The sequence below is a fragment of the Myroides sp. C1519 genome (genome assembly GCF_038039755.1).
Lineage (GTDB): Bacteria > Bacteroidota > Bacteroidia > Flavobacteriales > Flavobacteriaceae > Flavobacterium > Flavobacterium phaeum_A.
Genome location: NZ_JBBPHM010000004.1, coordinates 57,672 through 151,611, shown reverse-complemented (window position 1 = coordinate 151,611; position 93,940 = coordinate 57,672). Strand labels below are relative to the sequence as shown.

The 93,940-nt window shown below is 33.0% G+C and carries 85 protein-coding genes, 1 other RNA gene and 1 pseudogene (1 of these 87 running past the window's edge); 46 read left to right on the top strand and 41 right to left on the bottom strand.

Annotated features, from left to right (window positions below):
* The 4 genes and pseudogenes from AABL81_RS04305 to AABL81_RS04290 form a co-directional block, all read left to right on the top strand.
* A pseudogene (locus AABL81_RS04305) lies at positions 1-947 on the top strand (hypothetical protein); the annotation flags it as partial.
* Positions 948-998: 51 nt separating this feature from the next.
* Positions 999-1,751 carry a hypothetical protein gene (locus AABL81_RS04300; RefSeq protein ID WP_341340427.1) on the top strand — a complete coding sequence of 251 codons (753 nt, stop codon included), beginning with the start codon at positions 999-1,001 and terminating at the stop codon, positions 1,749-1,751.
* A gap of 4 nt (positions 1,752-1,755) precedes the next feature.
* Positions 1,756-2,502 (top strand): hypothetical protein, encoded by a 747-nt coding sequence (locus AABL81_RS04295; RefSeq protein WP_341340426.1) that lies wholly within the window; start codon positions 1,756-1,758, stop codon positions 2,500-2,502.
* A 5-nt stretch (positions 2,503-2,507) separates the two neighbouring features.
* On the top strand, positions 2,508-3,341 hold the full coding sequence (locus AABL81_RS04290) for a hypothetical protein (protein ID WP_158210958.1): 834 nt from the start codon (positions 2,508-2,510) through the stop codon (positions 3,339-3,341).
* 333 nt (positions 3,342-3,674) lie between these two features.
* On the opposite strand, the gene ssrA is transcribed toward AABL81_RS04290, so the two are convergent.
* Positions 3,675-4,073, bottom strand: a transfer-messenger RNA (tmRNA) gene (ssrA, locus tag AABL81_RS04285).
* Between the two features lie 187 nt (positions 4,074-4,260).
* On the opposite strand from ssrA, the gene AABL81_RS04280 reads away from it, so the two are divergent.
* A complete protein-coding gene (locus tag AABL81_RS04280) occupies positions 4,261-5,469 on the top strand; it encodes an NAD(P)-dependent oxidoreductase (protein WP_341340425.1) in 1,209 nt (402 codons plus the stop codon).
* 17 nt (positions 5,470-5,486) lie between these two features.
* On the opposite strand, the gene AABL81_RS04275 is transcribed toward AABL81_RS04280, so the two are convergent.
* Positions 5,487-7,754 (bottom strand): FUSC family protein, encoded by a 2,268-nt coding sequence (locus tag AABL81_RS04275; protein ID WP_341340424.1) that lies wholly within the window; start codon positions 7,752-7,754, stop codon positions 5,487-5,489.
* 162 nt (positions 7,755-7,916) lie between these two features.
* Between AABL81_RS04275 and def the strand changes: the two genes are divergently transcribed.
* Together def and AABL81_RS04265 are read left to right on the top strand one after the other, a co-directional pair.
* Positions 7,917-8,504, top strand: a complete 588-nt coding sequence (gene def, locus AABL81_RS04270) for a peptide deformylase (protein WP_158210955.1) — start codon at positions 7,917-7,919, stop codon at positions 8,502-8,504.
* A 62-nt stretch (positions 8,505-8,566) separates the two neighbouring features.
* Positions 8,567-8,986, top strand: coding sequence for a DUF5606 family protein (locus AABL81_RS04265; protein WP_090408460.1), 420 nt, complete (start codon positions 8,567-8,569; stop codon positions 8,984-8,986).
* 470 nt (positions 8,987-9,456) lie between these two features.
* Here the strand turns inward: AABL81_RS04265 and AABL81_RS04260 are convergent, their stop codons facing one another.
* The 4 genes from AABL81_RS04260 to AABL81_RS04245 form a co-directional block, all read right to left on the bottom strand.
* Positions 9,457-10,353 carry a hypothetical protein gene (locus tag AABL81_RS04260; protein ID WP_341340423.1) on the bottom strand — a complete coding sequence of 299 codons (897 nt, stop codon included), beginning with the start codon at positions 10,351-10,353 and terminating at the stop codon, positions 9,457-9,459.
* A gap of 92 nt (positions 10,354-10,445) precedes the next feature.
* A complete protein-coding gene (locus tag AABL81_RS04255; RefSeq protein ID WP_158210953.1) occupies positions 10,446-10,775 on the bottom strand; it encodes a winged helix-turn-helix transcriptional regulator in 330 nt (109 codons plus the stop codon).
* A gap of 22 nt (positions 10,776-10,797) precedes the next feature.
* A complete protein-coding gene (locus AABL81_RS04250; RefSeq protein WP_341340422.1) occupies positions 10,798-12,858 on the bottom strand; it encodes a TonB-dependent receptor in 2,061 nt (686 codons plus the stop codon).
* Between the two features lie 74 nt (positions 12,859-12,932).
* Positions 12,933-13,244: a hypothetical protein gene (locus AABL81_RS04245; RefSeq protein WP_233269273.1), complete on the bottom strand. Its 312-nt coding sequence runs from the start codon at positions 13,242-13,244 to the stop codon at positions 12,933-12,935.
* Positions 13,245-13,605: 361 nt separating this feature from the next.
* On the opposite strand from AABL81_RS04245, the gene mazG reads away from it, so the two are divergent.
* A complete protein-coding gene (gene mazG, locus AABL81_RS04240) occupies positions 13,606-14,379 on the top strand; it encodes a nucleoside triphosphate pyrophosphohydrolase (RefSeq protein ID WP_341340421.1) in 774 nt (257 codons plus the stop codon).
* A 199-nt stretch (positions 14,380-14,578) separates the two neighbouring features.
* Positions 14,579-16,582 (top strand): S8 family serine peptidase, encoded by a 2,004-nt coding sequence (locus AABL81_RS04235; protein WP_341340420.1) that lies wholly within the window; start codon positions 14,579-14,581, stop codon positions 16,580-16,582.
* Between the two features lie 50 nt (positions 16,583-16,632).
* On the opposite strand, the gene AABL81_RS04230 is transcribed toward AABL81_RS04235, so the two are convergent.
* Positions 16,633-18,096 carry an amino acid permease gene (locus tag AABL81_RS04230; RefSeq protein WP_158210948.1) on the bottom strand — a complete coding sequence of 488 codons (1,464 nt, stop codon included), beginning with the start codon at positions 18,094-18,096 and terminating at the stop codon, positions 16,633-16,635.
* Positions 18,097-18,733: 637 nt separating this feature from the next.
* On the opposite strand from AABL81_RS04230, the gene AABL81_RS04225 reads away from it, so the two are divergent.
* The 6 genes from AABL81_RS04225 (at position 18,734) to acs (ending at position 27,506) form a co-directional block, all read left to right on the top strand.
* Positions 18,734-20,347, top strand: coding sequence for a CTP synthase (locus tag AABL81_RS04225; protein WP_090409831.1), 1,614 nt, complete (start codon positions 18,734-18,736; stop codon positions 20,345-20,347).
* A gap of 60 nt (positions 20,348-20,407) precedes the next feature.
* The gene (yidC, locus tag AABL81_RS04220; RefSeq protein WP_158210947.1) at positions 20,408-22,315 is read left to right on the top strand and encodes a membrane protein insertase YidC; all 1,908 of its coding nucleotides are present in this window, start codon (positions 20,408-20,410) and stop codon (positions 22,313-22,315) included.
* A gap of 57 nt (positions 22,316-22,372) precedes the next feature.
* Entirely contained in the window at positions 22,373-23,188 is an 816-nt protein-coding gene (gene proC / locus AABL81_RS04215; RefSeq protein ID WP_341340419.1) for a pyrroline-5-carboxylate reductase, read from the top strand.
* 104 nt (positions 23,189-23,292) lie between these two features.
* Complete coding sequence (gene mnmA / locus AABL81_RS04210) at positions 23,293-24,507, top strand: tRNA 2-thiouridine(34) synthase MnmA (RefSeq protein ID WP_158210946.1); 1,215 nt, start codon at positions 23,293-23,295, stop codon at positions 24,505-24,507.
* A gap of 18 nt (positions 24,508-24,525) precedes the next feature.
* A complete protein-coding gene (locus AABL81_RS04205; protein WP_341340418.1) occupies positions 24,526-25,464 on the top strand; it encodes an NAD(P)H-dependent flavin oxidoreductase in 939 nt (312 codons plus the stop codon).
* Positions 25,465-25,595: 131 nt separating this feature from the next.
* On the top strand, positions 25,596-27,506 hold the full coding sequence (acs, locus tag AABL81_RS04200; protein WP_158210944.1) for an acetate--CoA ligase: 1,911 nt from the start codon (positions 25,596-25,598) through the stop codon (positions 27,504-27,506).
* Positions 27,507-27,591: 85 nt separating this feature from the next.
* Here acs and AABL81_RS04195 read toward each other — a convergent pair whose 3' ends face one another.
* Positions 27,592-28,461, bottom strand: coding sequence for an EamA/RhaT family transporter (locus tag AABL81_RS04195; protein WP_341340417.1), 870 nt, complete (start codon positions 28,459-28,461; stop codon positions 27,592-27,594).
* Between the two features lie 204 nt (positions 28,462-28,665).
* On the opposite strand from AABL81_RS04195, the gene AABL81_RS04190 reads away from it, so the two are divergent.
* Together AABL81_RS04190 and AABL81_RS04185 are read left to right on the top strand one after the other, a co-directional pair.
* Positions 28,666-28,950, top strand: a complete 285-nt coding sequence (locus AABL81_RS04190; RefSeq protein ID WP_341340416.1) for an AraC family ligand binding domain-containing protein — start codon at positions 28,666-28,668, stop codon at positions 28,948-28,950.
* Between the two features lie 128 nt (positions 28,951-29,078).
* The gene (locus tag AABL81_RS04185; protein WP_341340415.1) at positions 29,079-29,537 is read left to right on the top strand and encodes a helix-turn-helix domain-containing protein; all 459 of its coding nucleotides are present in this window, start codon (positions 29,079-29,081) and stop codon (positions 29,535-29,537) included.
* Between the two features lie 66 nt (positions 29,538-29,603).
* On the opposite strand, the gene AABL81_RS04180 is transcribed toward AABL81_RS04185, so the two are convergent.
* The 5 genes from AABL81_RS04180 to AABL81_RS04160 form a co-directional block, all read right to left on the bottom strand.
* Positions 29,604-30,638: an o-succinylbenzoate synthase gene (locus tag AABL81_RS04180; protein ID WP_341340414.1), complete on the bottom strand. Its 1,035-nt coding sequence runs from the start codon at positions 30,636-30,638 to the stop codon at positions 29,604-29,606.
* A 7-nt stretch (positions 30,639-30,645) separates the two neighbouring features.
* Entirely contained in the window at positions 30,646-31,332 is a 687-nt protein-coding gene (locus tag AABL81_RS04175) for a metal-dependent hydrolase (protein WP_341340413.1), read from the bottom strand.
* Positions 31,333-31,344: 12 nt separating this feature from the next.
* On the bottom strand, positions 31,345-32,256 hold the full coding sequence (gene menA, locus AABL81_RS04170; RefSeq protein WP_341340412.1) for a 1,4-dihydroxy-2-naphthoate octaprenyltransferase: 912 nt from the start codon (positions 32,254-32,256) through the stop codon (positions 31,345-31,347).
* Positions 32,257-32,404: 148 nt separating this feature from the next.
* A complete protein-coding gene (locus AABL81_RS04165; protein ID WP_158210938.1) occupies positions 32,405-32,716 on the bottom strand; it encodes a hypothetical protein in 312 nt (103 codons plus the stop codon).
* Positions 32,717-33,998: 1,282 nt separating this feature from the next.
* Complete coding sequence (locus AABL81_RS04160; protein ID WP_341340411.1) at positions 33,999-34,838, bottom strand: 1,4-dihydroxy-2-naphthoyl-CoA synthase; 840 nt, start codon at positions 34,836-34,838, stop codon at positions 33,999-34,001.
* Between the two features lie 71 nt (positions 34,839-34,909).
* Between AABL81_RS04160 and AABL81_RS04155 the strand changes: the two genes are divergently transcribed.
* From AABL81_RS04155 to AABL81_RS04140, 4 genes are all read left to right on the top strand, one after another.
* On the top strand, positions 34,910-36,025 hold the full coding sequence (locus tag AABL81_RS04155) for a C1 family peptidase (protein ID WP_341340410.1): 1,116 nt from the start codon (positions 34,910-34,912) through the stop codon (positions 36,023-36,025).
* A 64-nt stretch (positions 36,026-36,089) separates the two neighbouring features.
* A complete protein-coding gene (locus AABL81_RS04150) occupies positions 36,090-37,280 on the top strand; it encodes a serine hydrolase domain-containing protein (protein ID WP_341340409.1) in 1,191 nt (396 codons plus the stop codon).
* A gap of 9 nt (positions 37,281-37,289) precedes the next feature.
* Positions 37,290-38,333, top strand: a complete 1,044-nt coding sequence (locus AABL81_RS04145) for an NAD(P)H-dependent flavin oxidoreductase (protein ID WP_158210935.1) — start codon at positions 37,290-37,292, stop codon at positions 38,331-38,333.
* A complete protein-coding gene (locus tag AABL81_RS04140) occupies positions 38,326-39,174 on the top strand; it encodes a GNAT family N-acetyltransferase (RefSeq protein ID WP_158210934.1) in 849 nt (282 codons plus the stop codon). The genes AABL81_RS04145 and AABL81_RS04140 overlap by 8 nt, the downstream gene beginning before the upstream one ends.
* Here the strand turns inward: AABL81_RS04140 and ygiD are convergent.
* From ygiD to AABL81_RS04080, 12 genes are all read right to left on the bottom strand, one after another.
* Positions 39,171-39,941 (bottom strand): 4,5-DOPA-extradiol-dioxygenase, encoded by a 771-nt coding sequence (gene ygiD / locus AABL81_RS04135; RefSeq protein WP_341340428.1) that lies wholly within the window; start codon positions 39,939-39,941, stop codon positions 39,171-39,173. The genes AABL81_RS04140 and ygiD overlap by 4 nt on opposite strands.
* 65 nt (positions 39,942-40,006) lie before the next feature.
* Positions 40,007-40,690 carry a potassium channel family protein gene (locus AABL81_RS04130; RefSeq protein ID WP_158210932.1) on the bottom strand — a complete coding sequence of 228 codons (684 nt, stop codon included), beginning with the start codon at positions 40,688-40,690 and terminating at the stop codon, positions 40,007-40,009.
* 12 nt (positions 40,691-40,702) lie between these two features.
* Positions 40,703-42,484, bottom strand: coding sequence for a TrkH family potassium uptake protein (locus tag AABL81_RS04125; protein ID WP_341340408.1), 1,782 nt, complete (start codon positions 42,482-42,484; stop codon positions 40,703-40,705).
* A 1-nt stretch (position 42,485) separates the two neighbouring features.
* Positions 42,486-42,860: a DUF3037 domain-containing protein gene (locus AABL81_RS04120; protein ID WP_158210930.1), complete on the bottom strand. Its 375-nt coding sequence runs from the start codon at positions 42,858-42,860 to the stop codon at positions 42,486-42,488.
* A complete protein-coding gene (locus AABL81_RS04115) occupies positions 42,847-43,641 on the bottom strand; it encodes a HipA family kinase (RefSeq protein ID WP_341340407.1) in 795 nt (264 codons plus the stop codon). The genes AABL81_RS04120 and AABL81_RS04115 overlap by 14 nt, the downstream gene beginning before the upstream one ends.
* A gap of 131 nt (positions 43,642-43,772) precedes the next feature.
* On the bottom strand, positions 43,773-44,321 hold the full coding sequence (locus AABL81_RS04110) for a DNA-3-methyladenine glycosylase I (RefSeq protein ID WP_341340406.1): 549 nt from the start codon (positions 44,319-44,321) through the stop codon (positions 43,773-43,775).
* A gap of 3 nt (positions 44,322-44,324) precedes the next feature.
* Positions 44,325-44,726 carry a hypothetical protein gene (locus AABL81_RS04105; RefSeq protein WP_158210927.1) on the bottom strand — a complete coding sequence of 134 codons (402 nt, stop codon included), beginning with the start codon at positions 44,724-44,726 and terminating at the stop codon, positions 44,325-44,327.
* A gap of 102 nt (positions 44,727-44,828) precedes the next feature.
* Entirely contained in the window at positions 44,829-45,419 is a 591-nt protein-coding gene (locus tag AABL81_RS04100; RefSeq protein ID WP_158210926.1) for a hypothetical protein, read from the bottom strand.
* Between the two features lie 152 nt (positions 45,420-45,571).
* Positions 45,572-46,177, bottom strand: coding sequence for a hypothetical protein (locus AABL81_RS04095; protein WP_158210925.1), 606 nt, complete (start codon positions 46,175-46,177; stop codon positions 45,572-45,574).
* A 112-nt stretch (positions 46,178-46,289) separates the two neighbouring features.
* On the bottom strand, positions 46,290-47,693 hold the full coding sequence (gene lpdA, locus AABL81_RS04090) for a dihydrolipoyl dehydrogenase (protein ID WP_158210924.1): 1,404 nt from the start codon (positions 47,691-47,693) through the stop codon (positions 46,290-46,292).
* A 115-nt stretch (positions 47,694-47,808) separates the two neighbouring features.
* Positions 47,809-48,687, bottom strand: coding sequence for a diacylglycerol/lipid kinase family protein (locus AABL81_RS04085; protein WP_158210923.1), 879 nt, complete (start codon positions 48,685-48,687; stop codon positions 47,809-47,811).
* 150 nt (positions 48,688-48,837) lie between these two features.
* Positions 48,838-49,146 (bottom strand): rhodanese-like domain-containing protein, encoded by a 309-nt coding sequence (locus AABL81_RS04080; RefSeq protein ID WP_341340405.1) that lies wholly within the window; start codon positions 49,144-49,146, stop codon positions 48,838-48,840.
* Positions 49,147-49,268: 122 nt separating this feature from the next.
* Between AABL81_RS04080 and AABL81_RS04075 the strand changes: the two genes are divergently transcribed.
* Complete coding sequence (locus AABL81_RS04075; protein WP_341340404.1) at positions 49,269-49,931, top strand: thiamine diphosphokinase; 663 nt, start codon at positions 49,269-49,271, stop codon at positions 49,929-49,931.
* Positions 49,932-50,047: 116 nt separating this feature from the next.
* Here AABL81_RS04075 and AABL81_RS04070 read toward each other — a convergent pair whose 3' ends face one another.
* The 4 genes from AABL81_RS04070 to AABL81_RS04055 form a co-directional block, all read right to left on the bottom strand.
* Positions 50,048-50,629, bottom strand: a complete 582-nt coding sequence (locus AABL81_RS04070) for a hypothetical protein (RefSeq protein ID WP_158210921.1) — start codon at positions 50,627-50,629, stop codon at positions 50,048-50,050.
* 83 nt (positions 50,630-50,712) lie between these two features.
* Positions 50,713-51,255 carry a hypothetical protein gene (locus tag AABL81_RS04065; RefSeq protein WP_158210920.1) on the bottom strand — a complete coding sequence of 181 codons (543 nt, stop codon included), beginning with the start codon at positions 51,253-51,255 and terminating at the stop codon, positions 50,713-50,715.
* Position 51,256: 1 nt separating this feature from the next.
* A complete protein-coding gene (pncA, locus tag AABL81_RS04060; protein WP_341340403.1) occupies positions 51,257-51,868 on the bottom strand; it encodes a bifunctional nicotinamidase/pyrazinamidase in 612 nt (203 codons plus the stop codon).
* A 144-nt stretch (positions 51,869-52,012) separates the two neighbouring features.
* Entirely contained in the window at positions 52,013-53,014 is a 1,002-nt protein-coding gene (locus AABL81_RS04055) for an NAD-dependent epimerase/dehydratase family protein (protein ID WP_341340402.1), read from the bottom strand.
* A 155-nt stretch (positions 53,015-53,169) separates the two neighbouring features.
* Between AABL81_RS04055 and AABL81_RS04050 the strand changes: the two genes are divergently transcribed.
* Complete coding sequence (locus tag AABL81_RS04050) at positions 53,170-53,712, top strand: DUF1697 domain-containing protein (protein WP_158210917.1); 543 nt, start codon at positions 53,170-53,172, stop codon at positions 53,710-53,712.
* A gap of 57 nt (positions 53,713-53,769) precedes the next feature.
* Here the strand turns inward: AABL81_RS04050 and rocD are convergent, their stop codons facing one another.
* Positions 53,770-55,011 (bottom strand): ornithine--oxo-acid transaminase, encoded by a 1,242-nt coding sequence (gene rocD, locus AABL81_RS04045; RefSeq protein ID WP_341340401.1) that lies wholly within the window; start codon positions 55,009-55,011, stop codon positions 53,770-53,772.
* 526 nt (positions 55,012-55,537) lie between these two features.
* On the opposite strand from rocD, the gene AABL81_RS04040 reads away from it, so the two are divergent.
* Complete coding sequence (locus AABL81_RS04040; RefSeq protein WP_158210915.1) at positions 55,538-56,119, top strand: porin family protein; 582 nt, start codon at positions 55,538-55,540, stop codon at positions 56,117-56,119.
* A 100-nt stretch (positions 56,120-56,219) separates the two neighbouring features.
* The gene (gene smpB / locus AABL81_RS04035) at positions 56,220-56,672 is read left to right on the top strand and encodes an SsrA-binding protein SmpB (protein ID WP_090409763.1); all 453 of its coding nucleotides are present in this window, start codon (positions 56,220-56,222) and stop codon (positions 56,670-56,672) included.
* Positions 56,673-56,733: 61 nt separating this feature from the next.
* Here smpB and AABL81_RS04030 read toward each other — a convergent pair whose 3' ends face one another.
* Positions 56,734-57,375 carry a protein-L-isoaspartate(D-aspartate) O-methyltransferase gene (locus tag AABL81_RS04030; protein ID WP_341340400.1) on the bottom strand — a complete coding sequence of 214 codons (642 nt, stop codon included), beginning with the start codon at positions 57,373-57,375 and terminating at the stop codon, positions 56,734-56,736.
* 150 nt (positions 57,376-57,525) lie between these two features.
* On the opposite strand from AABL81_RS04030, the gene AABL81_RS04025 reads away from it, so the two are divergent.
* From AABL81_RS04025 to AABL81_RS03985, 9 genes are all read left to right on the top strand, one after another.
* Positions 57,526-58,491 carry a Gfo/Idh/MocA family protein gene (locus tag AABL81_RS04025; protein WP_090409759.1) on the top strand — a complete coding sequence of 322 codons (966 nt, stop codon included), beginning with the start codon at positions 57,526-57,528 and terminating at the stop codon, positions 58,489-58,491.
* 28 nt (positions 58,492-58,519) lie between these two features.
* Positions 58,520-59,407, top strand: a complete 888-nt coding sequence (locus AABL81_RS04020) for a 3-hydroxyacyl-CoA dehydrogenase family protein (RefSeq protein WP_090409757.1) — start codon at positions 58,520-58,522, stop codon at positions 59,405-59,407.
* 243 nt (positions 59,408-59,650) lie between these two features.
* Entirely contained in the window at positions 59,651-60,868 is a 1,218-nt protein-coding gene (locus AABL81_RS04015; protein WP_341340399.1) for a DUF1015 domain-containing protein, read from the top strand.
* Between the two features lie 12 nt (positions 60,869-60,880).
* Positions 60,881-61,552 (top strand): YggS family pyridoxal phosphate-dependent enzyme, encoded by a 672-nt coding sequence (locus AABL81_RS04010; protein WP_341340398.1) that lies wholly within the window; start codon positions 60,881-60,883, stop codon positions 61,550-61,552.
* Between the two features lie 17 nt (positions 61,553-61,569).
* Complete coding sequence (locus AABL81_RS04005; protein WP_341340397.1) at positions 61,570-62,919, top strand: exonuclease domain-containing protein; 1,350 nt, start codon at positions 61,570-61,572, stop codon at positions 62,917-62,919.
* A gap of 12 nt (positions 62,920-62,931) precedes the next feature.
* Complete coding sequence (locus AABL81_RS04000; RefSeq protein WP_090409748.1) at positions 62,932-63,783, top strand: ion transporter; 852 nt, start codon at positions 62,932-62,934, stop codon at positions 63,781-63,783.
* The gene (gene miaA / locus AABL81_RS03995; protein WP_341340396.1) at positions 63,767-64,684 is read left to right on the top strand and encodes a tRNA (adenosine(37)-N6)-dimethylallyltransferase MiaA; all 918 of its coding nucleotides are present in this window, start codon (positions 63,767-63,769) and stop codon (positions 64,682-64,684) included. Before AABL81_RS04000 ends, miaA begins: the two co-directional genes overlap by 17 nt.
* Position 64,685: 1 nt before the next feature.
* Positions 64,686-65,420 (top strand): acyl-[acyl-carrier-protein] thioesterase, encoded by a 735-nt coding sequence (locus tag AABL81_RS03990; RefSeq protein WP_158210908.1) that lies wholly within the window; start codon positions 64,686-64,688, stop codon positions 65,418-65,420.
* A 266-nt stretch (positions 65,421-65,686) separates the two neighbouring features.
* Positions 65,687-66,085: a hypothetical protein gene (locus tag AABL81_RS03985; protein ID WP_341340395.1), complete on the top strand. Its 399-nt coding sequence runs from the start codon at positions 65,687-65,689 to the stop codon at positions 66,083-66,085.
* Between the two features lie 171 nt (positions 66,086-66,256).
* Here the strand turns inward: AABL81_RS03985 and glyA are convergent, their stop codons facing one another.
* Positions 66,257-67,531: a serine hydroxymethyltransferase gene (gene glyA / locus AABL81_RS03980; RefSeq protein WP_158210907.1), complete on the bottom strand. Its 1,275-nt coding sequence runs from the start codon at positions 67,529-67,531 to the stop codon at positions 66,257-66,259.
* Between the two features lie 110 nt (positions 67,532-67,641).
* Here glyA and fahA point away from each other — a divergent pair, with 110 nt between their 5' ends.
* Positions 67,642-68,925 (top strand): fumarylacetoacetase, encoded by a 1,284-nt coding sequence (gene fahA / locus AABL81_RS03975; protein WP_158210906.1) that lies wholly within the window; start codon positions 67,642-67,644, stop codon positions 68,923-68,925.
* A gap of 56 nt (positions 68,926-68,981) precedes the next feature.
* Here the strand turns inward: fahA and AABL81_RS03970 are convergent, their stop codons facing one another.
* Both AABL81_RS03970 and AABL81_RS03965 read right to left on the bottom strand, forming a co-directional pair.
* Positions 68,982-69,911, bottom strand: a complete 930-nt coding sequence (locus tag AABL81_RS03970) for a hypothetical protein (RefSeq protein ID WP_158210905.1) — start codon at positions 69,909-69,911, stop codon at positions 68,982-68,984.
* 109 nt (positions 69,912-70,020) lie between these two features.
* A complete protein-coding gene (locus tag AABL81_RS03965) occupies positions 70,021-70,206 on the bottom strand; it encodes a hypothetical protein (RefSeq protein WP_090408321.1) in 186 nt (61 codons plus the stop codon).
* 190 nt (positions 70,207-70,396) lie between these two features.
* On the opposite strand from AABL81_RS03965, the gene AABL81_RS03960 reads away from it, so the two are divergent.
* Complete coding sequence (locus tag AABL81_RS03960; RefSeq protein ID WP_158210904.1) at positions 70,397-70,834, top strand: hypothetical protein; 438 nt, start codon at positions 70,397-70,399, stop codon at positions 70,832-70,834.
* A gap of 151 nt (positions 70,835-70,985) precedes the next feature.
* Positions 70,986-71,528, top strand: a complete 543-nt coding sequence (locus tag AABL81_RS03955; protein ID WP_341340394.1) for a hypothetical protein — start codon at positions 70,986-70,988, stop codon at positions 71,526-71,528.
* A 60-nt stretch (positions 71,529-71,588) separates the two neighbouring features.
* Here the strand turns inward: AABL81_RS03955 and ytxJ are convergent, their stop codons facing one another.
* Positions 71,589-71,927 (bottom strand): bacillithiol system redox-active protein YtxJ, encoded by a 339-nt coding sequence (gene ytxJ / locus AABL81_RS03950; protein ID WP_341340393.1) that lies wholly within the window; start codon positions 71,925-71,927, stop codon positions 71,589-71,591.
* A gap of 156 nt (positions 71,928-72,083) precedes the next feature.
* Between ytxJ and clpB the strand changes: the two genes are divergently transcribed.
* A complete protein-coding gene (clpB, locus tag AABL81_RS03945; RefSeq protein WP_341340392.1) occupies positions 72,084-74,675 on the top strand; it encodes an ATP-dependent chaperone ClpB in 2,592 nt (863 codons plus the stop codon).
* Between the two features lie 285 nt (positions 74,676-74,960).
* Here the strand turns inward: clpB and AABL81_RS03940 are convergent, their stop codons facing one another.
* From AABL81_RS03940 to AABL81_RS03925, 4 genes are all read right to left on the bottom strand, one after another.
* Positions 74,961-77,570 (bottom strand): hypothetical protein, encoded by a 2,610-nt coding sequence (locus AABL81_RS03940; RefSeq protein WP_341340391.1) that lies wholly within the window; start codon positions 77,568-77,570, stop codon positions 74,961-74,963.
* A 71-nt stretch (positions 77,571-77,641) separates the two neighbouring features.
* Positions 77,642-80,089: a hypothetical protein gene (locus tag AABL81_RS03935; RefSeq protein WP_341340390.1), complete on the bottom strand. Its 2,448-nt coding sequence runs from the start codon at positions 80,087-80,089 to the stop codon at positions 77,642-77,644.
* Between the two features lie 19 nt (positions 80,090-80,108).
* The gene (locus AABL81_RS03930; RefSeq protein ID WP_341340389.1) at positions 80,109-81,554 is read right to left on the bottom strand and encodes a hypothetical protein; all 1,446 of its coding nucleotides are present in this window, start codon (positions 81,552-81,554) and stop codon (positions 80,109-80,111) included.
* A gap of 337 nt (positions 81,555-81,891) precedes the next feature.
* Entirely contained in the window at positions 81,892-82,083 is a 192-nt protein-coding gene (locus AABL81_RS03925; RefSeq protein WP_158210897.1) for a hypothetical protein, read from the bottom strand.
* A gap of 307 nt (positions 82,084-82,390) precedes the next feature.
* On the opposite strand from AABL81_RS03925, the gene AABL81_RS03920 reads away from it, so the two are divergent.
* Positions 82,391-82,609, top strand: coding sequence for a putative signal transducing protein (locus AABL81_RS03920; RefSeq protein ID WP_158210896.1), 219 nt, complete (start codon positions 82,391-82,393; stop codon positions 82,607-82,609).
* Between the two features lie 367 nt (positions 82,610-82,976).
* On the opposite strand, the gene AABL81_RS03915 is transcribed toward AABL81_RS03920, so the two are convergent.
* Positions 82,977-84,899 (bottom strand): LTA synthase family protein, encoded by a 1,923-nt coding sequence (locus tag AABL81_RS03915; RefSeq protein WP_341340388.1) that lies wholly within the window; start codon positions 84,897-84,899, stop codon positions 82,977-82,979.
* A gap of 132 nt (positions 84,900-85,031) precedes the next feature.
* On the opposite strand from AABL81_RS03915, the gene AABL81_RS03910 reads away from it, so the two are divergent.
* The 7 genes from AABL81_RS03910 to AABL81_RS03880 all read left to right on the top strand — a co-directional run bounded on the left by AABL81_RS03910 (position 85,032) and on the right by AABL81_RS03880 (position 93,839).
* On the top strand, positions 85,032-86,807 hold the full coding sequence (locus AABL81_RS03910; RefSeq protein WP_341340387.1) for an AMP-dependent synthetase/ligase: 1,776 nt from the start codon (positions 85,032-85,034) through the stop codon (positions 86,805-86,807).
* Between the two features lie 89 nt (positions 86,808-86,896).
* Positions 86,897-87,334, top strand: coding sequence for a MarR family winged helix-turn-helix transcriptional regulator (locus tag AABL81_RS03905; RefSeq protein ID WP_158210893.1), 438 nt, complete (start codon positions 86,897-86,899; stop codon positions 87,332-87,334).
* Positions 87,335-87,386: 52 nt separating this feature from the next.
* Entirely contained in the window at positions 87,387-89,792 is a 2,406-nt protein-coding gene (locus AABL81_RS03900; RefSeq protein ID WP_158210892.1) for a 3-hydroxyacyl-CoA dehydrogenase/enoyl-CoA hydratase family protein, read from the top strand.
* A 29-nt stretch (positions 89,793-89,821) separates the two neighbouring features.
* Entirely contained in the window at positions 89,822-91,003 is a 1,182-nt protein-coding gene (locus AABL81_RS03895; RefSeq protein ID WP_158210891.1) for an acetyl-CoA C-acyltransferase, read from the top strand.
* A gap of 29 nt (positions 91,004-91,032) precedes the next feature.
* Complete coding sequence (locus AABL81_RS03890; protein ID WP_158210890.1) at positions 91,033-92,826, top strand: acyl-CoA dehydrogenase family protein; 1,794 nt, start codon at positions 91,033-91,035, stop codon at positions 92,824-92,826.
* 253 nt (positions 92,827-93,079) lie between these two features.
* Positions 93,080-93,448: a hypothetical protein gene (locus AABL81_RS03885; protein WP_158210889.1), complete on the top strand. Its 369-nt coding sequence runs from the start codon at positions 93,080-93,082 to the stop codon at positions 93,446-93,448.
* Positions 93,449-93,557: 109 nt separating this feature from the next.
* Positions 93,558-93,839, top strand: a complete 282-nt coding sequence (locus AABL81_RS03880; protein ID WP_158210888.1) for a DUF3817 domain-containing protein — start codon at positions 93,558-93,560, stop codon at positions 93,837-93,839.
* Between the two features lie 10 nt (positions 93,840-93,849).
* Here AABL81_RS03880 and AABL81_RS03875 read toward each other — a convergent pair whose 3' ends face one another.
* Positions 93,850-93,940, bottom strand: partial view of an NUDIX hydrolase gene (locus tag AABL81_RS03875; RefSeq protein ID WP_341340386.1) — the final stretch only. It continues 344 nt past the right edge of the window; the window shows 91 of its 435 coding nt (coding positions 345-435); the start codon falls outside the window, past its right edge; it ends in the stop codon at positions 93,850-93,852.

Genomic DNA, 93,940 nt, shown 5'->3' with positions numbered 1-93,940 from the left:
TTAACAATGAAGATGTACAAAATATCTTAAACGAGTACTGGGAGTTACATGAACCAATTGGAAATGTAACCTACGTTAAAGAGGGAGATAGCTATGTGTTTAAATACATCGACGAGAATGGCGATAGCCAAGTGATAGATGTAGAGGCAATCGTAAAGAAATATGAAACTGTTACTACGATTACTCCAGAGGTAAAAGACGGTAAAAAGACAGGTAAGTACGTTTATAAAAACGAGAGCTTAGATGAAGTAACTATTGATGTAGTAGGAGATGTGATTACTAACTTCGATGAAATCATTAACAATGAAGATGTACAAAACGATTTGTATTTAACAGTTGCTAATAATGGAAAGAAACTATCATCAGATAATTCAATTACTGTTGCGTCTGAGAACAAGGCAGTATTACAAGATATAAAAATTGCGGTTGCGATTGAAGGAATTCAAACAACACACTTAACTAATGCAGCTGTAACAACAAGTAAAGTAAAAAACAGTGCAATTAATATTTATAAAATCAATTCAGGGAAAACATTTAATGAAGAGGAAATAGCAAGTAACTTTGAAGAAGGTGAAGTGCTAACAGCAGATGGTAAGGGAGGTGTAATATTTAAAAGACCAGAAATGAAAAACACATTGGTAGATTATTCTTTTGAAGAACAAGTTACAGGACAAAAATGGATAGGTACTGATAAAGAAGTGATTCAGAGAGTTTTTGAAGTAGAGTTTTCTCAAGCCGAGAATAAAGTAACATTAGATGGTGACTTTATAGATGTTGTATTAGATGCGAGATTTATAAATCAATCAACCAATTCTTCTACACGTGGTTTAATTAAGAAAGAGATTGTAAATGGCAAAACAATTCTAACACTTGGGACACCAGGAACTTTAACGGTGAAGCATCCCAAAGGGAAATACTATCTTATATTAGAGTACGTGAAAAAATAAACATAAGGGTGGTTATTTCAAAAGTAATCACTCTTATTAAAAAAGGGAAAGATGAAAAATAAGATATATTTATTAATAAGCATACTTACTTCATATGTAGGTATGGCACAGATTGGTATCGGTACAGAAAATCCAGAAAATGGAATCGAAATAGAAGGAAGTATAAGATTTCGAAATTTAGAAGAAGGAGACTTGAATGTATTTAACAGAGAAGTTCTGATGGATAAAGAGGGAAAGTTAGGATACTTAGAAATTGAAAACGATCGTTCTTACTTTGTTAAAATGATTTATGATGAAATGGAAGATAGTGTTGTGATAAATAAAACAGATGAAAGTAAAGATCTGTTGTTAGATATTGAATTAGAATTATTACCTAATACCATTTCTGTATTCGAAATTCATTACAATGTTCCTCTTTATTTTGAAGTGAAGCAAAAAGAGTCTTTTCACGAAATTCCTTTAGTTAGTGAAGTTGGAGTTAGGTTGATGAAAAAAGAGGAGGGTAAAGATAATAGCTATGTTAATTTAGTTGAGGGTAATAGAGCACTATCTTTACCAGTAGACTTTGAAAATGCTTCTCGTAAATTTGAATATAGAGATATTTTTATTGAAGGGATGAATGTTCAAGAAGTCGTAAACTCAGGAACAGAATTAAAAAAAATAAGTTATAAATTAATGAGTTATTCTAAAAGTAATCAAGGAGTTATACAATATGGGGCAAATGGTGATAAAGGATCAGGTGTAGGGATGATGTTGGTAAAAGTATATCACAAACCTTATTATGGGAATAAAAATAAAATGTAAAAAAATGAGAAGGATAATTTGTATTTTTTTGATGTTTTATGGCTTTGTTTGTGTAGCTCAGGTGGGAATTGGAATTGAAGATCCAACAGCAGCAGTTCATTTTGGACAAGATGTAAAACTAAAAGATGTAAGTAATGTAGTTGGGCCGATGGAAGAATATCCTCAACATTTAATTGCAGATGAAAAGGGAAATTTAGCGGTGTTTTCAGGATTGCCAACTAATTTACTGTTTAAAAATGTTGTTACAAAAAAAATGAAAGAAATAGTGGGAATTTCTTCAAATGATGTGCAAGGAGGGAACAATTACGATTATGCTGAGAAGGCTCTAAATTTGAATACGTCTATTGTAATACCACCTAATAAGACCTTTGTATTTGAAGTAACGTATAGTGTTCCTTCAATGCTTCCTGGATTCGGAAACCCTAAAGGAGAGTTTGGTGTATTTGCAAAAAGGAAACTTGGAAATCTTGAATTTGAAAAGTTAGAAGAGTCAGTTCGTGTGTTTTCTCCTACTTCAAGAACACCGGGTACAGCAACAGCAAATGGTAGGGCTGTTGGTTTTACTTATGTAGATACGGTGCGCAATGATACTGATCAACCTCTTGAAGTAATTTATGATATATATGGATTTACTGATCATATCAACTTAAGTAATTATAGAATTATATTTGGAGCTTATTCAGATAGAGGTGAAAATTATAATTGGGGAAAAGGATTGCTGATGATTACTATCAATGAATTATTAAAATAGAAGAGATGAACAAGTTTATATTAATATTTTTCAGTTTATTAAGTGTTTCTGTTTTGGCACAAGTGGGAATAGGAACAGAAGATCCCAAAGTGAGTTTAGATATTGATTACAAGGGGGTTAAAGTAGAAAAATCAGAAGATAGTTTTATACGTTTAGAAGGTTTGGAGAGAAGACAGGATTACTTGCGAAAAATAATTTTAAACACTGAGGGTGATGTAGCAACAATGGACTATGAGGATGATAACTTTAATCTTAAAACACTAAAGTATGCTAAAAGTCAAAAGACAATTCACACAGAGAAAAGCGCGAATGTAATGAAAGACCAGAGTAATGTTAATGCACATATTGATATAGAATTGGATATAGAAGTGATTTTATCTCCAAATACAGAGAATATTATTTTTCTGGAATATGACGTGCCTATCTATATTTATAATAATGTTGATAATAATTCAAATAGCGATTTAAATTATGATTTAATGGGGAAAAAGGTAAGTATTGGATATATGGGAGTAACAATGGTTAAAGTTGGCGATGATGGTATACTTGGTGAGTTAGATCAAGGATCGAGAAAAATAACAAATTATCAAAATAGATCGTCAATAGAAGGGGATAATTTGATGGGGGTATCTATTACAGGTAAAGCAGTTGATCAAATTAGAAATACGGAACCAGTAGAGAAAAAAGTGATGTATAAATTATATGCTTACGTTGAAAAAGGAAACTCAAGTCCAAATAAGGACATATACTTTGGTAATGCCAAAGGAGAGATAGAGTCTTTAGGGCAAGGGATTTTTAATGCTGTTGTTTATGAAAAAGTTATTTCACGAATTAATTAATAAAGTTACCATAGAAATAAGAGGGTTAGTATAAATTATTTTCTAACGAGAAAGTTTTAGTTAGTTGTTTATATTGATTACTTCATATAAGAACTTAAGGCTGTATAAAACTGTAGTAACACAGCTTTTAAAATACTATTGTGAATACTGTCTATTCTAAATAGAGTATTAAAATTTACTGTTTTTTATAGTTAAATTTTACTTGAAACAAAGTAAGTTAAGAGAAATTAATATATTAAAAGTATCTAAAAAAATAGAATCTGTACAAAAACTGTACAAATTCGAGCATAAAAAAAGCCTAACTATTTAATTATCAATAGTTAGGCTTTTTTCCTGTGGAGTCGCCGAGAATCGAACTCGGGTCCAAACAAGCAATCAGGAAGCTTTCTACACGCTTAGTTCCTTATTAAATTTTCGATTGTGAGCTTGGCAAGAAACAGCCACTCACAACTTAGTCTCTAAGATGTCAACCTATGTACGAGACGCTCGTAGGTTTAGGTTTACTTTACGGTTCCTCTGGACAAAGCGCCATAAACCAAGGCTCTTAAGAGGAATCTAGCTCTCCCACCTGGTGGGAACTAAAGGCAAATCTTACTATAATTCAGATTAAGCAGCTAAAGCGTAATTATTTTCGCCGTTTAAAAAGTTCGTTACATGATATTTACGAGCTACATAACAACGCTCGACGTGCTTACTAACTAATTCCACTCGCTGTCAATACCGATCGACCCCTTTGTTTACTTAGTTTAGTAACTTGTGGCAAAAGTACAACAATATTTGTTTTCTTCAAAAGATTCTTAATAATGTTTTAACTATTGTCATTTTCTTTCTACTTTTTTGTACAAGTCAGAAATAATTCTATATTTGAATTTCCAACCAAAACCAAACAAATAAACTATAACTAACCAAACTATTTATTATGAAAATAGGAATTATTAAAGAACGGAAAAACCCTCCGGATAAGAGAGTTGTGCTTTGTCCTAATCAAGTGAAAAAGGCTTTAGATCGCTATAAAGACCTCACTATTAAGATAGAACGCTCCGATATCAGAGTTTTTTCTGACCAACAGTACGAAGCTTCTGGCTTTGAGTTATCAGACGATATGTCTGATTGTGATTTACTGTTAGGGGTAAAAGAAATTCCAGTTGATGCACTCATTCCAAATAAAACTTATGTCTTTTTTTCGCATACAATAAAAAAACAAGAACATAACCGTGAGCTTTTAAAAGCTTGCATTGAGAAGAACATTACATTAATGGATCACGAGACATTTGTAGACGGGAAGAACACGAGAATTATAGGATTCGGTAGATATGCCGGAATCGTTGGTGCCTATAACACACTAAGAGGATTTGGATTAAAATATGAATTATTTAATCTTGCTAAAGCGGAAACGTTATTGCATAAAGAAGATTTGATATTTCGCCTTAAAAAACAATTCTTTCCTCCGATTAAAATTGTATTGACAGGACAAGGAAAAGTAGCAAAAGGTGTTATGGAAATCCTTGACGGAATGAAGATGAAGAAGGTTTCTGTGGAGCACTTCTTGACACAGAAATACGATAGACCTGTGTACACGCAAATTGGTGTAACAGACTATTACAAGAGAATTGACGGTACAGAAGGTAGTAAACAAGATTTTTACGACAATCCAGAGTTGTACACGAGTGATTTTGAGAAATTTTCTCAAGTTGCTGATATTCTTATGACTGGGCATTTCCACAAAACAGGGTCTCCTGTGATTTTGACAAAAGAAATGCTTAACTCTCCTAAAAATCAGATTAAACTTATTGGTGATATTTCTTGTGATGTAGATCAAGGACCGATTGAGTCTACTTTGAGAGCATCTACTATTGCAGAACCTTTTTATGGGTATCATCCAAGACAAGATGAAGAGGTGGAGTTTGACCATCCAGCGGCAATAACTGTAATGGCAATTGATAACTTGCCTACAGAGCTTCCTAAAGACGCAAGCGAAGGCTTTGGTGAAGTGTTTGTAGAAGAGATTATGCCTGCTTTTTTTAACGGTGATAAAGATCAAGTGTTAAAGAGAGCGACAATTGTAAAAGACAAAAAACTTACAGAACGTTTTGACTATCTACAAGATTATGTAGATGGTAAAGAGTAATAAAAAAAATCCTTCCATTACGGAAGGATTTTTTTTCTTAAGGACATTAACCTATTTGGGTCTTCCATTTTCTTTTGTTCAGCTATACTCGCTGTAATTTTAAATATCTTCTCTGATAAATTAGAAAGCCAAATCAACTGTTCAATTACCAAGATAGATTCTTCCATCATATTCTGAATCTGTTTATCATCTGAATATGACTTCTTCAATTCATATTCACGTAGATCTTTTAAGTAAGTAACACTCACATTAAAGTTATCTGGTCTTTCAATAATATTAATTTCTTTGCCTGCATTGGCATCACTTAGCAAGTCTATCGTCTGTTTTAAATTACTGTCGATGTAGTCCATTACGATATTAAACGCTTCAGAAGCTTTGGTAGTTGTACGTGATTGTACATATATACCAATTGACGCAGCAGTAGATAAGAAGGTGTGGTTTAATACAGCCAACTCATATAATTCAGTTCGGTACTTTTGTTTAGACTTCGGTTCTTGAATCATACGTTGGAACGATGCCATCAAGTTTCCGATCTCAATAAACGCATATTTTCTCGCTATCTTATAAGGTAATGTTACTTCTCCTTTTTCATTATAATAAAGTGTAATTTCTTTTACATATTGTCTATTAGCTTGAAGCGATTTAGATAGGTGTGTATTGATGTTTAAGAACTCCCAAGATGGCCACAATAAGTAGTTAGCGCCAAAGGCAAGCAATGCACCAATTAAGGTATCAATCACCCTAAAAATAAGTAAGTCCATGAAATTCGGAGTTAATATTCCGTAAATCAACACAACATACATTGTAATGAAGGTAACTCCAACTTTATAATCGGTATGTGAAAACCAATAGCCAATAATCATTGTAATTACAGTTATATAAGCAATTACGGTTACATTATCAATTACGTATAGCAATCCAAAAGCCAATAAACCACCAAGTACAGTACCTATCACACGTTCAAAAGAACGCTGTTTCGTCAGTCCAAAACCAGGGCGCATAATTACCACAATAGTCAGTAAAATCCAATAACCGTTTAGTAAATTAAAGATATTACTGATTATTAACCCAACTAAAATTGTAAGCGTTAAACGCGTTGCATGTCTAAAGATGGTAGAAGTAAAGTTCAAGTTTTCCTTTAGTGTCTCTAAGCGATAGTGAACAGGAGTAAGGAACTTTTCTAAATCTTTAAACTTATCTTCAACATCCATTGAGAATGCTTTTTCAGTAAGCGTTTTTTCAAGGGTGTGAATCTTTATAATTTGGTTTTCAGCATAGTGTAAAACGTTTGAAAACATCAGAACAGCCTCCATCATATCAGGAGACTTATCACTTTTAACAAACTCACTTAATTTAGCTTGTAAGTTCGTAAACTCAGTAGTTAAATCGTGTTTTGCAGTGTATTTACCACCCATATTCAACGTAGTACCAATATCTTCAATTGTGTCTGAGAAATGGTAAGCTAACTGCTGGTAATCAGTAATAATATCAAGGCGTTCTTCAAAAAGTTTGTGTAATTTTTTATGTTCAAAAGAAGTAGAAACAGCAATTTCCAAAATCTCCACTAAAGAAGAAAAAGCAACCAACAAACGTCTATTGTTAGAGGAGTTTCCTGTATTTGCTTTATTTCGCACTAAATACTCACGTAAGTTTTCGTGTACCTCGTTTAATTGAACTTGAATATTAAGTTGTTCTTCTGTAATCTTTTCAGCATTTGCTTCCTTATCCCAAAGTTTTGCTCGGTGTTTTAAGTAGTCTGCTGTTAGTTCCATACATTCAGATGTTTGTAACACAGCATATCTACGGGGTCTTGCATAATAGAAAATTACAGCTACAACTAAATAGAGTAATCCTCCTAAAAGCAACATCAAACAATGCATCCACAAGGCTGCTCCTGTATAGTCGTGTGCCAAACCTAAGCTGGCCGCTAATAATCCGGTAAACGATAACATATTTGCTCTGTGCCCATAGACAGAAATCATACTTAGGGAGAACAAAATAAACACGAAAATTGGGTAGAAAAACCAATATCCGTGCGTTAAAGATAGGGCAAGTGTAACTGCTGGTACAGTAAATGCACCAACAAGAAGCCCGATAGTTTTGTCTTTTATGTTACTCGGAATATCGACTGGGGCGGTAAGCATAGCTCCAATGGCTGCTGCAAATGCCCAGTTAAACTCCTTATAAGGCATTAAAAGAAGGAAAGGGACAACCGCTGATATTGTAATTTTTAGGGAATCGCCAAGGTGGGAATTATCTGTGAATTTTCTCGCTTTGCTTAGCATAGATTTAGTTTCCTATTGGTTAATTAGGTTAGAATTCTTTTCAGTAAGCAAGATAATACAATTTAGAGGCCAAAAATAATTTGTAATGTTATTTATTCGTTTATTTTTAAGTAATTTTGCATCTTTGAATTTTAGGACACAGATTAAAAATAATTAAGTAATATGATATTATCAATAGTTGGATATGGAGATCCTGTTTTAAGAAAAGTAGGAGAAGACATTTCTAAAGATTATCCAAACTTACCAGAATTAATCAACAATATGTATGAAACAATGTATTCAGCACATGGAGTTGGACTTGCAGCACCACAAGTAGGTTTACCAATTAGATTATTTGTAGTAGATGCAGCGCCATTTGCAGAAATGGAAGACAATACAGAAGAGGAAATAGCGTTCTTAAGTACATTCAAGAAGACTTTTATCAACGCTAAGATTCTTAAAGAAGAAGGAGAAGAGTGGACGTTTAACGAAGGTTGTTTGAGTATTCCTGATATTCACGAACCAGTGAAAAGAAAAGAAAAGATCACAATTGAATACTACGACGAGAATTTTGAGAAACACGTAGATGAGTTTGACGGATTAGCGGCAAGAGTTATTCAACACGAGTATGATCACATTGAGGGTGTTTTATTTACAGATAAAATTCCTTCATTAAAAAAGAAACTTATTTCTAAGAAACTTAACAATATTTTGGAAGGTAAGATATTTACTGACTACAAAATGAAGTTTACAAAGAAAAAAGGTAGATAAAAAATTGTAAATTAATAACTATTTAAGATATTTGCGACTCTTAAAGTAAAATTTAGAAAAAGATGAGTTTAGAAAAAGTTTTAGCTATTTCAGGAAAACCAGGATTATATGAGTTATTAGTACAAACTCGTACAGGATTTGTTGCTGAATCATTGGCAGATGGAAAGAAAAGTACTGTGGGATTGAGAAACAATGTTAGTTTGCTTTCTGAAATTTCTATTTATACTTACAATGATGAAGTAAAGTTATTTGAGGTATTTAGAAATATTGCAGCAAAAGAAAACAATGGAGAGGCTATTTCTCACAAGGAAGATAATCCTACATTAGTAGCTTACTTCAGAGAAGTATTACCAGAATTTGACGAAGACAGAGTATATGTTTCTGATATCAAAAAAGTATTAAACTGGTATAATATTCTTCAAAAAAGAGGAATCATTGCTGATGCATTTACTGAAGCAGAAAAAGTAGAAGAAGCAAAATAATTTTTGCCTTTGAACAAAATAAGAAAATGGATTACTATGTATAGTAGTCCATTTTTTTTTGTCTATTAAAATCTATTTTAATTTGATAAAATGTATCTTTGTAGTAGTAAACTACTTGATTTTAAATCATTAAGTAGATTTAAAAATAGTTGTATACAATACGTGATAGAAGTATTTACTTAATGACGTATTGCATTGTACTAAGAAATAGTATTCGCAATTATTTCTATTATTCTTTCTCTTTTCTTGTCTGTAAAAGAGCTTAGCATTAGTGTTTTAAAAAGTATGATTTAACAATTGTGTAATATTTGTTCGGAAAAGTACCCTTTTTTCCGAAGCTGACTCGAACCATTTCCGAATAGTTCCCGAATAAAGTCAGTTTTAAACTTATGAAATTCTCTTATTCCTTTGAAAAAAAAGAGACTAACTTAAAATATAGTTAGCCTCTTTTACTCATTTAGTAATTCTCATTACATGTAGTATTTACTACTGTCGTGTGGAGCATCAAATGATTTATCCCAATCATCATAAGCTTCTTCTTCTGTAATATTGAACTCTCTTGCAATATCTTTAATAAATTTATCTACTTCTGCATCTGAACCTCCTGGGTGTTCTGTATAGATTTTTACAGGAATTTTGATGTTTAAATCTTGTGTTCCAAGAATTCTTTTACTTGGTTTGTCAAACGGATAAGGATTACCATTGTCATCTAATTTAGTTCCTTTAACAACATGTACCAATAAAATATTCAAATCAAAAGTCTTATACTTATCTGTAATATAAAAATAACCTTTAAGCCCTATAGGATCATTCTTTGGACGTAATTTGGCATTCGGTGAAATATAAAACATTTGATCTTCGGGATCTGTATCTCTATATGAGTATTTAAATATATCTAAGTGATTTCCAAGATCTTTATTTGTCAATAAATCTTTAACATTTTTATTTAAAAAGAAATGTTGGTGTATTGGAGCCATTTCTGCATTTGTAAACTCACTATTCATACGCTCTCCATTTTTATTGTAATAAGTAATTTCTAATCCATAGTGTACATCTTTGATAAAACGGATTGGCTCTGTTGTAGACGGCACAACATTTCCTTTCTCATCAACTTCAAATGAAATTTCTTGTTTAGATACAAAATATTTTGTTTCTGGATTTATTGGATCTCCATGAAACAATGATCCGTGTAAGTGACCTTTTGTAAATGTGAAAGTTACTTTACCCCATTCTTCGTGACCTTTGTCCACTGTTTCATCTACTGGTGGTGACGGTGATACACTGTCTTTAGAACAGCCAACAAAAGTGGTTAATGAAATAAAAGCTAATAGAATAAGTAGTGTTTGGTAAAAAGATTTAAGTTTCATAAAATAAAATATTTAATTAATAATTGATTGTGATTTTTTAATAAATGTTCCTCCTAAAAGAATAAGAGGAGGAAAAGGGGACTTAGTATTATTTAATCGTTTTTGAGGTATTCTCTATGTCTTGCTCCCCATTGAGCAAGCTTCTCAAGAAGTGGAATTAAGTTGATACAATGCTCTGTTAAGTGGTAAACCATATAATTATCTACTTTTTTCTTTTTTATTAAAAGGTTGTCTTCTAAGTGTTTTAGTTCTTTTGAAAGCGACTTATCAGATATCTTATCTACACTATAGAGAATTTCTTTATATCTCATCGGTTTTTTTAAAAGTTGTAGAATTATTTTCACACTCCATCTACCTGATAAAACATAGAGGGTGTCTTCAATACTTCTTTGTTTATTTATGTCCATTTGGAGAGTTTCCATTTGTTATTGTTTTTACAAAAGCTTAAAAATTATAAACTATATTTAACCTAATATTTCTTCCTTTAGCATGAATGAAATATCGATGATAATCCATATAATCTTTATATTCTGTATTTAATACGTTATCTATACGCAGTATTACGCTTAGCGTTTGATTAGATATTTTGAAATTTAATCGCCCTACTAAATTGTATAGTGATGAAGCGGCAGGAGTATCTTTTGAAAGTTCATAATCTTCACTAATTTTTTTCTTTTTGGCAGTATATTGATGCTCCAATCCTATTTGATATTTTTCATTAGGCCAAGTATAATCTATCGTTGTTGTTCCTTTTAAAGGTGAAATATTAGGCAAATACTTATGTCCTTCCGCAGTTGGACGTATAGCAGACCATTGTGTTTTTAGAAAAACTCTATCTGTAATAGGTCGCTCAAATCCCCAGTCAATCCCCATAAGAACAGCCCTACTTTGTTGAAAATTAAATATAACAGCTGGTCCTGAAAACAGTTGTTTATAGGTTTGGGTAGGAACAGTATAGATAAAATTGTCGAAGTGATGGTAAAAAGTATTTACTTGAAATTTTGATTTACCCACATAGTAGGTAAGGTGGTTAAACCACTTTATTCCAACTTCTTGTTTTATGTTTTTATCTCCTATGAAAAAAATAGGTAACCCGTGTTGTTTTCCATTTACAAATAACTCGTAAGGTTCAGGAACTCTATTACCATAACTAATAGCGCTTGATAAACTCCCATTTTTAAAAATGTATTTACCTCCTATTTGAGAAGACCAATTATTATATTGTTTCGCTTGTCCATATGCAATGCCTAAAAAGTTTATTCCCAATGCATTCATATATGTTTGATCATATCTTATCCCATAATCGATGTACCAATTCTTTATTGTAGACCCTCCCAATAAGAATGCTGATTTGGTTTGGAAATCATAATTTGGTATAGCAGGCACAACCCCTGTACCTGGTTGATTAAAGTTTTCTTTACGTCTATAAGCAAGTCCAATTTCACCTTTCCAATTATTTTTAGTGTACTTTAAAGACAACTCAGCGAAATGAGATTGTAAATCAGTATCCTGACTTGGAATTGTTGTGCGATCCATACGTCTAACCTCATATTCTTGTCTATGGTTTTTTTGGAAAGCATAGATTGCATCAATAGACATTGACTTTTGAAGTTTCCATTGTGCTTTACCTAATAAAAGTTGATGTTTTATATGCTGATAAGGTGCTTGAATAGTATAACTAAAAGGGATTGTTTTTGCAGGTCTACCTAATGCTATAATCTCTTCTAATTCTTCAATATTACCTGATAGAGCACCATAGAAACTTCCTTTTCTTTGATTTTGGTTTAAGTACAAGAATTGAACATCAAACGGAATAGAAGAGTAGTTAATTTCTGTGTAAAAGTCTTTATCACGAACTCCTGTATTACCAATGTTGTATTTAGAGGTATGATAATCACCCTCTTTACTCCACGAAAATTGCGTTCTAAAACTTAAAGAAGGTAGTTTTTTAACACGCTTTTCTACTAATAAATGTTGTTTAATTCCTCTTGTATTAGATAAAAATGCAGTGCTATAAGCTCCTTTAAAATCAACAGAATCTTGTATTTTGGGATTGTCAATTTTTATAACTCCTCCTAAAGCATTTGCTCCATAACGCACAGTTTCTGCACTGCGTTCAAGTTTTATATTTTTACTAAAGAACGTATTAATTTCTGGACCGTGTTGATCCGCCCAATCTTGATTTTCTAAGCGAACTCCATAAGTTAAGTAAAGAACACGAGAACTGCCTAAACCATCAATGATAGGTTTAGCTACATTACCTGTTCGTCTAACTGAAACGCCTGCTGTATTAGAAAAAAGATCTGCAATATTATCGCCTAATTTACTTTCTTTAAATTGCTGTGTTATAGGTGTACTTTCTCTAACCGATTGATTTTTAATCGGTTTAATGGTGATCAATAATTCGTCAATAAAATTTTTATTTAAAAGTGTATCAGTTTGACCATAAGAAAAGTTACAAACACAAAAATTTACCAAAGCGACTAATAAAAATCCTTTGTACATATTTGTATTATTAATTTGACAGATTTAAAACGGATTATTGTTGATAAAACAATAAAAGTTTGCCTTAATTTCTATTAAATTAATACAGGTGGTGGTCTTGATGTAAATAAATGGTAGTAATTACTACTATTAACTTTGACTAATAAGAAATAATCTTTCTTAAAATTTGAAACAATGTTAGTAGTAATATTTTTATAAATAACTGAAGTAGTATAAACTTTTGTAAAACTAAAATACTCACAATCACATTTATGTGCTTTGTCAATCGCACTTTTTACATGTGTGCAACTTTCATAATCATTTAAGTCACTATTTGATTGTAGAGCTAATTCTGATTGAGTGAATAATTTATCTTGGTGATATAAAGCATGCACCATCCCTTGCATTACCTCGAGTAAGGTAATGGATGCTATTATACCTATAAATAGGTAAGAATATAATATGTAGTGCTTATGCTTCAAGTGTATAATTTAATTCAGGGCAAAAATAAAGTTTTTAGTGAAATAAGGAAATAGCCCTTTAGACAAAGTAAAGGTAATGTTTGTTTAAAGTTTTGATATACAATGTTATAGTGTGGTGATTAACTATCCTAAAAGTTAGTAGAAACTACATATTTTGCACAAGTTTTATTGTTTCTGCGTTTATTATTAAAACTTTGCGAATTATTTTGCTCACTTTTTTAAATAGGTTTAACAGTTGAGAAGGTTGCTTATTGTTTTATCTTTATAGCTTGAAAACTGTTATATTATGCATAGTAGAGAAGAACAATTAGCCGCTTTAGATAGACTATTAACAATCTTAGACGAATTACGTGTAAAGTGTCCTTGGGACAAAAAACAAACATTTGATTCGCTTAAAAACTTGACAATAGAAGAGGTTTATGAATTGGTAGATAGTATTACTGAAGGGGATACGGATGAAATGAAAAAGGAATTAGGAGATGTACTAATGCACATATTCTTCTACGCTAAAATAGGTGATGAGAAAGAGTTGTTTGATATTAAAGATATAGCAGACAGTATTTCTGATAAACTTATTTTTAGACATCCACATATTTATGGAGATGTAGAAGTGAGTACGGAAGAAGAAGTAAAGCAAAATTGGGAGAAGTTAAAGCTAAAAGAAGGTAATAAGTCTGTATTAGCTGGAGTTCCTAAAGGATTGCCTGCTTTGATTAAAGCGCATCGTATACAAGAAAAGGCAAGTGGTATTGGGTTTGATTGGAGTGATAAAATAGACGTTTGGAATAAGGTTGAAGAAGAAATAGCGGAGTTTAAAGTAGAGGAAAAAGTACAAGATAAGGCGAAGATGGAAGATGAGTTTGGTGATATTTTGTTTTCATTAATTAACTACGCTCGTTTTGTTGGTATCGACGCTGAAAAGGCATTGACTATGTCTAATAATAAATTCATTAGCAGATTTACTAAAGTTGAAGAGTTAGTTAAAGCAGATGGTAAAGAGATCTCAAATTTGACTGAGAAAGAATTAGATGAATATTGGGAAATTTCGAAGAAAAGGTAATTCTATTTTTTAAAAACTTATATTTATTTATAACATTGTGTATTTTTTAATGATGTTTTTGTAAAATTGTGTTTTTTTTGTTATTTGGTGTGCTTTTTGGTGTATTTATTATATAAATAGAAATGTTTGTGTAATTTAAAAACCACGCACTATGAGTAGATATTTAATTTTTATAATAAGTTTTTTACTTGTAAGTACTGTGGTTTTTGCGCAGTCCAAACAAGCTGAAAAGCAAAGAATAGAACTGTATCGTTATCATCAAGAAGATATCAATAAAGTAGAGCAAAATGCTGAAAAGCAAAGACTCTCTGTAGATCAGTTAGTTAAACAAACAGGATTAGAACGGAGTTTTGTAAAAAGTACAGGGGAATATGTAGAGCTTGTAGGGGTTGATTTAGGAGGGAATCCTGTGTACTATGAAACAATGAACCACAAGGCTGCACAAATCTCAAACTTTCATCAACTTAAAAATAATTCAGAGATTACTTTAGAAGGAGATGGTGTACTAATAGGTGTTTTTGATAGTTCTTTGTTGTTTGCAGAACATCAAGAATTTACAGACAATAAAAATATTGTATTGAAATCAGATTATCCTCAAAATTTCACTAATTGGTTGGTACGAAGAAATTATCGTTTCGCACAGTTGCATAGTACTCATGTTACTGGAACTTTGTTGTCTGCCGGTATTCAAAGTGAAGCAAAAGGTATAGTGCCTGGAGCTAATTTATGGTCTTTTGATTGGTTAAAAGATATTCGTGATATGTACTATTCATCTCTTGAAGGAATGATAGTATCTAATCATTCTTATGGCATTGCAGCAGTAGGTATTTTTGGAGAGTTAAAAGTAAATAGAAAATCTGTAGGAGCTTATGAAAGTAGAGCTGTAGATTTTGACTATGTTACACAAAAAAATGACTATTATACTGCGGTTGTAGCGGCAGGAAATAATCAGGAATATGATGAGCTGTTACGGCCAGGTGGTTTGGGACATTGTATTATTTTAGGAATTGCTACTTCAAAAAATGCAATTGTTGTAGGCGCGGGGAAAGATTTTGTAGGTGATGGCAATATAAATGATTTAAAATTAGCAAATTATAGTAGTCGTGGCCCCACACTTGATTTTAGAATTAAACCAGACATAATTGCCAATGGTACTGATTTGTTTTCAACTCTAAGTGATATTGAAGAATCAGAAGATTATGTCCTTAAAAAAGATTTGTATGGTTTTAAGTCAGGAACCTCAATGGCAACTCCGATTGTAACAGGTGCAGTTGCTATTTGGCAACAATGGTCTAATAAGTATTTTGGTGATATTTTAAAGGCAGCTTCTATTCGTACTTTATTAGTGCAATCAGCTCACGTTAATAATGATATGATAGTTGATAATAAACAAATTTCTCTCAATAATAATATGGCTCCAAATCCTTCTTACGGATGGGGAGTACTCGATGTTATGAGGGGAATAGAGATGCTTAAGGAAACTATTTCTGGAAGAACATATTTAATAGAGGATGGGATTACAAACAAGAATGACCGAGTGTATGTTTTTGAAAACTATCAAAATAATAATTCACTTAATCTGACTTTGGCTTGGACAGATCCACCTGGGCCATATGATTATAATTTGGTAATGAGCGGTGTAGTGACAAAAGCATTGGTGAATGACTTAGATATAAGAGTTAAAGTTGGTAATACAATATTTCTTCCTTGGACATTACGTAAGAATTTAAAAAATCCATCTCCCATAATTAGTGACAATGATGTCGATAACTTAGAGAGAATTACAATAGCTAATCTACCAAAAGGAAAAGTAGAAATAAAAGTAACTCATAAAGGTAATTTAGAAAAGCAGCAACAGAATTATTCTTTGATATTATCTACTAAAGAAAGGATGCAGTTTGTGTCTTTAAATCGTCAGGTGGATGATGTTTTTAAAAAAGTAGATGAAAGTTTAATTAGCGAGTTAAGTGTTAGTCCAATAGTTTTATGGCCTAATCCTGTAATGGATAAGGTTAATTTGCTTTATGATTCTAAACTTAAAATATATCGCATTGCATTGTTTAATAACTCTGGACAACAGATACAAGTTCATAACAATTTTTCAGGAGATATCCTCGATGTTAGAAATTTAACAGCAGGATTGTATATTGCTAAAGCAAATACCAGTGAAGGTAATTACGAGTTTAAGCTTATAAAAAAATAAAAGAGGGGTTATAGCATTACACTATAACCCCTTTTTCAGCTTAAAATTTATTACTTACTTAAATCAACTTCTTCTAATGGTATTAGTTTTGTTTTGTGTTTTACCTTGTGGTAAATGTAAAAGCCTAAGAAGAAAGGAATACCCATATAGGTAATTAATATTCCTTGCCAATCAAACTTCCCTTCAAAGATCAATTGTGAATCTTGTCCAATAATAACTAAAATACACAATAACAAGGCAAATAAAGGTCCGAATGGGAACCATTTAGCTTTGTAAACTAAGTCTTTGATGTCTTTTCCTTGACGTGTATAGGCTCTTCTAAATCTATAGTGGCTGATTGCAATACCTAACCAAGCTATAAATCCTGTTAATCCAGATGCAGCAAGAATGAAATCAACTGCTTGTGGGTGAATTGTTTGAATTAAGAAAATTAACAATACAATTACTCCTGTTACAACTAACGCAATCATAGGAACTCCTTTTTTGTTGGCAGTACCAAATGCTTTTGCAGCCATTTTGTCTTTTCCCATCGCATATAACATACGGGTAGAGGCATATAGTCCTGAATTACCAGCAGATAAAATTGATGTTAGAATAACTGCATTCATAATAGCTGCTGCAATAGCTAAGTGAGCGCGTTCAAATACTAAAGTAAACGGTGACTTAGCAATTTCAGTAATCTCAGCTCCTAATAAAGAAGGACTTGTGTACGGAATAATTAATCCGATTACAAAGATTGATAAGATATAGAATACTAAAATTCTCCAGAAAACTTGTTTGATAGCTTTAGGGATATTTTTCTCAGGGTTTTCTGATTCTCCAGCTGTAATACCGATAAGTTCAGTTCCTTGAAAAGAGAAACCAGCAATTAAGAATACACCTAAAACAGACAGAAACTTACCAGAAAAACCACCCCCTAAAAAAGGAGCTTCTCCTAATGTAAAGTTTTTCATTCCGATATATTCCCCTCCTAAAATACCGAATATTGTAAGTAGTCCTACACCTAAGAATAAAACTACTGTTACTACTTTAATAATAGCAAACCAGTATTCTGACTCACCATATGCTTTTACAGATAAAGTGTTTAATCCAAATATAATTAAGAAAAACAATAAGCTCCATCCCCAAGTAGGTAAGAAGTTCATAGGCTCCCAATAAGATACTACTACTGCGGCTATTGATATATCCACAGCTACTGTAATGACCCAGTTAAACCAATAGTTCCACCCCAAGGCAAAACCAAGAGAAGGATCTACAAATCGAGCGGCATACGTACTAAAAGAACCAGAAACTGGTAAGTATGTAGCCATCTCTCCTAAAGAAGTCATTAAGAAATATACCATTAATCCAATCATCGCATAAGCCAATAAAGCACCTCCGGGTCCTGCTTGATGAATTGCTTCTCCACTTGCCATAAATAGTCCTGTTCCAATACATCCACCTATGGCAATCATAGATATGTGTCTCGCTTTTAAACCACGAATTACTTTTGAGTTGTCTTTACCTTGTTCCATTTCTTAAATTTGGTACAAAAGTATAAAAACCAATTGTATTATAATCTGTAAAAACGCATAAAATATAATTTTTATTCAATAAATTATTTATTTAAGTGTGTTTTAGGTAATAAAAATAGCTATTTTTAATGTATTTGATTGAATTTTATTTAGCATAGTTGTGTAAAAACCAAATTAAATTCTCTTTGGCAGGGGGTAAAGAGAATAATATTAAGAATAATGTAATTAGACGAGTTTGCTTAAAAACTATGTCAAAAAAGGTGAAGAAGTTTTGCAATAGAGAAAGAATAAATCAGATTGTCAATAATAGATTATAAGAATAGGTGTGTTTTTTCTCTATTTAATAGTACAATGTGGCAGTTATCTGTTTCTTGGAACAACTATTGTGATAGAGTTAATCGTTGTTGCTGTTTTAAATAGCCGTAAAATGGCAAATCAGCAAGGTATAAAAGGAATAATGTTTTAAAAAATGAAATAGCTTACTTTAATAATGGTATAAAAGTATTTATAAATCAAAAGTTTACTCTTATATCTTGTAAAGTTGACTTTTTTAAATTCGCTAAAATTAGAAGAATAGCTTGGAAAGTTGTATTTTTGCCAAGTTTTATTTTTAACAACACAACAAATAAACGACTAAATGAAACAAACTAAGTATATTTTTGTTACAGGAGGAGTTACATCTTCTTTAGGGAAAGGAATTATCGCTGCTTCGTTAGCGAAACTATTGCAAGCACGTGGATATTCCGCTACAATTCAAAAGTTTGATCCATACATTAACGTGGATCCAGGAACTTTAAATCCGTATGAGCACGGAGAGTGTTTCGTTACTAATGATGGAGCAGAGACAGATTTGGATTTAGGACATTATGAGCGTTTCTTGAATGTGCCAACATCTCAAGCGAATAACGTTACAACAGGTAGAGTTTATTTATCTGTAATCGAGAAAGAACGTAGAGGAGAGTTTTTAGGTAAAACTGTTCAAGTTGTTCCTCATATCACTAATGAAATTAAAGAGCGTATGCAATTACTTGGTAAATCAGGTGATTATGACATCGTTATTACTGAAATTGGTGGTACTGTAGGGGATATTGAATCATTGCCATACATCGAGTCTGTTAGACAGTTATTATGGGAGTTAGGAGATAACAATGCAATTGTTGTTCACTTGACATTAGTTCCTTATTTAGCAGCTGCAGGTGAGTTAAAAACAAAACCTACACAGCACTCGGTTAAAACATTGATGGAAAGTGGTATTAAAGCTGATATCTTAGTTTGTAGAACTGAGCACAACTTAAGTACTGAAATTCGTCAAAAATTAGCTCAATTCTGTAATGTTAAGCCAGAAGCTGTAGTTCAGTCTATTGATGCTGATACTATTTATGATGTGCCTAACTTAATGTTGCAAGAAGGGTTAGATAAAGTAGCGCTTAAAAAATTAGATTTACCAGAGAGAACTACGCCAGATTTAGTAAAATGGAACGAATTTATTCACCGTTTGAAAAATCCAAAACACGTAGTAAACATTGGTTTAGTTGGGAAATATGTAGAATTACAAGATTCTTACAAATCTATTTTAGAAGCATTAGTTCACGGTGGTGCTGAAAACCAAATTAAAGTGAACATCATTTCTATTCAATCTGATAATATTACTGCAAATAATGTTACTGAGAAATTGAAAAACTTAGATGCTGTATTGGTAGCACCAGGTTTTGGTTCTCGTGGAATTGAAGGAAAAATAGAGACTATTAAATACGTAAGAGAGAATAATATTCCGTTCTTAGGTATTTGTTTAGGTATGCAGATGGCAGTTATTGAATATGCAAGAAACATTCTTGGATTTACAAATGCTAATACTACTGAGGTAAATGAGAGTACTCAATATCCTGTAATTACGTTCATGGAAGAACAAAAGAATATTACAGATAAAGGAGGAACAATGCGTCTTGGTGGATGGGATTGTAAATTGAAAGAAGGAACTAAGGCATTCGATATTTATGGAGAAACAATGATTAACGAACGTCACCGTCACAGATATGAGTTCAATAATCAATATTTAGAAGATTTCGAGAAAGCAGGATTAGTAGCTTCAGGATGTAACCCAGACACAGGATTGGTAGAAATCGTAGAATTAAATACGCACCCATTCTTTGTAGGAGTTCAGTTCCACCCAGAATATAAGAGTACAGTAGCAAAACCACATCCTCTTTTTGTGAATTTTGTGAAAGCTGCTATGGAGAAAAAAACTAATTAAGCTTATCGCTTAATAGAAGGTTAATTTCAAAAAAACATTTGATAAATTACAAATTAAATAATGGAAGGAAAAAAAATAGATCGTAACAGTATTGTCGGCTTTGTTGTCATAGCCGGGTTGCTGATTTGGATGATGTTTAACAATATCAACAAAGAGCAAGAAGCTATTGTGAAAGACAAAGAGATAGCGCAAAAAGAAGTTATTCAACAGACAGAGTCAGAAAGTATATCTAATGCAATAAGTAATCATATAGAGAACGATTCTATTATGACTGAAGCGTTACGTTCGAAACTTGGTCCTTTCGCTTTTAGTGCAACTTTACCTTCTGCTCAAGAGGAGAAAACAGAATTAAAAACTGATTTTCTTACTTTAGTAGTTGAAAATAAAGGAGGTAGTTTATCTAATGTAGTTGTAAATAAATTTGATAGTTTTAATAAAAACTCAGGAAAAACTGTTGAGTTAATTAAAGATGGAAATTCAAATTTCAACTTAGAATTACATACTTCAGATAATCGTGTGTTTAATACACAAGATTTATACTTTGAACCAGAAGTATCTAAAGAAGGAGAAAATCAAGTGTTATCTATGCGTTTGAAAGTATCGGAAAACCAATTCTTGGAGTACCGTTACGTTTTAAAACCAAATGACTATATGATTGATTTCTCAATCCGTACACAAGGTTTAAACAAAGTTGTTGATTTAAGTAAAACGCCGCAGTTAAAATGGGATTTAAAATCATATACTAATGAGAAAAGTATTTCTTACGAAAACCGTTATACTCGTTTATACTACGAATATGAAGGAGGTAAGGATAACGATTTAAGTCCAACAAGTAAAGACGACAATAAAACAGTAAAAGATGTTTCTTATATTGCATATAAACAACATTTCTTTACGTCAATTTTATTGACAAACAAAAACTTTACGTCTGTTGACTTAGTTTCTAAAAACTTAGTAATTGACGAAGATGTAGATACTGAATTTACAAAACAATTCTCAAGTACTATTCCTTTAGAATATTCTAACGGAGAGTTGAGCTACGATATGAATATGTATTTTGGACCGTCTGATTACAAAATCTTGAAATCATACGACAAAAACTTAGACAATATCGTACCATTAGGATGGGGAATCTTTGGATGGGTTAACCGTTTCTTATTTATTCCAGTATTTGGATTATTGAGTTCATTCTTACCTTACGGTATTGCTATTATCGTATTGACAGTATTAGTGAGATTGTTAATTTCACCTTTAACTTACAAGTCATACGTTTCTCAAGCTAAAATGAAAGCTATTCGTCCAGAGGTTACTGAATTGAATGAGAAGTACAAAAATGACCCGATGAAGAAACAACAAGAAACAATGAACTTGTATTCTAAAGCAGGGGTTAATCCAATGGCAGGATGTGTACCAGCGTTGTTACAAATTCCGATTTTCTACTCGTTGTTCCAATTCTTCCCGTCTGCTTTTGATTTAAGACAGAAAAGTTTCTTATGGGCAACTGACTTATCATCGTATGACTCGGTTTTAGAATTACCATTTAAAATTCCATTCTATGGAAGTCACGTGAGTTTGTTCCCATTATTAGCTTCTATTGCAATCTTCATCTATATGAAAATGACAACAGGAGATCAACAAATGGCGCAACCAGCACAAGAAGGTATGCCAGATATGAGTAAAATCATGAAGGTGATGATTTATATCTCTCCATTAATGATGTTATTCTTCTTTAATAACTACGCGTCTGGATTGAGTTTATACTACTTTGTTTCTAACTCTATTACTATCGGAATTATGTATGTGATCAAAAATCACATTGTAAAAGAAGAGAAGATTAAAGCTAAGATTGAAGAGAACAAAACTAAAAAAGACCGTCCGAAAGGAAGATTTCAACGTAAGATGCAAGAGATGATGGAACAAGCACAAGAGCAACAACGTTTGAAAGAACAACAAAATAAAAAGAAATAATCAAATATATTTTTTTACATTTAACACCCCTGATCTAATTCAGGGGTGTTTTTTTTTATGAAAATAGCAATCATTGGAATGGGGAATATGGGGAGCACGTTTGCTAACGGTTTTATCAATTCACGTTTCATTCTTCCGGAAGATGTTTTGATCTATACGCGCTCACAACGAGTAGCAAATGATAGTAGAAACATTCATCAACTTTCTTATCGCTATGTATTGGATAGCGAATTAAGTAATCGTGATATCGTAATTATTGCTGTGAAACCACAGGACTTTAATCAATTGGCTTTAAACTTAAAGCCCTTTTTAAAGCCCGAGCAGATTGTAGTTTCTGTTATGGCAGGTATTTCAATAGAAGGGATAAAAGAGAAATTGGGTATTACTAAAGTAGTGCGTTCTATGCCAAACTTGCCCACACAAATAGGAAAAGGGATGACAGTATTTACGGCTTCTGAGGAGTTAGATAGAAAAGAGCTATTTATCATTCAAAACTTAATTAACACAACTGGTAAATCTGTTTATGTTGCAGAAGAAAATAAAATTGACGCAGCAACTGCAGTATCGGGTAGTGGACCAGCCTATGTGTTTTATTTTATGCAAGCAATGATTCAATCTGCTTTAGATTTTGGATTTGAACTTTCACAAGCAGAGTTATTGGTAAAACAAACTATTTCAGGAGCATTGGGGTTATATGAGTCAAACTCTTTATCAACACAAGATTGGATTGCTAAAGTATCATCAAAAGGAGGTACAACAGAAAAGGCAATTGCTTTTTTTAATCAATGTAATCTTGAAAAATCATTGATTGAAGGAATAAACAAGGCTAAAGAACAGTCTGAATATCTTGGAAATAAAATGAATCAAGAGTAAGGACAATAATATTAATATTTTCTTATCATAATTAAATGATAAGGTAATTGAAAAGCTTTCTGTATTGTGGCATTTAATGTAAATTTGTTGCAATATTTTTTATTATGAAAAAAAGAGTAGTAGTAGGACTTTCAGGAGGGGTAGACTCAAGTGTTGCCGCTTATTTACTGAAAGAACAAGGATATGATGTAATTGGATTATTTATGAAGAATTGGCACGATGATTCAGTGACAATTTCTAATGAATGTCCGTGGTTAGAAGATAGTAATGACGCCTTAATGGTGGCTGAGAAATTGGGTATTCCATTTCAAACAGTTGACTTAAGCGAACAATATAAGGAGCGTATCGTTGATTATATGTTTAACGAATATGAGAATGGACGTACGCCAAATCCAGATGTTTTATGTAATCGTGAGATTAAGTTTGACGTTTTTATGAAAATAGCGTTGAGCTTAGGAGCAGATTATGTTGCTACAGGTCACTATTGTAGAAAAGGAGAGGAGGTAATCACTAAAGCTGATGGAACACAGGAAACTGTTTATAAACTGTTAGCAGGTGTTGACCCTAATAAAGACCAATCTTATTTCTTATGTCAATTGTCACAAGAGCAGTTAGCAAAGTCTTTATTCCCAATTGGAGAGTTGTTGAAACCACAAGTGCGTGAGATTGCAGCTCAAATGGATTTAATTACAGCAGACAAGAAAGATTCACAAGGATTGTGTTTCATTGGAAAAGTGCGTTTACCTGAGTTTTTACAACAACAGTTGAAACCAAAAGACGGGTTTATTTACGAGATTCCAAAAGATGCCGCTGTATTTAAAAGTCAGGAAGGAGTGGAGTATGCTACTTTAGAAGAACAATTACAGGCAGAGGCTAAGGCATTTGTGTACACACCTGAAATGGGTAAGAAAGTAGGAGAGCACTATGGAGCACACTTTTTTACAACAGGTCAGCGTAAGGGACTTAATGTAGGAGGTACGGTTGAACCTTTGTTTATCATTGCTACCGATGTGAAAGATAACGTGATTTATACAGGTCAAGGTCACCAACATCCAGGATTATTTCACAAATCACTTTTTGTAAAAGAGAGTGAAATTCACTGGGTAAGAGAAGATTTAGCTTTGAAAGAAGGGGAGTCAATGGAGATTTATGCACGTATTAGATACCGTCAACCATTACAAAAAGCAACTTTACATAAAGTTAAAAATGGTATGTATGTACGATTTGATGAGCCACAATCTGCAATAACTGAGGGACAATTTGTATCTTGGCATATCGCAGACGAACTAATCGGTTCGGGGGTGATATCAAAAGTATAACCAACCAATCAAAAAATTATGAATAGAATTAAAGAACTCTTTGGCATCGAATATCCTATTATTCAAGGTGGAATGATCTGGAATAGTGGGTATAAGTTGGCAAGTGCTGTAAGTAATAGTGGTGGACTTGGTCTTATTGGAGCCGGTTCTATGTATCCAGATGTGCTTAGAGAACATATTCAAAAGTGTAAAAAAGTAACAAATAAGCCATTTGGCGTAAATGTTCCAATGCTTTACCCTAACGTTGAGGAGATTATGAATATCCTTGTAGAAGAAGGCGTAAAGATTGTTTTTACATCAGCAGGAAATCCAAAAACGTGGACCCCTTTTTTAAAGGAACACGGAATTACGGTTGTTCATGTTGTGAGTTCTTCTAAATTTGCCTTAAAAGCACAAGATGCAGGTGTAGATGCTATCGTGGCAGAAGGATTTGAGGCCGGAGGACACAATGGAAGGGAGGAAACAACGACTTTTACATTAATTCCGATGGTTAAAGAGAGAATTTCGATTCCGTTGATTGCAGCGGGCGGAATTGCGTCAGGAAAGGGTTTGCTTGCAGCGATGGTTTTAGGAGCAGATGGAGTTCAGATGGGAACACGCTTTGCAGCATCAGTGGAGAGTTCGGCACATGATAATTTTAAAAATCTCTTATTAGATACACAAGAAGGAGATACAATGGTAAGTTTGAAAGAACTAGCACCAGTTAGACTTATCAAAAATGATTTCTATTTAGGATTACAAGATTTGTATAAAAATGGAGCTTCTGTAGAAGAACTGAGAGAATACTTAGGACGCGGCCGTTCAAAAAAAGGAATGTTTGAAGGTGATCTTGTAGAAGGAGAACTTGAAATTGGACAAATAGTTGGTCTTATTAATAAAATAGATACAGTTCAAAATATTATCAATGAGGTAGTTGCTGAGTATAACGAAGCAAAAAAAGGACTCTATAATATTTAACATAGAAAATTAGTATATAAAAAAGTCATACATTATTTTTATAAATAATGTATGACTTTTTGTTTTTTACCTCTAATATCATATATTTAGAAACTTAAAATAACATAACATAAAAATATTACTACTAAACCATGAGTTATTATAAAATAGAGAACCTTGAACAGTATTTTAAACACTATAAAAAATCTGTTCGAGAGCCACGTAAATTTTGGAGTAAAATAGCTGAGGAAAACTTTGTATGGTACCAAGTGTGGGACAAAGTTTTTGACTTTGATATGGAAAACTCAAAATTTCAATGGTTTGTAAATGGTAAACTTAATATTGTAAAAAACTGTATAGATAGACATCTTGCAAAACGCGGAGATAAAGCAGCTATTATATTTGAACCTAATAATCCGGAAGAAGAAGCACAAACAATCACTTATAACGACTTATATATCAGAGTTTGTAAAATGGCAAACGTTCTGAAAGATCAAGGAGTTAAAAAAGGGGATAGGGTTTGTATTTACTTACCAATGATTCCGGAGTTATCTGTAGCTATGTTAGCTTGTGCAAGAATTGGTGCAATTCACAGTGTGATATTCGCAGGATTTTCTTCATCTGCTGTTTCAAAACGAGTAAACGATTCTGAATGTAAGTTTGTTATTACATCAGATGGTAGCTTTAGAGGAAGCAAGACTATTCCGTTAAAACCAATTATTGATGAGGCGTTAGTTAACTGTCCTTCAGTAGAAAGAGTATTAGTTGTTAATAGAACTGGTGCTGAAACAAAAATGGTAGAAGGTAGAGATTTGTGGTTAGAGCCATTATATGAAGAAGCATCAACAAATCACGTAGCTCAAGTTATGGATGCTGAAGACCCTCTGTTTATTCTTTATACATCAGGATCTACAGGTTCACCTAAAGGAATGGTTCATACAACGGCGGGTTATATGGTACAAACGGCGTATTCATTCCGCAATATTTTTGACTATAAAGAAGAAGATATCTTCTGGTGTACAGCAGATTGTGGTTGGATTACAGGTCACTCATACATAGTTTATGGTCCTTTATTAAATGGTGCTACTACTGTAATGTTTGAGGGAGTTCCTTCTTATCCGACACCAAGTAGATTTTGGGATATCATTGATAAATATAGAGTTACACAGTTTTATACTGCACCAACGGCAATTCGTTCATTAATGACGGAGGATTACAAATATGTAAATTCACACGATTTATCAAGTTTAAGAGTAATTGGGTCTGTAGGAGAACCAATTAACGAAGAAGCTTGGCACTGGTATAATGACCATGTTGGTAAAAAGAGATGTCCAATTGTGGATACTTGGTGGCAAACAGAAACGGGAAGTATTTTGATTTCTCCGTTGCCTTTTATTACACCGACTAAACCAACTTACGCTACATTGCCATTACCTGGTATTCAAGCTGTTTTGATGGATGAGAAGCGAAATGAAATTGAAGATAACCAAATTGATGGAGCTCTGTGTATTAAGTTTCCATGGCCATCTATGGCAAGAACAATTTGGGGAGACCATGAAAGATATCAAGAAACGTATTTTAGTCAATTCCCTGGTAAATATTTTACAGGAGATGGTGCATTAAGAGATGAAGTAGGATATTATAGAATTACTGGTCGTGCTGATGATGTTGTGATTGTTTCAGGTCACAATTTAGGTACAGCTCCAATTGAAGATGCTATAAATGAGCACCCAGCAGTTGCAGAAAGTGCGGTTGTTGGTTATAAGCATGATATTAAAGGAAATGCACTGTATGGCTTTATTACGCTTAAAGTAGAAGGAGAATACCGTGATCGTGAGAATCTTATGAAAGAGATTAACAATCAGATTTCAAGTCACATTGGACCGATTGCTAAATTAGACAAGATTCTATTCGTAGAGAGTCTTCCTAAAACGCGTTCAGGAAAGATTATGAGAAGAATATTAAGAGCGATTTCAAATGGAGAAACACAGGAATTTGGAGATGTTTCTACATTAATCAATCCAGAAGTAATCAAAACAATTATAGAAGGACATAATCAGTAGTAATACAGGTTTATAGATATAAAAAATCCCTCGAATAGTATATTACTATTCGAGGGATTTTTTTTGATATGATATATTCAAGAGTTTACTTTAGACTATACATTAATAACGCAATTGCAATAATAGCAAGTATTAAACCTATGGCATTCTTTTTACTAAGTTTTTCTTTAAACCCAAAATAGCCGATTAAAGTTCCAAATACAATAACACCATAATTCATTCCTGCGAATACAATTGTTGGGTTTTGTGCAAAAGCTTTGTGCGCATTTAGATAGAAGTATATATTACCAAAATTTAAAACACCTATAATTACCCCAAATAGTAAGGTGTATTTTGTGATATTTAGTTTTATTTTTTTGACAAAGCAAAATATGCCATAAAATAGTAAAGACAATAATAAGGCAAGGATAAAGACAGAAGATAGAGTAGTAGTATAAGGAACAACTGAGTATAATGCCATTTGTTTAAATAGAATATCAATTACACCAAAACCTACAAATACTAAAATTAGAAATAAGATATTTTTAGAATTTATATTAGCTGCGTCTTTTTCTGCTTTACTAAGTATGAAGTAAACCGCTATAAAACCGAGAAATAACGAAATATATCTCAACATCGTAATATTCTCTTTAAAAAGAAATATTGAAGCCATGATAGGAATAAAAAGAGACATTCGTTGAGCAATATCTGTTTTTATAATTCCTGTATGTTTAATACTTAAATATTGAAATATAAATATTGATGGCAATAAAAGTCCTAAAACTATAACTAATAGATAAGGGAAATTACTATCAACCATAGTGTAATTAGGTTTAAAAATAAAGCTTGATAAAGCTACAGTTGAAATATAGTTAATGATAATTATTTGATAAATATCAATTGGAAGTTTCTTGATTATTTTAAGTAATACACCAACAGAAAGACTGCCAATGATACTCAATATAAGGTATAGCATTGTTTGAAATTTAGGTTACAAATATATATAGATTTAAAAGGATGTGATAGTGTTAGAGTAGTATTTTAATAATCTATTTTACATAATATGTATTATCGTGTATATTAATTGTTAATTAAATGTGAGTTGTTTGGGAATATTTACTAAATTTGTAGATATAGTATGTTTATTTAATACTATGATTAGTAATTATAAAAGAATGAAATGAATAATATTCCTCGTTTTAATAGCTGTGATTTATTAGATCAATATAACAATCATAAAGATTGTATAATCTTTGATTTAAAGGATGTTGTTGAATCTCAAAATAGTTTAGTTTCAATTGCTCATCATCATTTATTCTACCAAATACTATTTATTACAAGCGGAACTGGTAAGCATTTTATTGATAATAAGACATTTAATATTAATAAAGGTGATTTATTCTTTATTGCTCCAGTCAGGTTCATAAGTGGGATTTTAATGAGTCTACACAAGGTTATGTATTAAATTTTACAATTGATTTCTTCTATTCTTATTTAGTTGATAAAGATTTTTTAAATAATTTCAAATTCTTTAGTCAACACAACACTGAAAATCTATTCAAAGTTAATAAATTTTTCAATGAATTTGATAGAATGTTCAATAGTATAAAGATAGCTTTTAATGATAAAAGAAGAAAGGAATTCAGTTTATTACACGTTTATGTTTTAGAATTGCTTTTGACTGCTGTAGAGTTATATGAGTCTAAAAATAAGTTATCTGACGATAGAATCCACTACTCTGCTTTGGTTAATAATTATGAAAAATTAATAGATAAGCATTTTTATGAGCTCCGATTTCCTAATGACTATGCAAAACTACTACACGTAAGTCCAAATTATTTAAATTCAAAATGTAAAAAATTCAAGGGACAATCTTCTGGTGAATTGATCAGAAATAGGATTTTATTAGAAAGTAAAAGATTACTTGTAAACACGAATTTAAGTGTTGCCGAGATTGCTTTCAAGCTTAGCTTTAAAGATAATTCTTATTTTTCAAGATTCTTTAAAAAGTACATTGGTGTTTCACCAGACGGATATAGACGAAGTAAATAATTACCATAAAAAATGCCTGGAAACAAACTAAGTTTTCAGGCATTTTTTATGGTTTTATAAGTAATCTTATAGATTAACATTCCAGTCTTCTTCTGTATTATACCACAACTCTCCATTTTTAACTTCTAATGGACAATCAAAATTATTAGTATAAAGAGCACCTGTTCCTAATCCTTGAGGTAGATTTGAATGTAAAGTAAAGGTCCATTGAGCTATTGCATTTAGTCCTATATTACCTTCTAAAGCTGATGTAATCCACCAACCAATATTGCGTTCTTCAGCAAGTTTAATCCATTCCAAACTACCTTTAATTCCACCTACTAAACTTGGCTTTAAGATAATATATTGTGGGGCAATTTTATCTAATAAATCAACTTTGTCATGGAGGTTGATTACACCTATTAACTCTTCATCAAGTGCAATAGGTAATGGAGTATTTTTACATAGTACTGACATACTGTCATACTGCTTTTGTTTGATAGGTTGTTCAATACTATGTAGTTCTAATTCAGAAAGTTGTGTTAGTTTACTTAAAGCATCACTTGCCAAGAAACCACCATTTGCATCAACCCTTAATTCAATATCTTTTGATGTGAAATGCTCACGAATATAACGCAATAACCCGAGCTCTTTTTCAAAATCTATTGCTCCAATTTTAAGTTTAACACATTTAAATCCTTGCTTTAACTTCTCGTCAATTTGCTCTTTCATGAAGGCTTCTTCCCCCATCCAAATCAATCCATTAATAGGAATAGAGTCTTCCCCTTTTGTAAATTTTGAAGGGAATAAAATATACGGGTTATTACTTTCAAGTGATAGAAAAGCTTGCTCTATTCCGAATTGAATTGAAGGCCATTCAAGTAACTCATTCCACAAAGCCTCTTTTCCTAAATGAATATTTTGAACAACCCATTTTAGCTTGTCTTCATAATCGGGTCTATCATCAAAACTAAGAGAGCGCAGTATACCGCACTCTCCTATTCCTATTTTGCCATTATGCTCGAGTTTAATAAACCACGTTTCCTTTTCTGTAAGAACCCCTCTTGATGTGCCTGAAGGTCTCTTAAATTCAAGTAAATGTCTTTTATAACTTGCTTTCATAATTCTTTTATAATGTTAAGCTTTCTCCAATGTTTAAAAGCATTAAATCTTTTCCTTTTTCGAAAAACTTACGTTTAGCTTCTTCATGATCAATTTCAATATAACCAAACGTATCAAAGTGATAGCCTAAAACTTTATCACATTGCACAAAATTTGAAGCAATAACAGCTTCGTCTATATCCATTGTAAAATTACTTCCAATAGGTAAAATAGCTAAATCAAGCTTAGTAAACATTGGAATTAATTGCATATCCATCGTTAATGATGTATCTCCTGCGATATAGATATTCTTGTTTTTACTTTCAATAACGAATCCTCCTGGCTGTCCTCCATAACTACCGTCAGGAAAAGAACTTGAGTGTATAGCTGGAGTATATTTAAGTTTACCGAAATCAAATAACCAGCTACCTCCATGATTCATTGGATGTGCTTGAAGTCCTTTAGCTTCATAATAACCTGCAATCTCTGCATTTGATACAATTAGTGCATCAGGATTATTTTTTGCAATTCGTTCTACATCTGCGATATGATCACCGTGTGCATGTGTAATTAAGATATAATCAGCTTTAATTGCATCTACGTCAATTGCTTTTGCCTCAGGTAATGGATTCCCTGTGATAAACGGGTCAACAATAATATTGATATCTTCTATTTGAATGCCTAAACAAGCATGTCCGTAATACGTAATTTTCATAATTTATCTTTTTTAGAATACTAAAGCTAATGAAAATAAAACAGACAATAAGAAAGTTGATAAAGCAACAATCTTCATTTGTGTGTCTAATTCTTTAGGAATAGTGTTTTGTTTTACAAATATTAAATGTTTGATTAAAGGAATATAAGCTATTACAAATAGATAGTTAATAGCACTGAAACCAGCGTGTATTCCGTAGACTACTAATGCTGTTAGAGCGAATAGAATGATGAAATAATGGTATTTCTTAGCTCCTTCTCTACCTAATTTAACTGCAAGTGTATTTTTACCTACTACTTTATCCGCATCTAAGTCTCGCATATTGTTGATGTTTAAAACAGCAATACTCAAGTTTCCAATAGCAATAGCAGGTAAGATTACCCAGAAATCGAATACTTGTCCGTATAAATAGAAACTACCTAATACACTTACTAATCCGAAAAAGATAAATACAAATAAGTCACCTAAGCCTTTGTAACCATAAGCTCCTTTTCCAACTGTGTATTTAATTGCGGCAACTACACACGCAATTCCTAAGACAAAGAAAAATAGAGAAGTAAAGAAATTGTCTTTACCGAATGATAAATAGATTAAGATTAATGCAGCTATTAAAGAAAGGATTGATGTTACAATAACCCCTTTTTTCATCTGTTGAGCAGATAAGATTCCGCTTTGCACTGCGCGTTGTGGACCAATACGATTTTCGTTATCAGTTCCCTTTACACCATCTCCATAATCGTTGGCAAAATTTGAAAGTATTTGTAGCAATAATGTAGTCAAAATAGCAAACAAGAAGATACTTGTGAATAGTATATTTGCCGAAAAAAAAGGATAAGCACAAGCTGATCCAACTATAATACCTGATACTGAAAGTGGCAGTGTACGCAGTCTTGCTGCACTAATCCACGCTTTAGTTTTAGTCATAAACTCTTTTAATTATTTTAAGCTTTTGTATTACTGCTTGCAGTAATCAAAGTCCAAAATTAAAGAGAAAATATGAAAGTTACTCCTTATTATTAGAAAAGCATGCAAATCAAAAGATAAAGAAGAACTGATGTGGCTTTGAGAAATGTTATTTTGTAATGCTATGCAACTTAAACTTCAAGTACTTATTCGGTTTTACTAACGTATAATAAATAGCTGAAAAAGGATTTGCAGTAGACAAAGTGAAATGAATAGTATCGTTTTCTTGTACTTCAAAAACAATCGCATTAGAAGAATTCCAATCAACTTTAGCACTTATAATATGCTTACCTGGATTGATATTAAAAGTCAATTCCTCGCCATTAGGTATTAATGCAATCTTATCTCCATCTAAAAAAACACTGTAGTTTCTGTTTCTATCTACAACTGCTTTTTTACGTTTCACTATTAATTGGGCCATTTTTTTTGGTTTATAAAGTGAAGTAAAGTTACATTGAATAATAAGATACCCCAAGCTATTAACTAAATAAATTATTCAACTTATTTTACTTGTGAAAAAAGCATTACGAAGTAGTAAATTAGAGGAAGTTAGTTAAAGTGAAGCTTTAAGTGACTTAGTGGCTTTGATTTGTAGGTGTAAATCAGTCTTTTCAAGGTTGTTTTATACTTATAACTAAAAGTTATGTGTTGTTTTTGGCAAGTGTATCTTGTTGATTTTCAAAACAAATGAATTGATTGCTTAAACTATAAGATGCATTGATTTGAGAAGAGTTTGTAGTTGACTATATTCATCTCATAACAAGGTATAAGCCTATGTTCAAGTGGGCAAATATACTCTTTTTATGTAATATTAATAGATTTAAAACCATTCTTTTTCTGAGTTTATAAATGCTCTTTTTGGACTAATAGTACATTGAATTATCACTAAATTAGACCTCTTATTTGACAATATATTCTTGACAAGCATCTAAGTTCTTTCTGAAATGATGCTCTTTTTGAATAGATATCCCCCTACTTTTAAAAGTATAAATAGGGCGCCTTTTTATGATTCCCTACTCTCCTCTATTAGATATAGAATCTTTTTTATAGAGACTCCTATTTTTCCAGGTTGGATTAAATATTTTAGTTTTTCTAAAAAGGAACTTGCTTATGTTCTAATAAGCTTGTTGATTTATTTACCTATAGTAAGAACTATATCGACTGTTTTTATTTATTGTCTCGAGAGAGAAAGTAGAAATACAACTGATAAATGAAATAAGTACTTCTAGAGGTACTTTATTGTTTAGCTATACGTTTGGGTGTTTTCAAATGGTTTTACGTGTTTAAACTCTTTATTTAGGGTTTTAGCTATATGTTTACATTGCAAATGAAAAGCTGTCTTCCGTACGAACTAAAAGAACAAACTTTCGAATAACGCTATTTATCCTCTTTTTAGGTTCGTTATACTTATTTGCTTTTAGTTTACTCATAGCTTTATTATCTAATAAGTATGAAGGTAGGTAACTATCCCTATAATTCTTATTTGCTTAGGAGGTGGGGTTGTAATTTGTAAAACAACACCGGATATGTTATTTCATTACATTCTGAAGTAGGAAGAAAAGTTTCGTGGAGTATTTTAATATGGGATTATAGACTCAAAGAAGGTTTCTGCATTTGGATTAAAGTAATGTTTAAACAAAAAAACCGACTTCATAAGTGAAATCGGTTTTAAATATTGTAAAGCAATCGCTTTTATATTCTTATTATGGAATCCATTTTTTAGGGAAGTTAGGTTTACGTTTTTCTAAGAACGCATTTCTACCTTCAATTGCCTCTTCCGTCATATAAGCAAGACGAGTAGCTTCTCCTGCAAATACTTGTTGTCCTACCATTCCGTCATCTGTTAAGTTCATTGCAAACTTCAACATTTTAATAGATGTAGGTGATTTTGCTAATACTTCTTGAGCCCATTCGTACGCAGTATCTTCTAATTCAGCATGCGGAATTACAGCATTAACCATTCCCATTTCAAAAGCTTCTTGAGCAGAGTAATTTCTTCCTAAGAAGAAAATTTCACGTGCTTTCTTCTGTCCAACCATTTTTGCTAAATACGCAGATCCGTATCCACCATCAAAACTTGTAACATCAGCATCAGTTTGTTTGAAAATAGCGTGTTCTTTACTCGCTAATGACATATCACAAACTACGTGTAAACTGTGTCCTCCACCAACTGCCCATCCAGGGATAACAGCAATAACTACTTTAGGCATAAAACGAATCAAACGTTGTACTTCTAAAATATTTAAACGGTGCATTCCATCTTCTCCTACGTATCCTTGGTGACCTCTTGCTTTTTGGTCTCCTCCACTACAAAATGAATAAACTCCATCTTTTGGCGAAGGTCCTTCTGCTGATAAAAGTACTACACCGATTGATGTATCTTCTTGTGCATCATAAAAAGCACGATATAGTTCGCTTGTCGTTTTTGGTCTAAAAGCGTTACGAACTTCTGGTCTATTGAAAGCAATACGAGCTACTCCACCACATTTTTTATATGTAATGTCTTCAAACTCGATCGCTGTTTCCCATTGTATCTTACTCATAATCTTTTTGAATTTAGGGTAAAAATAACCTATTTTTTGCATTATATTGCAATACTTAAAGATTATACCTCATGAAAAAACTTATAATTTCAATGTCACTGTTATTTGCAGTGATGAATTCTTACGCTCAACAATATGAATTTCAAAATATTATAGACATTGATGCGAATCCTGTAATCAGTCAAGGAAACACAGGAACTTGTTGGAGTTTTAGTACTTCTTCTTTTTTAGAATCTGAGATTATTAGAATAAAGGGCAAGCATATTGACTTATCTGAAATGTACACAGTGCGTAATACGTACCCAAAGAAAATAGAGAATTATATCTTAAGACAAGGAAAAGCACAGTTTGGTGAAGGTGGGCTTGCTCACGATGTAATTAATAGCGTACGTGATTATGGTATTGTACCAATTGAAGCATATTCTGGTTTAATGGGGCAAGAAACGTATAACCACAGTGAAATGTTTAAAACGCTTCAAAGTGTTATTGATGCTTATGCTAAAAGTAACGGACCTATTTCTATGCATTGGAAAAGTATCACAGAAAACATTCTTGATACTTATATGGGTAAGCAAGTAAAAGAGTTTACTTATGAAGGAAAGAAATATACGCCTGAGTCATTTTTAAAAATGACAGGAATTAATCCAGACAACTACGTAACAATTACTTCTTTTGCAAACCAGAAGAATTATACTCCGTTTATTTTAAATATTCCTGATAACTTTTCTAACGGGAGTATGTATAACCTTCCTTTAGAGGAATACATCAAAAATATTGACAATGCACTTGATAAAGGATTTACTCTTTCTTTAGATTGTGATGTTTCTGAAGCCACTTTCTCATCTAAACACGGTGTGGCTTTTGTAGCTACTTCTAAAGAAGATGAAAAGAAAGGTTTAACGGAGATAATCACTGAAAAAGCTGTGGATGCTGAGCTTAGATTAAAGGACTTTTATAGCTTTGATACGCAAGATGACCACTTAATGCATATTGTTGGAAAGGTAAAAGACCAAAAGGGAAATATTTATTATAAAGTTAAAAACTCTTGGGGAGGAAATAGTGAACGCATTGGAAACGATGGTTACATTTATATGAGTGTTCCTTATATGAAACTTAAATCTATTTCTGTATTAGTACATAAAGATGCCTTGGTTAAAAGTACAAAAGACCAATTAGGGATTAAATAAAAATAAAAGAATAGACAATTAGCCAGTTGCCTGTAAAAGGGCAACTGGCTTTGTATTTACAATAATGATGATTAAAACAAACAAACTAACAATATCAGTACTAACCGCGCTTTGTTTTTGTGCGTGTAATAATTCTAATAAATCAAAGGATTTAGCGATTAATACGGCAATTAATAAAGAGCATAATATACTTGTCGAAAACCCTTATACTGTAGAGTTTGAAGAACTCTCAAGTAGTTATATTGAAAAACAAAGAAAGGAAGTAGAAGAATTTTATCACAATAATATTAAAACGGGTGATTACACCGGAAGTTTTCTTGTTGCTAAGAACGGAAAGATTATCTATGAAGACTATTCTGGAGTTTATGACCGTACTGGTAAAAAGAAGATTACAAGTGATACTCCCCTCCACGTTGCTTCTGTCGGAAAAGTAATTACGGCTACTACTGTGTTGAGATTAGTAGATCAAGGCAAAATTAGTTTAGATCAGAGTGTTTCCGAGATTATTCCTCGTTTCCCTTATAAAGAGATTACCGTGCGCACTTTGTTGAGTCATCGAAGCGGATTGCGTTATTATGGATACTACGACAATGTATGGGACAGAACTAAAACGATTAGCAATAGCGATGTTATCAAGGTAATTGAAGAACAGACGGTAGCGTTAGACTTTAAACCCAATACTCGCTTTGCATACAGTAATACTAACTATGTTGTATTAGCAGAAATTGTTGAGAGAGTAACACAAAAACCATTTAAAAAGGCAGTTGAAGAGTTAATCTTTGAACCACTTGGTATGACGCACAGTTTTGTGTTTGATGATATTAGTAATAAAAACAAGGTATCTCAATCCTTTACAAGTAAGATGCGATTGATGGATTGGGATTATATGGATGGTACGTATGGGGATAAAAATATCTTTACTACTCCCCGTGATTTCTTAAAGTTTGATACGGCTATGTACTCTGACGAGTTTTTAAGTAAAAAAGTAAAGGATCAAATTTATCAAGGATATAGTTTTGAAAATCCAGGTATAAGAAATTACGGATTAGGTATTCGCCTAATAGAAATGCAAAATGGTCAGTTTTATACTTATCACAATGGATGGTGGCGTGGAAACACTTCGTCATATATTCGTTTAGCTAAAGACAATACGTGTATTATTCTTTTCTCAAACAAATACTCGAGAACTACATATAAGACAATTAGTTTATCTCACCACTTTGGCGATTATCCTGTGGGCGATATTGAATTGTAAACTATTGATATGGAACAAACATCGTCTATATTTAATATAAAATATCCCATAATTCAAGCACCTATGCTTGGCGTTACTTCTCCTGAGATGGTAGCTGCTGTGTGTAATGCAGGTGCAATAGGCACTCTTTCTCTGGGTAGATTGCCTATTGCTATTTGCGAAGAGTTGATCTTAAAAACCAAGTCATTGACCAACTGCCCTTTTATTGTTAATCTATTCTTACATCCTATTGTTACTATTAATAAGGATGAAATGGATGCAATGCAAGATGTTCTAAGTGAATTGTGTTCCACTATCGGCTATGCGTATGATTATAGAGATAACGTTGAACAACCTTCTTACAGTGAGTTATTAGCACTTGTACTAAAGCATAATATTAAACACATTGCTTTTACATTTGGATGTTTTACAGAGGAAGAAATTTTTATGTTACATCAAAAAGGCGTAAATTTAATAGGAACAGCAACAACGCTTGATGAAGCCGTTTATTTAGAGCAAAAGAAGATTGATGCAATTGTTTTACAGGGTATTGAGGCTGGCGGACATAGAGGAAGTTTTTTAAGTGATGATATACATTTGAATTTATCTCTGAACGATTTATTTCTCCAAGTTAAAGAAGCAGGAATAAAAAGTAAACTTATTGTTGCAGGTGGATTGTATAATGGTGATGTTGGTGCAGCTTATTTAAAAGCAGGTGCTGACTTTATTAGTTATGGCTCATATTTTATCACTGCTGAAGAAAGTTTAGCTTTGTCTTACCAAAAAGAGCTTTTAAGTCAAGGTCAACCTGTTAAAACAGTTCTAACAAAAGCTTTTTCCGGGAAGTGGGCTCGAGGAATTGCTAATGATTTTGTGATATTAATGGGAAAAAGTAAGGTTTCTGTGCCAAATTTCCCTATTCAGAATGTTTTAACAGAAAATGTAAGAAAATTTGCAAAGAGAAAAAATATTTATAACTTTAGCTCATTATGGTGCGGTATCAATGCACACCATTCTAAAGTAAATAAAACAAGCTTTTTAATTAATAATTTGATTAAAGAAATCTATGAGTAGCAGTTTTCAATTTAAGTTTTTAAAAAATGTAAAGAAAGAAGAGTTTTTAGAAGTATTTAATAATGCTACTTCAGAATTCTTTGTTCCAACTACTTTAACTAAAGATCAGTTGGGTGAAAAAATTAAAACAGAGGGCATTGATTTAAGTTTATCTGTAGGAGCTTATCATCAAAAGAAATTAGTTGGTTTTATTCTACACGCTAAGAACAATAAGAAACTTTATAACGCAGGTACAGGTGTATTGAGTGATTTTAGAGGAAATAATCTTACCGCTAAGATGTATGATTATGCTATACCCCTTTTTAAAAGTTTTCAAATGGATAAAGTAAGTTTAGAAGTTGATTCTTCTAACGAATCTGCTATGCGTACTTATAGAAAGATAGGCTTTAAAAAATGGAGAACCGTGGAATCTCTTAAAGGGAGAACAAGGATCAAAGTTAAAGATAATTTACACAATGCTTTAACAATGGGAGACTTACCTTATTACGAATATTTAGTGTCTTATATAGAAAAGGATTTAATACCTACGTGGCAAAATAATGAGTTTTGTATTAATAATAATGACCGCGTTGTTATGCGTAAAAAAGTAATGCTTGATAAAACAACTATAGGCTACATTATTTATAATCCAATTGAAAAAAGATTATTGCAAATTTGGGTCAAAGATACCTATAGACGTAAGGGAATTGCCTCATTTATGATGCATGAAGTTTTTGGAAATAATGTTTCTTTTTATGTAACTAATATAGATGGCCAAAACTTTGGAATTCATTCTTTCTTTCGCTCAATCGGTGCTGAGTCATACCAAGAGCAGGTTGAAATGGAACTCTATTTATCTTAAGAATTAAATAAAAAGGATGTCATACTCAATGAGCCTCCCACATATTTATCATTGAATGTAGTTACTTCATCTTTTTTAGTAACTACGCCTAAAACATATAATAGTGGAAAGTAGTGATCAGGTGTTGGTATAGCAGACTGTACAGCAACGCCAAGCTTATCATAGCTAAGCAAATTAGAAAATTGTCTTGAATAAACAGTTTCTTTAATTAACTCATTACTTTCTATTGCCCAATCAAAGCCATAATTATCTTCTTGCATTTTGTGCCAATCTATAGCTGATAAATTATGAACTATATTTCCACTTCCAATTATTAAAACACCTTTATTGCGAAGTCGTTGTAATTGTTGCCCTATTTCAAAGTGATAGTTTGCTTCTTTGTAGTAATCTATGCTCAACTGTATTACCGGAATATTTGCCTCTGGAAATAGGTGTACAAGTATTGACCAAGCCCCGTGGTCTAATCCCCAATCAAGGTTTTCGTGTATATCAACTGAAGATGTAACAATCTCTTTTGCTAACGCAGGAGATCCCTGTACATTGTATTCTACATTAAAAAGCTCTTGAGGAAACCCTCTGAAATCGTGTATTGTTTCCAAGGTGGTATTAGAGGTTATGTGTGTTCCTTGAGTTAACCAATGTGCAGATATAACAAGAATAGCTTCCGGTTTAGGTAGTTGTTTACCTAATTTTTTCCAATAAAGAGAAAACTCATTTTCTTCAATGGCGTTCATAGGAGAACCATGCCCTACAAATAATGCAGGCATAATAAACCCTTTATCCGGAAAGGATAAAAGGTTTTCTATTTCTTGTTTTTGCTTTATTACCATATTTAAGATGCTAAAATCTTTTTAATATCCTTATTGTCACCATAGATTACCATAATATCTCCTTTGTTTAAAACGGTCTCGTAAGATGCTATTCCTTGTACTTCGTGTATTTTTTTAGATAAACCTAAGAAGTTTGTCTCTTCTCTAATTTTTAAAGTTGTTAGTACAACTAAGTTATAGTTTGTTCTAAAACCAATCTCTCCTAATGTTTTACCTGCAAAACGTTCTGATACAGTGATTTCAACGATACTGTATCTTCCGTTAATTTCGTATGAGTCCACTACTCCTTTTATACACAGTTTTTTAGCCCAACGCTCAGCTGTTTCTTCTTCTGGGTGAACAATCTCATCTACTCCTATCGCTTGCAATACGTTTTCGTGTAAAGGGGTAATTGCTCGACTAATCAAACGCTTTACATTTAGGTTCTTTAATACAGCCGTAGTCATAATATTTGCTCCTTGGTCTTCACCAATGGCTACAATAACAATGTCCGTATTTGCTAACGGTAATCCCGACATCATATATTGATCTGTTGAATCAAGACAAATAGTATGTGAGATCATATCTTTATTAGCATCTACACGTGCCATGCTTTTATCTACACCGATAACTTCATTCCCTTGCTCTGTCAATTTTTTTGCCAATGAAGCACCAAAGTTTCCTAAACCAATAATTATATATTTCATTCTCTAAATGTCTTAATTTATCAATATTTCTTCTGTAGGATATCTGTAGTTTACTAAAGTCTCTTTTTTGCTAATTGCAATTAAGATAGTAAGCATACTCACACGTCCTATAAACATAAGCATGATTAACGTTACCTTACTTGGGTCAGTTAATTTAGCTGTAATTCCTGTACTTAATCCTGATGTACTATAAGCTGAAAAAGCTTCATACGCCAGTTTTATCAAATCTATCTTTGGCTCAAAAAAGGAAAGCGCAAATATGGCAATACCAATTACAAATAAAGATAGTATAATAATGGCAAAGGCACGTTGAACAGATAGTTCGTCTACTTCTCGTCTATATACTTCAATACGTGATTTACCTTTCATCAAAGTCCAAATATTCAGTACTGCAATGGCAAATGTACTCGTTTTAATACCCCCACCAGTTGATATTGGCGATGCTCCAATCCACATTAAAAAGATGATTAGTAGAAAGGTAGATACACTAAAAATATTATTATCTACCGTAGCAAAACCAGCAGTACGTGGCGTTGTTGCAGTAAAAAATGCAGTAACTAACTTTCCAATTCCTTCGTGTTCGGCTAAAGTATTGTTGTACTCTAAGACATAAACTAAGAATGTACCACCTACAATTAATGCAATGGTTGTAATTAAAATAATACGTGTACTTAAGTTAATTACCCTTGGTAAGTAAGTACTTGCTTCCTTCATACTAAAAGGAAGAAGTCTGTTTATTATAAGGTGCTTAATATATTTGTAAACATTGAAAACAATAGGAAAACCAAGTCCTCCCATAATAAACAATCCTGCAATAATTAAGTGTAAAGGGTAATTAAATCTATATTCTAAGGTGTAAAGGTTTTCAGGTAAAGTAGAGAATCCAGCATTACAGAAAGCTGATACAGCGTGAAATATAGAGAAAAATATACGTTGATAGATTGATGTAAATTCTTGGTGACGAATACTGATAAAAATTCCCACCATACCAATGAACTGAATAATACCTGAGATAATGATAATGCGTTTTAAGGTAGCAAATACATCTCCCAATTTGTCTATATAAGACATATCTTTCAGCACTAATTGATTTCCATACGATGCTTTTCCCCGGAAGAAATAACTAAAGTAACTCGCAATAGTCATAATTCCCAATCCCCCACATTCCATCAAGAAGATCATTACTGTTTTTCCAAATATAGTAAATTGACTTCCGATATCCACGGTTGATAATCCTGTTACACAAACAGCACTTGTCGCTGTAAATAAGGCGTCTATATATCGTAAACTACCTGGTGTAACTGTTGCCTTTGGAAAAGATAGCATAAACGCTCCAATAAAAATAATCAGTAAAAAACTGACTATAAATAATTGCGCTGGATTCATTCTTGTTTGCTTAAGGTTAAGCTGAAGCATAGAGAACTCCCGCACAACCATTAAGAATACACCGAAGAATATTACAGCGCTACTGTCAAAGAATCTATTGGTGTGTTCTGGTTGCCACCGCGCTATGATAAGTATTAAGAATAGAACAACGCTAAATATGTCGAATATCTTAACACCTAAACTCTCATAGTTATCTTTGCTAAAATATCTACGAGCAATAGCTATCATCCCTATAGATAAACAGATATTATACAGAGAATTTAGCTGAGCGTGGTAATCGTTTAAAGTATTAAACCCTAAGTCATAAATTAAAATGAATAAGGTTATAAAACTAATGACAAAAGGTAAACGTATTAAGGCATACGTTAGTTTCTTTTGTATGTTATCTTTTAAGTAATATAGTGGCATTTTATAAAACTAATTCTTGATAAAGATTTTTAAACAATACTTCTAAATCCGTTGTCATCCCAGGATGAGGACGCGAAGCCTGAATACACGAACTCTTAACTGCAGTTAACCACCTAAATCTTTCGTCTACTTCAAGAGTAGCGATGGGATTATTGGCTGATGTCCCTAAAGCTATTGCTTCAAAAGCTTTCACGTGCTTCTGAAGTATTTCAAAATCTATTTCACTTGAAAAACAAGTTATCTTCTTTTCATCTAAATGAAACTTTGCTAATAGTTTTCTTTTTGATTTAGAAAAAACAAGCAAGCCTATATTGATAAACTCCTCTCGCTCTACCTTAGGAACAAATCTTATGATTGAATACTCATATACGTGCATCTTGAAATTTTTTAGCTTCGTTAACGAATAAATGAGAATTTTCTAATCTTGTTTTTAAGAACAAAAAGTATACCTCTCTAATTTCTTCTGGAGTTAAATCTACGTCTTCCCACTCTAACCAGTCTGTAGGAATTGTATCTGTTATTTCTTTCAGATCTTTTTCTGTAAGAAGTTGTTTAAAAGCGGTATCTACTTCATCAAGTTGTTTTGCTTGTGGAAGTAAAACGTGATCTTTTATAAATGAAAATGGTGTCAAAGCACTTTTTTCCCAATTGGTAAATGAATGATGAAAATAGAAAGCTGCTCCGTGGTCAATTAACCATAACTCTTTATGCCAAATGAGCATATTTGTGTTTCTAAATGTTCTATCTACATTTGTTATAAATGCATCTAACCATACAATCTGAGAAGATAATTTTGGGTCAATCGTCAATGCTTCCGGATCATAAGTTAATGCTCCTGATAAAAAGTGTAAAGCTAAGTTTAACCCCTTACTAAATTGAAGTAAGTCTTGAATCTCTTCATCTGCTTCTGTTCTACCAAAAGCTTCATCAAGCTCAGCGAATACGAGTTCAGGAACTTTTAATCCTAATTTCTGTGCAATTAAACCTCCAAGTAACTCGGCAATTAGGGCTTTTACCCCATGACCGGCACCTCTGAATTTAAGTACATATTTAAAATCATCATCTGCTTCTGCTAAGGCAGGTAATGATCCTCCTTCTCTCAAAGGAGTGATGTATCTTGTTACCGTTACTGTTCTTAGCTTAGATAAATTACCCATTAATTATCTTGTTTTTCTTTAAAACTATCTTGCAATATTAACCAAAAAACCCTCATCGCAAATCACGATGAGAGTTAATTTTTTTCTTTTTTATTTATTTACTTGTTATATCTAAGTAAAACAATATTATTTTAAAGCTTTTTATGAAATTTTGTATTTTTATATATAGGACAGTTCTCTAAATGTGCTCCATCTAAATATCCTGTACTCATTAAAAATTCATTGACAATTTCTTTACCTACAAACTTGAATTGTCTTTTAAATAATTTCAGCCATTGTTCTAAATCGTATTGTGTATGCAAATCTAACCAATTTTTGAAACTTCCAAACTCTTGTTGTAATTCAATGATTTTCTGTGCATTGTAAATCGCAGCATTTACCTTTAAACGATTACGTATGATACCGCTGTCTTGTAAAAGAGTAGCTATTTTCTCTTCTGAAAAATTGGCAACAGTTGGTATGTCAAATTCTTCATAAGCATTTTTAAAGTTTGCTCTTTTTTGTAGAATCGTATTCCAACTTAATCCTGCTTGATTTATTTCTAAGATTAAACGTTCAAATAATTCAGTATCATCTGATAATTCGAAACCATATTCGTAATCGTGGTAGTATTTGTTTGGATTGTCTGTGCTTTCAGGCAATTCATTACAAAAATCACAATAGTGCTTTTTTACTGCCATATACTAATTTGTTACTTTTATTTTAGCATCAGTTAATACTTTTTTAAAGGCAGTGCGTTGTTCAGCTGTTTTCAAACCGAAAACGTCTCTTGATTTTTTATTGTTTAATTTGATTACTGCTTTTGTAGCTAACCCTTTAGGTAGTTTAACATACTTGATAGCAGTTTTGTCAATCTTATTATCTGCTGTTTTTAATAAGAAATTTTTGACTGTTACATATAAAAAATAAGCGACAATACCAGTAAACACATAGTCCATTTCTTTTGGTGTATTCCAATTGGCAGTAGTAAGTCTTACAATTCCCATAACAAGAATAAAGGTAGACATTATCCTTGAAGAGGTTAATCTACCTTTATAGTTGTCATTTATTTCTAATTGCTTAGTGTCTTTATTAAATGAAATCATTTAGCTGTTTTTTGTCTTTGATTAAAAAACAAATCTAACAATAAATCAGACATAAATTAGCTAATAGAATGTTAGTATTTAGAATATTTAAATTCTGAAGTACTACATTTTTTTAAAGTATAAATATGGTTTTGAAGCTGTCTGTGTCCCATATTTAAAGTTACTTAATCTATCTTCAATTCTTAAATAGCCAGCTTGTTCGCCAATTTCTAAATTACCAGAATAAATACCTTTACGTCTTAATTCTTGTATTGGACCTGAATTTTCATCTGCTCCATAAAATTCATAGTAATCTTCAGTTATATTTGTTTTTATAACACCTATAGCAACAAAATTATTCATTCTTAATACACGAGGCACATCATTTACTAACGGACATTCTAAATCATTAAATTGAGTAATAACTGGAGTATGGCTATAATATAAAATACTGTCAATTTTTTGACTTGTATTTTTATATATATAAATATAATCTCTCTCTTTACAAGTCCCCGAAGCTTTTTTAGCTATACCAACTTTCCCATTTCCAAGATCGTTACCTATATATTGATACTTACCTTCTGATAAATCTTCAATACTTTTTAATGGTGTATATACTTTACTTGATATAGGATCTTCTGGAACACTATTGTCACTATTTGAGCAAGCAGTTATTGCTGCTATAGAAGCGATTAAGAATAAATATTTTTTCATAGTACAATTGTTAAGGGATTGTTAATTGCTAATATATATAAATGTTGTCAATAAAAAAAGGTTTAAACTATTTAGTTTAAACCTTTTGTATGATTAAGAAAACTTATATTTTATTATCATTATCAAAATTTAGAGGATAATAATAAAAGTGTTTATTCATTTATTTTTTTGAAGTATAAATATGGTTTCCCTTTTATTTGAGATCCTGGTTTGTATCCAGATAAATGATCTTCAATTCTTAAATAACCTCCTTGCTTTCCTATTTCAACTGTCCCTTTATAAATAAGATTACGTTCAACTTTAAACTCTTTTCCTGGGTTTTCTTTTTTTTCTTCTTCAGTCAATGGTATCTTGGCATCTTCAGTCATTTGAGTACTTAAAACTCCAGTAGCGTTTAATCTGTTATTTCTTAATACTCGATCATATTCTCCACCAATCTTTTCACATTTTACTTCGTTTTTTTTACCTAAAACAGTTTTATAATTAGCATAAGTTATACTGTCTAATTTTTGGTCTGTTTTATAAACAATTAATAAATCATTCTCTTTACAAGTCCCCGAAGCAGGGTTCACTATCCCAACTTTGCCATTACCTATATCATTTCCTACATATTGATATTTTCCATTTTCCAATTCTGTTAAACTTGTTAATGGATTATATGGCTGTGAGCTTATAGGATCTGAAGGTGAATTATCATCACTGCTTGAACATGAAGTTATTAAGGCTAATGTGGCCAAGAATAGAATAGACTTTTTCATTGTAATTTCTTAATTAGTTGTTAATGCAAATATAACTAAAACTAAAGGACATAAAAAAAGGTTTAAACCGTTAAGTTTAAACCTTTTTTATATTGACTATAATTTTTTACAATTATGAGTGAATTGCTCTGTTGTCAGTTGCAGCTAATGCAGCTTCTTTAATAGCTTCTGCAAAAGTTGGGTGAGCGTGAGACATTCTTGCTAAATCTTCAGCAGATGCTCTGTACTCCATTGCTACTACAGCCTCAGCGATTAAATCAGCACAACGAGCTCCGATCATATGGATACCTAAGATCTCGTCAGTGTTTTTATCAGCTAAGATTTTCACTAATCCATCAGTGTCAGCACTTGCTCTTGCACGTCCTAAAGCTCTGAATGGGAAACTTCCTGCTTTGTACTCTACTCCTTCAGCTTTTAATTGCTCTTCTGTTTTTCCAACAGCAGCAACCTCTGGCCAAGTATAAATAACACCAGGAATTAAGTTATAGTTAATGTGTGGTTTTTGACCAGCTAAGAATTCAGCTACCATCACACCTTCTTCTTCAGATTTGTGAGCTAACATAGCACCACGAATAACGTCACCAATAGCATAAACATTTGGTGCAGTAGTTTGTAAGTGATCATTAACTTCTACTTGTCCTCTTTCTGTTAATTTGATTCCTGCTTTTTCAGCATTTAATCCATCAGTATAAGGACGACGACCTACAGCTACTAAAGTGTAGTCACCTTCTAAAGTTACTAATTCTCCTTTTTTATCTAACGCAGAAACTTTAACTACATCTCCTTCACGCTCAACACCTTGAACTTTGTGAGTAGTGTAGAATTTCATTCCTTGTTTTTTCAATACTTTTTGTAATTCTTTTGACAAAGCACCATCCATAGTTGGTAAAATTCTGTCAGCGTACTCAACTACAGAAACTTGAGCTCCTAATCTTAAGTAAACTTGCCCTAATTCAAGACCAATTACTCCACCACCAATAATGATTAAGTGTTTAGGTACTTCAGGTAATTTTAATGCTTCAGTAGAAGTGATGATTCTTTCTTTATCTAAAGTGATAAATGGCAATGTAGATGGTTTAGATCCAGTTGCAATAATCGTGTTTTTAGCAGTGATTGTTTCAACAGATCCGTCATTTTTAGTTACATTGATAGTAGTTGCATTTTCAAATGCTCCAACTCCTTCAAAAACAGTGATTTTGTTTTTGTCCATTAAGAACTTAACACCAGCACAAGTTTGATCTACTACCGCTTGTTTGCGCTCGATCATCTTAGCTAAATCAACTTTTAAGTCTCCTGCAACTTCGATTCCATGATCAGCAAAATGTCCGAACTCCTCTACTAAGTGAGAAGAAGATAATAATGCTTTTGATGGAATACATCCTACGTTTAGACAAGTTCCTCCTAATGTTGGATACTTTTCTACAATTGCTGTTTTAAATCCTAATTGTGCACAACGAATAGCAGACACATATCCTCCAGGTCCAGAACCAATTACAACTACGTCAAATGAATTCATAATATATTTTTTTCTTTTTTTGTTGTTTTACTTAATTCTACAAAGTTACACTTTTTATATAAGTAAAGGAAAATAATAGGCTAAAGTTTACCCTTAAATGGTAAGAAAAACCCTATTAACACAAGACTTTCAGTGCTCCTTGTAAAACTTTTATTTCAAATTTATTTGTGTCATATTCATAATACTCTCCATCCATTTGTAAACCATTCTTTTCTTGGTCTACTATCTCTACTTGTATTACATCTGTTTGAACGTAATCTGTCTTTCTAAACTTTTCTGTTTTTTTAAGTAGTACGTACAAACCAAAAGTTAATTGTTTTAATAGCCCAATTCTTGGAACCATTAAATAATCTAATTTTCCATCTGTCAAACTCGCTTTTGGAGTTAACGACATACTGTATCCCATTTCATTCGAATTTGAAATGAACAGTAATAATGGGTTTACTTCTTTTGTCTCTCCATTATAGGTAACAAGCATTTTTTTTGCTACGTATTCTTGTGCTGAGTTTAAGGCAGCATTGATATACGCACCTAATTTGCGTTTCCCTGACTTTTCATACTTATCAATAATAGTTGCATCTATTCCGAAGCCCATATTACTAAAGAAATACTCACCATTAACACTTCCTACATCCATACTAAAGATTTTACCATCTCTAACGCGCTTAATTGCTTGTTCGATGTCTTTAGGAATAGAAAGGTTTGAGGCAAGCCCATTTCCAGAACCAACAGGTACAACACCAAATGCAATATTTGTGCCAACTAATTCTGTTGCTACTTCGTGAATGGTTCCATCTCCTCCACAAGCCACAATTACATCTGCTTGTGCAGCAATCGCTTGTTGTGTTAATTCGATAGCGTGCTTTTTATAAGTAGAAAATGATACGTGTATATCATATTGAGATTCATCAAAAAAAGGCTTGATGTAATCTAATGTAATATTGTGTTTGCCTTTTCCTGATATAGGATTAACGATAAAATATATTTTTGTCATAATTACTAATACTAAAGCATTGAAATCTGTAAAACACGTTTATTTATGCTTTGATCGAGCAAATATACAAAGGCAAAATTGTATATGCTACTTAAAAAAGATAATAGAACTAAAAAGAAAAAAAGTCAACCGAAGTTGACTTTTAATACTTTATTTAATTGGTCCTTCCCACTCTGTAATTCCTCCTAAAAGGTTGAAAGTGCTGTCAAAACCTAATTGTCCCATTAATAAACAAGCTTGGTTACTTCTTCCTCCTGATTTACAGTAAACGTAGTAACTTTTTGTCTTGTCTAATTTTTCGATCTCGTCTAAGAATCCTTGTCCTTGGTAGATATCTATGTTGATTGCTCCAGGAATTGATTTTTCTTCTACTTCTTCTTCTGTACGAACGTCTAATATAACAGCGTTAGCGTCTGCTTGCGCATTTTCCCACCACTGGTCTTGTGATAAATTTGCCATTTTTTCAAATCTAATGTTAAGTATCCAAATATAAAGTTATTCTGTTGTTTGGCGAATTTTTTTTTATTTTTTTGAGTAAATGTTAACCTTTATACTTTAATTTGCTTTTTAAAATTAAGACAATGTCATCACATCATATCGTCAGAGACGACCAAGAGCCTGCTTTAATCATTGCTAATGGAGAGGCCTGCGACCGAAATTTAATGGATCAACTATTAGAATGGTCTCCTCTTGTGGTAGTATTAGATTCTGCTATTGAGAGGGTTATAGAATTAGGGATTAAGATAGATGTTTTAATCGGTGATTTTGATAGAGGGTTTGATGCAGATGCTTATCGCGAAAAACAATACCCTATTGAGATTGTACACGTGGCGGATCAGGAGTCAACTGATTTAGAAAAAGCATTTAGATATTTGATCAAACGCGGTATTCCGGCTGCAAATGTTATTTGGGCAACGGGTAAGCGTGCTGATCACACAATTACGAATATTACGAATATTGTAAAGTTTAAGGATCAACTTAAGATTACGTTGTTTGACGATTATTCAAGAATATATCCTTTGCCAAAATTGTTTAAGAAATGGTATGAAAAGGATACTATTATCTCTTTAATTCCCATTGGTACTGTAAATGGAATTGTCACTGAAAACTTGTTGTATCCGTTGAAGAACGAATCTCTTGTTTTGGGTGATCGTACGGGAAGTAGTAATTCTGTTTTGGCAGATGGACTCGTTACAATCGCTTATGAAGAAGGTGATTTGCTAATGATGGAATGCCACGATTAAGAAAGGTTTATTGTATTTTATATAATTTTTCAAGAAACATAGTAGCGCTATAAAACTAAAAAGCCCGACTGCATAAGTCGGGCTTTCTAATAATAGTATTCTATTTATTTCAATAATTATTTCCCTAAGAAAATTTGGAAACCAACAGCAACACCTAAACCACTTTGTTTAGCTACTGTTCCTTTGTCAGATTTACTGTAGTTGTATCCAAGTGTAGCTTCTAAAGCAACGTTACGACTTACAAAGTGAGAATAACCTCCTGCAATTCCAAATGCGAAAGAAACATCGCTATCAGTTGCTGAGTAACCAGTTACACCAACATCACCTTGTCCAAAGAATCTACCTGTAGCACTTGCTCCTTCTGGGAAGTAGTATCTTACAAACGGTGCAAATTTATAGTTCCAGATGTTATCTCCATCTTTTACTGTTTCAATTCCACCACCTACTTCTAAACCAATTGCAATTCCGTCAGACACGAAGTACCCTGCTCTTGGCATAACATCAAGACTGAAGCTTTCTTTTTCGAAGCTATATCCTGTAGAACCAACAGATGCACCAACTAACCAGTTTCCTTTTTTGATTGGAGTTGTTCCAACTTTTTCAGACAATTTTGGAGTCTCTACTGGTAATTTGCTTTGCGCATTAGAAGTTAAAATTCCACCTACTAATAAAGCTGCTAATAAAGTAATTTTTTTTATAAATTTCAATGTTTAGTTTTTAATCTGTGTTTTAAACTTAAAAGTAACGAGTGCTAATTTACTGAAAATAATTGTTAGATTAACTAATTTTGTGACAATAATTCTTTTTTAAGCAATAAAAAGTCCTTATTGGTATTGATTAAACCTTCAATAAAATATGCTCTTGCTTCTTCTATGTCAATGAAGTCAAAATGCTTGTACCACTGGTCTGATTCCACTATTTCCTTGAGTTTTGTTATCCTCTTGGCAGTATCATTTGCAGTCCTTAGCAGATTGTTTTCATTATTAAGACAACCTTTGTGCTTAAAAGTCACATCTTTTTTTACTGAATCATAGATAATTACATATAAAGCTTCGTTTTCATTGTTGGGAAAGAAGCTGTCCCACGTTGCATAAGCTAAGCAATAAACATTGTTTTTTTTCTCTGTACTGATTAACTTCCAACGACAGTTAGCTGCTCTACCCCAGTGGTTTGCGTATCTGGCTACTCCGTTTTCGTCAAAGTAATACATACTTCCTGCTTTACTCTTATAACTTGGCTCGCGACCAGCTATAAAAGAATCAGAAATTTCTTTCCATTCACAGTAAGTATGTTTAAAAAAATTGTGTTTATTGTATTTTTTCATTCTAAAAAAGGTCTTTTTTATCTTCAATTATATTAATTCCAAGCTCTTGCATAGTAGCTTTGGCTTGTACCAATCCTTCTGCAGTGATTGGTTTGGTTGCAAAGTCAAGGAAATAGGTATCTATTCCTGCTTCTTTGGCATCTTTTGCTGTGAAATACACACAAAATTCTGCAGCTAATCCGCAGATGTATAATTCACTTATGTTTTTATCTTTTAAATAACCTAATAATCCGGTGTTTGACAATTTGTTATTGTCATAAAAACCGCTGTATGAATCTACTTCTACATTCATTCCCTTTCTAAAGATAGCGGCCACTTTATTGTTGTCCCACGCTGAAGTAAATTCTGCTCCTTTTGTACCTTGAACACAATGTTCTGGCCACAATACTTGAGGAATGCCATTTAAGTCGATTACGTCAAACAATTGATGAGTAGGATGTTGTACAGCAAAACTTTTGTGATTAGTAGGGTGCCAATCTTGTGTTGCTACTATCAAATCAAAGTTGGGTTGAATGTCATTAATAACATCAATAATCTTATCTCCATCTGCTACAGCAAGACTTCCGCCTGGTAGGAAATCATATTGTAAATCAACAACTAAAAGTGCTTTCATTATTTATAATGTATTTGGTAGTTAAATAGTTATTTGCAAATTACTTTAAAATAAAGCCGTCTGAATGCTCAAAAATACGAAAAATAGCTCGTATTTCTATTGTGGCGAGGGTATCAGCTACGGTGTTTAAAATCTGTTTAAGGGCTATTTATTATATTCCTCTTGTAAGTACACCAAGGCTTCTATAACTGCTTGTGTACCTGATTTGGGATTAAACCCTAATTCTGTTTTGGCTTTTGTAATGTCAAAATCTTGTTGTAGTCCCGCAAACATTTTAATCTCTTTTGGGGTAACCATCGGTGCTTTGCCACTAAGTTTAGAGAGCATTTCCAATAGCCAAGCTGATGCTAATAATACAGTTTTGGGCACTTTCATCGGTGTTATCAGTTTTAGTTCTGGATAAAGTTGTTGTGCTATTTGTATTGTTTGCGTAAGGGATAAACACTTTTCATTTGCTAAAATATAGCGCTCCCCTGCTCTTCCTTTTTCTGCTGCAAGCCAACAGCCTTCGGCAACGTCTTTTACATCTACCCAATTGACCGTAATTCCAGTATCTACAGGAACGCGATTTTTTAAAATGGTCAGTAATACGTTATAGGAAGTGTTTATCGGCGCAAAGGCTTTGCTTCCAATCATAGCAGATGGCATAACAGCTGTTAGCGCAATACCATACCGTTTGGCTAAGTCAAAGGCAAGCTTTTCGCTATCATTTTTAGAGTTGTAATAAGTATCTAAGCGATTTGTGTTGTACCCATTATCCTCTTTTGTAGGCATTTGATCGTAGTTTAATGCCGCAATTGAGCTAACGTAAACAATGCGCTTTACTCCTGCCTCATAAGCCGCTTCAATCACATTTTGCGTACCCATTAGGTTGTTGTCGTAAATTTCTTTCTGAGGGTCCTTTGCCCAAAGTTTAAAATTAGCAGCAACCGCATAAAACACATCGACTCCTTCTAATGCTTTGACAAAGGATGCCTTGTCTAACAAATCCGCATAGACAAGTTCACAATCCAATCCCTCAAATGGTTTCGTATTGTTTACGTTGCGAACTGTTGTCCTTACTTTGATTCCCTTTGATAAGAGTAGTCTTATTAGGTTATTGCCTAAATGTCCGTTTCCTCCTGATACGAGTGCTAATTGTTGCATTGTGCAGTAAATTGAAATAGTGTTGCCAACAAAGATAATGTTGTTTTAATTAGTTTGCGCGTAAAACAATCCACCTTGTAAGTAATCACTTTGTTTTATCTGCTACTATAACCTATTGCTTTTTTCAGAAAGAGAATTACATTTGGAAAAAAAATATGCCTGTTTACATCTCTCTATTAAGAGCAATCAACGTCAGTGGTAAAAATACCATCAAGATGAGTATGCTGAAATCGTTATATGAAGAAATTGGCTTTACTGCTGTAACTACTTATATACAAAGTGGTAATGTAGTATTTAAAAGCCAGCACGCTGATACTGAATTTATCTGTTCACAAATAAAAGCAGGTATTCTCGCTGCGTTTGGATTGGATATTACGGTGATTGTTTTAACGGAGTCACAATTAGCAGAGGTAATTAAACAAAATCCCTTTCAAAACGTAGCCGATGAGAAACAAGTGTATATTACTTATTTTGAGAAGGCAGTACAAGCTGTTTCAATGGCGGAAATAACAAGTAAGGCAACGACAGGTGAACAGATTGAATTTACGTCTGAAAATGCCTATCTCTATGCTGCCAATGGATATGGAAAAACGAAACTGACGAATGTTTTCTTAGAAAGGAAATTAGGTGTATTAGCTACAACGCGAAACTGGAATACCACGCGTAAACTTTATGAAATGACTCAGCTAATTAAATAGCATAAAAAAACTCGCACCGTAATAGTGCGAGTTTTCTATATCAGAGACTGTTAAGTCCTATTTTTCAAATTCTTTTAATGTTTCAGTGATGATACGTACACAGTCCAATAACTGCTCTTCGTTCATTACTAAAGGTGGCGCAAAACGGATAATGTTTCCGTGTGTAGGCTTAGCTAATAAACCGTTATCACGTAATTTTAAACAGATATTCCAAGCCGTATCGCTTTCTTCTGTATCGTTGATAAGGATAGCGTTTAATAACCCTTTACCTCTAACCATTGAACAAATAGTACTATTTGCAATGTATTTGTTTAATTCTGCTCTAAATAATTGTCCTAATTTCTCAGCGTTATCAGCTAATTTCTCATCAAGAACAACGTCTAATGCAGCAATTGCAACAGCAGCAGCAGTTGGGTTACCTCCAAAAGTAGAACCGTGTTGTCCTGGTTTGATTACGTTCATAATCTCATCATTTGCTAATACAGCAGAAATAGGATATGCACCACCAGACAATGCTTTACCTAATACAAGGATATCAGCTTGTACATTTTCGTGGTCAATAGCCAACATTTTTCCAGTACGAGCAATACCTGTTTGTACTTCATCAGCAATGAATAATACATTGTGTTGTGCACATAAAGCTTTAGCTTCAGCTAAATATCCAGCGTCTGGCACATATACTCCAGCTTCTCCTTGAATTGGTTCAACTAAGAATGCAGCGATATCAGCACTATTTTCTTCTAAAGCAGCACGTAATGCATCAAGATTGTTGTATTCTACTCTAATGAAACCATCTGTATAAGGACCGTAGTTTTTACGAGCATCAGGATCATTTGAGAAAGAGATAATTGTTGTAGTACGTCCGTGGAAGTTGTTTTCACAAACGATAATTTTTGCCTGGTTTTCAGCAACTCCTTTTTTCTCGTAAGACCATTTTCTTGCAAGTTTTAAAGCTGTTTCTACAGCCTCAGCCCCTGAGTTCATTGGTAATACTTTGTCAAAACCGAAAAGTTTTGTGATTTTTTCTTCATATACCCCTAATTTATCGTTGTAGAAAGCACGTGATGTAAGCATTAATGTGTTTGCTTGATCCGTAATTGCTTTTACGATAGTTGGGTGACAGTGACCTTGGTTTACAGCTGAGTAAGCAGATAAGAAGTCATAGTATTTTTTACCTTCAGCATCCCATACATATACCCCTTCTCCTTTAGCTAATACTACTGGTAGTGGGTGATAGTTGTGTGCTCCGTATTTATTTTCTAATTCAATCGCTTGCGCTGATGTAAGTTTTTGTGACATGATAATATAGTTTTTCGTGTGTTTTTCTTCTTGCAATGTAATTCTTTTTTCATCAAATCTGCAAATGAAAGGTATAAGAATACATAAGAAATAAGATATTCTTAGTAAAAAGCTCTTTCAACTAATTAATAAACAATAAGTAAAGTTGTTTTAGTATTTGTGTTATAAAATTGTTTATTGATTCCTTTAGGACTATTATTATTGACTTCGTCGGACTTAATTCGAGACAAGTACCACATTGGTACCACACTCCTTCGGTAAAAAAGCTTATTTCCGAGGGAATGTGGTACTTATGTCGAACTAATGTCGAACATAATATAAACAAAAGTAGATTAAATATAGTGGATGGTTAAAGGTTTAAAAATCTAAGAGAGAAGAAAACTTGAATCGCAAGGTCGATTATGGTAGTGCTTTGACAGGATAAGAAATGAGGCCTCTTGTGCATAAAATGTAAAATATGCAATAAAAAGGTACATTTACCTTATATTTTAATTAAATTAGCCCTGAAATATAAAAAACACTAACTATGAAAAACTACTTTTATGCATTAGTTGCGGCAGTATCTTTGGCTGGTTTTGGTGCTCAAGCTCAATCTCCATCACCACTACACGTGGGGATTAAAGCAGGTGCTAACTTCACAGATATGTCAACTTCTTTAAAAGACTACAACAGTAAAAGTTCTACGGGGTTTGCAGTTGGAGCAATGGCGCGTTTTGATATTAAAAAAACGTATTTACAAGCAGAACTTCTTTATTCTGAGAAAAATGTAAAGTTTGAAGGAACGTCTGATGTGACTTCTAAAATGAAGAATTTAGAAGTACCATTGGTAATTGGTCATAAATTTATCAACCTTCCTTTACTACATTTAAGAGGTTATGCGGGTGGAGTTTATACAAATATGGTTGGAGATAACTTCAAAGCGAAACAAGTTGGTGAGGTGTTTGACAACTTTGATAAGAACAATATCGGATACCGCGTTGGTGTTGGTATTGATGTTTTAAAGTTTACGTTAGACGTTTCTTATGACGGTGGTTTCAACAACGTAAGTAAAGATTTCAAGACAAAACCAAATACTTGGATGGTTTCTTTAGGATATTTCTTCCTATAACTGAACGAGTTAAATAATAATTCAAAGAGCTGTGTGTAAATACAGCTCTTTTTGTTTTAAATATATTCTACTCACATTAAAAATTTCTTATTTTTGTGCTATGCAAAAGAATATAAACATATTAAATAAAAGAGCAAGGTTCGATTACGAGATACTGGACAAGTACACGGCTGGTATTGTATTAACGGGAACTGAGATTAAGTCTATCCGCTTGGGTAAGGCTAATATTGCTGAAAGCTTTTGTGAGTTTCAAGGACACGAATTATTTGCTATTAATACACAGATAGAAGAATACGCACATAGTAAACATTTTAACCACAAGGCTAAGACTGAGAGAAAGTTACTTTTGAATAAAAAGGAATTAAAATCTCTTTTGAAAAGTGTGCAAAACAAAGGACTGACCATTGTTCCATTGAGACTATTCTTAAATGAACGTGGATTGGCTAAATTAGAAATTGCTCTTTGTCGTGGTAAGAAAAACTACGATAAACGTGAAACTATAAAAGATAGGGATACTAAGCGCGATATTGATCGATTGAAAAAATCACATTAGTATTGACTTATTGTAATACAAAAAAGAGGCTGTAATTTTTAAGATTACAGCCTCTTTTTATTTAGTTTTTATTTTCTAACATGGGAACAAACTTGAAATCACCGTGTTCGTATTTCTCAAAATGCGTTTCACTGACGCGGATTAATTCTGTCATTGTTTGGTCATTATCGCCAATTGGAATAATTAACCTCCCTCCTACGTTTAATTGTGCCATTAAAGGTTGTGGAACAAAAGGAGCTCCTGCTGTTACGATTACACCATCAAACGGCGCGTAATTCGGCAGTCCTTTATAGCCATCTCCAAATGTCATTAACTTAGGTCTAATACCTAATTTAGGCAATAAAGTAGCTGTTTTTCTAAATAATTCGTTTTGGCGCTCAACACTGTAAACTCTTGCCCCCATTGCTACTAAAACGGCAGTTTGGTAGCCACTTCCCGTTCCTATTTCTAATATTTTATCGTCTTTCTTTACTTGTAGTAGCTGAGACTGAAAAGCTACAGTATAAGGATGTGATATGGTTTGTCCAGCTCCGATAGGAAAAGCAGTGTCTTGATAAGCGTAATCCTCGAAGCTTGAGTCTAAAAATAAATGTCTTGGCACTCTTCTAATGGCTTCTAAAACATTTGAATCAACAATTCCTTTTTGTCTAAGTATTTCAACTAACTGGTTCCTAAGACCTTGGTGTTTTGCAGAATCTCTCACTTTTAAATGGTTATTTCCTGCAAAATAAGCAATATTTTATATTAAAAGCAATGTTAAAAGCGTTCTTAAAAAGAATTGGCGAAAAGTTTACCCTAATATATTCAAACATTCGCTAAATAAATTATATTTTTGTTTTCAAAATCTGGTTTTATGCTTAAAGTTGGAGTATTGGGAGCAGGACATTTAGGTAAGATTCACCTTCGTTTGCTTAACCAATCTGAAAAATATGAATTAGTAGGATTCTATGATCCTTTCAAAGAGAATGCAGAGAAAGTTGCTGCTGAATTTGGATATAAGAATTTCGAATCAATACAAGAATTAATAGATGCTGTAGATGTTATTGATATTGTAACTCCTACACTATCTCATTTTGACTGTGCTAAGTTGGCTATTGAGTCAGGGAAACACGTATTCCTTGAGAAACCAATTACAAATACAGTTGAAGAAGCAGAAGAAATTATTGCTTTAGCTAAGAAGCACAATGTTCTTGGACAAGTAGGTCACGTAGAGCGTTTTAACCCTGCTTTTCAAGCGATAAGTTCTAAAATTGAAAATCCAATGTTTATCGAAACGCACCGTTTGGCAGAGTTTAATCCTCGTGGAACGGATGTACCTGTAGTATTGGATTTAATGATTCACGATTTAGATGCTATTTTAAGCGTTGTTAAATCGCCTGTGAAACACGTTAGTGCTTCTGGGGTATCTATTTTGAGTGAGTCTCCAGATATTGCTAATGCACGTATCGAATTTGAAAACGGATGTGTGGCTAATGTTACTGCAAGCCGTATTTCAATGAAAAACATGAGAAAATCTCGTTTCTTCCAAAGAGATGCTTATATCTCTGTTGATTATTTAGAAAAGACTTGTGAAGTGGTTAAAATGAAGGATGCTCCTGAAGTTCCTGGTGATTTTGACCTTATTCTTCAAAATGCAGAAGGTGTTAAGAAACAAATCTATTATGACAACCCAGAAATTTTAGCGAATAATGCTATCTTAGATGAGTTGGAAACTTTCCACGATGCTATTGTAAATAAAACAACTCCAATTGTAACGTTAGAAGATGGTACGAAAGCTTTGCGCTTGGCTCACCAAATTATCGATGCTTTTGGTAAATAATATTAACTAAAAACTAAAAACAATCATTATGAAAAATATTGCCGTTATTGGTGCAGGAACTATGGGGAATGGTATTGCTCATACTTTTGCTCAAAAAGGTTTCAAAGTTCTTTTAATTGATATCTCTGATAAAGCGATTGAAAGAGGAATGAATACAATCTTGAAAAACTTAGATCGTATGATTTCTAAAGGAACAATTACTGAAGCTGATAAAAAAGCTACTATTGAAAACATAGTTACTTTTACAGATGTAAAAGATGGTGTGGTTAACGCTGACTTAGTTGTAGAAGCTGCTACTGAAAACGTACAATTAAAACTTAATATATTTAAACAATTGAGTGAAGTTTGTGATGAGAACGTTATTTTGGCGTCTAACACTTCTTCTATCTCTATTACTCAGATTGCTTCTGTGGTTAAAAATCCAGAGCGAGTGATTGGTATGCACTTTATGAACCCAGTGCCTATTATGAAATTGGTTGAAATTATTAGAGGTTACAATACTTCTGACGAGGTTACAAAGAAAATAATGGACTTGTCTAAGGCTTTAGATAAAGTACCTACTGAGGTAAATGATTACCCAGGATTTGTAGCGAATCGTATTTTAATGCCAATGATTAACGAGGCTATTGAAACACTTTATAATGGTGTAGCTGGTGTAGAGGAAATAGATACAGTAATGAAGTTAGGTATGGCTCACCCAATGGGACCATTACAATTAGCTGACTTTATTGGTCTTGATGTTTGTTTATCTATCTTAAACGTAATGTATGACGGATTTAAAAATCCAAAATACGCACCTTGTCCATTGTTAGTAAATATGGTAATGGCAGGTAAATTAGGTGTGAAATCTGGTGAAGGATTTTACGATTACAGCGAAAGCAAAAAGGCTGAGAAAGTAGCTAAAATGTTTTCTTAAGTAAGAATTGAAGAAACAAAATAATTTATAAAACAGAAGAGTGTTTGCCTTGGTCAGACACTCTTTAACCCAAATTGCACAGGAGATGTATAGGTGAGATTGTGATGCTTGGTAGTTGTTACGGCTAAATAGAGATAACCCCTTATTTCTGATTAGCTTAGGAGTAACTGTAAAGTATTTCTAACTACCGGTAAAAAGATCTGTTGTGCAGTTTGGGTTTAATATTTTTGATACCATATTAGAATGGCAAAGATTATCCCTTTTAAAGGTTTGCGCCCTACGCGTGATAAAGTTGGTTTGGTTAGTTGTAGATCTTTTGAGGACTACAATGCAGTGGAAATAGCGTATTTATTAGATTACAACCCGTATTCTTTTTTACACGTGTTGAACCCTGCTTATGTTAATCCTCAGAAAGTTACGTATGATAAGAGGTTTAAAATGGTGGCTGCAAAGCTAAAGGATTTTAAAAAAGAAGGTATTCTTGTAACGGAGGATAAGCCTATCTTTTACTTATATCAGATAACTACTAAATCATGGCAATTTACGGGTATTGTGGCGGGTACTTCTATTGAGGATTATCAGAGTAATGTGATTAAAAAACACGAGGATACACTGGAATACAGGGTTAAATTGTTTAAAGAGTATTTATACCACAGTAGATTTAACACAGAGCCTGTATTGATGATGTACCCTGATCAGAAAGATATTGATCAGTGGATTACTAATCACAAAGCGAATAAACCTTTGTATGACTTTACTACGGTTACAAAGGAACGCCATACTATTTGGAAGATTGATGAGGACTCGGATATCAGTTGGTTGTGTCAACAGTTTGATAAAGTAGATGAAATCTATATTGCAGATGGACATCACCGTTGTGCTTCTGCTGAATTGTTGCAGACGGAGCACAAAGACAATCCTCAAGGACACGACAACTCTGTTATGACTTTCTTAATTGCGGAAAACAATATTAAGATTTATGAGTTTAACAGAATTATCCACGATTTGAATAATCATACAAAAGAGGAATTCTTAGCCTTGTTACAAGAGAAGTTTGTTGTTGAAAATAAGGAGCAACAATTGTGGAAACCAACCAAAAAGATGGAGTTTGGTATGTATTTAGATGGAGATTTCTATGCTTTGAAATTGAAGGAAGTGAAAGAAACGTCTGATATATTACAACAATTGGATGCACAGATTTTATATGATGAAGTGCTACACCCTATTTTAGGATTAGACGACTTGCGTAATGATGCAAGAATTGACTATGTTCCTGGTAATGAGTCAATCGTAAATATCAAAGAATTAGTAGATGATGGTGAATATGAAGTTGGTTTTATGCTCTACCCTACTAATGTTGAAGAGATTAAAGAGGTTGCTAATAATGAACTTATTATGCCTCCTAAGAGTACATATATAGAGCCGAAGTTTATGAACGGGTTGCTTATTTATGAAATTTAAAATAAAAAGATTATGTCTATTACACAGAATTTAAAACACGTTAAAGAGGCTTTACCTGCACACGTTACGCTTGTAGCTGTTTCTAAAACTAAACCTAATGAGGATATTTTAGAAGCTTATGAAGCAGGACAAAGAATTTTTGGTGAGAATAAGATTCAAGAGATGACGGAAAAGTATGAGGCTCTTCCAAAAGATATTGAGTGGCATATGATTGGCCACGTGCAACGTAATAAGGTGAAATATATGGCGCCTTTTGTTTCGTTGATTCACGGGGTTGATAGTTTTAAGTTGTTAAAAGAAATCAATAAACAAGCAAAGAGCAATAACCGCGTTATCAATTGTTTGCTACAAGTGTTTATTGCACAAGAAGAAACAAAGTTTGGACTTGACCAAAATGAATTAGACGATATCTTTTCAAGTGAAGAATTCGAAGCTCTTGAGAATGTGAAAATAGTGGGACTTATGGGTATGGCTACTTTTACAGATGATCAGGAAGAAGTGAAAAGAGAGTTTACTTCTTTGAAAGAAACTTTTGACCATTGTAAAATGTATTACAACGAGATGGATAACGTGGAGTTGCAAACAGTATCAATGGGAATGAGTAACGATTATCCTATTGCAATAGAATGTGGAAGTACGATGGTTAGAATTGGAAGTAACATTTTTGGAAGTCGTAATTATTAATAAATAGAGAGAATAAGTTGTACGCGATTTTAGATATAGAAACTACTGGTGGGCAGTTTAATGAAGAGGGAATCACAGAGATTGCAATCTACAAGTTTGATGGTAATCAAATTGTAGATCAGTTTATCAGTTTAGTAAATCCAGAGAAGGAAATTCAACCGTTTGTTGTGAAACTAACGGGAATCAACAACGCAATGCTGCGATTAGCACCTAAGTTTTATGAGGTGGCTAAGCGTATTATTGAGATAACAGAGAATTGTGTTATTGTAGCACATAATGCTGAGTTTGATTACCGTGTTATTCGCAATGAATTCAGGCGCTTAGGATATGATTATGCTCGCAATACGTTGTGTACAGTCGAATTGTCTCAGAAGCTTTTACCAGATATGCAGTCGTATAGTTTGGGAAAATTGGTGCGTTCTTTAGGTATTCCTATTGCTGATAGACATAGAGCAAGTGGTGATGCCTCTGCTACGGTTAAATTGTTTGAGTTATTATTATCTAAAGATCACGAAAAGACAATCTTAACTTCTATGATTAAGTCTGATATAAAAGTAGGCTTGAATCCGAAGTTCTTAGATATTGTAGATACATTGCCTTCAAATGTTGGTATTTACTACATACACGACAACTTAGGGAAGATTATTTATATCGGAAAAAGTAGGAATATTAAGAAGAAGGTGTTGCAACACTTTACAAGTAATTCTCCTACGTTTAAAAAGGTTCAGCAAGAAACATATACTGTTACTTTTGAAAAAACAGGAAATGAGTTGATTGCACTATTAAAAGAGGCTGAGGAAATTGCAGTAAATAAACCGAGGTATAATAAAGTGGCAAAGAAGAGTGTATTCCCCTACTCTTTGTACTTGAAATATAATCAAGCTGGTTTTGTTTATTTGGCAATTGAAAAAACAGATGGAAGAAAGAAAAACTTAATGGCTTTTACTTCTCCTAATGAAGCACGTAAGTTTATTACTAAGGTATTTAGTAAGGATGAAGTGCAACCATTTGTAGATTTTATTTATGAAAAGAAATCAAATAAAGTAACGGAAGAGAATTTCTCAGATACTTTAGAGATGATATTTGAAGAATATAATATGCAAGTTACCTCTTTGTTGAATACGTATAATATTGATGATCACAATCTATTGATAATTGACAAGGGAAGAAAAGTAGACGAGAAAAGTGCTGTTGCCTTAGCAATGGGTAAACTAAGTGGTTTTTGCTTTTTTAACTTGAATTATCAGGTAAATGATCCAGGACGTATTGCTGCGAACTTAACGCCTATTTCTTTTAATAGAAATAATCGCAATATCATTCTGAACTATTTGAATAAGAAAGTTGGTTATAAATTAATACACTATTAAAAACTATTATTAGTGAGACGGAGATTAAAAAACAAATGGGATATTTTAAAGCAGAAGATTTATATCATTATTTATGGTTCTAATACTTTTGCGGGTAAATTGTTTGACCTTGCACTTTTAGGAGTAATCCTATTGAGTGTTTTATTGGTAATGCTTGAGTCAATTGAGAGTTATGATTTAAAACACCATAAAGGACTTCTGATCTGTGAGTGGGTTATTACAGTTTTCTTCTCTTTAGAATATGCTCTTCGAATTTTATGTAATAAAAAGCCGTTAAGGTATATTTTTAGTTTCTATGGTATTGTGGATTTAATATCTATTCTACCGATGTATTTGTCGTTCTTTATACCTGGTTCTCGTGTACTTACAGTAGTAAGAGCACTGCGTTTACTTCGTTTATTTGGTATTCTAAACTTAGTACCTTATATCGGACAAGAATCACATTTAAAGTTGGCAATTAAAGCAAGTAGAACTAAGATTATTGTATTCGTTTACTTCATTTTGGTTGTTTCTATTTTATTAGGAGCCTTGATGTATGTAATTGAAGGAAAAGACAGTGGCTTTAGTAGTATTCCGCGTAGTATTTATTGGTGTATCGTTACGATGACAACGGTAGGATATGGAGATATTGCTCCACAAAGTACCTTAGGTCAGATGATTGCTTCTTTGATTATGATTATGGGTTACGGTATCATCGCCGTGCCAACAGGAATTGTAACAGCTGAGTTTTCAAATATTAAACGAAATAGATTAGATGCTAAGAAAAGAAGAAACTGTTCTTCTTGTACTACTACCATTTATGATGAGGATGCTAACTACTGTTATAACTGCGGTCAAAAATTAGGAGATGTTTACGGAAAATAAGAATTATTTAATTGTAGTTATAGGTCCTACTGCTATTGGAAAAACGGCTTTGGGAATTAAAATAGCTAATCATTTTAACTGTGATATCATCTCGTGTGATAGTCGCCAGTTTTATAAAGAAATGGCTATAGGAACTGCTGTTCCAACAGAAGATGAATTAAAGGCTGCAAAGCATCATTTTATACAAAATATTAGTATTGAAACTCCTTATTCTGTTGGGGATTTTGAGCGAGATGCTATTGTGAAGTTAAACGAATTGTTTAAGGAGAATCCCGTTCAAGTAATGGTGGGTGGTTCTGGTTTATTTGTGAATGCTGTTTTAAATGGTTTAGACGAGTTTCCAGATGTTGATCCGGCTATACGCGAGGGCTTAAACAAAGACTTAGCTGAAAAGGGATTAGTGTACTTACAAGAGATGTTGAAGGAGTTAGATCCTGTACACTATGAAAAAGTAGCTATTGATAACCCACAACGTGTTACACGTGCTTTAGAGATTTGTATTGGTACAGGACAACCTTATTCATCGTTTTTAAACAAGAAAGAGAATACGCGTAACTTCACTCCTATTGTTGTCGGATTGGAGGCAGATAGAGAAGAAATGTACAATAGAATCAATAAGCGAGTTGATATTATGATGGAGAAAGGTTTGCTGAAAGAAGCAGCTGAGATGTATCCACATAGAGCAATAAATGCGTTACAAACTGTGGGATACCGCGAATTATTTGCGTATTTCGACAAAGAGTACGATTTAGATTTCGCTATTGAAGAAATAAAAAAGAATACACGCCGTTTTGCTAAAAGACAGATAACTTGGTTTAAACGCACAGATGGAGTTGCCTGGTTTAATTACCTTACTCCTACTGAAAAGATTATTGATGCTATAAACCTAAAAATGAACTAATATGCCTATTTCTCCTACTTTTACATCTATTTATGAGCAACGCTTTATAGTTGATTATTTTGATTGCGATACTGAAGGAAACCTTAATATAGTTGATTTCTGTAAGTTGATACAGATTGCATCTGCTCAGCATTCAGTTTTAGGAGGAATTAGTTTTTGGGACTTACAAACAGTTAACCAAGCTTGGGTTGTAAACAAATTCAGGGTTGAGATAACAAGAGTTCCCAAATGGCAGGAAGAGATTAGAGTTGTTACGTGGATTGAGAAATTAGATGGTATTCGCTCTGTTAGAAATTTTGAAGTGTTTATTGGAGATGAGAAAGTAGCTGGGGCAAGTTCGCTTTGGGTAATTTTGAATACGGTTAGACGTCGTCCTGAAATGATGACACTACCACACGATCACTTTATCAAATACACAGATAAAAAGGGTATAGATGGAGAGTTTTTCAAATATGGAAAACCTGAAGCCTTAGATAAGTTAGTTGATTCGCAAGTGCAGTATTCTGATTTAGATATGGTAAATCACGTAACCAATATTAAATACTTAGAGTGGATTGTAGATGCCGTTAAAATGAATGATATCAATATTGACTCTATAAAAGTAGTTGATATGGTTTTTCAAAAGGAATTGCGCTTCAAAGAAGAGTATTCTGTATTCCAAGCAGAGGGTAATAGCAATCATTATATGATTAAAAACAAAGAAGATCAGATTAGTTTTCAATGCATCATTGAGTAAGTAATTTGATATTATACTATAAAAGGGCTGTTTTGAGTTTTCAAAACAGCCCTTTTTTTGGTAAGCTTGCTCATTTGCTCTTAAATAGTAATTGAATTTAGAGGAATATCTAACTTCTAGGTATTGTAGCTTTTGGAATACATCAAAATACCTTTATCCGTGTTTTGATGAAAAATAGGTATAAAACATTCAATATATGGGAAAATATCATATAATTAGTGTGTATAAATTATTTATTTTGTATTTGTAATTTTAATAAAAAAAATATGAAAATATACTTTACTCTATTTAGTTTGTTTTTGACCTCTATTATGTTCTCACAGACTTCAGCATATAGCACTAGTAATACATCTTATGATGTAGGAGGTTTTGAAAGTATTGATTATATAGGTTCAACGCAAAGAGAATTGCAAAGAAGATATACGAAAAATCAGAATAGATTTAATGAGTCATTTAATGATATTTGTGAAAATTTAAAATACTCAAGTTACGATGATGAAGTCATCAGGTATACTTTTGGTGTATTAGAAGAATTAATTGAGAATGATAAAATAGAGGTTGATTTTACTAGTGATTATAACACGACTTCAGTGATAAGATCTTTAAGAAATTTTGTTCGTGAAATATCTAGAGAGGAACAGAAAAAAGTAAATGAGAGAAAATGAAACACTTATAGATAGTAATTCGAAAGGTACATCCTAGTTGTTGCACTATGTACTAAAATAAAAATGTCTATACTGTATTATAAGTTATTACGTATGATACATAACTAAACAATATAAAAAAAGCTACTCAACGGATTGAGTAGCTTTTTCAAAATATAAATACTTAATTTATTACCATACGAACATTGGACGTTCTTCCATCATTTCATTTACTTGATCAGCAATTTCTTCGATGATAGCTTCGTCAGTGTGGTTCATGATTACTTTGTCGATTAAAGCAACGATAGTTTCCATATCCGCTTCAACTAAACCTCTTGTAGTAATAGCAGGCGTACCAATACGGATACCTGAAGTTACGAATGGAGATTTGTCATCAAAAGGAACCATATTTTTATTAACAGTAATTTCAGCTTTAACTAAAGCGTTTTCAGCATCTTTACCAGAAATATTCTTGTTTCTAAGGTCGATTAACATCATATGGTTATCTGTACCACCAGAGATGATATCATATCCTCTTTTTACGAAAGCCTCAGCCATAGCTTTAGCATTCTTTTGTACTTGTAAAGTATAGTTAAAGAACTCATCAGAAAGCGCTTCACCAAATGCAACCGCTTTAGCAGCGATGATGTGCATTAATGGTCCTCCTTGGTTTCCAGGGAAAACAGCACTGTCTAATAAAGAAGACATCATTCTAACCTCACCTTTAGGAGTTTTGATTCCAAATGGATTAGGGAAGTCTTTACCCATCATAATCATTCCTCCACGAGGTCCTCTCAACGTTTTGTGAGTAGTAGTCGTGATGATATGACAATGAGGAACTGGGTCATTCAATAAACCTTTAGCAATAAGTCCTGCAGGGTGAGAAATATCAGCCATTAAGATAGCACCAACGCTGTCAGCAATTTTTCTGAAACGTTCGAAATCCATATCTCTTGAATAAGCAGAAGCACCAGCAATGATTAACTTAGGTTGCTCTTTAGTAGCGATTTCTTGAATTTTGTCGTAGTTCAACATTCCTGTCTCTTGCTCAACACCGTAGAATACAGGGTTGTATAATTTTCCAGAGAAGTTTACAGGTGAACCGTGAGTTAAGTGTCCTCCGTGAGATAAGTCAAATCCTAAGATTTTATCACCAGGTTTAAGACACGCTGCAAATACCTCAGTGTTTGCTTGTGAACCAGAGTGTGGTTGTACGTTTACGTATTCTGCTCCAAATAAAGCTTTTGCTCTATCAATAGCAATTTGCTCTACAACGTCAACTACTTCACATCCTCCGTAGTAACGTTTGTTAGGATATCCTTCCGCGTATTTATTTGTCAAACAAGAACCAGCTGCCTCCATAGTATCTTCACTTACGAAGTTCTCTGATGCAATTAATTCAATACCATGAACTTGTCTGTCTTGCTCTTCTAAAATTAGATCAAAAATTTCTGTGTCTCTTGCCATTTAGTTTGTGTGTTACGTTAAATTGCTTTCAAATGTACAAAAATCGTTTGTTAATTTCAGTCTTAATTATATATTTGATATATACTATTAATACAAATTAAAAAACGATTATGATAATTAGTGCAAATGATCCTAAAAGGAAAACGTGGCTTGAGGTAAGTAATGACTCTGATTTTCCAATCCAGAATATTCCTTTTGGAGTTTTTATTACCAAAGACGACGTGATTACAATAGGTACGCGTATTGGAAATTATGCGATTGATTTGAGTGCTTTACAAATGTTGGGGTATTTTAAAGGTATTGAATTAACCGATGACGTGTTTTTACAAGATACACTAAATGACTTCATCTCTAACGGAAAAAAGACTTGGCGAGAGGTTAGAAATCGCATCGCAGATATATTTGACAACAATAATGACGCTTTAAAGAATAATGCAAAGCACAGAGAGGCTGTTATTTTTGATATGAATGAGGTGGAAATGCAATTACCTGTTTATATAGGTGATTATACAGACTTCTATTCAAGTAAAGAGCACGCTACTAACGTTGGTATCATGTTTAGAGATCCAGAAAATGCTTTAATGCCAAACTGGTTACACATTCCTGTAGGATATCACGGTAGAAGTTCTACAATTGTTCCGTCTGGAGTAAATGTGAAAAGACCAGTAGGACAAACATTACCAAAAGGTGAAAAGACTCCTATTTTCGGTCCTTCACAACGTGTAGACTTTGAATTAGAAACTGCCTTTATTACTACAGATGCTAATTTATTAGGAGAGAATATTTTGGTTGACGATGCGGAAGAACACATCTTTGGTATGGTATTGCTAAATGACTGGAGCGCACGTGATATTCAAACGTGGGAATACGTTCCATTAGGGCCGTTTTTAGCTAAGAACTTTGCATCTTCGATATCTCCTTGGATTATTTCAATTGATGCCTTAGAACCGTTTAGAGTGGCTAGTCCTGAACAGAACCCGCTACCTCTTCCCTATTTACAACAAACGGGAAATAAAACGTTTGACATCAACCTGGAGGTTTACTTAAAACCTGAGAACAGTACAGATAAACTGATTTGTACTTCAAACTTCAAATATCTTTATTGGACGATGAGTCAACAACTGGCACACCACACTATCAACGGATGTAAGATTAACTCTGGTGATTTAATGGGGTCTGGTACTATTTCAGGAAAAGATCCTTCAAGCTTTGGTTCGATGTTAGAATTAGCTTGGGCAGGTTCTAAACCAATTGAAATGCCTGATGGTAGTACGCGTTCTTTCATTCACGACTACGATACTGTAACAATGAAAGGATATTGTCAGAATGACGAAGTAAGAATAGGTTTTGGTGAAGTTAGCAGTATGTTATTGCCTGCTTCAGTTAAGATCTAATTAACTATAAAAAGAAAAACTCCTTATAAATTTACTTATAAGGAGTTTTTTTATGTTTAACAACCAACAGTTTCGTGTGCTGCTACTGGTTTTAATGTTACTTGATTTTGGTTTTGTTTAGACAAGTATAGGGTTGGTCTTGATACGTTGTAATGTGTTGCTGTATCTAAGATTAAGTCAACTACATTATCATTGTTTATATCTCCTCCAAACATAATCTTAGGAACTACACCTTCTTCAAAAAACTTTTGTGATAACAAAACAATCTCATTCTTCATTTCTGTGTCTTTTACCTCTAAACGAAGTGTATAGTCTTTCACATAAAATTTAGGCATCTCAAATCCGTTTACAATAGACTCTTGAATATCTTGTTCTGAAATACCACTTGATTTACGTGTTCCTGTTGCAAAAAGTGTGTATTCTTTACCTTTATAAGTGAATTGTACTTTTTCTCCTGGGTAGATATAACTCGGTAAAGTAGCCGTTTCAATAGCTGAAGTAGTTAAGTCTATATTACTTTCTACAAAGGCTAAGAAAGGTTTCTCTTGACTTTGAGCCACTTCTACTCCTGTCATTTCTCCATCCTCATCTAAAACAGGGTCAAACACTTGGCTTACTTCAGGTTTTGCCTCCGTAATTTTATAAGCTTGATCCGTATCTTTATATAGTCCGTACCATTTGATTTCGTTTACCTCAGTCGGAACTTCATCACTGTGGAAGGTACCTGGAGTAATCATTTTTGTTTTGAAATCATAATGTTTAGGATATTCCTTCATATTTTCAAAACCACTTAAAACGCTATAGTGTTCAAACCCATCTTCATCTTCACCTAAATTATTGAAAGTAATCTCTTCATTTGTATCAATAACTTCTTCCGTTGTTTGGGGAACTATAGTAACAGGCTGATCTTCTTGTTTGTTTTTACAACTATAAAAAGACAGCAAACCTGCCATTGTGATAGTTGAGTAAAGTAATCTTCTTTTCATGTAATTTTATTATGTTATAAAAGTGGCGTCAAAAGTAATTAAACAAAGGACATCTTATATTTTTTAACACAAAAAAGTTTTGACCAACAACTGTAACTAAATCAGACAGTTATATCTTGCAAGAGTCGTTTTTACATCCGAAGTTAAAGAAAGCTTGTAATAATAAGTACACAGCAGGGATTGCAAGTACCCAAAGTTGTGCATCTATCGCTTGAAAAATTAGTAAAACAGCAAGACCTAATCTCACCCATCTCATTGGAGTCCACTTCTTAAAATAACCTATTATCTTATTCATCTTCTATCATTTTAATAATGATACAAACATACATTTCTATTCTTTTAGTTAAAGTAACAATAGTTACACTGCCCTATTTAAAAGAGATAATACGACAAATAACACCTTTGTGTAACAATTGTTACTGCCAAGGCATAAATACTACTCTATTTTCGCTTCAGATTTAATAACAACAAATAATTTATTAGGTATGAAAAAAATAGTGTTAGCCTTCGCTTTAGTTTTATCAGCAAACGCAGCTACGTATGCAGCGCCAATGACAACTAACAATTCAGAGAGTGTTTTGTTTCAAGAAACAAAAGGGGAAAAGTTTGCTATTCTTGTTCAGTCAATAAAAAACTTACGTGCTTCTATCATGACTGCGTCAGAAATGAAACAAGCCAATCCTAAAGTTGACTTCGAAATTGTAATTATGGGGCAAATGGTACAAGAACTTCACAATAAAGAATTCCGCGCTGAATTTGATGCTGCTAATAAAGCAGGAATCAAATTAGTAGTGTGTGAGTTTGCTTTAAAGGTTTACGGTGTAGACATGAAAGACTTGCCTTCGTACTTTATAGGTACACCTAATGCTCATAAATACATGTTCCAATTAAACGAGAAAAATTACAATACATTGTCAATTTAACTTTGATTTAATAGCAGTACTTTCCATAACTGTGAATACATAAATTATGTAGTATAAAAAGAGATTTCTGATAAAGGAATCTCTTTTTTTATGCTTTGTGGTTAGTTTTTCGTAAATTAGATATAACAAAAAATCTAAAAATCAGCTATTTATGAAAAAATTAATGATCACAGCTTTATGCTTATGCTCTACTTTAGGTATGGTGTATGCTAACAATGCAAGTCTTTCAACAAGTATCGAATCTGTTAAGCCAATTAAAACGAAACAATTTAAAATCGCTTATACAGGTACTGACTTAGGAAGCGAAGCTAACCTTCAAAAGTTTGAAGAAGTGTATAAACAACTTATTAAGTTCGTTGAACTTGAAAGAGAAGCAAACAGTTTTAAGAGCGTAACTTTTGCTACGCAGATTGACAGTAAAAATAAGGAGATTCTTGTTTCCGATATAAAGTTTCACGACGAAAATTCTTTTGCCGTTGGGTTACTTAGAATATTTGAAGTAAACAATACTGGAATTAAGGAAATAGATATTGATGGTATTGCTATTGAAGGAACAGTTGCTAAAGAAGCTGAAGATCTGAAACAAGCAGAAGTATTAGCTACTGCTGTTGTAGAAACTATCCAATCAAGTGAATATAGTCCCAATGCAAAGATTGTATCATCTATCGACTTGAATTACCAAAAAATAGAATAATATTAAATAAAAGAGGCCAGATATAGCTATATCTGGCCTCTTTTACTATTGTAGTAGCGATTATAAACGCAACAATAATTTCTCTGTATCCTTTCCATCTATACTCTCATGAGAAGTGTGGAATACAGCTTTTCCTTTAGAGATAATCAAAAGCTGTGGTGATTCGTGGTGAATCTGAAACTTATCAGCAATCTCCATTGACACCAAGCGATTAGCTACTACATCTACCATATAGCAAGGCGCTTCAGTTGGATTAGTAAAACTACTTTCAAAGTTTTTTAAAGCAAATTTACTAATATAGCATCTGTTGCTACTTTTAAAAATAACTACAGCCTTCTCGTCAGACTGTTTGATTAGGTCCTCTATTTGTGTACTTTCTGTAAGTTGAATCCAGTTCATAAGACAAAATGTTATCTGTTTTAGTATAATAAGGGCTAAATTATGACTTTTTGACATCAATAACCACTCCAAATAAGAAAATTATTGACAAAAAGTCGCAACAACTACTTTGGAACATAAATTGACTATCACTAAACAACCAAAAATATTACACAAATGAACTTAAATAATTTTACAATAAAATCACAAGAGGCTCTACAGCGTGCGCAAGTTATCGTACAGGGTTTAGGGCAACAGCAAATTGAGAATGAACACATTTTCAAAGCTATCATGGAAGTGGATGAAAACGTAACACCTTTCATCTTAAAAAAATTAAACATAAACGTTGATACTTTTAAATCAGTTTTAGATGCTACTATCCAAAACTTTCCAAAAGTATCAGGTGCAGATATAGGTTTGTCTCGTGAAGCAGGTACTGCTCTTACAGAAGCACAAGCCATTGCTACAAAGATGAAAGATGAGTTTGTTTCAATCGAACACTTAATCTTAGCCATCTTTAAATCGAGAAGTCGCGTTGCTCAAATCTTAAAAGATCAAGGAGTAACAGAAAAACAATTAGAAGCGGCAATTAACGAAATCAGAAATGGAGCAAGAGTTACCTCTGCTTCTGCTGAAGAGACTTACAACTCTTTAAATAAATATGCGAATAACTTAACACAGTTGGCTAACGAAGGGAAATTAGACCCTGTAATTGGTCGTGATGAAGAGATTAGACGTGTATTGCAAATCTTGAGTCGCCGTACTAAAAACAACCCAATGTTAATTGGTGAGCCAGGTGTTGGTAAAACTGCTATTGCAGAAGGATTAGCACACCGTATCGTACAACAAGACGTGCCAGACAACTTAAAAGACAAACAAATTTTCTCATTAGATATGGGAGCTTTGATTGCTGGTGCTAAGTATAAAGGTGAATTTGAAGAGCGTTTAAAAGCGGTAGTTAAAGAAGTTACTTCAGCAGAAGGAAACATAATCTTGTTTATTGATGAGATTCACACTCTTGTTGGTGCTGGTGGTGGTGACGGAGCTATGGATGCTGCAAACATCTTAAAACCTGCTTTAGCAAGAGGAGAACTTCGTTCGATTGGAGCAACAACTTTAGATGAGTATCAAAAGTACTTTGAAAAAGACAAAGCATTAGAACGTCGTTTCCAAAAAGTAATTGTAGATGAACCAGATACAGAGAGCGCTATCTCTATCTTACGTGGTATTAAAGAGAAATATGAAGCTCACCACAAAGTGCGTATCAAAGACGAAGCGATTATTGCAGCAGTAAACTTGTCTGAGCGATATATTACTAACCGTTTCTTACCAGACAAAGCTATTGACTTAATGGATGAGGCAGCAGCTAAGTTGAGAATGGAGATTAACTCTAAACCGGAGGAATTAGATGCTCTTGACCGTAAGATTATGCAGTTGGAAATTGAGATTGAAGCAATTAAAAGAGAAAATGATGAAGATAAATTAAAATCATTAGGACTTGAAGTTGCCAACTTAAAAGAAGAAAGAAATGATATTTTCACTAAATGGCAATCTGAAAAAGAGGTTGTTGATCAAGTGCAAACTATCAAACAAGAAATAGAGACTTACAAGTTAGAAGCTGAAAAAGCTGAACGTGAAGGTGATTACGGAAAAGTTGCTGAATTGCGCTATGGTAAGATCAAAGACGCACAAGAGAAACTTGATGCTGCTCAAAAACAAGTAGAAGCTAATCAAAGTGGACACTCGCTTATTAAAGAGGAAGTTACAAGTGATGATATTGCTGAAGTTGTTGCTAAATGGACTGGTGTTCCTGTAACAAAAATGTTGCAAAGTGAAAGAGAGAAATTACTTCACTTAGAAACTGAGTTACACAAACGCGTTGTAGGACAAGAAGAAGCAATTGAAGCGATTAGTGATGCTGTACGTAGAAGTCGCGCTGGACTACAAGATCCTAAAAAACCAATTGGTTCGTTCCTATTCTTAGGTACTACTGGGGTTGGTAAAACGGAGTTGGCAAAAGCTTTAGCAGTGTACTTATTTGACGATGAAAATGCAATGACTCGTATTGATATGAGTGAGTATGGTGAGCGTCATAGCGTAAGTAGATTAGTTGGAGCGCCTCCAGGATACGTAGGATATGATGAAGGAGGACAATTAACAGAGGCTGTTCGTAGAAAACCGTATTCTGTAGTCTTATTAGATGAGATTGAAAAAGCGCACCCAGATACGTTTAATATCTTATTACAAGTATTAGATGAAGGACGTTTAACAGATAATAAAGGCCGTTTAGCAGACTTTAAAAACACCATTATCATTATGACTTCTAATATGGGTAGTCATATTATACAAGAGAAATTTGAGAATATCTCTAATATAGAACAAGCTTCAGAAGAAGCAAAAGAAGGTGTTTTAAACGAGTTGAAACAAACTGTACGCCCAGAGTTCTTAAACCGTATTGATGAGGTAGTAATGTTTACTCCATTGAGTAAAGATAACATCTTGTCTATTGTAGATATACAATTACAGGGAGTGTTTAAAATGTTACAACAACAAAACATTCATATGGAAGCTACAGCTGAGGCTAAAGAGTTCTTAGCAAGTAAAGGTTTTGAACCAGAGTTTGGAGCTCGTCCTGTAAAACGTGTTGTACAACGCGAAGTATTAAACCGCTTGTCTAAAGAGATATTAGCTGGTAAAGTAAAAGCAGATAGTATGATTTTATTAGATGCTTTCAACAACGAGTTAGTATTCAGAAACCAAGAGGTTTAAAAATATAAAAGAGTAGTTAGTTATAATTTGATTTGTCGGAGTCGCCTTAGGGTGGCTCCGATTTTTTTATGTCTATACCTCCCTCCTGCTATTAGCTAAAAAGCATTTCTATTAGTTGTGTTTACAACCTATAGCAAACAAATTATAAACATATTTAAGAAGCTTAGTCGATATAGGCTACATAGTTTTTCAGTGATTACAATAGTGTAATTAATAGCCAAAAAATAACCCCTCAAGGATATCCTTGAGGGGTTTTGTTATACTTAGTTTAAGTTTGACTTGAATTTATTGGGGCTTAACAACGTTTGGTTGATTTGCTTGTGCATAATTAATTGCCCAATACATCATATTCAAGAAATGGAAAGAGTTATGTACCTCTATTACACTATTAGTACCAACTTGATAGTTCTTTGTAGAAGTTGGATAATACAAATTATTTTTAATAGTAACACTCATAGGATTTGATGCTCCTCCTTGACTATTTCTACGACCACTAAATGGAGCAGAGTTCATAATTAAAATCATCCCATAATCATTTGCTATAAATCCTTGTCTATAAGACCTATCAAGATTCTGCATTGAACTATGATAAATTAATTTTGTGTTTGAGGATAAATTAGATGGTCTATTAATACCTGTACTTGGTTTATTATTTCCATCCAATTCACTGTCTGCAAGCCTATATTCTCCAAAGAGTGTATTACTCATTTTATTGAAAGTTCTATCATATGTATTAAAAAATCTATTGTCTAATAATGCATCAAAGTAAGGGACAGAGGAATTGCTATATGAAGTAAAATCTAAACCACTTCTTGCCTCATTGAAAGGTTTTATTGTAGTATTAGTCACGCTTCCAAATAGATTCTCTAAATATTTAGTAATCTTATCATAATTTGCATGACCTTGTGTTTGAATAACAACTATTTCTTTTGACTTAATTTTAGCAGCTACTTTCAATAATTGGGAATTATCTTTTGCCCCTTCTCCTGTTATAATAACAATATCGGAAATATCTAAAGTAGGATTGATGTCTCGGGAAGCATAATTTATATCTGTAGTCATTTTACCACCTATATCCAATAAATTTAATTTTTCAATTCTTACCAAACCATTCCAACCAAATAGATCGGGGTTTTTTAACAATTGATGCGCATAAAATGAAGGAGAACTTGCTGTTTCAGCATTTGGAGTAGACCCTCCGTATCCCATAAGATTCATACTACGATATACGTAATCAACATTAAACGTTCCAACTACTTTACCATTTGCAGAAAGAGTATATTTAGCATCAGCATTTTTCATATCTTTTAAAGAAGCACCATAAGCTTTTAACGTCACTATATATTCACCTGAAGAAGTCAAATTTAAACTCCTTGTTCCTTTAAAATTCACCCCGTTAACAGTGTTTGTAGTGAAATTCATGGCTTCACCAGCTTTTACATCCAACTTAACTTTTACTTTAAACGCGTTACTACCATTTGTTCCCATTGCTGTTGCAGGTGTTATATATGGTATATTCCCGTAATTGAAAGGGCTTTCTAATTCAATTGATTTTACTTCCCAAATAGGTTTGTTTACTTTAACTGGCATAATAGTTGTGCAACTTCCTACTACTTTAACATTACTTGCCCAAGCATTCATTGTTACATTTCCACTTGTAATAGGTGTTCTTCTGGTAGAAACAACGTTAAGGACTACCTCTTGTATATTACTTGTTTTATTTCGGTCAAATTTAAACTCTGTTAGATCTGATTTGAATTCAACAGAAATATTTTTTGTATTATCAACCATAGAAAAAGTACCTGTACCAGGAGCTTTAACATCAACCTGTACTGTCATAGTTGCATTCGTTGGTAACATTTCGTCGAGTGCAGCTGTGTGAGAGTACCCTGTAGCAGCACAATCAACTAAGCTAATTTCTACTTGTGGTGTGTTGTAAACACCATCAGCTGCTTTAATAGGCTTTCCACTTGCATATTGTGGGTTAGCATAGACTTCAAAGTTTGAATTACCAACTTTATTAGGTCTTCCTTTTGCTTCTAATTTAACTGTTTGTTGTGTTGTACTTGTAAATTCACCTTCACCTTCAAACCATACTCCATTTACAGTGTTTGTTTTAATTACATAATGTCCACCTCTTGTTACGTTAACAGTAAGATTAAGGTATTCTTTATCAGAAACATCTAATCCCAAAAAGTATTTACCGATTGTGTTAACAGCGGTAATTGTATAGATAGGTAATTGTGTATCCACAAAAATATTTTTCACACAGTCGCTCACAACTCCGTTTAGTTGGAATTTTATTTCATCACCCTTTGCTCCAGCAGCGTATCCATTTGTTGGTTTACCCTCTGCTTTTAAGAAAATTGTATAAACTCCAGGAGCTGGAAATTTTCCTTGGTGAGAAAAGCTATAACCATTTTTAGAATCTGCATAAATTGAGTAAGTACCTGATGTTGCAGCTGTAACTTTAATTAAGATACCATTGGTTTGATTTAAAGCAACATCTTTATAATACCCTCCAATAATTTTAATATCATCACATTGAGCAGGTAGAATAGAAAACTCAGCAGGTAAATCATCCCCACATAAGCTCATCCACATATCTAACGAAAGGTTGTAGTATTCAATACAATCTGTTGTTGTATTAAAAATAGCTAATCCGTTATTTGTATTCTTATCAATTTTAATAGCATTTCTCTCCACTGTTGACATACGAGGTAATAAAAAACCTTTGTCAGCACTGCTAAGATCTAAAATAGCGAAGTTACTTGGTGCTTTTGTACCAGTTACTTCATTTGTTATTCTTGCCCCACGTTGCGCTTGCACTGAAAAAACAGAACAAAGCATAAACAATGCAAGTAAGAATATATGTTTAAAGTTTCTTTTTTCCATTTTAATTATTATAAAAACAGATTGAAGAATTTGCTATTCTTCAATCTGTTGTAATTATCTAATTAATTTATTTATTGATCTTGTCTATACTCAATCGCCCATGCAAGTAAGTTTATGAATAAATTTGAGTTATAAACATCTACACCACCCCAAGAAATTATACTACCTGTATAGCTTCTTCTTGGAGCTGCTGTATTGATTCCTGATATATAAAATGGTACTTCATATAATAAAATATTTTCAGTTGTCATCCATTTTTCATCACCAATAAAAGCAAAACCTTTTGATTGTGAATAACCTGCCCAAACATCATCTGCATCTTTTCTTCTTGCAATTACGCTAATATCTTTAGGTAAATTTTTCCAATAAACAGCGTTATTAACATAGTTTCCAAAATTCTTTCCAATTAAACTTGGGAATCCTTCAGGACCTTGTAATACCAAAGAAGAAGGAGCATTAGCTGCGTCATGTATTATAGAAGAGTATGCCGAACTTGATGTTGGCTTTTGTCCTGTAATAGCTTCTATAATTTGAGAAACCCTTGCTTGTTGGTATGATGTCGCAAAAATAACAACCCCATCTTTTTGATTAATAAAATCGATTAATGAAATAGTACCATGAGAAGCAAATCTTGCCCCGTGTGATACAAATACAATATCAATGTTGTTATCAGTTAAATATTTAGATAATTTATTAGATTCTGAAGATGTATTTATTGTTTTATCAGTATAATTAAAAATATTAAAACCTTTTACTTGTACACGTCCAGTCGGTCCAAAATAAGATCTATTTCTCATTAGTTTTTGAGAATCATGTGAATAAGATGCAGGTCCATGCTTAAGATCACCGATTACCAATATATTAAAGTCTCTTAATTTCTCTTGTACATCTAATGTTATGAAACAGTTTGTCTGTCCACCTAAATCAGCTGAATAAAGTCTTAGCTTAACATTCTTTTGTGCTTTTTTAGGTGTTCCTGCCATCACAAGATTAATTCTTTGTTTTCCAAGTTTTGTTAATTTTCCAGAGAAAGTTGCACCAATACCATTTATCATATCCTCTGTAACAAGAGTTGTACTTCCAGGTACTTTAACATCGATTTCTATAGATGCATATTGCTTATCTGGGTTGTTAATATTCTTACCTACAGTATAACTACCATAAGTTATTAGTGATGAACAATCTATTGTATATTCAACAGGTGGAGAACTTAAAGGTATTGTATATGTATTACTATAAGGAGGATTTACTTTTAGTATGATATTTTCTGCATTTGGTAATGTTCCTGAAGCATTAAATCGTAATTTATGTATATTTCCATTATTGTTAAATTGAAAATTACTTGAAACACTTTTGAAAGTTACATCACCATTTGGGAAATAAAGATATGTACTAACACGTGGAGGAGCTGTTACTTTAACTTCTACAATTAAATAACTGTTGTCTTTAACTTCTTTTCCTTTTACAAATGGTCCGTAGTGTTTAGTTTTACTTAAATCAACTGTATAAGCAAATTTCTCGATAGCAGTTTTAACTTTAAAATTATGTGTATTCGCAGTTGTTCCATTTGAGTTTGTAACTAACTCAAACGTTGTTTCTGTTAAGTCACTTGATGATTTTGGCGTACCTTCTGCTAAAAGCTTAACAGTCTGGGCTCCTGTTTTTGTAAATACACCCGAACCACTATAAGAAAGTCCGGCTTGAGTTGCTTTCGTTTTTATAGTATAAGCACCAACAGTCTTTACATTTACATTTACATCAATAAAGTTCGTTTTTTGATCAACAGGCGTATTCCAATAGTATTTTCCCTCAGCAGTTCCTATTCCTGTAGAAGTAATATCAAAGTCAATACCAGCTCTTTCAACTTCAATTTTAAAGTTTGAACAAGCTACTTGAACTTTACCATTAATTGAGAATTTAACAGCATCATTAACTCCTCCTTTAATTGGCACTCCAACTCCAGTAAGCGGAATTCTAACAGAACCTTTAGAGTTGAAGGTACCTGATCCAGAAAAATAATATCCGTTATCAGTTACAGCTGTAATATCATAATGTCCAACTTCTCCAACAGTTAAGTTCACATATAAAATGTCACTTGGCGTTAAGTACTCACCTTGCATTAGTTTATTTGACCCATTTCTACCATTAACTAATAGTAAACTGTTACAATTACTTGCGTCAACGTTTACTATAGAAGGAGGTAATGTACCACATAAACTCATCCATCGATCATTTGCTGTACTCCAATAGTTGATACAGTCCGTATCTGTATTATAAATAGTTAAACCATTTCCAGCAATTTTATCTGCCATTGGTATTTCATTACGCTGCGCATTAGTCATTCGAGGCATTAAGAATCCTTTCGAAGTACTTTCCAGCTCAAGAATAGAGTTTTCTACTGCAGTCAATGAGCTACCAGCAATGCTTTCATCCTGTATTTTTGTACTTTGGGCACTCATAGAAAGTGTTCCCAAGAACAAAGCAAAGAAGAAATATATTATATAGTTGATATGTTTCATAGTAAATTTTCTTTTTTTATTATTTAGACAGATTAGCTTTTACTAAATCTTCAATTACTTGAAGTCTATTTTTTAGCTCTTCATTTTCTTTTTGCAAGGCGTTAATATCTTTTGCTTGCTCAATTGTATGCAAGTATAACTCCTCTGTTTTTTCTAATAACTGAATAGAAAGTTCAGACATATTAAAAGCATACCCGTTTTCAGTTGTTGTTAATTCACTAATTGGAGTAATACCAGGTAAATGTTTATTTGTTTTAATGAAATTATCTACAGCATCTAAACTTTTAAAGTTGTAATCATACTTAAGAGCTGATGTACCATTAAAATAAGCATCAAACACATAATCGGCATAGTAACTGTTTACAGCAGAAACACTTCCGTTTACACGTAGTTTTTCATTTGCTAAACCAGGAGTTTTGTCATTGTACCCAATACCTACCCAACCTTCTGTGTAAATATCATCACCATAAAGACCGTTACCTCCACTTGTAACTTTATGCCAAGCACTTTTAATTAATGAACTTAAAGAAATTCGTGTAGCATCCTTTTTTTCATTTATATAAATAAGTTCATCAGTTTCTACATTAAAACTTAATTCTGCTAAATTTTGATCTTGTTGTAAAAGTTGGTTTAAAAAAATTATATTCTCTTGTTTTTCCTCATCTGTATAAATTAAAACAGGGCCAAGGTTCTCACTTTCTTCGTTAAGGTATCCTGGAGAAAAACTTAATGAAGTTAGTGTCTGTGAATTTGATAGCACATTTTTAAGCGTAAAAATTTTTTCTTGACCTAATTCATTTTTATAAACGAATGAATCACTACTAATAACCCCTTCATAAGTATACCCTGAAGGTATTTTGTCATCAGGCAGTATTTCTTCACCATTTTCAGCTGGAATGTAAATTACATCATCATCATCTGAGCTTGTTTGTGAATTTACAGTATCATCTTGATTACCATTAGGTCTAAGTACATGCATAAACCTGGTTTCAACATTAAATGTTGTTAAAGTCTCATTATACTTTCCAACTTCAGTCTCTCCATTTTTAAGGTTGAACCCAGCTGTTGTTTCATCTTCTTCATTAGCCTGAAATAAATCCAGTATTAATTGATTTTCAGAAATAGTTGTTTTTAACTCATTGTTTCCAACAAGTTTATTCCATTCAAAAACAGGTCCGTTATCGTCTTTTCTTGTAGTACCCCAGTAGTAAAAACCTTTTGTAAATTCATCATTTTCAGTCGTGTTGAAAATAATAAGACCCTCTTTAGGGTTTTCTCCAGCAATAACAGATTTATCTGTTAAACCTTTTAAAGCCACATTAGGAATCAAAAGACCTTTATTGTTATTCGTCTCATTTCCTATATGCAATATTGCAGACTCGTGTGGTAAATCATTCCCTACTCCTATTTGGGCAAAAGATATCCCGCTTAAAAGTAATGTACTTAGTAAAATTTTATTTCTCATAGCATTTGATTATGTTAAAACTTTATAATTAACTCTGCTACAAGTTTACAATTTTTATAATTAATTACATTATCAATAATTAATTTAGTTAATTTACAAGTAAAAGATTGTTAATTTAGATAAAATCATCAATACTGTGTTTTTAAAATAGTGTTTTACTATAAATATGCTGTTTTAGATTAAATATATTCATTGAAGTAATTGCGTTAATTAGTGTAAAATAGTAAATATTGAGTGTTTTATTTTCTTAAAAAGCAATAAATGAGAATATTAACGGATTTAAAATATAGGTTTAAACTATGCGTATTTTTTGGTCCAAAAAAAAAGAGCTTGCTGTTCATACAGCAAGCTCTTTTACAATATTGTGCCACAAGGTGGGCAGATTTGTAATTCGTTCCCATTTTTCTACTCCTATGGTTCTGACCATAGTAACAGCTTCTTGAATTCTCTTTTTAGAAGCACTCTTACTCACAATTAATTGAGATACTTCTCCCAATTGACGATACGCCTTAGTTTCTTCTATTTTCATAACGCATTGAATTTGTTCAAAATCTTTTTTAAGATACTAATTTTTTACCAGACTATAAAAAATTACACTACAGGCTTTTCTAATATTTTTCATTTAACTGCTTTATAATGTAGCTAAAGCATCACTTTTACTATAATTAAAAAAACAGTTTACCGTCTCTTTTGAGTAATTTACTTTATTTTAAAAATGGAAACACGAGAAATTTAGAATAAGAGAGTAGATTAAAATCAAACAGAACACTTTATATTCAGTTTTATTTCTTTTTAAAAGCAAATAGTTTTAATTTAGAGGTATAAATAAGTGTGTTATGAGTCATAAAAAACTATTTGCAGGAAGTGAGATCATGGTTCTTGCAGTAAAAGACGTATTAGAAGAAAACAATATTAGATATATTGTTAGAGATGATATTGATTCTGCCATTACAGCAGGTTTTGGATCTGCAGATAAGGCAGTTCACGTTTTTGTTGAAGAAGAAGATTTGGCAAGAGCAAAAGAACTATTGAAAAATAATGACCTTGAAGAGTAATCTTTAATCGTTTTAAAAATTAAAAGTCTTTATACCTCGTATAAAGGCTTTTTTTGTTCTGTCTTCTTTAGTTTCACACAACGTTTAAAGGGATCAAAAAGGAAACTAATACCACATATAGTCGAGTTTTGTTCGGAAAACACCCCCTTTTTCCGAACATCTTCCGAGTATGTCTTGAACTTCTCTCGAACAAGGTGCCTATTAATATACACCATATTAAGAACTGAGCCTCTTGTTGTTCTACCTGATTAATTAGATGAAATAGACTTTATAAATGATATTACTGATAAAAGAGAGACGTGAATTAACAAATAAAAAAGGCCCTTGAAATAAAACATTCAAGGGCCTTCTCTATTTATAAGAGACTTTAGTCTAACTTTTTATCTATAATGCGATCAAAATAATCTTGAATGAAAGCTTTGCATTTCATCTCAATAGCTTCCATTTCTTTGTTTTTATTTTTGATTAAATTCTTTTCTAATCCTTTGTCAGTAATAGCATAGAATCCAGTTATTTCCTTACCGTTAAATCTACAGATATAATTACCTTCTTGGTATGTGTATTCATTAGCCCCATAATTAACAGTAAATGGTTTTGTAATCGTATCATTGATTAAACTACGTCCCCAACTTCTAAATGGCTTGTCATAACCAATTAAATCTAATACAGTAGGGTAAATATCAATCTGCTGTGCTAAACGTTTATCTATGCCCTTTAAATAGCCTTTAGGACTGTAAAACAAAATAGGAACTGCCGTACGATTTACAAGTTTTCTATATTCGTCATAATCAATTTGATTTGTATGGTCTGCTGTTATAATAAATATTGTGTTTTCAAACCAAGGTTCTTTACTGCTCTCTTCAAAGAAGCGCTTGAATGCATAATCAGTATAACCTACTGTTTTGTGTATTTGCTGATTCCCAACAGGAAACTTACCTTCATATTCTTTAGGAATATTAAATGGTTCGTGTGAAGAAACAGTAAACAAAGTGGCAAAGAATGGTCCTTTTTTATCATTCAATGTTTTTCTCATGTATTGAAAAAACGGCTCATCCCAAATACCCCATGTTCCATCAAAATCAGCGTCATTGTTGTATTCTGTTTTTCCGTAATAATGATCATATCCCAAGATATTACCAAATCCTAAGAATCCCATTGACCCATTTGGAGCACCGTGAAAGAAAGATGTGTCATATCCTTTCGATTTTAAAGTAGATACCAACGACTCAATCTTTTGTTTTGGAAACGGAGACGATGTAAATGCATCTTTAAACGATGGAATACCTGCAACTACAGAAGAAACTCCGTGAATAGACTTATACCCGTTAGCAAATGCATTTGGAAAAATCAAACTCTGTTGAGATAAAGAATCTATAAATGGCGTGTAACTTTTAAAGTTTGGAATATTCATATCTTCATTAAAAGCACCAATGTATTCTCTGGCATAACTTTCTGTGATAAACAATACGATATTTGGCGTTGAAGGCTCATTAGTATTGTATTGCTTAACAGCACTAACATTTTGAGCTAAAGTTTGCTCATCCATATAATCAACCTTCTTAAAACTCGTTTTACCAATAGTACGCAAAATAGCAAAAGGTGTATTTAAAACGATATCGGCGTGTTCCGGTTTAGATACATTTCTATTTGCGTCAATGATGTTTAAAGGACGAGTTGTTTTCTTTAAATCACCACGTACACCAGCTACAAATCCCACTCCAACTACCACTGTTATTAAAGCAGTAGATAACCAATAAGGTTTTTTAGCTTCTACTTTTAACGGTGTAGTAAACTTAACTTTTTTGTACAGGTAAACCCAAGAAGCACAAAGTAAAACACATAGAACGAAAACGTGCCAATAGTTTACTAAGAAATTGAAAAATAATTGACCCTTATTAGATTCGTGTTCTAAACTGTCAAACACTGCAATAGTCGTTCTTGCATAGATAAATCTGTAGTAAATAAAGTCGATAAAATTGGTAGAATATGCGATTAAATTAGGGATAATATAAGCATAGAAAACTGCTTTTTGGTAACCTTTTTTAGTGTTGATAAACAACGGTAAAATAGACAATATGATGAATAAACTATTAACATAAAAAATAGCCATTCTGTCAAAAGTTAAACCGTGGTAAGCTAAGGTTAAAAATTGACCAATAGAATCTACATTTAATAAATCTGTATTGTAAACATAGAATAAAGTTCGCGCAATGAAATAGAAGAAAAAAGCCAACAACAATCGGTAGCCCATCACTAACATTTCATTTAATCTGAATCGATTAGATAACATATAACAAGTGTATTTTGAAATATTTTAGTAAAACCACAAATTTAATTAAATCTTTAGATTATTATCTTTTTTAACTCATTATAGTTTATATAGTTTTTTTTTTATACTTTGCGTAAGCTAATTAATGTAAACATGGTAAATCCTACAAGACTTTTTGATATTCCTTACCTACAAAACGCACAATTTCCTTTAGAGGATGCGTTAGTTACGAAAGTAAATGGAAAATGGGAGAAGACTTCTTCTCAGGAATATATAAATAAAGCGAACGCTCTTTCAAGAGCCTTATTGCGCTTAGGAATAAAAGAAAATGAAAAAATAGCTGTTATCTCTGGTGCTAACCAGACTAAATGGCATTTGCTTGACATTGGTTTATTGCAAATCGGAGCACAGAACGTGCCAATCTACCCTACTATTGCTGCTGAAGATTATCAGTATATCATCAGCCATTCTGAAGCTACATATTGTGTGGTTTCTGATCAAGAGATCTATGATAAATTAATGTCTGTTAAAGCAGAATTACCGCTTTTAAAGGAAGTGTATTCTTTTGATCAAATAGAAGGTTGTCAGAATTTTGATGTATTATTTGAACTTGGTGCTGATGAGAGTAATCAAGCTGATGTAGACCGTATTAAAGATACGATTACAGGAGATCATTTGGCTACGCTTATTTATACTTCAGGAACAACAGGAAGACCTAAGGGAGTAATGTTGTCTCACACGAACTTGCTTGCAAACGTTACTGGAAGTTGGGATAGGGTTCCTTTTACAAGAGATGAGAAATACAGAGGACTAAGCTTCTTACCTATTTGTCACGTTTTTGAACGTATGATTACTTATCTATACCAATACAGTGGTGTTTCTATTTATTTTGCGGAGTCAATAGAAAAGATGGGGGAAAATATGAAGGAAGTAAAACCTAATGTAATGACTGTTGTACCTCGTTTACTTGAAAAAGTGTACGATAAAATCTTTACAACAGGTTCTGCATTAACTGGGTTTAAAAAGAGAGCTTTTTTCTGGGCATTAGAACTTGGTTTTAGATACAAACCATATAATAGAGGTTTATTTTATAACATACAGTTAGGAGTAGCAAGAAAGCTTGTTTTCAAAAAATGGCAAGAAGCACTGGGTGGTGAAATGAAGATTATTGTTTGTGGTAGTGCCGCATTACAACCTCGTTTATCTAAAGTGTTTAACGCCGCTGGACTTCCTGTTATGGAAGGATATGGATTGACCGAAACATCTCCTGTTATTGCTGTAAACGACAAGAGAAATGGTGGTTTACGCTCGGGTACTGTTGGACGTCCAATTGGTAACGTAGAAGTTAAGATCGCTGAAGATGGTGAAATCTTGTGTAAAGGTCCAAACGTAATGTTGGGATATTACAAGGATGAGGAAAAAACGAATTCGGTTATTAAGAATGGTTACTTCCATACAGAAGATATCGGACGTATAGACGAAGATGGTTTCTTACATATTACAGATCGTAAAAAAGAGATGTTTAAGACTTCTGGAGGGAAATATGTAGCTCCACAGATGATTGAGAACAGAATGAAGCAATCTCGTTTTATTGAGCAGATTATGGTTATTGGTGAAGGTGAGAAAATGCCTGCAGCTTTTATTCAACCAAATTTTGAATTCGTAAGAGAATGGGCAAGAAGAAAACGATATGATATTGGTACGACTAATGAAGAGTTAGTTAAAAACCAAAAAGTTATTGATCGTATTATGGAAGAGGTTACTTACATCAATAAGAAGTTCGGTAAGTGGGAACAAGTGAAGAAATTTGAGCTTACACCAGAAGTGTGGAGTATTGATAGTGAGCACTTAACTCCTACTCTTAAACTACGTCGTCGTATTATTTTAGAAATGTATAAAGACTTATACGAGAAGATTTATAGAGGATAAAAGTTAAAATTTTATTAATAAAAAGAAAAAAAGAAGAAATAGTATGCGTGCATACTATTTTTTTTTATATTTGATTTAATCAATAAGGTATGAAAAACAAAACTATAGATTACGTTTTGAGAGCAACGTGGCAAGCTGTGTCGAGAATGTACAATGAAGAGGCTGCTAAATATGATGCCAGTATGGCGCTTGCTTTTGCTTTATTAAGTATTGATAGAGAGGGTACTCCTTCTACCCTATTAGGTCCTAATATGGGAATGGAAGCTACGAGCTTAACGCGTACGCTTAAAAAGATGGAAGAAAAGGGTTTGATTACTAAAGAGAAAAATCCTAATGACGGACGTGGGGTCATTATTAAACTTACTCCACTCGGTCTTGAAAAAAGAGAACTATCAAGAGCCAAGGTTAAACGATTTAATGAAAAGATTAAATCACAGATCTCTGAAGAGAAGATTCGAAATTTTATTGAAGTTACAGATGTTATCAATCAACTGATTAACGACAAGAACATTTTTGAAGAAAAATAATCTTATCTTAAGGCTTGAAAATTAGACTATAAACCAAAGAATTATTTAAAGTATGAAACGTATTATTAAAAAAGTAGCGGTAGTGGGTTCTGGTGTTATGGGATCAGCTATTGCTTGTCACTTTGCTAATATTGGCTTAGAAGTGTTGCTTCTTGACATCTTGCCTCGTGAGTTAACTCCAGATGAGGAAAAGAAAGGCCTTACTTTAGAAAGTAAAGTTGTAAGAAATAGAATTGCTAATACGCACTTGGCAAATGCGTTGAAATCTAAACCGTCTCCTATTTACTTGCAGAAATTTGCTGAACGCATTTCTACTGGAAATATTGAAGATGATTTAGTAAAAATAAAAGATTGCGACTGGGTTATTGAAGTTGTAATTGAAAGATTAGACATTAAAAAGTCTGTTTTTGAGCAGATTGAAAAATATAGAAAACCAGGTTCATTAATTACTTCGAATACTTCTGGTATTCCTATGAACTTAATGGTTGAAGGTCGTTCTGAAGATTTCCAAAAACACTTCTGTGGAACACACTTCTTTAATCCTCCAAGATATTTACAATTGTTTGAAATTATTCCAGGACCACAAACGTCTCCTGAGGTTATTTCATTCTTCCAACGTTATTCAAGCTTATACTTAGGAAAAACTCCTGTATTGTGTAAAGATACTCCTGGGTTTATCGGTAACCGTGTAGGAGTTTACTCAATGGCTATGGTAATGCAATTGGCTCAAGAACTTGGATTAACTATTGAAGAAGCGGATACGTTAACAGGATCTATTTTAGGAAGACCAAAAACGGGTACGTTTAAATTAGGAGATTTAGTAGGGTTAGATACTGCTATTAATGTTACTACTGGTTTAAAACAAAATTGTCCTAACGATGCAATGATTCAAGAGATTAAAGACAGTAAGCCTTTAAACTTCTTATTAGAAAATAAATTCTTAGGAGATAAATCGCGTAAAGGATTCTATTACAAAGAGGTAGATAAAGAAGGGAAAACAAATCGTTTTGCTCTTGACCTTGAAAAATTAGAGTACAGACCTTTAGAGCGTGCTAAAATTACAGCAGTTGAAACGGCTAAGCAAGCAGGTGGTACAAAAGCTAAATTAGCTGTATTACTTGCGGATCAAGGAAAAGCAGGAGATTTAATTCGCAAGCACTTTGCTTCTCTTTTTGCTTATGTTTCACAACGCGTACCTGAAATTACAGATACCTTCTACCCTATTGATGATGCAATGCGTACTGGTTATGCGTGGAAATATGGTCCGTTCCAAACTTGGGATCTTGTAGGTCTTGAGAAAGGTATTGCAATTGTTGAAAAAGAAGGATATCAAGTTGCTGATTGGGTAAAAGAATTAGCAGCTACAGGAGCTAAAAGCTTCTATAAAGTTGAAAATGGTAAGAAGTTATTCTACAACCAAAATACAAAAGCATTTGAAGCAATTCCTGGTCAAGATGCATTCATTATTCTTGATAATATTAGAGCAACTAATAAAGTTTGGGGCAATAGTGAGGCTTCGTTAATTGACCTTGGAGATGGAATTGTGAACTTAGAGTTCCACTCTAAAATGAATACGATTGGTGGTGGTGTTTTAGCAGGATTAAACAAAGCTGTTGAAATTGCTGAAAAAGACTTCCAAGGATTAGTAGTTGGAAACCAAGGATCTAATTTCTCAGTTGGAGCTAACTTAATGATGATTTTTATGATGGCTGCGGAGCAAGATTACGATGAGTTAAACATCGCAATTAAAATGTTCCAAGATACTATGATGAAAATGCGTTACTCTGGTATTCCTGTTGTAGCGGCTCCACACGGAATGACTTTTGGTGGTGGATGTGAGTTGAGCTTACACGCTGATAAAGTTGTAGCGGCAGCTGAAACCTATATTGGATTAGTAGAGTTTGGAGTTGGTCTAATCCCAGGTGGTGGTGGTTCTAAAGAAATGACTGTTAGAGCAGCAGATCTTTACCGCAAAAACGACGTGGAGTTAAATACACTTCAAGAGCACTTCTTGACTATCGGAATGGCTAAAGTGGCTACTTCTGCACAAGAAGCGTATGACTTGAACATTTTACAAAGAGGAAAAGATATTGTAGTTGTAAATAAAGATTTACAATTAGCTCAAGCTAAACGCGAGGCTTTAGTGATGGCAGAAGCTGGTTATACACAACCTGTGAAACGTAAAGACATTAAAGTACTTGGACGTCAAGCATTGGGTATGTTCTTAGTAGGAACGGATAGTATGATGGCTGGTAAATACATTTCAGAACACGACCGTAAGATTGCTAATAAGTTAGCTTACGTAATGGCTGGAGGTGATTTATCTGAAGCTACATTGGTAACAGAACAATATTTACTTGACTTAGAAAGAGAGGCTTTCTTATCTCTATGTGGGGAACGTAAAACATTGGAAAGAATCCAATTTATGTTGAAAAATGGTAAACCATTGAGAAACTAATCTTTAATCTAATTTAAACTACTGAGAAAATGAAAACTGCATATATAGTACAAGGATATAGAACGGCTGTAGGTAAAGCACCAAGAGGTGTGTTCAGATTTAAAAGACCTGATGAACTTGCGGCTGAAACAATAGAGCACTTAATGAAATCATTACCTGAATTCGACAAAAGTCGCATTGACGATGTTATGGTAGGTAATGCTATGCCTGAGGCAGAACAAGGATTAAACATTGCTCGTTTAATCTCTTTAATGGGATTAAAAGTTGAGGATGTACCTGGTGTAACAGTAAACCGTTATTGTGCTTCAGGAATTGAAACAATTGGTATGGCTGTAGCTAAGATTCAAGCTGGAATGGCAGATTGTATCATTGCTGGAGGTGCTGAAAGTATGAGTTACATTCCTATGGGTGGGTACAAGCCTACTCCTGATTATGGTGTAGCTAAAGAAGGACACGAAGATTACTATTGGGGAATGGGACTTACTGCAGAAGCAGTAGCTAAACAATTCAATGTATCTCGTGCTGATCAAGATGAGTTTGCTTTTAACTCACATATGAAAGCTTTAAAAGCACAAGCAGATGGTAAGTTTGACAATCAAATTGTACCAATTACAGTGAATGAAGTATTTGTTAACGAAAAAGGAAAACGCGATACTAAATCATATACTGTTACTAAAGATGAAGGACCAAGAGCAGGTACGTCAGTTGAGGCATTAGCTAAATTACGTCCTGTATTTGCTGCTGATGGATCTGTAACAGCAGGTAACTCTTCGCAAACAAGTGATGGTGCTGCTTTTGTTATGATTATGTCTGAAGAAATGGTAAAAGAGTTAAACATTGAGCCAATTGCAAGAATGGTAAATTATGCAGCGGCTGGTGTAGAACCAAGAATTATGGGAATGGGTCCTGTTAAAGCTATTCCGAAAGTATTAAAACAAGCAGGATTACAAGTTAAGGATATTGATTTATTTGAATTAAATGAGGCTTTCGCTTCTCAATCATTAGCAGTAATTCGCGAATTAGATTTGAATCCAGAAATTATCAATGTAAACGGAGGTGCAATTGCACTTGGTCACCCACTTGGATGTACAGGAGCAAAACTATCTGTTCAATTATTTGATGAAATGAAACGCCGTGGTTCTAAATACGGTATGGTAACTATGTGTGTAGGTACTGGACAAGGAGCTGCAGGAATCTATGAATTGCTATAAAGACTATTAACCAATAACGAAATAAAACTATGAGTACAGATATCACAAGAGGAGGTCAATTCCTTGTAAAAGAAACTAAATACGAGAATGTTTTTACACCAGAAGATTTTTCTGAAGAGCAAGTAATGATGCGTGAGTCAGTAAAGGAATTTATTGACAAAGAAATATGGCCAAACAAAGAGCGTTTTGAGAAAAAAGATTACGCTTTTACAGAATCAAGTATGCGTAAAGCAGGAGAACTTGGTCTTTTAGGAGTAGCTGTTCCAGAAGCTTACGGAGGATTAGGAATGGGATTCATTTCAACAATGTTAGTTTGTGATTACATTTCTGGAGCTACAGGGTCTTTCTCTACTGCTTTTGGTGCACATACTGGTATTGGAACAATGCCTATTACACTTTATGGTAACGAAGAACAAAAGAATAAATACGTTCCTAAGTTAGCTTCAGGAGAATGGTTTGGTGCATACTGTTTAACAGAGCCAGATGCAGGATCAGATGCAAACTCAGGAAAAACAAAAGCTGTTTTGTCTGAAGATGGTAAGTACTACTCTATCACAGGACAAAAAATGTGGATTTCTAATGCTGGATTCTGTAATTTATTCATCGTATTTGCACGCATTGAAGATGATAAAAACATTACAGGTTTTATCGTTGAAAACGATCCAAGTAACGGGATTACTTTGGGAGAAGAAGAACACAAATTAGGAATTAGAGCTTCTTCTACTCGTCAAGTATTCTTCAGCGAAACGAAAGTTCCTGTTGAAAATATGTTGTCTGAAAGAGGAAATGGTTTCAAAATTGCTATGAATGCTTTAAACGTTGGTCGTATTAAACTTGCAGCAGCTTGTTTAGACTCACAACGTCGTTTAATTACGCAATCAGTTCAATATGCTAATGAGCGTATTCAGTTTAAAACACCTATTTCATCTTTTGGTGCAATCCGTACTAAATTAGCTGAAATGGCAACAAATGCTTATGTAGGTGAAGCGGCTTCATATAGAGCAGCAGCAAGTATTGAAGAGCGTATTAATCAACGTATAGCAGAAGGTAATACACACCAAGATGCAGAATTAAAAGGAGTTGAAGAGTTCGCTATTGAGTGTTCTATTCTTAAGGTAGCTGTTTCAGAAGACGTACAATCTTGTGCTGATGAAGGAATCCAAATCTTTGGAGGTATGGGGTTCTCAGAAGATACACCAATGGAAAGCGCTTGGAGAGATGCTCGTATTGCTCGTATTTATGAAGGTACGAACGAGATCAACCGTATGTTAGCAGTTGGTATGTTAATCAAGAAAGCAATGAAAGGACACGTTGATTTATTAGGACCTGCAATGCAAGTAGCTGATGAGTTAATGAGTATTCCAAGTTTCGATACACCTGATTATTCTGAATTATTTGCAGAAGAAAAAGAGCTTATCGAGAAATTGAAAAAAGCATTCTTAATGGTTGCTGGTAGTGCAGTTCAGAAATACGGACCAGATTTAGATAAGCACCAAGCTTTACTAATGGCTGCATCTGATATGATGATCGAAATCTATATGGCAGAAAGTGCTATTCTTAGAACAGAGAAGCTTGCTAAAGTAAAAGGGCAAGAAAATATTAAAGAAGAAATTGCAATGGCTCAGTTATACTTATACCACGCTGTTGATATTATTGCTGAGAAAGGAAAAGAAGGAATTGCTTCTTTTGCTGAAGGTGATGAACAACGTGTTATGTTAATGGGACTACGCAGATTTACAAAATATGTGAATCTACCAAATGTGAATGCATTGAGAGAAACAATCGCAAGCAAATTGGTAGACGCAAACGAATATGTTTTCTAATAAGGAAACAAACAGTTTGGTTTAGTTTGTTTGAAAAAACCGCTTCTATTCTTCGGAAAAGGGCGGTTTTTCTTTTTTATAGGTATTTAAATAATCAATTTTGACTTATAATTGATCTCTTTTTATGTGTTAAATACTTAATATTAAAGCGATTAGTTATTTTTAAATAAAATAAATCACGTTTTGTTTTCTTATAATAGGTTAAAAAGATTATTTTTGTGCTATAATTTTTTATACTTAAAAGATATTTACTGTGGAAAACGCAAATGCTTTAAAATTGATTAAAAAGATCCAATCGGATTTAATTGCTGATGGACTTGTTGTAGAAAATATTGTTCCGGATTTACAAAAACTAAGAGAATTCGCTTTATTAGAAGAGAAACCGGTTTTAGTAAAATCTATTCGTTTAACTTACGAGCATATTCAAAATAACAATGCTTTTTTGATTGCTATTCCATCAGATGAGGCTATAGAGGAAACTGAAGGAGTTGTTGCAGAAGTTGCAGCTGCTAAAAATGATTTAGAAAGTTTACAATACCTTTTATCTCTATATAAAGATATTAACAACAAACATAACATCGAAGATTTGAGAGATTACAACACAAGATTGCAAGCTTTCTAATTAAAAATGTTAATCATAACAAAAAAAGCCTATCAGATTACCTGATAGGCTTTTTTTGTTCTAATATAAAATCTATATTAGCCACTCAAAACTCGTAAATTAATTAAAAATGCTTAAATCATTTAAAATTATTGCTCTACTTGAGGGTATTTCTCTTTTAGTATTACTATTTATAGCAATGCCTTTAAAATATTTTATGGATATGCCTGCAATGGTAAGTAAAGTTGGAATGGCACATGGTGTTTTATTTATACTTTATATTGTAATGGCAACTGTTCTTAAAAGTGATGAGAAATGGAGCTGGAAGAAATACGGTCTGATTTGTGTAGCTTCAGTTATTCCATTTGGTACTTTTATCATGGAAAACAAGTTATTAAACTCTAAAGCATAAAAAAATAAGCCTATACAGGCTTATTTTTTTTTCTTATATCTATTGCATCAGCAATGATTTCAGCATGATCGAAAGCTAATTCAGGTAAGTTATCTATACTA

Excerpts from the sequence above, each read along its gene's own strand:
- AABL81_RS03925 (WP_158210897.1), bottom strand. The coding sequence starts at position 82,083 with ATGAAAATAGAAGAAACTAAGGCGTATCGTCAATTGGGAGAAGTATCT.
- AABL81_RS04010 (WP_341340398.1), top strand. The coding sequence starts at position 60,881 with ATGTCTATTACACAGAATTTAAAACACGTTAAAGAGGCTTTACCTGCA.
- AABL81_RS04130 (WP_158210932.1), bottom strand. The coding sequence starts at position 40,690 with ATGAAATATATAATTATTGGTTTAGGAAACTTTGGTGCTTCATTGGCA.
- AABL81_RS04295 (WP_341340426.1), top strand. The coding sequence starts at position 1,756 with ATGAGAAGGATAATTTGTATTTTTTTGATGTTTTATGGCTTTGTTTGT.
- glyA (WP_158210907.1), bottom strand. The coding sequence starts at position 67,531 with ATGGCAAGAGACACAGAAATTTTTGATCTAATTTTAGAAGAGCAAGAC.
- AABL81_RS04155 (WP_341340410.1), top strand. The coding sequence starts at position 34,910 with ATGAAAAAACTTATAATTTCAATGTCACTGTTATTTGCAGTGATGAAT.
- AABL81_RS04040 (WP_158210915.1), top strand. The coding sequence starts at position 55,538 with ATGAAAAACTACTTTTATGCATTAGTTGCGGCAGTATCTTTGGCTGGT.
- AABL81_RS03960 (WP_158210904.1), top strand. The coding sequence starts at position 70,397 with ATGAAAAAAATAGTGTTAGCCTTCGCTTTAGTTTTATCAGCAAACGCA.
- AABL81_RS03880 (WP_158210888.1), top strand. The coding sequence starts at position 93,558 with ATGCTTAAATCATTTAAAATTATTGCTCTACTTGAGGGTATTTCTCTT.
- AABL81_RS04025 (WP_090409759.1), top strand. The coding sequence starts at position 57,526 with ATGCTTAAAGTTGGAGTATTGGGAGCAGGACATTTAGGTAAGATTCAC.
- AABL81_RS03990 (WP_158210908.1), top strand. The coding sequence starts at position 64,686 with ATGCCTATTTCTCCTACTTTTACATCTATTTATGAGCAACGCTTTATA.
- AABL81_RS03985 (WP_341340395.1), top strand. The coding sequence starts at position 65,687 with ATGAAAATATACTTTACTCTATTTAGTTTGTTTTTGACCTCTATTATG.
- AABL81_RS04105 (WP_158210927.1), bottom strand. The coding sequence starts at position 44,726 with ATGATTTCATTTAATAAAGACACTAAGCAATTAGAAATAAATGACAAC.
- AABL81_RS04110 (WP_341340406.1), bottom strand. The coding sequence starts at position 44,321 with ATGGCAGTAAAAAAGCACTATTGTGATTTTTGTAATGAATTGCCTGAA.
- AABL81_RS04150 (WP_341340409.1), top strand. The coding sequence starts at position 36,090 with ATGATGATTAAAACAAACAAACTAACAATATCAGTACTAACCGCGCTT.
- acs (WP_158210944.1), top strand. The coding sequence starts at position 25,596 with ATGAGTTATTATAAAATAGAGAACCTTGAACAGTATTTTAAACACTAT.
- AABL81_RS04020 (WP_090409757.1), top strand. The coding sequence starts at position 58,520 with ATGAAAAATATTGCCGTTATTGGTGCAGGAACTATGGGGAATGGTATT.
- AABL81_RS03955 (WP_341340394.1), top strand. The coding sequence starts at position 70,986 with ATGAAAAAATTAATGATCACAGCTTTATGCTTATGCTCTACTTTAGGT.
- AABL81_RS04075 (WP_341340404.1), top strand. The coding sequence starts at position 49,269 with ATGTCATCACATCATATCGTCAGAGACGACCAAGAGCCTGCTTTAATC.
- AABL81_RS04225 (WP_090409831.1), top strand. The coding sequence starts at position 18,734 with ATGAAACAAACTAAGTATATTTTTGTTACAGGAGGAGTTACATCTTCT.
- AABL81_RS04165 (WP_158210938.1), bottom strand. The coding sequence starts at position 32,716 with ATGGCCCAATTAATAGTGAAACGTAAAAAAGCAGTTGTAGATAGAAAC.
- AABL81_RS04120 (WP_158210930.1), bottom strand. The coding sequence starts at position 42,860 with ATGCACGTATATGAGTATTCAATCATAAGATTTGTTCCTAAGGTAGAG.
- AABL81_RS04205 (WP_341340418.1), top strand. The coding sequence starts at position 24,526 with ATGAATAGAATTAAAGAACTCTTTGGCATCGAATATCCTATTATTCAA.
- miaA (WP_341340396.1), top strand. The coding sequence starts at position 63,767 with ATGTTTACGGAAAATAAGAATTATTTAATTGTAGTTATAGGTCCTACT.
- ytxJ (WP_341340393.1), bottom strand. The coding sequence starts at position 71,927 with ATGAACTGGATTCAACTTACAGAAAGTACACAAATAGAGGACCTAATC.
- AABL81_RS03910 (WP_341340387.1), top strand. The coding sequence starts at position 85,032 with ATGGTAAATCCTACAAGACTTTTTGATATTCCTTACCTACAAAACGCA.
- AABL81_RS04115 (WP_341340407.1), bottom strand. The coding sequence starts at position 43,641 with ATGGGTAATTTATCTAAGCTAAGAACAGTAACGGTAACAAGATACATC.
- AABL81_RS04265 (WP_090408460.1), top strand. The coding sequence starts at position 8,567 with ATGAGTTTAGAAAAAGTTTTAGCTATTTCAGGAAAACCAGGATTATAT.
- AABL81_RS04255 (WP_158210953.1), bottom strand. The coding sequence starts at position 10,775 with ATGGAAACTCTCCAAATGGACATAAATAAACAAAGAAGTATTGAAGAC.
- AABL81_RS04145 (WP_158210935.1), top strand. The coding sequence starts at position 37,290 with ATGGAACAAACATCGTCTATATTTAATATAAAATATCCCATAATTCAA.
- AABL81_RS04080 (WP_341340405.1), bottom strand. The coding sequence starts at position 49,146 with ATGGCAAATTTATCACAAGACCAGTGGTGGGAAAATGCGCAAGCAGAC.
- AABL81_RS04190 (WP_341340416.1), top strand. The coding sequence starts at position 28,666 with ATGAATAATATTCCTCGTTTTAATAGCTGTGATTTATTAGATCAATAT.
- AABL81_RS04085 (WP_158210923.1), bottom strand. The coding sequence starts at position 48,687 with ATGACAAAAATATATTTTATCGTTAATCCTATATCAGGAAAAGGCAAA.
- smpB (WP_090409763.1), top strand. The coding sequence starts at position 56,220 with ATGCAAAAGAATATAAACATATTAAATAAAAGAGCAAGGTTCGATTAC.
- AABL81_RS03965 (WP_090408321.1), bottom strand. The coding sequence starts at position 70,206 with ATGAATAAGATAATAGGTTATTTTAAGAAGTGGACTCCAATGAGATGG.
- AABL81_RS03905 (WP_158210893.1), top strand. The coding sequence starts at position 86,897 with ATGAAAAACAAAACTATAGATTACGTTTTGAGAGCAACGTGGCAAGCT.
- AABL81_RS03915 (WP_341340388.1), bottom strand. The coding sequence starts at position 84,899 with ATGTTATCTAATCGATTCAGATTAAATGAAATGTTAGTGATGGGCTAC.
- AABL81_RS04140 (WP_158210934.1), top strand. The coding sequence starts at position 38,326 with ATGAGTAGCAGTTTTCAATTTAAGTTTTTAAAAAATGTAAAGAAAGAA.
- AABL81_RS03900 (WP_158210892.1), top strand. The coding sequence starts at position 87,387 with ATGAAACGTATTATTAAAAAAGTAGCGGTAGTGGGTTCTGGTGTTATG.
- AABL81_RS04280 (WP_341340425.1), top strand. The coding sequence starts at position 4,261 with ATGAAAATAGGAATTATTAAAGAACGGAAAAACCCTCCGGATAAGAGA.
- proC (WP_341340419.1), top strand. The coding sequence starts at position 22,373 with ATGAAAATAGCAATCATTGGAATGGGGAATATGGGGAGCACGTTTGCT.
- AABL81_RS04250 (WP_341340422.1), bottom strand. The coding sequence starts at position 12,858 with ATGTACAAAGGATTTTTATTAGTCGCTTTGGTAAATTTTTGTGTTTGT.
- clpB (WP_341340392.1), top strand. The coding sequence starts at position 72,084 with ATGAACTTAAATAATTTTACAATAAAATCACAAGAGGCTCTACAGCGT.
- ygiD (WP_341340428.1), bottom strand. The coding sequence starts at position 39,941 with ATGCCTGCATTATTTGTAGGGCATGGTTCTCCTATGAACGCCATTGAA.
- AABL81_RS03895 (WP_158210891.1), top strand. The coding sequence starts at position 89,822 with ATGAAAACTGCATATATAGTACAAGGATATAGAACGGCTGTAGGTAAA.
- AABL81_RS04055 (WP_341340402.1), bottom strand. The coding sequence starts at position 53,014 with ATGCAACAATTAGCACTCGTATCAGGAGGAAACGGACATTTAGGCAAT.
- AABL81_RS03970 (WP_158210905.1), bottom strand. The coding sequence starts at position 69,911 with ATGAAAAGAAGATTACTTTACTCAACTATCACAATGGCAGGTTTGCTG.
- AABL81_RS04180 (WP_341340414.1), bottom strand. The coding sequence starts at position 30,638 with ATGAAAGCAAGTTATAAAAGACATTTACTTGAATTTAAGAGACCTTCA.
- AABL81_RS04065 (WP_158210920.1), bottom strand. The coding sequence starts at position 51,255 with ATGAAAAAATACAATAAACACAATTTTTTTAAACATACTTACTGTGAA.
- AABL81_RS04185 (WP_341340415.1), top strand. The coding sequence starts at position 29,079 with ATGTTCAATAGTATAAAGATAGCTTTTAATGATAAAAGAAGAAAGGAA.
- AABL81_RS04300 (WP_341340427.1), top strand. The coding sequence starts at position 999 with ATGAAAAATAAGATATATTTATTAATAAGCATACTTACTTCATATGTA.
- AABL81_RS03930 (WP_341340389.1), bottom strand. The coding sequence starts at position 81,554 with ATGAGAAATAAAATTTTACTAAGTACATTACTTTTAAGCGGGATATCT.
- AABL81_RS03935 (WP_341340390.1), bottom strand. The coding sequence starts at position 80,089 with ATGAAACATATCAACTATATAATATATTTCTTCTTTGCTTTGTTCTTG.
- AABL81_RS04230 (WP_158210948.1), bottom strand. The coding sequence starts at position 18,096 with ATGGAACAAGGTAAAGACAACTCAAAAGTAATTCGTGGTTTAAAAGCG.
- mazG (WP_341340421.1), top strand. The coding sequence starts at position 13,606 with ATGCATAGTAGAGAAGAACAATTAGCCGCTTTAGATAGACTATTAACA.
- AABL81_RS03890 (WP_158210890.1), top strand. The coding sequence starts at position 91,033 with ATGAGTACAGATATCACAAGAGGAGGTCAATTCCTTGTAAAAGAAACT.
- AABL81_RS04100 (WP_158210926.1), bottom strand. The coding sequence starts at position 45,419 with ATGAAAAAATATTTATTCTTAATCGCTTCTATAGCAGCAATAACTGCT.
- AABL81_RS04125 (WP_341340408.1), bottom strand. The coding sequence starts at position 42,484 with ATGCCACTATATTACTTAAAAGATAACATACAAAAGAAACTAACGTAT.
- AABL81_RS04160 (WP_341340411.1), bottom strand. The coding sequence starts at position 34,838 with ATGAGTAAGATACAATGGGAAACAGCGATCGAGTTTGAAGACATTACA.
- AABL81_RS04050 (WP_158210917.1), top strand. The coding sequence starts at position 53,170 with ATGCCTGTTTACATCTCTCTATTAAGAGCAATCAACGTCAGTGGTAAA.
- AABL81_RS04175 (WP_341340413.1), bottom strand. The coding sequence starts at position 31,332 with ATGAAAATTACGTATTACGGACATGCTTGTTTAGGCATTCAAATAGAA.
- AABL81_RS04195 (WP_341340417.1), bottom strand. The coding sequence starts at position 28,461 with ATGCTATACCTTATATTGAGTATCATTGGCAGTCTTTCTGTTGGTGTA.
- fahA (WP_158210906.1), top strand. The coding sequence starts at position 67,642 with ATGATAATTAGTGCAAATGATCCTAAAAGGAAAACGTGGCTTGAGGTA.
- AABL81_RS03940 (WP_341340391.1), bottom strand. The coding sequence starts at position 77,570 with ATGGAAAAAAGAAACTTTAAACATATATTCTTACTTGCATTGTTTATG.
- AABL81_RS04290 (WP_158210958.1), top strand. The coding sequence starts at position 2,508 with ATGAACAAGTTTATATTAATATTTTTCAGTTTATTAAGTGTTTCTGTT.
- lpdA (WP_158210924.1), bottom strand. The coding sequence starts at position 47,693 with ATGAATTCATTTGACGTAGTTGTAATTGGTTCTGGACCTGGAGGATAT.
- AABL81_RS04260 (WP_341340423.1), bottom strand. The coding sequence starts at position 10,353 with ATGAAACTTAAATCTTTTTACCAAACACTACTTATTCTATTAGCTTTT.
- AABL81_RS04245 (WP_233269273.1), bottom strand. The coding sequence starts at position 13,244 with ATGCAAGGGATGGTGCATGCTTTATATCACCAAGATAAATTATTCACT.
- AABL81_RS04275 (WP_341340424.1), bottom strand. The coding sequence starts at position 7,754 with ATGCTAAGCAAAGCGAGAAAATTCACAGATAATTCCCACCTTGGCGAT.
- pncA (WP_341340403.1), bottom strand. The coding sequence starts at position 51,868 with ATGAAAGCACTTTTAGTTGTTGATTTACAATATGATTTCCTACCAGGC.
- yidC (WP_158210947.1), top strand. The coding sequence starts at position 20,408 with ATGGAAGGAAAAAAAATAGATCGTAACAGTATTGTCGGCTTTGTTGTC.
- AABL81_RS04095 (WP_158210925.1), bottom strand. The coding sequence starts at position 46,177 with ATGAAAAAGTCTATTCTATTCTTGGCCACATTAGCCTTAATAACTTCA.
- AABL81_RS03920 (WP_158210896.1), top strand. The coding sequence starts at position 82,391 with ATGAGTCATAAAAAACTATTTGCAGGAAGTGAGATCATGGTTCTTGCA.
- AABL81_RS04015 (WP_341340399.1), top strand. The coding sequence starts at position 59,651 with ATGGCAAAGATTATCCCTTTTAAAGGTTTGCGCCCTACGCGTGATAAA.
- mnmA (WP_158210946.1), top strand. The coding sequence starts at position 23,293 with ATGAAAAAAAGAGTAGTAGTAGGACTTTCAGGAGGGGTAGACTCAAGT.
- menA (WP_341340412.1), bottom strand. The coding sequence starts at position 32,256 with ATGACTAAAACTAAAGCGTGGATTAGTGCAGCAAGACTGCGTACACTG.
- rocD (WP_341340401.1), bottom strand. The coding sequence starts at position 55,011 with ATGTCACAAAAACTTACATCAGCGCAAGCGATTGAATTAGAAAATAAA.
- def (WP_158210955.1), top strand. The coding sequence starts at position 7,917 with ATGATATTATCAATAGTTGGATATGGAGATCCTGTTTTAAGAAAAGTA.